Origin of the sequence: Gordonia sp. ABKF26, assembly GCF_041103195.1 — a bacterium.
In the GTDB taxonomy this organism is placed as follows: Bacteria; Actinomycetota; Actinomycetes; order Mycobacteriales; family Mycobacteriaceae; genus Gordonia; species Gordonia terrae.
The window spans coordinates 1,839,337-1,954,679 of sequence record NZ_JBGCVZ010000003.1 but is presented as its reverse complement, the minus strand read 5'-3'; the positions used below and the strand labels follow the sequence as shown (position 1 = coordinate 1,954,679).

The window sequence follows — 115,343 nt, the reverse complement described above, 5'->3', positions numbered from 1 at the left end:
TGCTCACGCGGACCGAACATCACCAACTCCTTGCGGAACAACATGCCGATGTTGTCCGGAATCGTCCGCGCGATGTTGATGTTGTGCGTCACGATCAGGATCGTCGCATCGATCTGGGCGTTGATGTCGATCAACAACTGCGAGATATACGCGGTACGCACCGGATCCAGACCCGAGTCCGGCTCGTCACACAGAATGATCTGCGGATCCAGCACCAGCGCACGCGCCAGACCGGCACGCTTGCGCATACCACCGGAGATCTCACCCGGGAGTTTGTCCTCGGCACCGGTCAGACCGACGAGGTCGATCTTCTCCATCACGATGTCGCGGACCTCGTTCTCCTTCTTCTTCGTGTGCTCACGAAGCGGGAACGCGATGTTGTCGAACAAACTCATCGACCCGAACAACGCACCGTCCTGGAACAGCACACCGAACAGCTTGCGGATCTCGTAGAGCTCCTTGGCCGAACACTGCGTGATGTCGGTGCCATCGATGATCACCGACCCCTGCTCGGGATGCAGCAGACCGATCAAGGTCTTCAGGAACACCGACTTACCGGTACCCGACGGACCCAGCAGCGCGGAGACCTCCCCCTCCGGCAGGGTCAGAGAGACATCACGCCAAATGTTCTGCGAACCAAACGACTTCGTCAGGTTCTCCACACTGACCTCAACACCCATCTCGTCCTCCAGCTCTCGTGGTCGTCGTCAGTTGCCCGGAACGGGCGGATCGGCGGGGGCGGGTTGCTCGGCGGGCGGATTGCCGGGAATCGGTTGTTCGCCGGCCGGTGCACCGTTGCCGGGACTGTCGGCATCGAGATTCGATCCCGTGCTGCTGATCGCTGTGATCAGCCAGTTCTGGCTCTTGTCGAGGGTCACCCGGTAGGTAGCCGTCGACTCGATCCCCGAGGGCGCCTGCACGTTCTTCGTCTGCACGTTGACGAAAGCGACGACCTGGTAGGTGTTGCCGTCGACCGATTCGACCTTGGCCGCGATCGGCTGCGCGGTCGACGACCACTGCAGCGGCCGGAGCAGTTGTTCCATCTGGGTCGACGCCCGTCGGAGCCGTTCGGAGAGCTCCGGTGATGTGCCCTTGGTGAGCAGGGTCCGCCACTCATCGGGGTTCTCGAAGCTCATGTCGGCGGCACCGGTGGCGTAGTCGAGCGCCACCTTCTCGGCCGCAGCATCGTCGGCGGCGGCCGCGTTCAACCGGTCGACCTCGCTGGAGGCGCTGGACCACTGCCACCCCAGCAATGCCATCGCTCCGACGACGAGCACAGCGACGGCGCCGATCAGGATTGATCGCAACGACACCGAGGCGGTGCTCAGTCGCCCGCGCTTCGTGGGTTCAGCGCGGTCCGCCGCCGAGTCGCCCGATGCTGCCGTTGCCGTTTCGGTATCCGCCGAGGCCGAGTTCTCGTCGGCGTCGGTCTCGGTGTCCGTGGTGATGGTCTTCGTCATCGCCGGTCTCCTGTCTGTGTCTGCTGGTCGATATGTGCCGGAGCGCTCGGTGCGCTCGCTGCGGAATCCCGCGTCGTCGTGCGGGTGTCGGTCACCGTCACCCCCCGGCCGGGATGCGGATCTCCAAAGCCCCGGAATCGGTTGCGTTGATCAGGTTGTCCAAAACCCGGCCGACATCGACGGTCCGCAGCGACGCCGCACCCGAGCGGGTGGCCGGCAGCAGGTTCTCACCGATGATCTTGAGGTCCGCGCCGCTGTCGTCGAGGAATTTCTGCAGAGCCGCGACCAGCGGCGTCGCCCCCTGAGTGATACCGGTGTACATCGGCCCACTCCAGTCGATGGCGTCCTTGACGCCCGACTCGAGTTCGGCGAATCCCACTCCGAAACCGGCTATGTGCGGAGTCGTCGCCCGCAGCAGCCCGGGTATCGGCTGCGACCGCATGAGCAGCGGTTGCATGGTCGCCAGCAGAGTGGTGAGTTCGTCTGCGCGCGCGGTGAACTCCGCAGCCAGCAGCCGTCCGGCTTTGTTGAGGTCCTCGATGACCTCGATGCCGTCGGGCAGCCCCATGTCGAGTTCGGCGAACACACGCTGGACCTTGTCGGGGTCGGTCTGTCCGAGCACCTCGGTCACCTGTTCGGACAGATCCTTGAACGTGGCGGCGTTGGAGACGTTCTCGCCGTCGATGTAGGCGTTGTCGGACAGGTACGGGCCCCCTGCGGTGGTGGGCATCACCGCGACATAGGCCTCGCCGAGCGCCGACAGGTTGTCGACGCGGAAGTTGCTCTCGACCGGAATGTTCTCCGTGTCGTCGTAGTTCCAGGTGATCTCGGCGCCGCGTGAGGATTGCGAGATCTCGGTCACATGACCGATCTCGATGCCGCGGAGCAGAACTCGGGAACCGACGAGGATGCCGTTCGTGTCCGCCACCGTGATGGTCGCGTGCCTGGCCGACGGCGAGTTCACGTGTAGTCCGACGCTCAGGATGTAGGCGATGGACAACCCGGCGATGGCGAGCATCGCCACCACCGAAACTCGTGTCTTGGTGATCACTTGATCGCTCCCAACATCCGCAGCAGCATCTTCGTGTCGCCGAGCAACTCCGTCTTGCCTGCCGCCTGAACCGACGGGGCCGCAACCGAGGCGATGTTCACCGATGGCCTTTTCGCGAACGGAATCAGCGTGTCCTCCAAGAACTCGGCCATGGCGGCGCCGGTCGCAGGAGCCTGGTCCCACATCCCACGCCCGGCCTCGGCGGCGTCAGCCGCCGAGTTCAGCAGGGGCACGAGGAACAGACCGCCGGTGAACACCGACCCGACGGAGGGCAGCAGCGTGCTGATGTGGGCCACCAACGATTTCGACACGGTCTTCCAGTAGTGCTCGCCCTGCTCGGAGAACACGTGCTCGATCTGTTGCCGGCTGTCGGAGAACGACCCCGACACCGCGTTCAGGCTGTTGAGCATGCGGTCGAGTTGCGCGGTGTTGCGGGACAGGTCGTCGAGATCCTTCGAGACCGTGGTCGCGATCGACCGCACATTCTTGATCGGCGGCATGGTGCGATTCAGTGTCGCCATCGTGTCCTGGACCTTCTGAATGCTGCCGCCGTTGATGAAATAGGCGAGAACGGCAATGGTGTCCTCGAGGGGCGGCGGAGACGTCGTACGGTCAAGCGGGATCACGCTGCCGTCCCGCAGCAACTCACCACCGCCTTCGGTCGGCGGCTCGAGCGCCAGGTAGGTGTCGCCGAGTGGCGTGTTCTGCCGGATGATCGCCGAGGAGTCGGCGGGGACCGGGCGATCGTCGGTCAGTCCGACCACCACGTCGACACCTTCGTCGGTGGTCTCGGTGTGGTTCACGCGGCCGACCTGGAGCCCGTTCATCATCACATCGGCGCCGTCCGGCAGGTTGAGCACGCTCGCGAACTGCAGTGTGACCTCATAGTCGAGCGGGACACTGCTCTTCACCGACGGCAGCCGGTTCGGACTCAACGCCGAGCACCCGGTGAGTCCGATCACCGCTACGAGCACCGCGGCCAGGCCCAGTGCGGTTCGTCTTCCGGTCATTTCTGGAGACCCGCCTTCTGCAACAGGATGGACAGTGCATTGACCGGCGCCGACTGTCCGCCGCCCACATCGATCTTCGGCGCGACATACGGAATCGAGAGCGCACCGGAGGACGATTCCTGCTGGCGCATGGCAGCGGCGACCGACGGCGTCATGGACACGAGTTGGCCGAGTTCGGGTGCACGCTGGGCGCCGTAGGCGATGATGTCTTCGACCGGACCGTGTAGCAGCGGCCACAGGATGTCCTCCCCGTAGTTCCGCTGGATGTCGTACATCAGCGCGATCGTCCAGCCGATTCCCCGGCAGAACCTCGCGACGTCGTAGAACAGGGTCGTCCCGAGCTGCGTGACCGAGGGCATCTGGTTCATGATCGACATGATCTGATCCCAGTTCTTCACCGCGTCGTCGGTCAGCGGCGCCATGTCGCGGATCGACGAACCGATGTCGGCGACGAACGCGTCCGGATTCTGCGCCGCGCGGGCGGCGTTCTCGAACATCCGCGACGCCTGCGGACCGGTCCCGGCGAACGCCCGGTCCGCACCGTCGAGGGCGGTCTCCAGGTCGTCGCCGCCGTTGTCGGACAATGACTTCAAGAAGTCCGCCGCAGAAGCGGCAACCTCCGAGATGCTCTTCGGGGTGAACGAGTTCTCCACGCCGATGCATCGCCCTTCCGCCAGGGCAGGGCCGCCTGCATAGTTGCCCACCAACTCCAGACTGCGGTCGGCCAGTAGCGACTTGGATCTGGTCACAGCCTTGACGTCGGCGGGATAGCTGCGCCCAGGGTCCAGCGAGAACGTGACCCGTACGTGGTCACCTCGACTCTCGATCCGGTCGATCGCTCCGACGCGAATACCCATCTGGGTGACCGGGTTTCCCTCATACAGGCCGATCGTGTCGGTGACATCGACGCAGAATCCGTCGCCGCCGGGCGCGCCGTCGTCGACGCCGGTGGCGCCTGCCGACGTCAATCCGATCGTGGTGATCACGCCGAGCAACACCACCACGGTCCCCAACGCGATGGCCAGGCGCCGTTTCGAGGAGCCAACGATCTCTCGCATCAGCAGTTCCTTCCGGGAATGGGGATGCACACGTCCTCGGTCCACAGGGTGCCGCCGCCGACCTGACGCATCCCTTCGGGAGTGATCCACTGCGCCAGCTTCTTCCGAGTGGCGACCAGCCCGTCGATGGCCGGGCCGAGCTGCTGCTGCAGCCGGATGATGGTGTCTTTCATCTGGTTCACGTGACTGGAGACCAGTTCGCTGTGGTTGAGGTAGAACCGCATGAACGGAGCCAACTTCATGAGGACGTTCGCGAACAGCTTGTAGGCGTAGTTGAAGCCCGCGGAGTTGACGTGGTAGGTGCTCACCACGATGTCGATCTTGCGGATCAGCTCGAAGACGAACTCACGGTTCCCGTTGAACGTCTGCAGGTACTCCGCGGCGAGCGAGGCGATGTCGTGAACCTGGCCGCGTTGCCTGTCGAACACAGCGGTGACCGACTCGAGACCGTTCACGATGGAGCGCAGCGAGGTGTCGTTCCCATCGAGTGCGCCGGCGACCTGGTCGAGGTTGGCATTGACCTCTCGGGTGTCGACCGTGTCGGTGGTACTCGGCACGGCCTGGATCACATCGCCGATCGAGTAGGGAACGGTCACCCGGCCGGCCGGGATCGGGCCGCTGAGCTCCTCACGCCCGAGCGGGATCATCGTGATCGCGTATCCGCCCACCGGCGTGAGCATCCGGACTTCCATCTTCGTCTGGTCACCGACGAACGTCTCGGCATCGATGCGCGCGGTGACCTTCACCCGATCGGGTTGGAGTGCGACGTCGGACACCTTGCCGATGCTGATGCCCGCGACGCGCACGTCCTGTCCGGACTCGATCGCCGAGGCGTCGGTGACCTCGAAGGTGATCGTCTTCTGGCCCGGCGGACGCAGGTAGATGATCGCGAGAGTGCCGAGGAGGGCCGCCACCACGACCAGGACGATCACGCCGAGCACGCCGTCGTGGGAGGTGAATCTGCGTATCCCCTTCTGGTTCATCGATTGCACAGGACCACCTCGCTACCGGTCATCAGGATTCGCACGTCGGAGGGAATGTGCGCGCGACCTTTCGCGCACTGCTTGCTGAACGAGGCATGCGTGTCGATGCCTCGCAGACCTGCAAGCGCATTGGGCATCAGCTGGAAGGACTTCAGCGCTTCCTGCATGGACGAGAACGTGGTCTTGAGGAATACGTCGACATCGAATTCCTCGTTCACACCGAGCGCCACCAGAAGCCTCTCGATCGGTTCGAAGAGTGCGGGTCCGGCGCTGGCGGTGACTGCGAACTCATCCAGAACCGTCATGGCGTTGCTGATCGGCAGATCGACCGCTTCCAGAAAACCCATGACCTGTGGCGACCGACCGCCCATCGTGTCGGCGATACGAGCCAGATTCGACGTCAGGGTGGAGATGAGCTGCTGCCGATTCTCGGCAAACCTCGCCAGCTTCTGGGTGCTGTCCAGCATCGGGCCGAGGCCGCTGCCGTCACCCTGGAGCAGGGCGATGGCGTTCTCGCTGAACTGATTGACCTCGTCGGCGTTCATCGTCGTCAGAACCGGTTGGAGTCCGTTGAACAGTGACGTGATGTCGAAGGACGGAACCGTCTGTGCGGTCGTCGCGTGACTCACCATGGTCCCGGGCGTCTTGCCGGGTTGCAGGTCGAGATACCGCACTCCGGTCAGATTCTGGTACTTGATCGCCAGGGTCGACGTCGACGTCAGCTTCTGGCTGTCGTCCATGGTGAACTCGACCCGCGCATAGGGGGACCCGTCGTCGTTGCGTTCGAGGTCGACCGACACGATCTTGCCGATCCGCTTCCCGCGGAATCGGACGTCGCCGTTGTCGTGGAGACCCGACGCATCGGTGAAGTCGGCGCGGTAGGTCACCACGCTGGCGTCGACCGGGTTCCGCATGGCGTTCACGACGAGCACGAACAACATGACGGTCACCGCAGCGACCACCGCGACCTTTGCCCCGGCGACAACTGTGCTGCGAGATGCCATCTCAGTTACCTCCCGCGCGTCGACCGTCGATGGACTTCATACGTTCCAGCGGACCCGAGACGGCCGGCACGCTGTCGAGGAGGAGGCGCAGCTGCAGCGTCTTGCTTGCATCGTCGCCCGTGAAACTGTTGCGCAACTGCTCGATTGCCTTTCGTGTCTTCGCCATCGAGGCACCCCCGCCGATCATCTGCGGTACCGGGTCGATCAGATATTTGAACGAGGTGACCAGGGGCGTCAGGTCGGCCGAGTGGGAAGCCAGCAGCGTTCCCGCCGCACCGAACAATCCGCCGGAGGCGACTTCCAGCGATCGGTTCATGAGATCGTGGTACGCCTCGTCCACTCCTCGCGAACCGTCGGGCATCTTGTTGAAGACGCTGCCGGTGATCGCGTCGAGAGCCTTCATCGCCTCACGGTTGAATCCCGGGAATGCCTCGGCAAGGTCGTTCATCTCGCGCAGCAGCGTGCTGGGCAGGTGGCGTTGGGTGCGCGCCACCTTGTCGGTGAAGATGATCGCGGTCTCGATCAACGGGGAGAGTCCGTCGGCGTAGCGCATCACCTCGTCGAGGCTCTCGATCATGTCCCGCGTCAGGGTGCCGTCCACGACGATCGAACTCCGCTCGATCATCGTCGACATGGTGAAGTCGGGGGCCGCGGAACGCCGGAGCGTCTGTCCGTCGGAGAGTTCCGACCCACCCGGCATCGCGATCAGGTTGACCGCGGTGACGCCGAAGTAGTTCTGCGGCCGGTAGTCGACCTCGAACGAATCGGTGAGACTGTCGGCGGCCTGCGGATCGAGCACCACGTCGACGTGCACGACTTCGGGGTCGGTGGAGTCGATGGCGGTTACCTCGCCGACCTCCGCGCCGCGCAACAGGATTCGGCTCCCGGTGTCCACCCCCGGGCCGAGAGCCGGCAGCACCAGATGGAGATCGGTGCCCTTGGGCGCGGTGGCCCGCGGATAGACCACGGCGAAGACCGTGACCACGACGGCGAGTACCGCCACCGCGATGACGCCGGCGCGGACCAGTGTCCGCGTCTGGCCGCGGGCATCCCCGCGGAGGAAGTCCTGACTGCTGTATGACGACACGTCAACCCCTGAACGGAAGGACCGGATTGAGGCCCCAGATGGCCACGGTCATGAGGAAATTGAGGACAACGATGGCCACCAGGCTCGCACGGATCGCCCGCCCGGATGCGGCACCGACACCGGCCGGCCCGCCGGACGCGAAATACCCGTAGTAGCAATGGATGATGGTGATCACCGCACAGAAGATGAGTGCCTTCGCCACCGACGCCAGCAAGTCCGGTATCGAGACGAACTGGGCGAAATAGTGATCGTAGGTCCCCTCGGGTTGGTCGTGGAACAGCTTCACGATCAGCCCGCCTGTCAGGAAGCTGACGACCAGGGCCATGAGGTAGCTCGGCAGGACCACGAGCATGCCGCCGATCAAGCGTGTCCCGACCACGAACGGGATCGCGCGAAGACCCATGGTCTCGGTGGCGTCGATCTCCTCGGAGATCCGCATGGCACCGATCTCGGCGGTCATCCGGCAGCCTGCTTGAGCCGCGAATCCGATCCCGGTGATGATCGGCGCGACGACACGGATGTTGCCGAACGAGTTGATGATCCCGGTCAGCGCGCCGAAACCGAGGAGGTCGAACGCCATGAAAGCCATGATCGCCACCACCGATCCCACGGCGATCCCGAGGAAGAACATCAGGCTCACCACACCGCCGTCGACGATGATCGAGCCGCTGCCCCAGGCCATGTCATTCATGGTCTTCATCGTCTGCTTGCGGTAATGCCGGATTGTCGTGGGCAGCAGAACGAATGTCTTGCCCACGAACACGACGATCTGACCGAACGTTGCGAACGCGTTGGTAAAGCTCTCGCCCACCGAACGTCCCAGCCGGCCCAGTGCGCCGGTACGAGGAGCTGCGTGTGTTGTCATGTCGTCACGCCAATCGGGCCGGGAAGAACATGGCCTGCAGCTGGCTGACCGCCATGTTCGTCATGAAGATGCAGAGGACGCTCAGGACCACCGACGCGTTGACCGCGTTGGCGACACCCTTGGGCCCGCCCTTGGCCTCCAGCCCTCGCAGGCTCGCGATCACCACGACAATGAACGCGAACAGGACCGCCTTGAGGACCGAGAACATCAAGTCCGTCGGTGTCGCGAAGGTGCCGAAGGACTGCCAGAAGCTGGCCGGTACCACGTCGTTGACGTTCGCCGAGATCGCAAGTCCGGCTGCGACTCCCGACGCGATGATCATGACGCAGAGCGCCGGCGCGATCGCCAGCATGGCCAGGAACCGGGGCACGATGAGCCGCTGAACCGGATTCACGCCGATGACCCGCATCGCCTCGATCTCCTCGCGGATCGATCGTGCGCCGAGATCCGAGGCGATGGCCGACGCCGCGGCGCCGCTCATCAGCAGGCCGGCCGCCATCGGGGCTCCCTGGTTGACCACGCCCAGGCCGCTCGCGGCACCGGCGAGTGAGTTCGCGCCGACCTGATCCATGACACCGCCGACCTGAACCGACACCTCGGCGCCGATGGGCACCGCCATGAGAAGCGCCGGGAGCGCGGTGACCTTGAACAGCTTCCACATCTGATCGATCACCTCGGCACCGGCCAGGCGCAACGAGAGCGCGTCGGTGATCGCGAAGCGGATCATCTCCATCGCCAGACGCGCCGAGCGGCCGATGGTCGCCAGACTGCGTGTGATCCGGTCGATCACGCCGCCACCCACCCTGCGGAGCGCGTCAACCGACCTCACTCCTGGACTGCGCTCTCCCAGAGCACTGACGGTCATTGGTGATCCTCTCGAATTGTCGCGGAGCCATCCGCGTCGGTCGTACTTCGGGTGACGTTCCACCCCTGGCTGTCTGGGACGTTTGACCACCCGGTGGCGCACGCTTGCGGTCACTTTCCACCAGACGTGCCTGTGGCCTAAACCCTTTAGTTGAACTACTGTGACCCCCGACACTTTGACCGCCCCCGAGCCTAGCAGTCATGAGACGTAATCTGTCAAGTGTCAGCAGCTCGGGATCGAAGGAATCAGCCACCGAACCGGGCCAACCGGACACCGAGAGACGCCGCCGGCGACCTTTCGGACACGTCCGGCCGCCGGACGCGCTCCCGGCGCGGTCCGGTCAACCGACAGCGGCGGCATCCCCCGGGCGGCTCAGCCCATCAGCCGCCGCAGCACCTTCTCCATCGCACGGCTGTATGGCGGGTAGGTCGCCGCCAGGTCCGGGCGAGCAGGTTTGCTCAAGACCGCCTTGCGATGACTGAACGTGTCGAATCCGTTCCGCCCGTGGTAATTCCCCATTCCGGAAGCTCCGACGCCGCCGAACGGCAGCTCGGGGACCAGAAGCTGGTACAGCAGATGATTCACCGTCACCGAACCCGATGACGTCCGCTCCACGACCGCATCCTCGACCGCCCGGGTACCGGTGAACAGATACAGGGCAAGCGGTTTCGGCCGGGAGTTGACGAAGTCGATCGCGGCGTCGAGGTCGGGCACCGAGATCAGCGGCAACACCGGGCCGAAGATCTCCTCCTGCATCAGCTCGGAGTCGGGATCGGGGTCGGTGACCAGCGCAGGCTTGATCGTCCGCTTGGCATCGTCGATCTCGCCGCCGTACTGTTCGCCGCCATGGGTCTGAAGAACGCGTCGCAGGCGGTCCACATGGCGCTGATTCACGATGCGGGTGGTGTCGTGCGCGGCCCGCAGCGGCAGCTCCTCGAGTAACCGTTCGACCAGCGCGGGCCGTACGGACTCCTCGACGAGGACATAGTCCGGAGCGGTACACGTCTGGCCCGCGTTCACCGACTTGGCCCACGCGATGCGTCTGGCCGCGACGTCGAGATCGGCGTCGGCAGCGACGATCACAGGACTCTTGCCCCCGAGTTCGAGTGTGACCGGGGTCAGATTCTGGGCGCTCGCGGCCATGACCGCGCGGCCGATCGACGTCGACCCGGTGAAGAAGGTGTGGTCGAACGGCTGGGCTGCCAGTGCGGCGCTGACCTCCGCGTCCCCCAGTACGACGCGCACAGCCTCGGCGTCGAGGTAGCGCGGGAGCTGTTCGGACAGCAGCCGCGCAGTGGCGGCCGCCAGCTCCGACGGTTTCACCACGGCGGCATTGCCGGCCGCGAGGCAACTGACCAGCGGATGCAGCGTCAAGAGGATCGGGAAGTTCCACGCGCCGAGGATGAGCGCGACCCCCTTCGGCTCGGACACGACCCATGCCTTTCCGGGCGCGGTCGCGGCGCTCATCCGCACCTTGTCCGGCTTCATCCACCGCGCCACGTTGGTGAGTGAGTGCCGGATCTCGTGCCGGACAGGAGCGACGTCGGCCATGAAGGTTGCCATGGACCCGCGTCCGAGATCGGCTCCGATCGCGGCTGCGATCGCCGGCTCGCACTCATCGATGAACCGCAGCAATCCCTCGAGCTGCGCGACTCGCCACGACAGTGGTCGCGTACGACCACTGTCGAACGCGGATCGGGCGCCGGCCAACGCCGACCCGGATTCGGTGCCGGCCGTGCTCGTCGACATCTCGGTAACACTCATGGTGGCTTCGCTTTCTGCTGCGTCGGGTACTCACCCCCGGGCTGAAGTATGCGGCGAGCGTACACAGTGTTCAGACGTGATGTCAATCACTTGCGGTGGCTTGTGGGGCGCTCGTCCCACCGACCATACATCTTGTATGGAGTCGACGTCTGCCCTATCGTGAGCTCATGATCGACTGGACCGTCACCGCACACACCGAGACGCTCGAAACCGCGGACGGCGACGGGGTCCGCCGCCTGATGCTGTCGCGCCCCGCCGCGCTCAACGCTTTCGACGAGGCGCTCCAGAGCGACCTCCTGGACGCGGTCGCCGCCGCCGCGACCGACGACACCGTGCGGTGCGTTCTTCTCGCCGGTCGAGGCCGGGCCTTCTGTGCCGGAGCGGATCTCGCGCTCGACGGGGTCGGCCCGGATGTGCGGCTGGCACCGCGGACCGAGCGCGAACTCACGCAGTTCTACAACCCGATCGTGCGCGGGCTGCGCGAGATGCGAAAGCCGGTCGTGGCCGCGGTGAACGGGGCTGCGGTGGGCGTCGGTTGCGCCGTCGCCCTCGCGGGCGACCACGTCGTCGGAGCGAGGTCGGCGTCGTTCGCACTCGCGTTCTCACGAGTGGGGCTCACACTCGACGGCGGCGCCTCGCTTCTCGTCGGGGCGCGCGTGGGATTCGGTCGTGCGTCGCGGATGGCCCTGCTGGCCGAACGGGTCGATGCCGACACCGCGTTCTCCTGGGGGCTGATCGACGCGGTGGTCGACGATGCGGATCTCACCGACCACGTGGAGGCCCTCGCCGGAAAGCTCGCCGCCGGACCCACCGAGGCCTATGCCGCGACCAAACGCAGCCTGAATGCCGCACTGCTCCATCGCCTCGAGGATGCCTTCGACGTCGAGGTCGCGGGTCAGACCGCCCTCGTCGACAGCCCCGGCTTCCGAACCGCGATCACCCGCTTCAGCGGCTCGAAGGGCTGAAAACCGCTGCCTCTCACCGACTTCCGTAGATCGCGGCGTACATGAATCTCGCCACCATGTCGGTGACCGCGTCGATGTCGTCCAGGTGCGTCTCACCGGCGAGCGATCCTGCGATCGTACGCTCGATGGTCCACAGCAGCGTGGCCGTGTATTCGCTGGCCGGTGGCCCGGCCGGTGCCAGACCTCGTGCCCGATCGGCGACGATGATCGATTCCAGAGTCGTCTCCATGGCGTTCATGGCGGCGAGGTACTCGGCTCGCAGTTCCGGCAGGCGTGGCCACTCGTGCACGGCGTTCTTGATCACGGCGCCGGCATGTCCGTCGAGATGAAGCCACTGTCCGACCTGCGCGAGCAAGACCGATGGGTCCTGCCGGTCGACGTCGGCGACCGCGGTCAGCGCGGCGACGATGTCGGCTGCCGCCTGTCGGAACAGAACGACGAAAGCGTCTTCTTTGCTCCGGAAGTAGAAGTAGAAGGACGCGCGGGACGTGTTCGACTGCTTCAGGATCTTCGCCACGGACAACTCGGCCAGCGTCTCGGTGAGCAGTAGTTCGCGCATGGCCTGGAGGATGTTCTGCGCCGTCTCCGTCTCCACCGCGGGATTGTCGATCGCGGGGAGCAACTCCCGCTTCGCGTCGGCGGCATCGCCCGACTTCTTGCGTCGGCCCTTCGGCACCGTCCGGCCGCCGTAGATGGCCGCTTCGTTGATGGCACTCAGCGACGTGGTGACACTCGCCGCCGCGGGAAGCCGATCGTCGAGCCCCCGTGTGCTGACGTAGAAGGCCCGTTCGGAACCACCGACCAGCATCGCGGCCAGCATCTTCGCGGGAGCCCCGTCCGGAGCGCGGCCCTCGGCACGCTCGAACGTGATCTGCTCGGCGACGGCCGCGACGAACTGCTCGAACATCCGCTGCCAGGCCGCGGCGACCGCGGGCTTGCTGTGCATGTGCTCGATGACCGCGCAGATGACCGCGCCATGTCGCGACCACATGTCGAGCGTGTGCTCGAGACTCGAGCCCATGCGCCGTGCCCGATCACGTCCCGGATCGGTGGACCACGGCGCATCAGCGGCGTAGGACTCGTCGAACACTCGTCCCAGAAGCGCCACCAGGACGTCGTACTTGTTGGCAAAGTAGTGGTAGAAGTTGGCCCGGGAAAGGCCGGCCGTCTCCAGGATCTGAGCAACGGTCAGATCCTGGAGAGATGTCGACGTGAGCAGTTCCTCGGTCGCCCGGAACACCGCGAGTTCGGCAGGGGAACTCCCGTCGTAGTCACGGGGGCGCCGCCGCACGAAAGAACTCGAAGCCATAGCGGCATCATACTTCATGTCCGGACACAACGTCTGCCCGGTTCGAGGTCACGCACCGCGCGAGCGCGCCGCACTCACCCCGCGAAGCAGCGCCGCGTCGAAGTCGTCCGGACACTCCAGCATCGGGTAGTGGCCGACGTCGAACTCGACGAGCGTGCTGTTCAGGCGCTCGCGCACCCACCGGGCACCGCGAACCGACAGCGCCGGGTCCGCGGTACCGATGATCTGGGTCACGGGGACGGTGAGACCGTCGAGCAAGTGCGTCTGTTCGGTGCACATCAATGTGCGCAGTGCGGCGCGGCCGGCCCAACTCGGCGTCTGCAGCGAGATACGGTGCAGCCAGTCCAGGATGTGCGGGTCGGGCGCGCCACCCTTGAACGGATCACCGACGGCACGCCGTCGCAGGGATACCCGGTCCGCGTGCTCCGCGGCGAGGAGATTGTCCAGAGGCCCCTCGGGGGGCACCCCGAACGGAAAATCCTCGAACCGTGCCGCCGCAACGCCGTTGGTGGCGACCAACACGAGAGCCCCTGCGAGATCGGGCCGTTCGCGTGCCAGGCGGAGGGCGACCATCCCGCCCAGCGACCAGCCCACGATGGCGGCCGAGCCCAGGCCACGCTGCTCGATGACCTCGAGCGCATCATGCTGCAGGGAGTCGATGTCGTAACCGTCCAGCGGCGCATCCGAGTGCCCGTGCCCTCGGAGATCCATGGCGACGACCCGATGACCGCTCTCGGCCAGCACCCGTATCTGCCGATCCCACACCTCTCCGCTGAGACTCCAGCCGTGGATCAGCAAGACGCCCGGACCGTCTCCGACGTCTCGCACCGAGAGCCGGACACCGTCCCGCGTGTGCACGAGGTGCCGGGTCATGACACCGCTTCCGCTTGGCGACGAGAGTCGGCGAGTGACCGGCCGTCGGCGGCGAGCCGGGTCAATGACGCCGGTGGAAGGAAACGCGTTCCGTAGCGCGCGGCAAGCTCGTTCGCGCGCGCCACGAACCCCGCGACCCCGCCCTCGTAGCCGTCGATGAACTGCAGGACTCCACCCGTCCAGCCCGGATACCCGATCCCCAGCAGCGATCCGATGTTCGCGTCGGCCACCGACTCCAGAACACCTTCGTCCAGACACCTCGCGGATTCCACGGCTTCGACGAACAGCAGGCGTTCCTTGAGATCGGTCAGGGTCGGTACCTGCTCTGCGGCGGGGAAAGCCGCACCGAGGCCACTCCACAACCCGCTTCGGCGTCCCTCGCTGTACTCGTAGAAGCCGGCGCCGGCCAACCGGCCTGCCCGGTCGAACTCGGTCAGCATCCGGTCGAGCACCGCCTCGGCGGGATGGGCCACCCAGTCGCGCCCCTCCGCCTCGGCCGCATCGCGCGATGCGTCCCGAACTCGCCGCAGGAGTGCGAGATTGAGTTCATCGGCGAGCTGCAACGCGGGTGCCGGATAACCCGCCTGGGTCGTGGCCTGCTCGATCATCGGTGCCGGCACCCCCTCGCCGAGCATGGCGAGCGCTTCGTTGACGAAGGTGCCGATCACCCGGCTGGTGAAGAAGCCACGACTGTCGTTGACCACGATGGGTGTCTTGGCGATCTGACGGGCGACATCCAGTGCCCTGGAGACCGATTCGGCCGACGTCGAGCCGCCCTTGATGATCTCCAGCAGCGGCATCTTGTCCACGGGGCTGAAGAAGTGCAGGCCGATGAAGTCTGCGGGATTCTGCACAGCGCCGGCCAAACCGGTGATCGGCAGGGTCGACGTGTTCGACCCGATGAGCGCACCCGGTGCGAGAACGGGTTCGACCTCTTTCAGAACTCGGGCCTTGAGATCCGGATCTTCGAAGACGGCCTCGATCACCAGGTCCGCGCCCGCGGCGTCGGCAACGTCGGCGGTCGCGGTGATCCGGTCGAGGATGACCCCTCGCTGCGCTTCGGAGAGGGCTCCCGAGCCCACCTTCTTGTCGAGAACCTTTCGCGAGTAATCCTTGCCGCGCTCGGCGGCTTCCGCACTGACATCTTTGAGGACGACGTCGATTCCGGCTGCGGCGCACTGATAAGCGATACCCGCACCCATCATCCCGGCACCCAGGACCACCGCCTTCGTCGCCTTCCACGGGGTCCGTGATGCGTCGCGGCCGCGGAGTCCGTTCACCGTCTGGGTGTCGAAGAACCGGGCCTGGATCATGTTCTTCGCGATCTGCCCGACTGCCAGGTCGACGAAGTACCGGGTCTCGATCCGCAAGGCGTTGTCGAAGTCGACCTGGGCGCCCTCGACAGCGGCCTTCAGGATGTTCTTCGGCGCCGGGTAATTCGCGCCTTTGAGGTCGGCGCGCAGTGTCGCGGTCAGGAGGGGCAAGGAGGCGTGCAGCGGCTGCGCCGGGTCACCCGGGGCCCCGCCTGGTATCGCGTACCCAGGCATGTCCCATGGCTGCCGCGCATCCGGGTTGGCCAGGATCCAGGCCTTCGCCGCCGACGCCAGATCCGCAGGCGAATCGACGAGTTCATCTACGATGCCCAGTTCGAGTGCGGCCGTCGCATCGACCTGGCGACCGGTCAGCAGCAGCGACGCCAGCGCCTTCTGGACGCCCAGCAGGCGCACGCTGCGGACGACGCCCCCGGCACCTGGCAGGAGACCCAGGGTCACTTCCGGAAGCCCCAGACGAACGCCGCCGGACTTCACCGCGATGCGATGGTGGGTCGCGAGCGTGAGCTCGAGTCCACCACCCAGCGCCGTACCGTTGATCGTCGCCACAACCGGCACCCCGAGACGCTCCAGGCGTCGGAGCAGATCCCGGTTTCGTTCGACGAACGCGGTGAAGTCGTCGATGTGGGACCGATCGGCGTGCACGAGGTCGTTGAGGTCGCCACCGGCGAAAAACGTCGACTTCCCGGAGGCGATGATGACGCCGGCGATGTCCTGGGCGTCACCGATCTCGTCGAGTGCGCCCGAGAGCGAGCTGACGAAACGCTCGTTCATCGTGTTCACCCGCTGTTCCGGGTCGTCGATGGTGAGGGTGACGATCGCGTCGTCGTCGATGGTGCGTCGGATCGTGCTCTGGGTCATAGCCGTTGAACTCTCTCTGGTCGTCTGTGGGATTGTCTGGCGTTGGGAGTGGCGATCAGAGCGCCTCCACCACGGTTGCGATCCCCATACCACCGCCGACGCACAGCGTCACGAGTCCGTATCGACCACCGGTCCGGTGCAATTCGTCGAGGACCGTGGAGACGAGCATCGCGCCGGTGGCACCGAGCGGGTGCCCCATCGCGATTGCTCCGCCGTTCACGTTCACCTTCGCCATGTCGAGGCCGAGGTCGTCGACGAAATGCAGCACCACCGAGGCGAACGCCTCGTTGATCTCCACGAGGTCGATGTCGTCGACGGTGAGACCGGCTTTCGCCAGCGCCTTGCGTGACGCGGGAGCCGGTGCGGTCAGCATGATGGTCGGATTGTCTCCGGACACCGCGGTGGAGACAATCCGACCGCGCGGCGTCAGACCCAGTTCCTTCCCGATCTGTTCGCTGCCGATCGCGACCAGCGAGGCGCCGTCGACGATCCCTGAGCTGTTGCCCGCGTGATGGACGTGGTCGATCTTCTCGACAGTCGGGAACTCCTGCAGTGCAACAGCATCGAAGCCGGCTGCACCGAGCTTGGCGAACGACGGCCGGAGTGGGGCGAGGGTGGCAGTGGTGGTCCCCTCGCGAATGGTCTCGTGCCGGTCCAGCACCACTGCCCCGTTGATGTCACGTACCGCTATGACCGAGGCGTCGAACCGCCCGTCCGCCTCGGCCTTGGCGGCCAGTTCGTGCGAACGCACTGCGTACGCGTCCACGTCCTCGCGGGTGTAACCGTCGAGTGTCGCGATCAGATCGGCGCCGATGCCCTGCGGCACAAAGCTCGTCGCCAGATTCGTTGCGGGGTCGTCCATCCACGCGGCACCATCGGAGCTCATCGGAACACGGGACATCGATTCGACGCCGCCCGCCAATACCAGGTCCTCGAATCCCGAACGCACCTTCTGCGCAGCAAGATTCACCGCTTCGAGCCCGGATGCGCAGAACCGGTTGACCTGCACGCCCGCCACCGTGCGGGGGAGCCCCGCCGCGAGTGCCGCCGTGCGCGCGATGTCTCCGCCCTGCTCGCCGACCGGGGTCACGACCCCGAGGACCAGGTCGTCGACGCGGGCGGGATCGAGAGAGGGATTCCGGTCGAGGACTGCCGACAGCAAGCCGGTGGTGAGGTCGATCGGCTTGATCGTGTGCAACGATCCCGAGCTCTTGCCCTTACCGCGCGGCGTTCGGATCGCATCAAAGATCAGTGCCTGGGTGTCCGACATTCACAGTCTCCTAGTCATTCTGCGGGCGCTCGGCGCCATCGTCGAGTGCAACATACATTACGTTCATACACTGTGTATAGCCCGTCGCGGCGCCATCCGCGACCGTCATCGGTGGAAGGTCGCGACCTCCGCGATCGACTGCCTGCTGGTGCGATACGCGTTGACCGGCGCGTCCCCGTCGGGGTAGCCGAACGAGATACCCACGACCACTTGCCGTTCGGACTTCAACCCGAGATACTCCCGGATCACCGGCGACTGCGTCGCCAGTGCCGCCTGCGGGACGGTCGCGATCCCGATCTCATGTGCCGCCAGGATGAAGTTGCTGATGAACAAGCCACAGTCGACCGCTCCGTAGGGACCCAGCGCAGCCTCGGTCGTCACGATCGCCACGTGCGGCGCTCCGAAGAAGTCGAAGTTGCGCAGCATCTGTCGGGCCGAACCGGCCCGATCGGACTTCTCGATACCGAGGCTTGCATAGAGCTGCAGACCACTCTCGCGACGACGCTCCTGGTAGACGCCGTCATACGCAGCCGGGAACTCGATGTCGGGATTCTGCGCCGGCCCGTCCGCGATCGCGGCCCGCAGGACGTCGCGCAGACCCTCGGCGGCACCCCCACTCAGCACGTCGACGTGCCACGGCTGCGTGTTGCACCACGAGGGAGTCAACCGGGCCACATCGAGCACTCGCTCGATCTCGGCCGGCGGCACCTCACGAGGGAGGAACTCGCGACAACTCCACCGGGATTCCAGCAGCTCCCGCAAGGTCCGGGGCGGCAGCGATTCCGGAAGCGACGCCGCCGATGGTTTCGTCGATTCCTGGGACAGCGGTGACATCGATACTCCTCGGTCATTGGGGACGGGCCGACGCGTGGAACGCGGCTGGCCGCGAGCGCCTCGCGTCGGCATACAGGCGGCCAGACAATTAGTGTAGACATAGTGTTCAGTTGGGTCTACCCTGCGTTGTAACGACGATCACATGCGGTCGGCGTACCGATCACTCACCTAGGAGGCGCGATGACCATCACCGAGCCACACACGCAGCCGACGAGTTTCCGCGGCGATCTCGACGTTCCGCCGGGACTCCCGCGCGGAATCGATCTGGGACGGATTGCGAACAAGGACAAAGCGATCGCGATGTACGGTCGCGACCTGGTCGAGAAGCTGACCGACCACGCCCTGCTCGCCGACGACTACGCCTACGCGGCGATGCTCGACTTCAAGGACAAATCCAACAATTCGACGTGGCGCACCTTCGACCAGGCCCTCGATCACGGAATCGACGCGATCGACGACCCCAGCCCCGGACTGATCGCGCTGTTCGACCAGCTCGACCACATCCCCGACTGGGTCGATTTCGACCAGCTCTACCGCGGTGCGGTCGCTTTCTGGCGGGCCGGCCCGATCGTCCCGCCCGTCCTCGCCTGGGGCGCGATCGCCGGGGGCTTCTCCATGTACAGCGCGACCCGCCCGGTCCTGTTCAGCGGTCGGCTTCGCGAGCAGGACAAGGTGGGGACCCGGCTCATCGAGAGCTTCCGGTATGTGGTCGCCGCGTACACCCCCGGCGGGATGGCGCGTTTCGAGGAAGGCTTCCGTCTCACCGCGAAGGTCCGCATGATCCACGCCGCGGTTCGCCACAGCCTCGGGCGATCCGACCACTGGGACTGGGCCGGCTGGGGCATCCCCATCAACAACTTCGACAGCATGGTCACCCAGGCCGGCCAGTTCGGGGTGAAGTTCACCGATGCGGTCCAGTCCTCGGGAATTCGTTTCAGCGACCGTGAACTCGAGGACATCTTCGCCCTGAGCCGTTACGTGGGATACGTGATCGGCGTTCCCGAGGACATCCTGCACACGGATTACGAGGACGCTCGTCGCAAGACCGATCTGCACACGCTGGTCGAACTACCGCCGGACGAACTCTGCCACGACGTCGTCCACTCGATCATCGAGTACAGCGTCGAGAATCCACCCGGCGACGTCGAGGTGCTACCGGGACCGGTGGCCAAGTTCATGACTAACGAACGTCGACTCAAGCTCGCCTATGGGTTGCTGCACTCGTGGATCCCACCGCACGTCATGGATGCTCTGGGCGTCGAGAAGACCGGGTGGCGGCACATCCTGCCGACGATCAGCCCGCTCGTCACCCTTGCCGATCGAGTCGGACGGGTGTTGCCACACGACGACGAGAAGGCCGCGTTCACCATGCTTCGCCAATTCAACGACGCGATCAAACTCCCCGACGGCGCGAACAAAGAGATGGCCGTGGCCAACCCCGACGAGGTCCACGCGGACATCGCAGCGAACAAGGGCGGCATGCCGGTGGTCGCGAAGAAGTGAGCGTCGAGTCGACAACCCCTCCCCTGGCGGGCACCCGGATCATCGAACTCGCCGGCATCGGGCCCGGCCCCTTCGCCGCGATGATGCTGGCGGACATGGGTGCCGAGGTCATCACCGTCGACCGACCCGGGGGCAACCCCTGGGCGGTCGGCGGTCACGGCATCCTGTTCCGCAGCCGGCGGCATGTCGCCGTGAATCTCAAGTCCGAGGCTGGTGCAGCAGTGGTTCGACGTCTGTGCGCCGATGCCGACGGTCTGATCGAGACGTTTCGCCCCGGTGTGGCCGAACGCCTGGGGGTCGGGCCGGCGGACTGCCGACACCACAACCCGAATCTCGTCTACGGCCGCATGACCGGCTGGGGCCAGACCGGTCCGATGGCGTCGCTGCCCGGCCATGACATCAACTACATCGCACTCACCGGCGCCCTTCATCAGATCGGACGAAAGGGTGGGCCACCGGTTCCGCCCCTGAACCTCGTCGGCGACTTCGGGGGCGGCGGCACCTTTCTCGCGTTCGGGATGCTGGCGGGCATCCTGTCCGCCCGCGCCGGCCACGGCGGCCGGGTCGTCGACGCGGCGATGATCGACGGCGCCTCGGCCCTGATGGCGATGTTCCATTCGTACCGGGCCGAGGGCGACTTCGTCGAGGAACGTGGCGGCAACCTGCTCGACACCGGCGCCTTCTTCTACGACGTCTACGAGACCCGCGACGGACAGTGGGTGAGCATCGGCGCCATCGAGAATCAGTTCTGGACGGAGCTCTGCGATGTCTTGGAACTGCCCGATGCGATGCGGCACGACCATCTCGATTCGAAGCGATGGGACGAGTACCGCATCATTCTCGAGAAGCGGGTCGCCGAATACGACCGGGCCGAACTCGACGCGCTGTTCGACGGCCGAAACACCTGCTACGCACCGGTTCTGAGGATGTCGGAGGCAGTGGAGCACCCGCACAATCGAGCCCGGAACACGTTCGTGACGGTCGACGACGTGGTGCAACCGGCTCCGGCCCCTCGCTTCGACGGCCATCCGCCCACGGTTCCTCGTACGCGTCGCGCGCCGGGCGCCGACACTGTCGAGGTGCTCGGTGAGACCGGCTTCTCCCCGACCGAGATCGAGTCCCTGCTCGCCGATGGCGTGATCGACTCGACCCCATGACCTCGGTGGTTGCCCGGTCGAGAGTTCTTCCCGGGCAACCACCGATTCACCACTACCTCAGCAAAGACCCCCGGTTCACAGACCGAGTGAGCGGCCCACGATCTCGCGCATGATCTCGTTGGTGCCGCCATAGATCCGCTGCACCCGCGCGTCCCGCCATCTCCGCGCGACGTCGTACTCCTCCATGTAGCCGTACCCGCCGTGCATCTGGAGGCAGGTGTCCAGTGCATTGAACTCCAGCTCGGTGGTCCAGAACTTCGCGCCGGCCGCCTCGGCTGCGGTGAGTTCCCCCGCGTTCTGCGCCTCGATGCACCGGTCCACGAACACCCGGGCGATTCCCACCTGCGTGGACAACTCGGCCAGGGTGAAGCGGTTCGCCTGGAAGCTCCCGATGGGTTGACCGAAGGCCTTGCGCTCCTTGCCGTAGGCGATGGCGGTCTCGACCGCGTACTCGGCCTGGGCGACCGCCACGACCGCCATCGACAACCGTTCCTGGGCGAGGTTGCCCATCATGTACCGAAGCCCCTTACCCGGTTCGCCGAGCACGTCGGATTCGGCGACGAGGACGTCTTCGAAGAACAACTCCGCGGTGTCCTGTGCCTTGCGCCCGATCTTCTGCAACTTGCGACCGCGCTGAAATCCGTCGTGGCCGGCGGACACGACGAACAGACCGAACCCGCCGCCGTCGTCCTCGGGGATCCGGGCCGCGACGATGATCAGGTCGGCCTGGATACCGCGAGTGATGAAGGTCTTGGAACCGTTGAGACACCAGCCACCGTCGACCCGGGTCGCAGTGGACTTGATCGCGCGCAGGTCCGAACCGGTACCCGGCTCGGACATGGCGATGGCGATCGCGGTCTCTCCGCTGACGATGCCGGGCAGCCAGCGGCCCTGCTGTTCCGGCGTCGCGATGTCCAGAAAGTACGGGAGCACGATGTCGTTCGTCAGCGAGAAGCCGTCGCCGACCGTTCCGGTGCGGACGACTTCCTCATTGATCACCGCGTTGAAGCGGAAGTCACGAAGTCCCCCGCCGCCGTACTGTTCCGGAGCCGCGAAGCCCACCAGCCCCTGAGCGGCGGCCGCGGTCCAGAAGTCTCGACCGACCTCGCCGGCCTCCTCCCACTCAGCGGTATGTGGAACTGCCTCTTTCATCAGAAAGGACCGGACGGTGTCTCGGAACTGGTCGTGCTCGGAGTCGAAAAGTGTTCTCTTCATGGTGTTGTGTTCTCGGCAACCCCTCAGCGGAAGAGGGACTTGCCGATGATCTCCTTCATGATCTCGTTGGCACCGCCGTAGATTCGCTGGACGCGGGCATCGACATAGGCCCTGGCGATCGGGTATTCGGCCATGAAGCCGTAGCCACCGAACATCTGCAGGCACTGGTCCACGACGCGGCCCTGGACCTCACTGGCGGCCAACTTGGCCATCGCGGCCCGGTCGGCCGTCAGTTCGCCACTGGTGTGCTGCCGCAGACAGTCGTCGACGAAGGCGCGGACCACCTCGGTCTGCACGTGCGCATCTGCCAGGGTGAATCGGGTGTTCTGGTTCGCCGACAACGGTTTTCCGAACGCGGTTCTGGTGGTGACGTAGTCCCGCGCCAACTCGACCGCGCGGGCCGCTGCCGCCGTGCTCGCCACCGCGATTGTCAGCCGCTCTTGCGGGAGGTTGGTGACGAGTGCACGGAAACCCCCACCTCGCTCGCCCAGCAGATTCTCCTTCGGGACGTGCGCGTCCTCGAAGAACAACTCGGCAGTGTCCTGCGCGTGCATGCCGATCTTCTCCAGATTGCGCCCCCGCGTGAAGCCCGGGGTGTCCCGTTCGACGACCAGCAGCGACAGGCCTCCGTGACGGTCACCGTCGCTCTCCGTCCGCGCGGCGACGATCACCAGATCGGCATTGATCCCATTGGATATGAACGTCTTCGAGCCGTTCAGCACAAAGTGTTCGCCCTCTTCTCTTGCCGTCGTGGTGATGCCCGCGAGATCGGAGCCCGTCCCCGGCTCGGTCATCGCGATGGCCGCGATGAGCTCACCCGACGCCAAGCCCGGCAGCCAGCGCCGCTTCTGCTCGTCGTCGGCATAACGCTCGAAATACGGGACACAGATGTCGTTGTGGAGGTTGACCCCGAACGACATCACCCCCGCGTCGGCGACCTCTTCGGCGATGACCGCATTGAACCGGAAATCAGCGGTGCCACCGCCGCCGAACTCCTCGTCGACCGACATCCCGAGGAATCCGTGCGAGCCGGCCTTCCGGAAGAGTTCGCGGGGGATCCGCCCCTCCCGTTCCCAAGTCTCATACCCCGGCACGACGTCGGTGTCGAGGAAACGGCGAAAGCTCTCCCGGAAGGCCTCGTGCTCGGGTTCGTACACACCTCGCGCTTGTGCGCGTGAACGATTCGCGGTGACTGTCATCTGTCTGTCCTGTCTGTCGATCGATGTGAAAGAGAAGGCCGTGGGCGCAGCCGCCGGCCGGAATGTGATTGACGCCACGTCTGAACACATTGTATGGTCTCGTGTATGCCAGAGTCCAGTTCCCCCCGTCTCGCCCCCGAGTGGAGCGGCGCTCCCGACGGCGCATTTCGGCCCGACGCCGACTTCACCGACGAGCAACTCGCGCTCGCACTCGAACACGCCAACCTCCCGATCCTGCTGGGCTCGTTGGCTCTACTGACCGGCGACGACCGCTGGATCGAGGAGCCGTACCTGCCCACCGCTCCTCCCGATCTCGGCGACCACGACACCGGAGGATTCGAACCCGAACTCGCCGAACGAATTCGGCGGGAGGCCGGGGCCACGCTCCGCGCGTGGCGCGACGGCGACCTCGACGTGGCGGACGCACCGGCCCCCGAGCGACTGTCACGGATCCTCTCGGTGATGCTGGCCGAGCCGCTTCCCGACGACTACGGGCAGCTCCTGGGCGAGGAGATGGGCCTGTACCGTCGCCATTCGGTACCGTGGTCCGCTCCGACGGATGGCTTCCGGGTCGCGATCATCGGTGCGGGGATCTCCGGACTGGCGATGGCGATCCGGCTGGAACAGGCCGGCATCGACTACGTCCTGATCGACAAGAACGACGACGTGGGCGGTACGTGGCACGAGAACGTCTATCCGGGTTGCGGTGTCGACACCCCGAGCTACCTGTACGCCCTGTCGTTCGACCCGAAACCGGACTGGTCGAGCTACTTCGCACCGCAGCATGAACTCGCCGAGTACTGGCGGACCCTGGCCGAGCGGCACGGCGTCCTCGCGAAGACCCGCTTCGCCACCGCGGTCGACCTCGCGCAATTCGACGCGCAGCGCTCGAGCTGGCAGCTCACCCTACGATCGGTACACAGCGGGCAGATCGAGAGACTGGACGCGAGCGTCGTCATCAGCGCCGTCGGACTACTGAACCAGCCGAGCATTCCCGACCTACCGGGACTGGCCGACTTCGACGGGCCGACACTCCATACGGCGCAGTGGGATCCCACCCTCGACCTCCGCGGCAAGCGCGTCGCCGTGATCGGCACCGGCGCCAGCGCGATGCAGTTCGTCCCGGCCGCCGCCGAGATCGCCGACGAGGTACGCGTCTTCCAGCGAACGCCGCAGTGGGCCATGCCCCATCCGCTGAAGGGTGCGGAGGTCGACGACTCAGCACATTGGCTCAACGAGCACATACCGTTCTATCTCGCCTGGTACCGCGCGCGGTTGTTCTGGCGGATGGGTGACAAGGTCTGGCGCCTCCTTCAGGTCGATCGCGACTACCCACACCTCGGTCGCGCCATCAACAAGGGCAATGACCGGCTCCGGGCCATGCTCACCGCGTACATCGAGAGCGAACTGGCCGACCACCCAGAGCTTCTCGCCAAGAGCCTGCCCGACTATCCGCCGTACGGAAAGCGCCTGCTGATCGACGCGGGCTGGTTCCGCACGCTGCGTCGCGAGAACGTCGATCTGATCACCGACGGTGTCGCGAAGATCACCCCGTCCGGTGTCAGTACCACGGCTGGAACAGATTTCGACGCCGACGTCCTCGTCCTGGCCACGGGATTCCGTTCGGTGGACGTCCTCGGTTCGATCGAGGTCCGCGGTCGCGACGGCAAGACGCTCCGCGAGGTGTGGGGTGAGGACGACGGCCGAGCACATCTGGGTATCACCGTGCCCGGATTCCCCAACTTCTTCTGCCTGTACGGCCCCAACACCAACACCGGCCATGGCGGAACGGTCATCGCCGGTACCGAGATGCAGATCCAGCATGTAACGGCGTTGCTGGCCACCATGATCGACGACGACCTCGACACGGTCGAGGTGCGTCCCGAGGCGTTCGAGGCCTACAACCGCGAGCTCGACGAAGCGTTGGAGGACACGGTCTGGCATTTCGGCGGTACCACCACGTACTACCGCAACGATCGAGGCCGGGTCGTCACCAACAGCCCGTGGCGATACGTCGACTACTGGCGCCGGGTCCATCAACCCGATCCCGACGACTTCATCACCACCCGAGCGCCCGAGACGGCAGCGGAGGATTCGACACCCGCCGGCGCCGAACAGCTCACTCACTGAGACCTCTCGACCTCCCGTCCCTCCGCACCGCAATCGAGGCAGAAACGATGACACAGGCTTCCCAGGCACCGTCCGCACCCGTTGCCGCACCCGGCATTTCGGCATCCACACTCGTCGGAGCGTTCCAGGCAACCGCCGCCGACCGACTCGACTCGAAGGCCCTGATCGCTTTCGGCGAAGACCGCTCCTACACATGGGGCGACTACCGCGACGCGGTCGAGGAGGTCGCGGCCGGACTGGCCGATCTCGGCGTCGAGCGCGGGGACACCGTCGCGATCATGCTGGCGAACAGTCCCGAGTTCCACATCGTCGACATGGCGGTGCTGCACCTCGGCGCCACCCCGTTCTCCATCTACCTCACCTCGGCGCCGGAGCAGATCAGCTTCCTGTTCGAGAACGCGGGCAACGCTGTCGTCGTCGCCGAACCGGCCTTCCTCGATGTCCTGAACCGCACCGCGGCTCCGGCCCTCAAGCACATCGTGGTGAACGGTCCCCTCGATGATTCGCGAACACACGGCAACGGGCCGGCGACGATCAGCACCCTCACCGAACTACGTGGGCGACGCCCGGCGGACTTCGACTTCGACAAGAGCTGGCGTTCGGTGGAGGCCTCGGACCTCGCGACGCTGATCTACACCTCGGGTACCACCGGCGACCCCAAGGGCGTCGAGTTGACCCACGCGAACCTCATGTTCGTGATGTACACCTGCAATCTTCGTTTCCCGTTCGACGTCGACGGCGCCGCGATCAGCTACCTGCCGACGGCGCATGCCGCCGACCGGGTCTTCTCGCACTATCTCGCAACTGTCACGGGGTGGCCCATCACGACGGTCCGCGACGCAACCACGGTCTTCGGCGCGGTGGCACACGCACACCCGACCTGGTTCCTGGGCGTTCCGCGAATCTGGGAGAAACTTCGCGCCGCTCTACTCGCCCGGTTCTCGGCACTTCCGGACGAGCAACGGGTCCCCACGCTCGCAGCGCTCGATGCGGCCACCACGAAGGTGCAGACCGAGCAGCGTCGAGAAGAAGTACCGGCCGATCTCACGGCGAAGGTCGCGACCGCCGAAGAGAACATCTTCGCCGGCCTTCGGGCCCAATTGGGCCTCGATCGGGTCGCCCTGCTCATGACGGGCGCCGCGCCCATCGCCCCCGCCGTGCATGAGTTCTTCCTCGCAATCGGCACGCCGCTGCAGGAAGGCTTCGGGATGTCGGAGACCGGGGCGCTCGGTTTCACCAACATTCCGACCGACATCCGCGTGGGCAAAGTGGGTCTCGCACAACCCGGCACCGAGGCCAAGCTCGCCGACGACGGCGAACTCTTGCTGCGCGGACCCCACGTCATGAAGGGCTACCGGAAGGCGCCGGAGAAGACCGCCGAAGCAATCGACGAATTCGGCTGGCTGCACACGGGCGACATCGCTCAGATCGATGACGAGGGGTGGGTGACCATCGTCGACCGCAAGAAGGAGCTCATCATCAATGCCGCCGGCAAGAACATGTCGCCGGTCAACATCGAAGGCAAGCTGAAGAGCTCGTCACCGCTGATCGGCCAGGCGTGTGTCGTCGGCGACCGTCGTCCCTACAACGTCGCGCTGATCGTGCTCGATCCCGATGCCGCACGCACCTTCGCCGCCGAGCACGGACTCGCCGAGAGCACCCCGTCGTCGCTGATCCAGGAGACTTCGCTACAGGCCGAGATCGCTGAGGCGGTAGAACGCGCCAATTCCCAGCTGTCCCGGGTCGAGCAGATCAAACGGTATCGACTCCTGGCCGACGAATGGCTCCCGGATTCCGAAGAGCTCACCCCGACGATGAAGCTCAAGCGGCGCGGGGTGGCCACCAAGTACGCAGAGGTCATCGAGGACATCTACTCGTCACCAGCCCGCTGATCACAGCGGATCAACTCCGGAGCAACCCATGGAAATCCGCGTGGAAGCGCACACGGTCCGCGTCCGTGAACGATCGGATCTGCGAGACCTCGAAGTCCGCAGCGCGGTGAACGAGATCGAGACCTCCGAACGTTTGCGACAGCGGGGCATCGGCTATGTCGACGGCGATGCTGCCTACATCAACACATTGTGGTTGCAATCGTTGAACGACGACCGACGATGGCGCGACGAAGTCCGCGAGTTGCTGGCGTTCGCAGAGTGCCATGGGTGGTTCGACGGTGTCTATCTGCGAGCCCGATTCACCGCGTCCGGTGCACCGCGGGTCCGGCCGGGATCCCCCGTCAGGGCGGCACGGTGACCGGTTCACCACCGCCGTTCGCGTCACGTCCTCGTTCGTCATGAGCACCGATCGCGTTGAATCCGACATCGACGAGAAAACGTTGCTCGTCACCCCTCCGAAGTCGCATGCCGCAGGAGTGGAGGCCGTCCTGGTCTCCCTGCGGCGCGGCATCGAGCAGATGGGGCTTGCGCGCACAGCCCGTACCCTGGTGAAACTCAACCAGCGCGACGGATTCGATTGTCCCGGCTGCGCATGGCCGGAGACTCCCGGGCACCGCAAGCATGCCGAGTTCTGCGAGAACGGGGCCAAAGCGGTCGCCGAGGAAGCAACTCGGCGGGTCGTCGATCCCGACTTCTTCGACGCTCACCCGGCCTCCGAGCTGCGTGAGCGCACGGACTACTGGCTCGGACAGCAGTGCCGTATCACCGAACCGATGGTGCTGCTGCCCGGCGCCACCCACTACACCCCGATCAGCTGGCGGCTCGCGTACTCGATCATCGCCCACGAACTCCGCGCCTTGGACACACCGGATCAGGCGGTGTACACGTCCGGCCGAACCAGCAACGAAGCCGCGTTCGTCTACCAGCTCATGATCCGAGCCTTCGGCACCAACAACATGCCCGACTGCTCGAACATGTGCCACGAATCCTCCGGAACAGCACTCACCGAGACCATCGGCATCGGCAAGGGTTCGGTGTCGGTCCCCGATATCGAGAACGCCGACCTCATCCTGAACGCCGGGCAGAACCCTGGCACCAACCACCCGCGCATGCTCTCCACTCTGGAGAAGGCAAAAGCCAACGGCGCCCGCGTGATCGCCATCAACCCGTTGCCCGAGGCCGGGCTGCTGCGGTTCAAGGACCCCAGAAAGTGCACGGCGTCATCGGCGATGGTGTCGCCATCGCCGATGAGTTCCTGCAGATCCGCATCGGTGGTGACCAAGCCCTCTTGAAGGGGTTGGCCAAGCTCGTCCTCGATGCCGACGACGCCGCCCCCGACACCGTCCTCGACCACGACTTCCTCGAAAAGCACTGCACCGGTTGGAATGCCTACGCCGAACACATACGCCGCGTTGACCTCGAGGTGGTCGTCGCGGCGACCGGCCTGTCCCTCGAGCACATCCATGCCACGGCACAGGCCCTCATCGCATCACGCGCGACGATCATCCTGGGCCATGGGCTTGACCCGACAGACGCACGGGGTGGCCACCATCCAAGATGCGGTCGCGCTGCTGCTGATGCGCGGTATGATCGGCAAACCCGGCGCCGGGGTCTGCCCTGCCCGTGGTCATTCCAACGTCCAGGGCGACCGCACCATGGGTATCTGGGAGAAGATGCCCGAGGGCTTTCTCGCCGCCCTCGACACCGAGTTCGGCAAAGCAACATTCGTCGTCAACGACCTGCGGTGGGTACCGGTACCCGCGGGCCGGCTGATACTGCAGACCATGCGCAGTCACGACCAGTACAACACCACCATCTACGGACTCGACGATCGCTACCGCGGCATCAAGAACGGTCGACGGGTGCTGCAGATCAACGCCGCCGACATCGGGGCTCTCGGCTACACCGACGGCGACATCGTCGGCCTCGTCTCCGAATGGCCCCGTGCCGATGGAACGACCCACCAGCGCCGGGCACCGAACTTCCGACTGGTCGCCTACCCGACCCCGGTCGGAAACTACCCCGAGACCAACCCCCTCATCCCCCTCGACCATGTCGCCGACAAATCCAATGCGCCGGTGTCCAAGGCGGTCACCATTCGCCTGGAGCCCGCCAGGTCGTAGACCGGGCGGGTTCCGACCGACTGCGGGTCAGAGTTCCATGAGCAGAGCACGCATCGGGCATTCGTCCACTGCTTCCGCTATCGCAACCCGGTACCGCGCAAGGTCCGTCGGATCGGCAACCAGGTGCGCTTTTCCGTCGTCGCCGACTTCGAAGACCTCGGGAGCCGCAGATTCGCACGCCCCCAGCCCGTAACAGGCCGTTCGATCGATGGTGATCTTCATGATCCGTCTTCCGGTCATTCCGTGCGGCCGGGGTGCGCGGGCGGCACGGCCCGCGCATCCCGTGCCACTAACTCGCCGCTCGAGCAGACGCCTTCGGCACCTTGCCCTTGTTCGCGGCAATGTCCTTGGTCAGCGTGTCCGGGTTCGCGACCTCTTCGGACTTGCCACCCTCCGGCGTTGCGATCGCGGAATTGAACTGCCGCAACGTCTTGAAAGCCTTGGCCTCGTCATCGTGCGGCAGTTTACGTGCCACGCGATCAAAGGCGCTGACCAGTGGCCGAATGGTCGGCAGCGCGAAGCGCCACGGGGTGCGTTCGACGTCGAGCATCTCGCTCACGTAGTCCGGCTGCCAGTTTCGGATCAGTGCCCACGCGAGATGGCGTCGCCGCTCGGTGGTCATGAAGGCGGCAACCGGTCCCGGAAGCAGTTCGACATCACCCGGCGGCTTCTCGGTGCTGTACTCGATGATCGTCTTGACCACATCGCGACAGAGGTCGTCGGCCGGCAATTCGATGAGCTTGTGGAAGTTGACCTTCATCCGGGCGTCGTCGGGGTTCGTGTGGAGCACCTCTTCCGGAACGCCGATCACCCAGCCCACGTACCGGCAGAGCGCGAAGATGTCCTCTTCCTCGCGGTCGCTGATGCTGATCCCCGACGCACGGACGCCGTCGACGAACTGCGTACCGAACTGTCCCGCTTGGGTGTTCATCGAATCGAGGTTGCTGATGGGCAGACCCCAGCTCGGCCAGTCCCAATGCGGGGAATGACTGAGCGTGTGTCGCACCGCGGCATGGATCATGCGGACCTTCGCAGTGAGACGGAAGCCGTCCTGATCGCGGCGCATGCCGCCGGGGGTGTGCGCCGCAACGACGTATCGGAAGCTCTCGGTGAGCCGCCCGCCCACGGCCGACTCGTCCTTGAGGCGACCACTGAACAACACCGGCCGTGTCGAGCTGTACATCGAGAAGCCCGCTCCGATGGACGAATACGTCAGCACCATGCCGGCAACCGAGCCCACTCGCCAGTATGCGACGGCACCCCGGTACAGCTGGTCGAAGTCCACCCAGTCCGGAATGTGGTCGAGCTGTTCGAACAGTCCGACGAGTCCGTCGGAGGGATCGTCGAGCGAATCGATCCCGTGATCGAGGGCCTGCTCGAACATCTTCCAGGACGCGTTCTTCGACTTGTCCTTGAAGTCCAGGAACGCTCGGTAGGCATGATCGTCGCCGAGGAGAGCGTGGTCGGTCATGCGCTCCACGTAGTCGCGTCCGTACCTCATGATTGCTTCGCGCCGATTGTTGATCCGGCCGAGATCGATACCACGAGGCAACCCCTCGGGAACGTCGAGCGAACCTTCCCTCGTCTGCGGAATCAGTTGAGCGGTCACGAGTCTTCTCCTGTCGTCGGTGAATCGGGCTGCCGACTCCTCCGGGCTGCCGCGTCGGTTGTGATGGTCGGCTGCCAGCGACGGTATTTGTGCTCCACAACACAGTCAACGTGTCCGAACATACTGTATGGTCGGTTGTACAGAATCGATGAGGAGTTCCATGACGCAGAATTCGCCCTACCAGTTGTTCGACGTCGCCGGTGCCAGGATCTTGATCACCGGTGGGACCAGCGGGATCGGAGTGATGATCGCCGAAGGTTTCGCCGCAGCCGGTGCCGACGTCGTCCTGTCGTCACGCAAACAGGCCGGAGTCGACGCCGCGGTGGAGCGGTTGTCGACCTACGGGCGCGTCACCGGAATCGTCGGCGATGTCTCGACCCCGGAGTCGGCACGAACCCTGGCTGCCGAGGTCCTCGCACGCGGCGAGCGACTCGACGTGGTGGTGAACAATGCCGGTGTGACGTGGGGTGCCCCCCTTGAAGAATTCCCGGATGCCGGGTGGGACAAGGTGATGCACACCAACCTCGAAGGCGTTTTCCACCTCACCGTCACCTTGCTACCCGGACTGCGTGCTGCCGCACGTGAGGCCGGACGCGCCTCGGTCATCAACATCGGTTCGACCGACGGCATCAACGTGCCGGAGATGGACAGTTTCAGCTATGGGGCGAGCAAGGCCGGACTCCACCATTTGACAAGGCATCTCGCGAAGAAGCTCGCATCTGAATCGATCACCGTGAACGCCATCGCGCCGGGTCCGTTCGAGAGCCGGATGATGCGGTTCGTGACAGAGAATCCCGACGCACTCGAGCGGGTCGTCGGCGGGATCCCACTGGGGCGTCTCGGAGAGCCTGACGACATTGCCGCGCTGAGCATCTTCCTCGCCAGTGCTGCCGGAAAGTACATGACCGGGAACGTGATCCCCCTCGACGGGGGCATAGTCGGTTGTGGCGGTTCGGCGAAGCTGGGCTGAGCGGTGCGGGTCGCTCGCGGGTCGGCGCACCGTCGTCGAGAGCCGCGGCCCTCCGACGCCACCGTTGCCGCCTTCTTCGCTGCAACGGAGGAGCTGTTGGTGCACAAGTCGTTCGAAGAAGTCACCATCGCCGACATCATCTCGGGCACGCGGCATTCCCGATCCGCCTTCTATCATCACTTCGCCGGGAAGTTCGACGTCCTGGTCGCCCTCGCCGATGTGGTGCTGGCCGAGTCCTACGGGGGGCCGCAACTCTGGGATACGACACCGGGGCGCGACAGGTCGTACGGAATGCAGGCGAGCATCACACCAACCCTCGAGATGTGGTCGTCACACGGCGGAGTGATCGGCGCGGTCGTCGAGCACATGCACTCGAACCCCGACATCGAGGCCGTGTGGCGTCCGACATTCGACCGATTCGTCGCAGGAGTCGCCGAACAGATCCGTCACGAGCGCGACTCCGGTCGTGCTCCGGACGGCGCGCGCCCGGAGATGATCGCGACCGTACTCGTATGCGGCATCGAACGCGTGATGTATGTCTGCACACGGGAACTCGATCCGCATCTCCCCGCCCTGGCGTCCGCGGTCGGCGCGGTGGACTGGCTCACTCGGTCCGTCCTGCGGCCGGTACCGAATTCGGTACCGGCACCGTCCGCCGGAACACTGTCATCAGCGACACAAGCCCGTCCGCACGGCGACGGGCCCGGCGGCGCACACACACAGATCGAGCACTCCGGGGTCGATCCGAGATCCGATACGACGTCGACGGCCATCCTGGACTCGCTCCGCGACCTACTACTCGATCTCCCACTGGACAAGGTGAGCGTCGCCCGAATCGTTCGGCGCGCCGGTGTGTCTCGGTCGACGTTCTACTTCTACTTCGACAACAAGAACGCGGTGTTCGCCGAGCTCTACCGTGAGGTCGCAGCGTCGACCGTCCACCGACTCCAGTCGCTCGACACCATCGACCGGGCCGACCGGGCCGCCGTCGGCACAGTGTTGCGGGAGTGGCTCCGGATCGACGCGCGGACCACCTCGGTGATGAGGAGCGCCCTACTCGAATGGCCCCGACGGCCCGAGCTCCGCGAAGTCTACCGGGCCGGCATCGCTCAGATGGCGGACTACCTCGGCCGCGTCATCACCGCCGATCGGCGCTCGGGGATCGCCATCCCCGGTCCGCCGCCGGGAGAACTCTCCGCCGTGGTCCTGTGGACAATCGAGAGATCGATCGCCGGCGCGCTGGCCGGAGACGACAATCTGACCGACTTGCACGAGGTCACCCACTTCCTCACGGAGTTGTTGACCACCGCCATATACGGAAGTCCCTGAAAGCCAGAAAGGCTCATCATGCGCGCAGTTGTCATTCCCCGTTTCGGTACGCCGGACGTGTTGGAGGTCCGCAACGTCGAGGTACGTCCAGCCGGCGAGGGCGAGGTGCGGATCGCGGTTGCGGCCACCGCGGTCAACCCGACCGACATCGCCACGCGCAGTGGGCTCGTGGCCGCCGCCTACCGGGATTTCGACCCGCCCTACATCGCGGGCATGGACGCGGCAGGTGTGATCGAGTCGGTGGGCCCCGGCTCGGCATCGGACCGCTTCGCGGTGGGCGACGAGGTCATGTCGATCGTGATGCCTCGCCGACCCGAAGGAGGCGCGCACGCCGAGCTCATCGTCGTGCCCACTGCTGCGGTCGTACCCAAACCGTCCACACTGTCGATCGAGCAGGCAGCGATGCTGCCCATGAACGGGTTGACCGCTCTGGAAGCCCTGAGCGTCCTGGACCTGAGACCTGGTGCCACGCTGGCGATCACCGGTGGATCGGGGTTTCTCGCCGCGTTCGTGATGACCCTCGCCCGGCGCAGGGGGATCCACGTCATCGCCGATGGTCGACCCGACGAGTGGGACACGATCCGGAAACACGGTGCCGCGGAGGTCGTGGCGCGTGGACCGGGTGTCGAGGAACGTATCCGTTCGGCCGCGGGTGGCGGCGTCGATGCCGTTCTCGACACCGCACTGATCGGTTCCTCGCTGTACCCCTGCATCGTCGACGGTGGAGTACTCGCCTGCGTGCGGACATTCGACGGCGTCCCACCGGAGCGCGGAATCCTCGTCCGCGAGGTATGGGTGCGCGAACGCCTGCTGGACACCGACGGTCTCACCGAGCTGGCCACCCTTGCCGATGAGGGGTTGTTCGACTTCCTGATCGCCACAGGTAGATTCGCGCCGGAGCAGGCCGCCGACGCGCACCGGATGATCGAGGCGGGCGGAGTACGGGGGCGTCCGCTCATCCTCTTCTGACGAGCGGACGCCTCCGCGCCGATGACCGCTCCCTGTGCTACATCGGGGACGAGGTGAATCCTCCGTCGAGGACGTAGGTGTGACCGGTGACCCAGTCGCCCGCGTCCTCGGCCAGGTGGGTCACCGCACGGGCCACATCATCGGGCCGGCCCAGTCGACCCTGGTGCTGGGTGAAGAACTCGTGCGCATCGACGCCACCCGACGCGGCCTGGAACGCCTCCATCAGGTTGTCCGACAGCGCTGTCTCGACAAATGCCGGTGCTACACAGTTGACCCGGATGTTCGCGGGTCGCAGTTCCACTGCCGCGGTCCGGGTGAGATTGATGACAGCCGCCTTTGTGGCGGCGTAACCGCCGATCATCGGCATCCCGTTGGTGCCTGCCGACGATGCGGTGTTGACGATGGCGCCACCGCCCCGGGCGGTCAAATGCGGTACAGCCGCCTTGATTCCGTGGAAGACGCCCTTCAGGTTGACCGCGATCATGCGATCGAAGTCGTCCGCGGACAATTCGGTCACCGGAGCCAGGATCGCGATCCCGGCGTTGTTCACCAGCACGTCCAGGCCGCCGAACTCGTCGACGGCCCTACCCACGGCCGATTCGACCTGGTCCTGGTCGGTGACGTCGACCGCGACCCCGATCGCCGACCCACCGATATCCGCCGCCACCCGATCGGCGGCTCCGCCATCGAGGTCGGCCACCACCACATGCGCGCCTTGTGCGGCGAAGCGGCGGGCAACGGCAGCCCCGATCCCGCCGCCGGCTCCGGTCACGACCACCGATTTGTTCTCGAACGTTGACATATCCACCTTCTCCTAGTCCGACCATCTCGACCGTACACACTGTCCGAACGACATGTACAGGTTCTGGGCTGAAGAAGGCCACCGCCCCGTGTCGACCGCTGGGTCTTCGAATTCGTCTGAGCGGCAGCGTCATTCGACCTCCGGCAAACACCCGGTGACACCGGTTCGCGTCAGACCGCCTCGGTGGATCGAGCGCTTGGGGTCAGAACCCTGAACGCCGTCCACGGCCGCGGGCAGAACCCCAGGAAGTCGAACTTCGTCTTATCGCCGTGTGGTCTGGCGGGCGGATCCGCAACACTGACAGGGGCGGGGCCCCGGTCGACATGCCAGCATCCCGGACAACCGACAGATCAGGGTTGCCCAGGGCGCAGTACGACGAACAACCCGGTGGCCTCGGCGACCACGGTTCCGTCAGCGCGGAGACTCCCGGTGACGTAGATCTTGCGGCCCTCCGCCCGGTCGACGCATGCGGTGAACTCGAGCTCCGTGTCGACCGGCGTGATGTGGCGGTAGTCGACGTGCAGGTTCGCGGTGCGACACCGCGGGCGTTCGGCTCCGGCGAGCCGGCCGAAGATCTCGTCGAAGACGAGCGGAATCACCCGCCGTGCGCCGCGCCGTTTCGACCGAGATGGAAGCGACCGAGGCGAAGCGTGCCCTCGACGCGATCGGTCGTCTGCTTCCGGTAGCTCAGAACCGGCACCAAGGCCTGCGATCTGCCGGGAGAGTCCATCTGCGTACCCGCCAGCTGATGCGCCTCGTCGACGGCGAAGTCATCGAGCCGACCCGCGACGGAGCGCAGTTCGGCGGCCATCGCCAACGAGACCGCCTCCGTCGGCCGGGCAGCTGCCACCGAATTCTGCAGCCGACGAACGCTGTCGATCAAGCGATCGAAGGCCTCCGCAGTGGCGGGATCCGATGTCGTCAGCGGCTCCCAGTCCCCGGCCTCCTCGCCATACCCGGGTTCAATCACCTGGCCGTCCAACGGCATCCGCGCTCATGCCAGCAGCATACCGATCGGGTCGTGGTCTTCGAGGGCGGCGCCGTAGCGGTGGGCCATCGCCTCGACCACCTCCGACGGCTGCATCACGGTCGGAACACACATCCACGCGAACCCGTGCAGGGTGTGCAGCCGGTATTCGTACCAGGCGTCTTCGTCGTCGAGGTGCGGACCGCCATGACCGGCGAGCGCGTCGATGTAGTGTCGCAGCAACTCTCGCTCTCGACTCCGTCGGTCTTCGATGGTCAGCGCCGACCCGAGGAAGTACGACACGTCATGAGCCCACGGCGCGAGGCATGCCGTCTGCCAGTCGAGGAAGGCCGGCGCACTTCCCGGTACGCGATACAACTGAGCGAAGTGCGCATCACCGTGATTGATCGTGTGGGTGGCGGCGTCGTCGTGTTCCCACAGCTTCGCGAAACCCGCGCGCACCCGGGCATCGTCCCGAAGCCCAGCCGACAGATCCGGAACCTCGGAACGCTCGATCAGCGGATGGAACACCTCGGGACTCAGCATCACCGTGAACGCATCACGAGCGGCCTTGGCACCCACCGGGAGCCAGGTGCGCTCGCCCCTGCCACTCCCCCACAGCGCCGCGTGCCACTTCGCCTGGACTTCCAGCGTCGTCGCGATGTCATCGACCGACCACAGATCGGTCGCCTGGCCGAACTCGGCGCCTCGTGCCGTCAGGTCCTCCATGATGATGACGCCTTGATCGCGCTCGGTGGCCGAGTAGTAACTCGCCGGCACCTCCGCAGCGAACCCCGGTGCCAGATCACGGTAGAAGTGGCCCTCGAGCTCGTAGGCCGGCCCCAAGCCGAACGCACGACTCCGTTCGTCGAAACCTCCCTTGATGCACAGCTGGGCAGGGATGTCCCGGGCATTCACTGAATAGGTCAACGTGGCGAATACTTTGGTCGCCGATCCCCAGATGATTCGAGTGGTGTCGACCGCTTCGACGACGACCTGTCCATCCTTGGTCGTCAATGCGGCGCCGACCCACTCCGGGGTCAACTCATCGACCGAGAACGGAAGTGTGGTCGTACGGGGTTCTGCCTGAGTCATGCAGGAACCATACATAGTGTATGGATGTGGTGTCAATCACAGATTGCCAGGTAATCTCCGCTGGTCACTGCGACGATACGGACACCCGATCCGGGAACTCCGGTGCACGCTTGTCGAGAAAGGCCTGCACGCCTTCCTGCACATCCGCCGAGAGGCCGCGCCGGTAGAGGACCTCCGATTCGGCGCGGTGGGCCTCTTCGGGGCCCGATGCGCCGAGCGCTCCCCAGAGCAGCGATCGGGTGAGGGCCACCGAGACCGGCGCCGTCCCCGCGACCATCTCGTCCGCGACACTCAGCGCCCGTTCCAGGACCTGTTCCGCCGGAACCACTTCGCGCACCAGGCCGCGATCGAGCGCCTCGGTCACCGGGACCATCCGCCCGCCCAGCGTCCACTCCGCGGCCGTCGAGATGCCCACCACCCGCGGGAGAAACCAGGTCGAACACGCTTCGGGGACCAATCCGCGCCGGGTGAAGACGAACCCGAACTTCGCGGTGTCCGAGGCGATCCGGACGTCTGCGGGAAGTGTCATGGTCACACCCACGCCCGCGGCGGGTCCGTTGATCGCGGCGATGACCGGTTTCTTCGACCGGTAGATACGGAGAGCCACCTGACCGCCCGCGTCCGGCGGTGCCGAGCCATCGGCCCCCGGGTCGTCCGGGAGGAAGGTGTCTCCCCCGCTCTCGAGGTCGGCCCCCGCGCAGAAGGCCCGACCGGTACCGGTCAACACGACCGCACGGACGTCGTCGTCGGCGTCGCAGGCATCGAACGCCTCGATGATGCCCACCCGGATGTCCTCGGTGAACGCATTGAGTCGCTCCGGACGGTTCAACCGCACGATCGCGACAGCGCCGACCCGCTCGAGTACGACCTCCTGTGACACAACAGCTCCCGCGCTCATCGACCCGTCCATTCCGGTGCACGCTTCTCGGCGAAAGCCCGCGGCCCTTCCTTCGCATCGTCACTGGTGAACACGGTGCGGATCGCCGAGGCGTTGATCTTCCACGACTCTTCGTCCCATCCGCGCTGCGCTTTCGCCGTCTCGTGCATGACCCGCTTGCTCTCGGACACTGCGAGCGGCGCGTTGGCGGCGATCTCGGCAGCGAGCTCCAGCGCGACGGCGAGGGCGGTTCCCGCCGGCGCCACCGTGTTCACCAGACCCAGCTCGTATGCGCGGGCGGCCGACACGGGTCGACCGGTCAGCGCGATCTCGGCGGCCACCTTCTGCGGGACCTGCCGATGAATACGCAGAAGCCCCCCGGCGCCGGCGATGAGTCCCCGCCTGACCTCGGGTAGACCCACTGACGCCTCGTCGTCGATCACCGCGAGATCGGCGGACAGCATGATCTCGGTCCCACCGCCCAGCGCGAAGCCGTTCACAGCCGCGATGACCGGCTTGGGAACGTAGTGCCGCACGATCCCGGCGAAGTCCCATTCCCGATGGGCCGGGTCATCGATCCGGCGTCCCGCCGCGATCTCCTTCAGATCGGCGCCGGCACAGAAGGCGCGACCGGCCCCGGTGATCACGATGACACGGACCGACGGGTCCTGCGCCGCCTCCTCGAGCGCCGCGCCCGCGGCCGTCGACAGAGCGGAGTTCACGGCGTTCAGAGCGTCGGGACGGTTGAGCGTGATGATCGCGATGTGATCGCGCACCTCGTAGCGGACGACGGACTCTGTCGCCGAGTCGCTGTCGGAAGTCATGGGTTCTCCTGTGGTCGTGATCCGGACGGGTCGAGATGGATGCATCCCGGGCCTACCGCCGGCTTCCGCACTAAATCTTATGTGATTAGATAAAATCTGACAATCGCGGTGTCCCCGCTCTCGGGTTCCGCAGCGGACGAGAGGAGAAGACGTGGGCGCACGCGCAGCCGACGGGGCCACCACCGGCCTTCTGGACCTGTTCCGAGTGGACGGTCGGGTCGCGATCGTGACGGGGGCGGGATCGGGACTCGGAGCGGGGTTCGCACGTGCGCTGGCCGAGTCGGGTGCGGACATCGTACTGTCCGGCCGACGCCCGGATCCGCTGCGACGAACCGCGGACGACGTACGCGCGCTCGGTCGACGCGCACTCGAGATCCCGTCGGACGTCACCGATCCCGAACAGTGTGACGCGGTCGTCGGCGCTGCGATCGACGAGTTCGGTCGTGTCGACATCCTGATCAACAATGCCGGGCTCACCCACACGGCCCCAGCCACCCGGGAGCTTCCGGAGGACTTTCGCGCGGTTCTCGACGTCAACCTCCTCGGGAGCTACTGGATGGCGCGGTCCTGTGCACGGGTGATGCGACCCGGTTCCAGCATCGTCAACGTGGGGAGCATGCTCGGACTCGTCAAATCTGCGCTGCCGCAAGCCGCTTATGCCTCGAGCAAGGCCGGCGTCCTCGGCCTGACACGCGACCTGTCCCACCAGTGGTCGGGGCGCAAGGGAATTCGGGTGAATGCGATCGCACCGGGCTTCGTCGAGACCGACATGATCGCGGAGATGTCCGACGAGGCCCGCACCGATTTCCTGCAGGGCTGTTCGCTCGGACGCATGGGCACGCAACGTGAGATCGACGCCGCCGTGCTGTTTCTCGCCAGCCCGGCGGCGTCCTACATCACCGGGTCGACCCTCGCCGTCGACGGCGGGACGTCCGGACACTGACGCCCCCCACATCACCACCCCGGCAACGCCGGGCACTCCCCCCTATCAGCCCCAGCACCACAGGAGAACCAATGCAGACAGATCTCTTCGACGCCGACCACGAGTTGTTCCGGGACTCGGTCCGGGCCTTCGTCAACAAACACGTCGTCCCCAAGATGGAGAAGTGGGACGCTGATCGCCTCATCGACCGCGAGACCTGGCGTGCGGCAGGCGCACAGGGCATCCTCGGCCTGTCGGTGCCGCTGGAGTACGGCGGCCCCGGTGAGACCGACTACTGCTTCCGCGTCGCCATCCAGACCGAGATCGCGAGGGTCGGCGCCTCCGCACTGCAGTCCGGCTTCTCCACCAACGACGACATCGTGCTGAACTACCTACTCCGTCACGCCGACGACGAACAGAAGAAGCGCTGGGTGCCGGGTTTCGTCACCGGCGACACCATCGGCGCGATCGCGATGACCGAACCGGCGGCCGGCAGCGATCTCCGCGCGATCACCACCACCGCGCGGCGCGAGGGCACCGACTGGGTGATCAACGGCTCGAAGACCTTCATCACCAGCGGCATCCTCGCCGATCTCGTGATCGTCTTCGCCAAGACCGACGCGGATGCCGGATCGCGCGGCTTCAGTCTCTTCGTCGTCGAGGACGGGACCCCGGGATTCACGCGTGGCCGCAAGCTCAACAAGGTCGGGCTCCATGCACAGGACACCGCCGAGTTGTCCTTCGACGAGGTGCGGGTGCCCGCCACCAGCCTCCTCGGCGAGGAAGGCGCCGGTTTCGCCTACCTGATGCAGAGCCTGCCCCTGGAGCGGCTCGGGATCGGCATCGCCGCGCAGGTGTCGGCGGAGGCGGTCTTCGACTGGACCCTCACCTATGTCAAGGAGCGCAAGGCATTCGGCAAACCCGTCGGCGAGTTCCAGGGACTCGGGTTCACTCTCGCCGAACTGCGTACCGCGATCGAGGTCTCCCGGGCGTACATCGACCGATGCGTCCGTGAGTACAACAAGGGGACGCTGACCGCGGTCGATGCCGCGAAGGCCAAACTGTGGGCCACCGATCTGCAGGACAAGGTCATCGATGCGGGTGTGCAGCTCCACGGCGGGTACGGCTACATGATGGAGTACCCGGTGGCCAAGGCCTTCATCGACGCGCGTATCCAGCGGATCTACGGCGGCACCAACGAGATCATGAAGGAGATCATCCACCGCGATCTGATCCGCGACTAGGCGCTTGTCGCCGGACCGGTCACCATCCGTGTCCGGCGACAAGCCCACGCGTTCAGCGTTGTTGTTGAGCCGCCGCGGGCACGACGGTCGGCATGAACGCCGGAAGCACGAAGTTGTGCAACATCTCCCGGTGTTGCGGATCGTCGGGTCGATCGAAATCCAGCCGGCCGACCAGGATGAACTGGACCAGTGCGATCCATTCGGCGATCTTCTCCTTGTCGAGATCCCGCCGGATCTCGCCTCGGTCCATCGCGCGTTCGATGATCGGGTCCCACATCTCCGCGGTCAACCGCGCCGCGAGACCCGAACTGCCGACCAGTGATTCGGCCAGCTGCATGTGCTCCGGACTCACCAGGATCCGGATCAGCGGATCACGGCGACCTCGCTCGACCAGAAAGATCAACCCCTCCACGAGCTGATCGGCGAACGTCTCGTGCTCGAGAAGGTACTTCCGGGCCTTGTCGAACAGCAGGCGGGATCGCCGCTCGATCAAGGCCGACATGAGGGCGTCGCGGTCCTTGAAGTACCGGTAGACCGTCGGACGCGAGACCCCCGCTTCCTTACCGATGTCGTCCATCGTCGTCTTCGCGACGCCGTACCGTTGGAACACGCGCTCCGCGGCGACCATGATCTGCTTGCGGGCCTCGTCCACATCCTCGCTGAGGACGTTGCCCGTCTTCCTGCGCGCCATGTCCACCTCCTGTGGGCAATGATACAAGATACAGATCTCGTTCTGTGTCCAGCCATCTGCAAAAGCAGGACGGACGCGAATCCTACGGACTGCGATCCGCGATGAACAGACAGCAGACGAGGCCACGCCCGGGAGGGCGATGGCCTCGTCTGCTGGAGCCTGGTCAGCGGATGCGATCGAACCTGGTGTCGACGTCCTTGTACTCGTCGCGGATGACGGTCTTGGCGATCTTGCCACTGGGCAGCCGAGGCAGCGGGTCCTGGCGGATGACGACGTAGCGCGGAACCTTGAAATCGGCCAGCACCTGCTTGCAGTGCTCGACGATGGTCGTCGCGTCCATGTCCTGCGACACGGTCACGATCGCGGCCGGAGTCTCACCGAACCTGTCGTCGTGCGCGGCGATCACCGCGACCTCCTCGACCCCGTCGATGGCACCGATCGCGATCTCCAGCTCCACCGGCGAGATGTTGATTCCGCCGGAGATGATCAGATCCTTGAGCCGGTCCACGAACTTGACCCGGCCCTCCTCGTCGGCGACGCCCAGATCGCCGCTGTGCAACCATCCGCCACGGATGGCCCGCGCGGTGGTCTCGGCATCGTTCCAATAGCCCGGGGTCACGCCCGGCCCGCGGACCACGAGCTCGCCCTCTTCTCCGGGCGCGGCAGGCTCGTCATCGGAATTGAAGACCTTGACCTCGGTGAAGATGGATCCGGTGCCACAGCGGTCCGGGAACTCCAAGGCCTCCTCGCGGATGGTCGCAGTGGCCACGCCCCCGGCTTCGGTCATGCCGTAGATCTGGCGCAGCAGGACACCCTTGTCCCCCCACCGCTTGAGGAGCTGCGCCGGCACGGCCGCCCCACCGACGATGGCGGTCTTCACAGACGACAGGTCGGCCTCGGCGAACTCCGGCGCCCGAGAAATGGCCTCGAAGATGAGTGGGACACCGAAAATGGCCTGGACCGAGTGCTTTTCGAGAAGCGTGACGGCATTCGAGGGATTGAGCTCGGGTTCCACCACCAAGGTCCCGCCCAGAACCGTGGTGATGAGCAGCCCGTACACCAGGCCGGGAGTGAAGGCGAGCGGCAGCACGAGCAGTGTGGTCGTCCCGGGCCGGAAGCCCTCCTCGGTGAGGGTGTTCTCCAAGACGATCGACATCAGCGTCCGGTTGGTCAGGACGACCCCCTTGGACAGACCCGTCGACCCGCTGGTGAACAGGATCGTCGTCGGCTCATCGGGTTCGAGATCCACGCGGTAGTCGTCGATTCCACCATCCCGCAGGTCCACGAGCTCCGTGTACGAGACGATTGCGAACGGCCGCCCCACCGCTGCGGTGTCCTCGGCGAGTTGCTCGAAGCCGGGAGCGACGATGACGACGTCGATTCCCGCTTCGTCGGCGATCTTGCGCAGTTCCGCGGGACGATAGCGACTGTTCAACGGCACCAGCACACCACCGGCCTTGAGCACCCCGAGAGCGGCCGCAGGCCACTCGAGTGAGTTGGGGCCGAGGAGCCCGACCCGGTTCCCGGGCGCGACACCCCTGGTCTCGACGAGAAGCCGGGCGATACGGCTGCTCCAGTCACGCAACGCGCGGTATGAGATCTGCGAACCGGAGAACACCACGGCGGTGGTGTCGCCCTTGGTCCGGGCCCACCAGTCGAGTGCTTTGCCGATGGTTGCGGTCATGTTCGTACTTTCTTCTCTGTGGCAACTGACTTCGATGCGGCACGGCGGATCCCGAACCCGCCCAACACATATAGGATAAATCGGACAGTGGCGGCCGGGGCCGGCTTTCGCCGATCCCAACCCCCTCGTCAGGCGTTCAGTTCGGCACGCCCTTGCGCGACGAGCTTCTTGGTCTCCCGGCGGAAGACCTGATTCGCGATCTCGTTGCGGCCGAGCAGCATGTCACCGGCATCGGCGCTGCCCATACCGCGCTGCGAGTCGCGCAGCAGGGGGAAATCCTCCTGGTGCAACACGGCCAGCAGGATCTCCCAGTTCTTGTTCCAGATCCGGTCCCACTTCTCCGGCGTCATGCCGCTGTCCTCGACCTTGGGCACCAGGAGACGCTGCTCCATCCGCGACTTCGTGGGGTCGGTGGGATGCGGCCGGAAGGTCAGCAGCTGGAAATGGTCCGGCTGACGCAGCAACGTGCTGTTGGGCAGCAGGAAGTGCGTCTCGGTCACGAACTTGTCGAGTGGGATGTCGCCGGGATCTTCTTCGAGGAAACGGTCGATCGATTTGCGCGGGGCGATGAACCGGCAGTGTCGGCCGAAGTCCTCGAAGGCCATCACGTTGGTGTGGATGATCTTCCCGGCGGTGTTCGGGTGTGCGTACTGGATGTGGTAGCCGTCCAGGAACGCGTCCTGCATGATCTTCCAGTTGGTGGGTTCGTCGAATCCGCCGGCCCGAAAGCACACGAGCTTGTCCATCTCGTACTCGGCGAGCATCGGATCGATGTCGGGACCCAGCCACGACGCCACGTCGATCTCCGCATGCGCGTTGTCCACGACCCAGATGAATCCGTGGCGCTCTTCGGTGGGGATCTCGATGAGGCCGTGCTCTTTACGGTCCACCTCGCCGAAGGTCGAGTCGCGGGTGATCGTCCGGAGCGAACCGTCCGGATCGTATGACCACCGGTGGTAGCCACACGAGAAGATGCGGCAGCGCCCCTTCTCGCTCTGCTCCAACATCGCCCCGCGGTGACGGCACAGGTTCACGAAAGACCGGACGCTGCCGTCCTTCTGCCGCACGACGATGATGTTGTTGCGCGGCATCTGCACCGTGACGAAGTCGTTCGGCCGCGAGATCTCACTTCCGTGCGCGACGATCGACGGCACGCGGCCGAAGATGTGGTCGCGCTCGTCCTTGGCGAGCACCGGGTCGGTGAACTCGTCGGGTTCGAACTGCACGATGTCGTCGAACTCGTCGGTCGTCTCGTTGCGCAGATGCTCGAGCGCGCGACGGATTCGATCCTGACGGGGAAGCGAAGTGGTCATGATTCCCTCCGTGATGGAGCGGTTGTTGCGAGTGGGACAGTGCTCGCCCGGGCCGGGGCGACACTCCTTAAACCTACAGCAATAAGTTTTAACCGGCAATCAGCGGAGGCGATCCGATGGTGAGCCGGTGCGGCGGGGAGGTGAGAGGCAACCCGCCGCACCGGCCGATTCGGTGGCCGGCACACCACCGGCCGGTCAGGACTCGGGCGTGAACCGGATCGGCATCCGCACGCACCCGCGGACCTGGCTGGCATGGAACACCGGCGGATCGGACTCGACGAGTTCATAGTCCGGGATGCGCCGATGCAGTTCTTCGAGAGCGATCGTCAGCTCGATCCGCGCCAGGTGCGAACCCAGACAGCGGTGCGCGCCTCCGCCGAAGGCCAGGTGACGGTTCGGCTTGCGGGTCAGGTCCAGCGCCTCCGGATCGTCGAACTCGTCCCCGTCACGATTGGCCGAGCACAGCATCAGGATGAGCTGTTCACCCTCGGCAATCGTCACCCCGCCCAGTTCGACGTCGCGGGTCGCGCGGCGTCCGGGAACGACGGCGGCCTCGATGCGCAGGATCTCCTCGACAGCGGTCGGGATCATGTCCGGGTCGTCGATGATGCCCTGACGCTGATCCGGATTGTTCACCAGGTGGACGATCGCCCAGGCGAGCGAGCCCTGCACCGTGTGCAGTCCCGCGATGAGCAGGAGGAAGAACATGCGATTGAGCTCTTCGTCGGTGAGCAGACGCAGCCCGTCCTGCATCTCCACCTCGGTGTGGATGAGCTGCGAGGTGACGTCGTCACCCGGGTTGGCGCGCCGCTCGTCGACCATCTTCTGGAAGTAGCCGAGCATCTGCATGCCGGCGATGCCGCGCGCCTCGAGGGATTCCTCCTCGGTGCCGCCGGGCTTGCCGAACAGGACGACGTCGGTCGCCTCGGTGAACAGCGGCGCGTCCTCGATGGGCCAATCCATGAGCGCCAGGAAGATCCGGGCCGGTAGCTCATGGGCGAACGCGGAGATGTACTCGGCCTCGCCTTTCGCGGCGAAACCGTCGAGCAGGTCGTTGACCACGCCCCGGATCTCATCCGTCAGCTTCTTCATCCGCGCCGGACCGAACAGGGGCTGCAACGCTTTGCGATAACCCGTGTGCTCCGGGGGATCGAGCTCGATCGGGATGAACTTCCCGAAGGCCTCGTTGGTCACGAGGTTGTTGGGGTAGCTGGAGAAAGTCTCCGCGTCACGCAAGACCTCATGGATCTCGTTGTAGCGCGTGACGATCCAGTGCCCGCCGTACAGAGGCGAGTACACGACAGGACCCTTCGCGGCGAGTTCTGCCGCACGTTCTTGGAATCGATCGATCGGGGCTGCGATGGACTGGTCGTACACGTCGAAGTCGACGGTGACATCCTCGCGGGACCGTTCCGTAGTTGTCATCACTAGTCCTTGGGTGTGGTGGGTTCGATGGTCTGCAGCGCCAGTGCGCGTTCTGGACACATGGCGACGGCATCTCTGGCCAGGGCTGCTTCGTCCTGCTCGAGAGGGCGGTCGGGCACCACGGGGTCGCCCTGATCGTCGGCATCGATCAGATCGGGGGCGACCCCGTAGCAGAGGCCATGCCCGGCGCACGCCACGCGATCCACGGTGAGGGTGCTGGACTGGGGGGACATGACTAGGCGTTCGGGTTCTTCTGGTCGAGATCCTCCGGGAACCACATGCCCACGCGCGAGAGCGTTCCGCCGTCGCCCGAGCCGATCACCTGACCGGACATGTAGGCCGAGTCATCCGACGCGAGGAACAGGGCGATCTTCGCGTTGTCGACCAGTGACGGGGGACGATTGCGCTTCAGCGGGATCGGCGACACGTACGGATCCCATGGGCCGGCAACCTCTTCGTACGATTGCCCGACGACCGGAGAGCCGGCAGGCATCAGGAAGTTTGGCGACATGCCATGAACCGGCGCGATGCCATTGACGCGAATCCCGTAGGGACCCAGATCGAGACTGAGGCCACGGACCAGACCGTTGACCCCGGCCTTGGTCGCCGAGTACAGCGCGATCTGATGGTAGGCGACGAACGAGGCCGCCGACGAGGTGGCGATGATGGTACCGCCACTGTTGCGCTTGAGCGCGGGAACCGCAGCCTGCGCGGTGAAGATCACGCCGCTCAGGTTCACGCCGAGGACGTTGTTCCAGTCCTCCTCGGTCAGGTCTTCGAAGTCGACCTGCTCGCCGCCGGCGACGCTGGGAACACCGCCGCGGGAGACGACTCCGGCGTTCGCCCAGGCGATGTCGAGCTTGCCGTAGTGCTCGACGGTCTGATCGACCGCGGCGGTGATCGCGGACTTGTCCGCGACGTCGGCCGTGATGGCGATGGCGTCGCCACCCTGCTGCTCGACCAGTTTCACGGTCTGCTCGGCACGATCGGCGTCGATGTCGACCACCGCGATCTTCGCACCCTCGCCGGCGAAGAGCTGCGACGACTGCCTACCGAGTCCGGAACCCGCGCCGGTGATCAGCGCTACCTTGCCTTCAAGCTTCATGAGTTTCGATTCCTTGCTCTCGTTGAACGGACCGGCATCTTCGAAAGGCATTCGCGGACAACGCGCTGCCGCCGGATCCGGGGATGAGGTGCCCGAGAAGAACATCTCGTTGATGTGACGCCCGCCACCCTCGGTCCCCACCGTAAGCCGAAAGACATGAGACGTCAAGCGATATTTGTCAGCAGCTCGGAGATTCGAGAGTTGCTTTGCGACAGAGCTTTACGGAAACCGAGCGTTCTCGCGAAGACATGACAGAAAGCAGGCATGCCGAAACGGCGTGGCAGGCGCCACGCCGTCTCGGCATGCGGGAGGGTTTGCTCTAGGCCTCCGGTTGCGGCGCCGGGAGATGGACCGTCTTGAGCTCGAAGAATTCGTCGAGCCCTTCAGGGCCCCCTTCACGTCCGACGCCGGACTGCTTATAGCCGCCGAACGGCAGCGTGAAGTCGATGACGGACGCGTTCACGTTCACCGTCCCGGTCCGGATACGTTGCGCCACTTCGAATCCATGCTCGACGTCGGAGGTGAACACCGCACCCGAGAGGCCATACTCGGAGTCGTTGGCGATGGCCACGGCGTCGTCCTCGTCTTCATAGGTGATGATCGAGATCACCGGACCGAAGACTTCTTCCTGCGCGATGGTCATGTCGTTGCGTACGTTGTCGACAAGGGTCGGTTGCACGAAGAAGCCCTGGTCGCCGACGCGGCCACCCCCATGGACGATCTCGGCGCCCTCCTTGCGCGCCGCCTCGATGTAACCCTCCACGCGGTCGCGCTGACGCGCCGAGGTCAATGGTCCGAGGAAATTCGTTTCTTCCCAGGGGTTTCCGATGGGGATCATGTCGAGTGCCGCTTTGTAGGCCTCGACGACCTCGTCGTGTCGCGCAGCCGAGACCAGGACGCGGGTCAGGGCGATGCAGGCCTGGCCGGACTGCAGACACCCGGCCATCGGCAGGTTCTGCATGACCGTGTTCAGGTCGGCGTCGTCGAGGATGATGGCCGCCGACTTGCCGCCGAGTTCCAGGGAGACCTTCGCGACCCGGTCGCCGGCGAGGTTCATGATCCGGCGACCGGTCGCGGTGCTCCCGGTGAAGGTGATGTGATCGACCCGCGGGTCGGTGACGAGCAATTCGGAGACCTCGCGGTCGGCGACGAGGACGCTGAGGACGCCCTCGGGGATCACGCCCTCGTCGACGAGTTCACCGACCACGTCGGCGAACACCGACGGGGACAGCGGAGCTTCCGGCGAGGTCTTGAGCACGACCGAACAACCCGCCGCCAGTGCCGGGATCACCTTGAACGCAATCGTGCCGATGGGACCGTTCCACGGGATGATCGCGGCGACCACTCCGCTCGGCTCCTTGAGGATGCGCGAGATCCCGCCGTCGGCGCGCGTCCGATCCTCGCGCAGGTTCACCCTGCGGGCCTCCTCGGCGACCGCGCGGAACAACCCCACCGTCATCTGCTGCGTCATCGCGCTCACCGGAACCGGCACGCCGACTTCGACGATGCCCAGAGTCGTCAGCTCGGCAACCCGCGCCTCCAGCCGGTCGGCGATGGTGTCGATGACCGCGGCCCGCTCGGCGATCGGCGTGCGCACCCACGTCCCCTCATCGAACGAGGTCCGCGCCGCCTCGACCGCGCGTGCCATGTCGTCGGCGGTCGCGGCCCGTGCGCGTGCGGCGGTGCGCTCGAAGTACGAGTCGACGACCTCGATCCACTCGTCACCCGACGAGTCGACCCACCGGCCGCCGATGAACACCTGGTCGCGATCGGCCACGGTGGCGAGTGGATCGGTGGCTTGTTCTGTGATTGTCATGAAAAGCAGTTCTCCTCGAGAAAATCGCGGCGGACCAGCGCGGACCACACCACTGCGCCGCCTGTGAAGCGGATCACAGCACAGCTTAATAACCGAACGCCATTAGGTCAACAGCTGACATCTTCTGTCCGATGTATCGCAGCGGTGGCCGCGCTCTCGGCACCCTGCCGTCCTGGACGAGACATCAGACCGACGACGCCTGCGGCTCCGGCGGCGGCGCCACCGAGTGCGAAGACCAGGCCGTACGCCGTCTCCGACGGGCGGGCTCCGCCCGTGACCGTGAGGGTCGCGAAGAGGGAGGCCACCGTCGCACTCGCGATCGAGCTGCCGACGATCCGCGCGATCGCGTTCACACCATTGGCAACCGCCGTGTCCGCCGCCGGTACCGCGTCGGTCAACAAGGACGGCAGTGCCGCGTAGGAGCCACTGACGAAGACATTGACCACGACGGCCGCGACGATCAGCTGCCACGGCCGGTCGCGGGCGAGGACGAGGAGCACGAACGCGATCACACCGATGACGCACATCGCCGCGAGGACCCGGTCTCCGCGAAACCGGTGGATGAGTCGCCCACTCACCGCGGCGGCGACGAACCCGGCGCCGGCGCCGGGGAGCAGGAACACCACACTCGCCGCCAGCACACTCGCCCCGAAACCGTAACCGGCGACATCCGGTTCTGCCTGGACGAACTGCGCGATACCGAGGAACTGAAAGTACATCGCCGCTCCCACGAGCGCCGCGGCGATGTGCGCGGGAGTCACCCGCCGTCCGACCATCGCCCTGGGCGGCACCAGGGGCGCACCCGCCCGGCGCTCGTGGAGACACCAGAGCCCGAGGCACGCCACGCCTCCGAGACCCACTCCGACGGCGAGCCCGGCCGATCGGCGCGGGCCTTCGGCGAGTGCCAGCAACACCGCACAGAGGCCGATCGCGAGCAGGAGCACACCGGCCACGTCGGCCCCCGGGCCCGGCACTGCCGCGCCCGGCGTCGCGGGGACCGCAACGGACACCCAGCCGAGCGAGAGGACGCTCAGCGTCAGCAACATCCAGAAGACCCGCTGGTAGGGTCCGTCGCCCGCGACCAGCACGCCGGCGGCCACCATCCCCAGCCCCGCGCCGCCCGCCATCATCCCCGACATCAGCCCGATGGCGTGCGCGAGCCTGCGGTGGTCGGAGGTCTCGCGGAGCACCGCGACGCCGATCGGGAAGATGGCGAACGCGGAGCCCTGCAGTACACGCCCGATCACGAGCAGCGGCAGATTCGCGGCCACTACGCACAGGACGGAACCGAGGACGACCACGACGAGGATGGCGATCAGGACGCGTCGTCCCCCGCGGCGGTCCGCGAGCTTGCTGAGCACCGGCGTACAGATCGCCGCCGAGAGCAGGTTGGCGGTCAGGACCCATCCGATCTCGGCGGGTCCGACCCCCAGTTGCGTCGACATCGTCGGGATCACCGGAACGACCGCGGCTTGCAGGACGGACATCGTCGTCACGGCGAAGCAGAGGGCCGCGACCGCCCAGCGGTTCGACGCCGCGGTGCCTTTGGGACGGTTCACCCCTGGAGCCCCTTCCGTTGTCGTTTGTCAATAAAACTTATACCGTTAGTTTGATGCGTGCATCATCGACGGAGGGAACGTCCATGTCCGACACCACAAGCGCCATCCGCCTGCGGGGGGACGGTGTCACCCTGGCGGCTGATCGCTGGGATCCACGCGAGCTGCCTGCGGCGGGGACCGCGCTCCTCATGCACGGTGGCGGCCAGACGCGGCATTCGTGGCAGCGCACCGGACAACGGCTCGCCGAACACGGCTGGACCGCGATGACGATCGACGCCCGGGGCCACGGGGACAGCGACTGGGCGGCGAACGGTGACTACTCGATCGCCGCGCACGCCCGGGACCTGGCAGCGGTGGTCGCGGCCATGGAGACCCGCCCGGTCCTCATCGGCGCCTCCCTCGGGGGGATGGCCTCGCTGATCGCGCAGGGAGCCGACCCGACGCTCGCCCGCGGCCTCGTCCTGGTCGACATCACACCCAGCGCCGAACCGGCGGGACTGGAGAAGATCTCGACCTTCATGCGGGACGGCCTGGCGGGCTTCGACTCGCTCGACGACGCCGCCGCGGCGGTGGCGGCCTACAACCCGCACCGCCGCCGACCCCCGCGACCGGACGGGCTGCGCAAGAATCTGCGACGACGCGACGGGCGGTGGTACTGGCACTGGGACCCGCGGATGATGGCGGACCGGTCCAACAGCCCCGAGCAGGCCGGCGTTCGCGAGGAGCAGGCGCGGACAGCAGCGCGGGCGATCACCGTACCCACGCTGCTGATCCGGGGTGCGCAGTCCGACGTGGTCAGCCCGGAGAACGCACGCGACCTCCTCCGGTTGATCCCGACCGCTCGTCAGATCGATGTCGGCGGCGCCGGACACATGGTCAGCGGCGACGACAACGACGTCCTCAGCGAGGGACTCATCGAGTTCCTCGACCAGGATCTCCGGATGTGAGGGCCGCGTCGGCGCCCACCTCCGGACCCACCCGCGACAACCAGGCCGCCGCCAGGCCGAGAAGGGCTATGGCGCAGAGCAACACACTGAGCCACACGGTCGTGTCGTCGAAGGCGAGCGGCACCGCGACGAGCGGCACGATCGCGGCGCCGAGCGCGTTTCCGGCTTCCCGGCCGAGCCCCAGTCCGCTGAACACATGCCGGGACCGGAACAACTCGGTCACATAGGCACCCATCGGCCCGAAGACCATGCCCACGCCCAGCCCGTTGCCCAGGGCGAGAACGAGCCAGAACATCGCCGAGGACCCGTATTCGGAGAGCAACCAGAATGCGGGCCAGGCGAACACCGCGCTGTAGACGAACCCGCCCATGATGATGACCCGCCGTCCCACGCGATCGGACAGTCCGCCGAACACCGGGATCAACAGCGCGTTCGCCACCTGGGCGGCGATCAGACCGATCAGGATGTCGCTACTGCCCAGCCCGAGCTGATTGGCACCGAAGGTGCCCATGAACACGAGGTAGAAGTAGCCGATACCGGTCATCCCGATGGCCATCACCATCACCACGAGCAACGCCATCGGCTGCTGGTTGATGACGTCACGGACCGGGGTCCGCGCCGGGCCGCCGGTGTCCTCGATCCGATGGAACTCCGGCGTCTCGGGCAGCGATCGGCGCAACCACAACCCGTACGCGAGGATGAAACCGCTGCACAGGAACGGAATACGCCAACCCCAGCTCATGAACACGTCCTCGGACATGACCGTCGAGCAGAGCAGGAGCGCACTCGTTCCCAGCACACCGCCGAGCGCCGCGCCCATACCGGGCAGCGACCCGAGCAGGCCGCGCTTGCGCTGCGGCGCGAATTCGACGGCGACAAGGGTCGCGCCGCCGTACTCGGCGCTGGCCCCGATACCTTGGACGACCCGCAGCATCACCAGCATCAACGGAGCGAGCCAGCCGATCTGGCCGTGACTGGGCAGCACACCGACCAGCATGGTCGCCGCGCCCATCAGGACGAGTGTGAGGACCAGGATGCGCTTGCGGCCGTATCGATCTCCGAGGCTGCCCAGGATGACACCACCGACGGGGCGCACGACGAAACCGATGGCGAACGTCCCCACCGCCTGCAAGGTGCCGAGGAGCGGACTCGATCCGGAGAAGAACACACTCGCGAACACCACGGAGGCCGCGGACGCGTAGAGGCTGAAATCGTAGTACTCCAAGAGTGTCCCGACGAACGCAGCCCGGCCGGCCTTCTTCGACATCTCGGGCGTGGTGGGTGGCGCCGCCGGGGAGTTGTCCCGGCTCGCCGATGATGTGGTCTGACTCATGAGATCCTTCGCCTTCGGTACCGGGCATTGCACCCGAAAAGGACAGTGACCCTGCGAACATTAACCTAAAGGCATTTGTTTTGTGCCAGACCGGGAAAATCGCGGCCGTCGCTCCCCGATCCGAAAGCAGCGACCCCACTTGTGTGGTTCAGTCGGTTCGGGAAGCAGTTGCATTGTGATGAACCGGATCAGGGGCAGCGACTGGACCGGCCTCAGGCCCGGACGGCCTCGAGAATCCGGTTCCTCGATTCTTCGCGCCGCGGCCAACCGCCCAGGATCAACGTCGTCAGACACGTCGGTTTCCACCTGGTCACGATGTCCTCGCAGATCTTGTCGACCGGCCCCACCAGTGCGACGTCCTCGACCATGGCGGTGGGCACCGCCTGGGCGGCGAGATCGGAGCGGCCGGCCAGATAGAGCGATTGGATCTCGGCACACACCTCTCCCCATCCCATGCGGACGAAGACGTCGTTGTGGAAGTTCGCCCCTTTGGCGCCCATCCCGCCGGCATAGAGCGCGACCACGGGCTTCAACCGCGCGGCCGCCCGTTCGACATCGTCGTCCTCCGCGAGCCAGCACACGTTGGCGATCTCGAAGTCGTCGGCCGTCCGGCGCGCGGTCTCGCGGGCGAACCCGTCCGCCAGCGCGGCACGGTAGAACCCGTCGGTCTTCGGTGAGAACCACAGCGGTGTCCAGCCGTCGGCGATCTCCGCGGCGAGGGCCACGTTCTTCGGTCCCTCGGCACCCATGTACACCGGGATGTCGGCGCGAAGCGGGTGCACGATCGACTTCAACGGTTTCCCCAACCCGGTGCCCCCGTCCAACGGCAGTTGAAAGTGCCTGCCGTCGAACGTGACCGGTTCATCCCGCGCCCACACCGCACGCATGATCGACACGTACTCACGAGTGCGCTCCAGCGGGCGTGGATAGGGGGTGCCGTACCAACCTTCGACGACCTGGGGGCCCGACGCCCCGATGCCGAGGATGAGGCGACCCCCGCTGAGATGATCGATCGTCTGCGCGGCCATCGCCAGCGCGGTGGGAGTGCGTGCGGCCATCTGGCACACCGAGGTGCCGAGCGCGATGGTCGACGTCCGCGAGCCCCACCACGCAAGTGGCGTCAAGGCGTCGGACCCATACGATTCCGCGGTCCAGAAGCTGTCCACGCCGAGCGCCTCGGCCTCGGCGAGCGTCTGCTCGATCCGCCGCGGCGGTCCCGCTCCCCAGTACCCGGCCATCACACCGACCTTCATGCCACCACTGCCTCTCTGCTACTTCTCGCCGATACCGTTGTCGCCCAGTGATTCCGGCAGGGATGACTGCTCAGTGATTCCGGTAGACCGCAGGCCGCTTCTCGAGAAATGACAGGACCGCCTCGCGATGGTCTCTGGTCATCGCCGCCAGGATCTGCGTCCGGTTCTCCAGGTCCATCGCCGCGCGGAGACTCGGGACCTCGAGATTCGACCACATCACTTCCTTGGTCATCCACACCCCGAATGGACTGTTCCGCGCGACGTTCTCCGCGATGCCGATGGCTTCGTCCACGATCTGTTCGGACGGAACCGATCTCGAGACAATGCCCACACGCTCGCATTCGGCGGCGTCCACCGGTCGCCCGGTGAGCATGATCTCGGCGGCCCGGGCGAACCCGATCATCCTGGGGAGCAACCAGCTCACCCCGATGTCGCAACTCGACTGCCCGCGGTTGATGAACGAGGCATGCATGGATGCCGTGTCGGACATGATCCGGACGTCGGCCATCAGCGCCAGGGCCATCCCTCCGCCGGCGGCGGCCCCGTTGACAGCGGCGATCACCGGTGGCCGAGCCCCACGGAACGCCTCCATCAGTGAGGCGATGTGTTGTTGCACCCGCATGCCGGCCTGCGCCCGTCCCTCGCCTTCTCGCGCGCCGGGTGGTTCGCCATAACCGCGCAGATCGATCCCGGCGCAAAAGGCCCGGCCGTTTCCGGTGAGCACGATCGCGCGCGTCTCGGAGTCGTGGCGCACCTCCGCAAGCACCTCGTGCAAGGACTCGACCAACCGAGCATTCATCGCGTTCAACGCGTCCGGCCGGTCGAGCCGAATCAGCAGAACGCCCGGGCGGGGCCTCTCGGTCACGATCGCATCCGGCATGCGGCATTCTCCTCGCGTTCGCGGCGCGCCCGATTCCGTGGTGCACGTCTCGAATTCAGGCTAATGTCTTTAGATTAATTCCTCAAGATCGAAGACCACGGAGCACTCGCGGAAAGGGCCAACGCCATGAACGGACTCGACGGAAAGGTCGCCGTGGTGACCGGCGGCGCCAGCGGGATCGGCGCAGCCACCTGCGGCCTGCTGGCAGCCCGGGGCGTGCGAGTGGTGGTGGCCGACATCGATGACGAGCGCGCCGTGGCCGTCGCGGCCGCTCTCGGCGACCGCGCGGTCCACATCCACGCCGACGTGACCGACGAAGACGATGTCGCTGCAGCGGTTCAGGAGGCCACCACCCGCTTCGGCCGTCTGGACGCGATGATCAACAACGCCGGCCGGGTCGGCAACTGGACCTACATCGCCGACACGTCCGCCGAGCACTGGGATTCGGCGTTCGCCGTGCTCGCACGCAGCGCGTTCTTCGGCACCAAACATGCCTCGCGTGTCATGCGCGACCAAGGATTCGGCACCATCGTCAACGTCTCGTCGGTGGCCGGGTTGCGTACGGGGTTCGGCCCCCACCCGTACGGCGCCGCGAAGGCCGCGGTTCTCGCGCTGACCCGCAGCGCGGCGCGCGAACTGGCCGAGTTCGGTATCCGCGTCAACGCGGTGACCCCGGGTGGCGTCGCCACCCGGATCGTCGGTAGCGGTGCGGGATTGGACGGTGACGACCTGGACGCCAGCATCGAGACCGTACGCCGGGGGCTCGCATCGTTCCAACCCGTCCCCCGGGCGGGTGAGGGAGACGACATCGCCCGTGCCATCGGCTATCTCGTCTCCGACGACGCCTCCTTCATCACCGGACAGAACATGATCGTCGACGGCGGCCTCACCCTGGGCAAGGCGTGGCCGCGAAACTACCGCGCGGAAGCCGACGCCGCGGCCGCGCAGCACCGGCGGTAGCCGACTGCGGTCAGACCCCCACGGGCCCACCGAGCCAGACTCCGACCTCCTCGCCGGAGACGTGCCGGCCGTCCTCTCCGACCAGGAAGGAGATTGTCGCAGCGATGGACTCGGCGGGTACACGTGGCCAGTGCGCGGCCAGGTTCGCCGCCGCGTTCTCGCCGCCCGAGGCGATGATGTCGGTCTCGACGAACCCCGGCATGACGGCATTCACGGTGATGCCGCGGCGGGCGACCTCCTGCGCCAGCGAACGGGTCATCCCCACGAGGCCGGCCTTGGCGGCCGAGTAGGCGCTCATCCCCGGCGACGGTCGCCGCCCGCCGGACGGACTGCTCAGGAAGACGACCCGACCCCACCCGGCGTCGTACATGGCAGGCAGAGCCGCGTGCGCACAGTAGAACGCACCGCTGAGATTGACGCCGATGACCCGGTCCCACTCGTGTGGAGACTGCTTGCGCGCCGACGCTGCGAGATTCATCCCCGCGTTGTTGATGAGCACGGTCGGCGGGCCGAGCACCCGTGCCGCCTCGGCGATCAGCTTCTCCGCCTGAGCGGCATCCGAGACGTCGGCACGGATGGCGACCGCGCGTCCGCCGGCCGCGACGATCTCACCCGCCACCTCTTGGGCCGCCGCCGCGCCGGAGGCGTAGTTGACCGCAACCGCATGCCCTTCCGCAGCCAGTCGTCGCGAGATCGCGGCGCCGATGCCCCGCCCGCCCCCGGTGACGACCGCGACCCGTTCCGCGCGATCCACGACCTCACCTGACCTTCGGATAGGTCTGCGGGACATCGGAGTACGTATCCCGGAGCTGCCGCTTGGAGATCTTTCCGCTGGGCATTCGCGGGAGACCCTCGTCGACGAAGACCACGTACCGTGGCACCTTGTAGTCCGCGAGGTTGCGGTTGCAGAATTCGACGATGTCGACCTCGGTGAGGCCCTCGACCTTTTTGACCACCGCCGCGGGTGTCTCGCCGAACTTGTCGTCGGGAACGCTGATCACCGCCACCTCCTCGACTCCGGGGATCCGGTTGATCACCTGTTCGATCTCCACCGGGGAGATGTTCAGACCGCCGGAGATGATCATGTCCTTCAGACGATCCACGAAAGTCAGATAGCCGTTCTCGTCGAGTGTGCCGAGGTCGCCGGTGTGCAGCCAACCGTCGATCAGTGCCGCGCGGGTCGCGTCCTCATTACGCCAATACCCCGGCATCATGCCCGGACCCCGCAACAGGATCTGCCCGACGGAGTTCGGGGCGCAGTCGTTCCCGTCGGCGTCGACGACACGGATCTTGGTGAAGATGCCGCCGAATCCGCATTTGTCGGGATGCTCGGCCGCCTCCGCACGGGGCATCGCCGAGGCCGATCCACCGATCTCCGTCTGCCCGTAGATCTGCCGCAATTGGACACCGCGGTCCAGCCAGACACCCACCAGCGCGGACGGCACACGCGCGCCGCCCACGTGCGCGGTGGTCAGGTGGGCCAGATCGGCATCGGCGAAGCCCGCCACCCGGGAGATCTGCTCGAAGAGGATCGGTGGGCCGGTGAGAGTCGTTGCCCGGCTCCCGATCAGGACCCGCAGCGCGGACTCCGGATCGAATCCGGGTTGCAGGAGCAACGTCCCGCCGTGCAAGACGGTGCGTGAGATCCCCCAGATGATGCCCGCGGCCGTGAACAGCGGGAGGACGAGCAAGGGGCGCAGGCCGTTCTGCTGGATCGGTTCCATCAGTGACCATTCGTGCATCTCCCCGGCGATCGTCGCGTGCGTGAACACGACCCCCTTCGGCTTACCCGTTGTCCCGCTGGTGAACACGATCGCCGTGGGGTCCGACAACTCGACCACCGGGCTGCGATACGCCGGGTGCGCGACGCCGCGCAGCGGTCGCACATCGGCCTCGAACTCCGCGATGACGAACGTGTCGCGGGTGCTGCGCACCTCCTCCACACGAGAGCGCAGGTCCGCGTCGCAGAACACGACCGCGGGGTCGCAGTCGTCGACGAGGACCGTCAGTTCCCCGGCGAGCATGCGTTGGTTGAACGGCGCCGAGATCGCACCCACCTTCATGGCGCCCAGGGCGGCGACACACCACTCCAGCGAGTTCACGCCGACATAGCTCACCCGGTCGCCTACTCCGACGCCGCGAGACCGCAGGTCGTGGGCGACCCCGTCTGCCCAGGTGTCGAGTTCGCGGTAGGTGACCACATCGCCGGCGAAGTCGATCGCGGCCTGGTCCGGCACCGTGCGGGCCCAGTATCCGAGTGCGTCGACGACGGTTCCGCTCATGTACAGCCTCCTGTTTGGGTGTGGACGTCGCCGACTCGGTCAGGCGCGCGGGGCGGCCCGGGCCGCACCGATCGAAGGTGTCCCGGATCACACCGACTAATCTAAAAGCATTCGGTTATGTTGGCAACCCCGCACCGCGATCAGCGGCGGATCACCTCGACGTTGATCCCGGTGAGATGCGATTGGTTGCTGAGGGGGTCGTACCCCTTCGCCCCGGACGGCGCGAGTTGGTTGACGTTCACCCCCGGATGGCGTCGGGCCACGTCGAGACCGCGCGCCCGGTCCTGGCCCCAGCCATGGGTCATCGCCACCACGCCTTCGCGCAGGGTGTCGTCCCCGACGACCACGGCCGGCAGAGCGCCATGGAGATTGTGCACGGTGACGTCGTCGCCGTCCACGAGATCACGTCGGCGCATGTCGACGGGGTTCATCCACAGCGGATTGTCCTGATGGACACCCTGTTTCAGAACCGGGAGATTGTGCAGCCAGCTGTTCACCATGAAGTGGTTACGCCGGGTGATCAGCTTGAGCTGGTCGTCCGGCTCCGCCACGAGACTCCCGAGGATCCGTTCGGCATCGTCGAAAGACCGACGGAACAGATCGGGACAGCAGTCGATCAGGCCGTCGTCGTGCTGCACCGCGATGTCGAAGACATCGCTGGGCACCGCTTCCGGAAGCACCTCGGTCTGACATGGTTTGTCCTTGAGCGTCTCGACCGACAGGTCCGCTTCCCGCAGCACGGCGTCGACCGCCGCGAGAGGGCCGGCCTCCGGGTCGTCAAGAAGGCTCGGTACACCCATCTCCTGCTGGATGCGCGAGAGAATCCACCAGTCGTCACGCCGTTGCCCCACCGGCGCGACGACAGCGGGGGTGTATTGGACGTAGGGCTCCATCGCCACCCCCATCGTGTTCAGGAAGTTGACGTCTTCGCGCTCGAGCCAGTCCGTCGCAGGCAGGATGTAGTCCCCGATCTCGCCCGTCACGGTGCGATACAGGTCCACGGTGACGATCAACTCCAGCGATTCCAGGGCACGCCGCAACCGGTCTCCACCGCCGACCGACAGAAGTGGGTTGCCCGACACCACGATCAGGGCACGGATCGGGTCGTCGGAGCGCTCGATGAAGTCCGGCAGCATGGCGGCGGGGAGATCCCCTCCGACGGTGCGGATCTCCCCGAGCGGACCGGAGAAGAACGGGTCCGCGCGCCGGCGCCGGGAGTTCTGGACGACGTCGGCGACGCCTCGCGAGTAGATGTTGCCGCCGCGGCGTCCGAGGTTCCCGGAGAACAGACTGACCATGGTGAGCATCCAGTAGGCGAGCGTGCCCAGCCTCCCCTGGTTGACGCCGGTGGCCATGTAGATGCTCGCACTCGGTGCGGCGCAGAACTCGTCGGCGACCCGGGCGATGGTCTCGGCGGGGATCCCCGTGACCCCGGCGACCCGCTCCACCGGGTAGCGCGAGACGAAGTCGAGCAGATCGTCGATCCCCCGCGCATGCTGTTCGACTGCGCCACGGTCGAATCCGATCCGGAACACGATCTCGTGCAGGAGCCCGGCGAGAAAGTAGAAGTCGGTGTCCGGGGTGATCAGCAGCACGTCGCCGGTCTCCGGCGTCGACGACTCGATGCGGCGCGGATTGACGAACAGCACTGTCCCGCCGCGCTTGGCGATCGCGCGCAGTTTGGCCATCGGATCCGAGATGTGGATCAACGTCATGTGGGAGACCTGCGGATTGCTCCCGAGACACAGGAAGTAGTGGGTGTGCAGCAGGTCCGGAATCGGGTGTGCCATCGACGCGCCGTAGACGGCCTCGCTCGCCGCGTACTTGGCCGATGTGTCCTGGGTCCCGGCGCTGAACCTCATCCGCGTGTCGAACCCCCGCGCGATCCGCGCCGCGTTCGCATAGTAGAGACCGTTGAACGCCGATGGGTTGCCCTGGTACACCGCCAATGCATTGCGGCCGTATCTGTCTCGGATGGCGCCGAGCCGGTCGGCGATGTCGCGAACCGCCTCGTCCCAGGACACACGCTCGAACTCGCCGTCCCGGCGGTCGCCGGTCCCGACTCGTCGCAGTGGGTGATCGACCCGATCCGGATCGGAATGGACATCCAGGTAGTGCGGTCCCTTGTGGCAGGAGAAGCCGCGGTGTACAGGATGATCCGGGTCCGGTTGCAATCCCACGATGCGATCGGCGTCGACCGTGGCCAGCAGCCCGCACCCGGGCTCGCAGATGCGGCAGAAGGTGTGGACCTGCCGGGCCGGCGCGCTCATCCCGGAACACCGGGCAGACCGGCTGTCCGGGCGATGTTCACCGCCGCCTCGGCATCGACGACTTTCACCCGTGGCCTCCCGGCCGCGCGTCCCTCCTGGCGTTCCCACCTGTCGATGGCCCGCCAGTCGGCCCCGTCCATCACCTCCGGACATCGCTCGCGCACGAGTGCGGTCAGATCGTCACCGCTGCCGACGGGTTCGGGCAGCAGTCCACCGCGGAGATCATCGAGCAAGGAACCCACGGTCTCGACCGCACACCACCGGTTGGTTCCGATCACCCCGGTCGCGCCGCGCTTGATCCAGCCCGCCACATACTGCCCCGGCGCCGGCGAACCGGTCGCCGGATCAACCACACGACCCCCGACGTTCACGACCGTCGACGACACCGGATCGAAGGGGAGGCCGTCGATGGGGAGCCCGCGGTAGCCGACCGCGCGCAGCACCAGGCCGCAGTCGATCTCGGTGCGCTCCCCGGACGCGGTGTGGCTCGTGGCCAGACCGCGCACGCGGTCGGATCCGATGACCTCCAGCGGCGTCGCCTGGAACCGCAGCACGATCCGCTTGTTCCCGGGCACCGGTACTCGTCGCGAATACTCCTCCAGGAGGCGCAGTTTCGCCGATGCCTCCGAACCCGCCGACACCGGCGGGTCGACGATCACGTCGACCCCGGGCAACGAACCGAGTGCCATCAATTCCGGGGTGGTGCAGGCTGCGTACTCGGGCCCGCGCCGACCGAGGACCACCACTTCCCTGATCTCACTGCCGGCCAGAGCGGTCAGCGCGTGATCGGCGATGTCGGTGCGCCGCAGTGCCTCCACATCGGACACCAGTATCCGTGCGACGTCCAGCGCGACGTTGCCGTTGCCGACGACGACGGCACGCTCACCCGACAGGTCGAAGGATCGATCGACGTGGTCGGGATGCCCGTTGTACCAGGCGACGAACTCGCGGGCGGAGTGGCTGCCCGGGAGGTCCTCGCCGGCGATCCCCAGCCGCCGGTCCCCCGAGGCGCCCGAGGCGTGGATGACCGCGTGGTGATGGGCCGCCACCTCGTCGAGTGTCACGTCGCGGCCGACCTCGACACCCAGATGCAAGGTGAACCCGTCGCGCCTCGCGGTGCGCCCGAAGACGCGATCCACGGTTTTCGTGTGCCAGTGATCGGGCGCGACCCCGAACCGGACCAGCCCGCCGGCCACCGGAAGCCGCTCGAACATCGTGACCTCGGCGTCGATGTCCCGGCGCGCCAGCAGTTCCTCGGCGGCGTAGAACGCCGACGGACCCGACCCCACGATCGCGACCCGCACCCGCGGCGGAATCCGTCACCCCGGCGGTCGCGATCGCCACCGGGACCGGTTGCACGTGCGCACCTGCGGGGGCGTCTCGTGGATTCCGCCGGAAGTAGTCGGCGTTGAGTTCGAGATAGCGATCCACATCGGGCCCCGTGGAGTCGCCGGGCACGATCGCGTCGACCGGACAGACGTCGGCACAGGCGCCGCAGTCGATGCACGTCCCCGGGTCGATGTAGAGCATCTCGGTCCGCGTGTACTCGCGTTCGGCGGGCGTCGGGTGGATGCAATCGACCGGGCAGACGGCGACACATGTCGCGTCGTTGCAGCAGTTCTGCGTGACCACATAGGGCATCAGCGCTTCTCCTCGCTCATCAGGGTGACCGTCACCGGTATGCCGTTGAAGACCGGCGACGAGGTGGGGACGTCGAGATACCCGGTCTCGGTCACCAATGCGTTGTAGTTCGCGCCGGGGGCCGCCACCGCGCGCGAGGTCCGCAGGCCCGGACCGTGGTGACCCCAGCCATGAGGCATGCTCACCACGCCCGGGCGCATCGCGTCGTCGACGCGGATCTCCGCCATCACGGTGCTGGTCGACGAGGTCACCGCGACGAGGTCTCCATCGACGACCCCGAGTTCGACGGCGTCGCGCGGGCTCGTCAGCAACGCGCACTGTCCGTCGTCGTTCTGCGGGAGCGCATTGTGCAACCACGAGTTCATCCCGCGCCGCTGCCGGCGGTTGATCAGCACCAATCCCCGGGAGGCCATCGACGCCGCCCGCAGGCGCGGCAGGTCGGCGGTGATCAAGTCGGGCATCAGGTCGATCCGACCGTTCGGGGTGCGCAGCACACCGGGGAGCCGCGGCTGCAGCGGACCGAAGTCGATCCCGTCCGGATTCGATTCCAGGAGAGCCAGACTCAGCCCTCCCCCATCGTCGTCGAAGCGATCACCATACGGCCCGCTGCGCAGGCGCAGGTCGAGGAGACGCTGAGGCCCGGTGCGTCCGGCGACCGCCGACTCGACGACGCCGGGGTCGCGTCCGGACAGTTTCGCCGCCCGGCGAACCGCCACCGCCGCGACGGCGTCGTCCATCTCCGCCACGGTCCGGTTCGGGGTCCCCTGGGCGATGGCGGCCAGCCGGAGCAGGATCTGCCATTCGGCCAGTTCGTCGTCACCGAGGGCGAGCAGCGGCGGGGTGTAGCGGGCGACGTTGCGGATCTGGAAGTGCGACAACGTCACATCGTGGTGTCCGCGGGTCATCAGCGGCGGAGGTGGCAGGATGACGTCGGCGTGCCGGGTGGTCTCGTTGAGGTAGCAGTCCACCGACACCATGAACTCCAGCGATGCGAGGGCGGCCTCGACCGCACCGCTGTTCGGCAGCGAACGCGCGGGGTTCCCCGCGATGGTGACCAGCGCCCGTGTCCGCCCCGGCCCCGGGGTGAGGATCTCCTCGGCGAAACACACCGCGGGCAACTCGCCCAACGCTTCTGGGAGGCCACGGACACGTGATCGCCACCGATCGAACATGAGCTTCGGTGGACGGGTCACCGGCCACGTGTTCGGTCCGCCCGCGGCAGGAAGCGAGAACATCGCGCCGCCCGCACGATCCAGGTTGCCGGTGACGATCGTCAGGAGCTCCACGAGCCAGTTCGCCAGTGTGCCGAACTCCTGCATGCAGGTGCCGATCCGGGAATGCGCCACGGCGGACGGGGCCGTCGCGAACCCCCGGGCCACCGCCCGGATGGTCTCGGCATCGATTCCGCAGGCGTCCGCCACCGATTCGGGTGAGAACTCCCGGGCCATGGTCAGTGCCTCGTCCACGCCGTCGACGACCTCGGGAATCCGCTCCGGTCTGGCCAACCCCTCCTCGGCGATCACCGCCAGGACCGCCAGCAGGAAGAGTGCATCGGTGCCCGGGAGAATCGGGACGTGTATGTCGGCCATCTCGGCCGTCCGGGTACGTACCGGGTCGACGACCACGAGGGTGCCACCCCGCTCCCGCAACGCGCGCAATCTCTCGTGCATGCCCGGCGCGGTGACCGTACTCCCGTTGGACACCATGGGATTCGAGCCCAGGATCAACAGGTGGTCGGTACGGTCGAGGTCGGGCAGACTCAGTCCGAGGCCGGTTCCGTAGAGCAGCATGTGGGCGAGATTCTTCGGCCAGGTGTCGACGCTGGCCGGCGAGTAGACATTGCGGGTCCCGACGGCGGCGATCAGTTCGCCGAGGTAGAAGGTGGCGTCGAGGTGATGGGCCGCGGGGTTGCCGTGGTAGATCGCACAGCTGCCCGGGTCGTCGGCGACGAATTCCGGCAGCCTGCGGCCGATCTCGGCGAACGCCTCCTCCCAGCCCACTGCTCGGAAGTCCCCGGACGGCGTCCGCAGGAGCGGGGTGCGGATGCGGTCCGGGTCGTTCTCGATACGGCCCAGCCCGAGCCCTTTCGCGCAGCTGTGTCCGGCACTGAGCGCATCGTCGGGGTTGGGCGCCACCCCCGTCACACTCCGACCGGCGAGTTCGACGACGAGCCCACAGGTCGACTCGCACAACGGGCAGATCCGTCGCCCGACGGTCACCGTCGAGTGTGCTCCGCCGGTCATGAACCCTCCTCCTCGGTGGCCGGGACGATCGCGACGGGAACGGCGGACAGCGTCGGCATGGCGTTGATCGTCTGCACCCCATCGAGCGTCCCGGTCAGGTTGTTGACATTGACCCCGGCAGCGTCACCGTCGACCCCGCCGAAGCAGTGGGTCATCGAGACGGCACCCCGCGCGAGGGTGTGATCGGCGCGCGCGGTGGCGCGCAGGGAACCGGAAGCCGACCGCAGGACGACCTGTGCGCCGTCGGCCACCCCCAGCCGTTCGAGGTCATCGGGATGCACACGAGCCGGATTCCCTCCGTCCGGGACGAGTCCGGGAACCCGGATTCCGGTGGAGTTGACGGCTTCCCGGATTCGCCGCACCACCAGCCGGAACGGGAAGTCGCCCGCGACCGGCGACGGCTGCAGCGCGTCCTCGAGCTCGGCGCGGACATCGTCGGGCATCAACTCGAGGCGCCGACCGGCCGCCTCCGGGGTCGGCGGCGCGACGACGGTGCCGCTGTCCCCGACGAGCCGACCGTGCTCGGCCGAGACCAGCTCGTCGAACGGCAGACGCCCCCGCTCGGTCATCATCGCCAACAGCTCTGTGGACGTGGGCGGGGACGAGGGATCCAGTATCCGTCCGGCGAACTTGAAGGGCTGCCCGGAGGCGGCCGCGAGGTCGAAGAAGAACCGCCAGTCGTCGACGACCCCGGCCGGCGGTGTGACGACCGGGGACGTGAATTGTGCGAAGCGACGCGGGAAAAAGGGCTCCATGACCGCGGTGTGATCGGCGCGTTCGTACATCGTGGTGGGGGCGATGACGTGGTGCGCGAGGCGGGCGGTGTCCGACATGAAGGGATCGATGCACACGAGCAGGTCGAGGGAACGCAACGCGCGCAACGTCTTCGCACGGTCCGGTAGGGCTGCCGCGGGGTTCCCGCCCGAGACGACCAGTGCGCGAACACGATCCGGGCCCGGTTCGAGGATCTCGTCGGCGAGGATGCCGGAAGGCAACTCGCCGCGGATCGCACGCACACCACCGACCCTGCTGCGAAAACCTCGTTCGTACGCCCTGACCGGTGCGGCAACCTCATCTCGAGCGGGCAGATGCCGGGTCAGCACGGCACGATCATCTGCGCGTTCTCCTTCGCGGAGGTACCGTCCGCACACCACGTTCAGGGTGGCGACGAGATGCTCGGCGACGTTCGAGTGCGGACCCATACACAGTCCGGTCCCGCTGGTGGCCATCCCCCGGCTTCCCCGTCCGAAAGCACGTGCGGCGGCGCGCACGTCCTGCGCCGGGACATCGCAGATCCGCTCCACGACAGCGGGAGTGACTCCACCGACCGCCGCTCGGAGGGCGGGCAGACCTGCGGCGTGACGGCCGCAGAAGGCCGGATCGTGGAGGCCCTCGGCCAGGATCACGTGGAGGAGTCCGGCGAGCATCACCGCGTCCGTGCCGGGTCGGGGCGCGAGGTGGATGTCGGCGAGGGCGGCGGTCTCCGTGCGTCGCGGATCCACGACGATGAGGGTGAGTCCGCGCTCACGTGCTCGCCGCAGGGTGGTCGCCGGGTTCTGCACGACCGCGCCGTCCCCGTCACCCCCGTTGCCGGACACGACGGGGTTGGTGCCGATCAGCAGCCACACATCGGCGTCGGCGAACCGCTGACGCCCACCGAGGTAGGTGCCCATCCGCTCGGCCACAACCCATTTGGCGGACTGGTCGATGGTCATGGTGGAGAAGAGCTTGTGCGAGCCGGTCCCGCGGAACCATGCGCGCGCCGACGGCGGGGTGAGGGCGGCGAAGTTCTGTTGCGTCCCATAGAACAGCGCGACCGCGTCGGGCCCGTGCTCGTCGACGATCCGCCGGAGGCGCGCGGCGATGTCGGCGACCGCGAGGGTTACCGCGATCGGCTCGTGCCTTCCCTCGGCGGTGCGCCGCATCGACGTGGTCAGTCGGCCGGACCCATGGGTGAGGTCTGCCCCGCGGCGGCCTTTCGGACAGGTGTACCCGCCGGAGATCGGATGCTGTGCATCGCCCAGCACGTCCCGGATGCGTCCGTCCTCGATGTCGAGCAGCACGCCGCACGACGACGCGCACAGCCGGCAGTACGACGTTCGGCGCACCGTGTCGGATCGCACGGTCAATGGACGTCCGCCGTTGTCGGGGCGGGTCGGGCTCCGTCCTGCGCGCGCCGCAGACGCCGACCCTCCCGTGCGTTCAACACTCCGAGGGTGACCACCGCGAGCACGGTCGGCATCGCCATGGCCAGGAAGATCGTGCGAGCGTCCAACCCGGCGGCGATGAGTGCCGCACCGACCGTCGGTCCGATGATCGATCCCACCCGGCCGACCCCCATGGCCCAGCCGATGCCCGTCGAGCGCGCGGCCACCGGATAGATCGACGCCGCGATCGCGATGATCCCGGCCGAACTGCCCGAGATCCCGAACCCGACGACGCAGATGGCGATCAGCAGCAGCGCGGCGTTCCCGAGCACCATCGCGACGACGCCGATGAACACCGCCCCCAGCGTGTAACCCGCCATGACCACGACATACGCGGCGCGTGTGCCGCCCGACCGCCAGGCCGCTGCCACCCGGTCGGTGATCCACCCGGCGGACAGCGCACCCGCCATACCGCCCAGGTTGAACAACGCGGCCGCGGTGATCGCCGTACTCGAACTCTGGCCCGCCTCGCTGAACAGCGATGGCATCCAGCCGAACAGGAAGTAGATGACGAGGAAGTTGACGACGAACACCACCCACAGGAGCACGGTGTCGAGACCTCTACCAGCGGTGAACAGTTCGCGAACCGGTGAGCTGGTGACGACCTGGGTGTCCTGGGTGAAGCGCACCGGACCGGTCAGGTCCGTCCGCGGGTCGATCGCGGAGACGATGCGGGCGACCTCACCGTGGTCGCCCCGCGCCGCCAGGAACTTGCCGGACTCCGGTAGCCAGGCCCAGGCACCGAGGACGGCGACCAGCGGGAGGATCCCGCCCGCGACGAAGATCGATTGCCATCCGAAGGCGGGGATCAGCTGAGCGGCAGCGAGACCGCCGACGAAGCCCCCCAGGGACATCCCGGCGACGACGATCGTCACCATCGTGGCGCGAACGCGGGCCGGGCTGTACTCGCTCGTCAAGGCGATGAGGTTCGGCGTGACGCCCCCGAGCCCGATCCCGGCGAGGATGCGCAGGACGATCAGGACGCCCATCGAGGTGGCGAGGGCCGAGGCCAGGGTGAACACGGAGAAGATCACCGTGCAGACGATGATCACCCGCCGCCGGCCCCACCGGTCGGCCACGGGACCGAACACCAGGCTGCCCAGGACCATCGCGCCGCTGCTCAGTGCGAGCAGCAGTCCGAACGACGCCTTGGACAACTCCCAGTCGTCGGAGAGCGCGGGGATCGCGAACCCGATCAGCTGGGCATCCATCCCGTCGAGCACTGCCAGGACGAGGCACATCGCGAAGGCCCGCTTCTGCAGACCGGACACCGGGGCGGTGTCGATGAGGTGGGAGATGTTGACATCACGCGGAGAACCCATCACGGGTGTCCTCTCGGGAGAAGGGGTTGCCTGGTCAGGCGGGAGTCGCGGAGCCCTCGACGGCGAGGGCATCGGCGGGAGGCTCCGGGAAACGTGCTCGCAGCGACGGTTTCGCGAGCTTTCCGGAGAAGGTCCGCGGCAGCGGTTCATCCAGTGCGACCGCATGTTTCGGCCGCTTGAACTTCGCCAGGGCCTCGCCGGCCACATCGGCGATGTCGGCCACGATCTCGGATGCCGGTCGCTCGGAGTGGAACACCACCATCGGGACCTCGCCCCACCTGTCGTCCTTGACACCGATCACGGCCAGGTCCACCAGGCCCTCGATGCCGTGCAGGGCGTTCTCGATCTCGGCGGGATACACGTTGAGGCCGCCCGAGATCAACATGTCCTTGCTGCGGTCGACGATCCGGAGAAAGCCTGCGTCGTCCTTGATCCCGAGGTCCCCGGTGCGCAACCAGCCGTCGGTCAGGGTCGCCGCGGTCGCCTCGGGTTTGTTCCAATACTCGCGCAGCACATGCTCACCGCGCACGAGGATCTCCCCCACCTCACCCACCGCGGCCTCGTCGTGGGGTCCGCCGATGCGCACGGAGGTTCCGACCAGCGGCAGGCCGGCGAAACCGGGCCGCGTGACCGCGTCTCGGTACTCCAGCGTGGACACCATCCCGGACGCCTCGGTCAATCCGTAGCACTGCGTCAGCGGGATTCCGTGCGTGCGATAGAAATCGAGGAGATCGAGGCTGACCGGCGCACCGCCCGTCCCGGCGAAGGTGAATGTCGCGAGCGACCGAGAACCGAAGTCCGGCAACGTCGTCATCCGCTCCCAGATGACCGGCACGGTGGTGGTCGCGGTGATCTGCTCCCGTTCGAGGACGTCCAGAGCGATCTCGGGATCGTATTCCCGGAGCAGGACCATCGTCGCCCCGGGAACGACCACCAGCTGCATGAAGATGGACAGCACCGAGCCGGTGTACACCAGCGGCGCCGAGCAGAGCACCCGGTCGCGGGCGGAGAAACCGAAGGTGATCGTCTGCGAGATACCCGGCGTCATCGCGTTGCGATGGGTGATGAGCGCGCCCTTCTGCACTCCGGTGGTCCCGGAGGTGTAGCAGATGAACGCCGCATCGTCGGGGTCGATGGCGACGACGGGTGCCGGGCCGGCATCCAGGAGCGTGTCGTATGCCGGGAAGGCGCCGCCCTCGATCGAATACGTCTCGAAGTCGAGTTGCCCGCGGGCGACATCGAGCAGGGGAGCGAACGCGTCCTCGACGACGATCACCCGGGGCGCCGCGTCGATGACCATCGGCGCGAGTTCTCGACCCGTGAGACGGAAGTTCAGCGGTGCACACACGGCCCCGAGCTTGAGGGTCGCGAGGATCAGGTGGGCGAGCTCGGGCCGGTTGAGCATCATGACCGACACCCGGTCGCCCTTGCCGACGCCGCGGGCGGCGAGACCCCGGGCGAGTGCGTCGGTGATCGCGTCGACCTCAGCCCAGGTCTGCCGGGTGTCCCCGAACACGATCGCTTCCTGCTCGGGCCGCGTTCGTCCCCAGAAGCGGGTCAGGTCCGAGAGATTCATTCATACTCCTTCGTCGACGTCGATCCCCCGACCGGCGCAGGGGGTGTGATCCCCCTCACTCAAAGTGAGATTAAACTAACACCTTTAGATGCTTCGCGCAATGCGGTGCGCCGATCGGCGCAGGCATCACGGCTCGGTGTCACGGACACGACAATGACACCCGCACAACGGATTTCGTACGGGTGTCAAAGGCGATACGAGTCAGCCGGAGTGCACCCGTACACCGGCCGCGGGGACGCGCGGATCCGCCGCGACGGCGATCTGGGCGTCGTCGTATCCGGCCACCGTCCGCAACACCTCAGGGGTGTCGGCGCCGACGTCCGGCGGAAGTGGCGGAGCGAACTCCTCCCCCGCGACACGCACCGGACTGACGACGAATTCCAGGTCGCCGACCCCGTCGTGATCCACCCGGTAGGTGTTCTTCCTGGCGCGGAAGTGCGGGTCCACCAACATGTCCCCGACACTGTTGACCGGTCCGCCGGCGATCTCGTGCTCGAGGAACAACTCCACCCACTCGGCTCGCGTCCGCTGCGCGAAGATCTCGGTGAGCGCACGCCAGATCAGGTCGGCACGCGCGGGAGCGCCGTCGTCGGTGGAGGAGAGGTCGACGTCGATCAGATCGTCACGGCCGACGGCGCGCAGGAAGTTGTGCCAGAACTTCTCGACATGGGACCCGAACAGGACGGCCTCGCCGTCCCTGGTGCGGTATGCCTCGAGCCGCGGCCAGTCGGGCAGTCGCCCATCGGGCAGCCAGGTCGGCCGCGCGATCGACCGGTCCTTGTTCAGCTCGGCATCGGCAAGGTCCGGCATCCACGCAGCCGCCACATCGATGCCGGCCACCTCCACGTGGCAGCCGACGCCGGCGGCGCGAGCCTTCAGCAACGCGGCGAGCAGGCCCATCGCACCGTAGGCACCGAGGGCGTACATCGCGATGGGCGGCGCCGTCGAACCGGCCATGCCGGACACCGGCGGTTCGGTCGGGGTGCGGACCTCCCGCAGCCCGGCGTACGCGTCGAAGACGGGACCCCCGGTGCCGAGTGTCCGGTAGGGGCCGTCGCCGCCCATCCCGGAGACCGTGCACAGCACGATCGCCGGATTCACCTCTCGCAGCGAGTCGTAGCCGACCCCCAGCCAGTCGAGATAGCCGCCGCGCATCCCCTCGACGACCGCGTCGCACTCACGCCCGAGGTCCAGGAAGGCCTGTCTCCCCTCAGGGCTGCGCAAGTCGAGCGCCACGGACTTCTTGCCGCGGTTCCAGCGCAGATGCATGAAGGCGGGCCCGTCCGGGGACCCGACCGCCCGGGCGCCGCCGACGCGCACCGGATCGCCGAGCGGACCGGCCTCGACCTTGATCACCTCGGCACCCAGGTCGGCGAGATGGCCACCCACCGACGAAGGCGCCAGCTGGGCCACCTCGAGTACCCGAATCCCATCGAGAAGGGAATACCCACTCATCGTCAGCCTCTCATGTTTGTGAAATATCCAGTGTCTGTTCAGGTTTGAGTTCGACCCACAGCCCGTGCACCTCGGCCAGCAGAGTCTCACCCGCAAACATCGCGCCGCGCATGGTGCGTTTGCGCCCGCACTGCTCCACCAGCTCGGCGGTGAGCGTCAGTTCCGTGTGCAGCGGTGCAGGTGATCGGTAGTCGACGTGGAGGTACGCCGTCCGGCCCCACGGCCGGCCCGCGCTGTTGGCCAAGCGTGCCAGCAGTTCGTCGAAGATCAGTGGGGTGACGCCGCCGTTCATCGCATATCGTCCGGAATGGAATCTGCCGATGGTGACCCGTGCGACAGCGGTGGTCTCGGTGACATGGTCGATGTGCAGTGCCGGCGCCAGTGCGTGCCCTTTTCCCGGGGTCGACCAACGCTTACCCGCGATCTGCTCGTCCTCGTCCACCTCGTGTGGCCACATGAGACGTGCGACCGCGCGGAGTGCCGCAGTGGCTTCGGCGGCCGCTGTCGGCGTGGGGCGACTACGGGTCACCGCCTCCTGAACCTCCCGAAGCGCCTGCACCATCGACTCGTACTCGTCGTCCCCGCTCGTCGTCGGCCGGAACGGATCCGACCAATCCGGTCGCCACGGATCGGCGTCCGACATTGCTTCGGAGATGGCGTCGGTCATGCCGTGTCTCCGCTCATTGCTCGGCCGCCGTCCGCCGAAGCCGGGCGTCGCGGTCGGCGAGACCGGCGACCAGTCCGGCGATCTGCTCCGGGTGCGAGTGCGTTCGCGCAGCAGCGATCTCGCGGTCGTAGCGCGTCCGCAGATCCAGTCCCGGGCCGTGCTGGAGCAGCGACTTGATCTCCCGAATGCCCTCCGGCGGGAGTTCGGCCAGGCCGGCCGCCGTGTCGACAGCAGCCGACGACACGCCACCCTCCTCGACGAACCGGCTCAGGAGTCCGATCCGGTACGCCTCCGCCCCGTCGACGGCCCGCGACGTCATCAACAGGTCTCGGGCGTGTCCGGCGCCGACGACGGAGTCGAGCAACCAGGTGAGGTTGGCGCCGCCGTACCGCGCGGCCGTCACGGCGAACCGGGTGCGCGGGTCTCCGACGCGGATGTCCGCACACACCGCGAGGATGGTTCCCGCGCCGTGTGCCGTTCCGTCCACGGCGGCGACCACCGGCTTCGGGAACGACCAGAACCGCCACACGAGTTCCTCTCGCTCGGCCGCGGCGTCTGCCGCTTCGCTCGGCGTCCACCTCGCCAACTCGGTGATGTCGTATCCCGCGGAGAAGGCAACCGGACCCGCGCCGGCGATGATGACCGACCGGATCGCGTCGTCGGCCGCGATCCGGGTGAGCGCTCGGTCGAGTTCGCGCTGGACCGAGAGCGAGATCGCATTGCGAACCCCCGGACGGTTGATGGTCAGGCGGCGCACACCCGGTGCCGGCTCATCCACCTCCAGTTCGGACACGGATTCAGTGCGCGGCAGCCGTGGCGGGACGGGATCCACGTTCGCGCTCCAGCGCCTCGACATCACCGGCCACCATCTTGTGAAACAGCTGTCCCGGCAATTCGTTTCGTCCGTAGATGAGTTCGTCGACCTGACCGAACGCCGCATTGTCGGTGATCGTCTTGGTGACGAACCAGTCCTCGTCGTGCAAGGTCTCCATCAGCAGTTCCCAGTTCTTGTCCAGGATCCGCTCTTCACGAGGGGTCTGCGGCTTCGTCGGCGACAGCAGCCTGATGGTGCAGTGACTGACGTTCGGGTCGTCCTTGTCCGGGACGATGGTCCAGATCTCGAAGTGCTTGGGCTCGGTGACGAGCATGGTGCCCGGATACACCGTGTAATTCGCGAGCGAGTAGTCACGGACGTCGAAACTGTCCGGGTCGGCGTCCCTGACCTCGGTGATGGCCTTGCGCGCCACCACGAGTCGCCACGACCGGTCCACCACGTCGAGAGCGGTGATGTTGCCCTCGAGGTAGTTGCACACCGTCTTCGTGTGCAACTGGCACAGGTGATAGGAGTCCTGGACGCCGTCGACCGCGATCTTCCAGTTCATGTCCAGCCGCCAGGTCTCCTTGCGCACCTGGAACGACTCCGCCATCCCGGTGTCGGTGACCTCGTCGTCGTGCTTGTCCCCGAGCACCGATCGGATGTGGAGATCGGCGCCGACCGTCGGCACCACCCAGACGAGTCCATGCCGGACCTCACACGGAAACTCCACGAGTCCGTAGTCGGCGCGGTCCATTCCGTCGAAACCCTCGGCATGCGGCATACCCCGCAGCGCACCGTCTTTGCCGTAGGACCAGTTGTGGTACGGACAGGCGAAGACGCGCTTGCACCCGGACTCACCGAACTCCACGCGCGACCCGCGATGTCGGCACACGTTCGAGAAGGCCTTCACCGACCCGTCACTCTGCCGGATGACCAGCAACGGCGTACCGATCAACTCCGTGGTGACGAACGAGCCCGTCTTCGGCAACTCGTCGACGTGGGCGACGATGTGCGGGAATCTCCGCACCACGTCGCGTTCCTTCGCCGCCAGTTCGGCGTCGTTGAACACCGAGAACGGAACTCTCAGCAGATCGTCCGCGTAATCGGTGCTGTCGTTGTCCACGTGGTCGATCAGTCGCCGGGTCAGCCTGATCTTCTCGTCGCGCTCCATGTATCGAGACTGACACACGAGACAATCACTGTCTAGTGTCTTATCTATCTTCTTTCGATTAGGGCGCCCTTGCTACCGTCGTGTCGTGGCCGCAAGCACCGACTCCGACAAGCGCACTGACGTCCAGGAAGCGATCCTCCGGGCAGCAGAGGAGTGCTTCGCGCGTTTCGGCATGGCCAAGACCACGATGGAGGACGTCGCACGCGCGGCCTCACTGTCGCGTGCGACCGTCTACCGCTACTTCCGTGATCGCGAAGCACTCATCACCGAACTGGTGGTGCGCCGCGCCCACACCAACATGGACAAGGCCCGGGCACACATCAACAAGTGGCCGACCGTCTCCGAGCGCATCGTCGAGGGGATCTGCCGGGACATCCGCAAGGGCCATTCCGATCCGATGGTCAACCGACTGGTCGCCCCCGAATCCATGGCGCTGTCGATGCAGTTGCTCAGCGTGTCGGGACGTGCGATCGAACTGACCCGAGAACTGTGGGAGCCGGTCCTTCTCGCCGAGCAGTCGGCGGGCAACCTCCGCCCCGAGGTCGACATCGAGCTGCTGTGCGAGTGGATCTCCGAGCTCGAGATCATGTACATCAGTCAGTTCGACTCCACCGATCACTACCTCGATCGGGTCCGGACGAAGTTGCGCGCCTTCTTGATTCCCGCGATCGTCGCCGACTGAGGAGACGGCCTCACGATCCCCGGCCGGCCGGACTCACGCGTTCCGTTCCGTGATCAATCTAACTATGTTAGTTTCGGCGGCAGCGGGACCATACTCCGCCCCGAGACGCCAGGCGCGCCGACGAGAACGTCGTGTGCTCGAACAGTGCTGCGCCACAAACCGATCCGGTCCTCGTGATCCGGTTGCTCTCGGTCCGACCAGAGAAAGACGACCATCATGCAGAGACTCAGTGGAAAAGTTGCGTTCATCAGCGGCGTGGCGCGCGGACAGGGACGTTCCCACGCCATCCGACTGGCCGAGGAGGGCGCCTCGATCATCGGACTGGACATCTGTGACCAGATCCCGACCGTGTTCTACCCGATGGCCACGCGCGAGGATCTCGCCGAGACCGAGCGACTGGTCAAGGAAGCGGGCGGACAGATCGTGACCGCGGTGGGCGACGTGCGCGATCGGGACGACATCCGCTCGGTGCTCGACGCGGGCATCGAACGCTTCGGCCGCCTGGACACCGTGATCGCCAACGCGGGGATCATGCCTGTGATCGGCCCGGGCGAACAGACCCAGGCCTGGCATGACGCCGTGGACGTCATGCTGACCGGCGTGTGGAACGTCCTCGATCTCACCGTCCCGCGGTTGATCGAGCAGAACGAGGGCGGATCCATCGTGATCACGAGTTCCGCCGCCGGGCTGACGAGCATCGGACTCAACACGTTCGCGGGCCAGGCGGGTTACTCGGCAGCCAAACACGGCGTCGTCGGTCTGATGCGCCTGTACTCCAAACAGCTCGCCAAGAACCTCATCCGCGTCAACACGATCCACCCGACGGGGGTCAACACCCCGATGGTCGCCAACGTCGAATACGGCGAGTTCGTCAACTCCCACCCCGAGGTGGCGAACGACGAGTCCTACAAGAACCCGATGCCGGTCGAACTGATCGAGTCGGTCGACATCAGCAACGCGATCGTGTTCCTTGCCTCCGACGAGGCCCGCTACATCACCGGGGTGACCCTGCCGGTGGACGCCGGCTACAACGTTCGCTGACACCCGCCACCTGACACCTGCGACGAAGCGGTGGTGCCCGACGGGCGCATCGCTCCGCCTGCTGCCAGGCATTCGGAGCGCGTGACACCGACCACCCTCGGGCACAGCCCGAGGGTGGTCATCGTCGTGGCACGGAGGGTGTCGCGCCGGCGAATGACGACCGAACCCGACTTCGCAGACGGCGGGCGGCGCCGATTGGCACAATGGATACCGTGCTCACGCTGACCGCCGGAGAGAACCGACCACTGCCCTCGTCGGCCGTGACCGTCTCGGTGCGCTCGGCGTCGCCGGTGAACACCTCGGCGATCCTGCTCACCGACGCGGGCCGGGTCCGCTCCGATGCCGATCTCATCTTCTACAACCAGCCCGCCGGCCCCGGCGTCGGCTTCCGCTCCGACGGATCCGCCGACATCATCTCCATCGACACCGCCGCCCTACCCCGCGACATCGTGACGGTGGTGGTCGCGGCGAGTCTCGACGGGACCGGACCCGCGAGCTTCGCCACCGCGGGTGCGCTCACCGCCACGGTGACCGGCGGCGGCGCCGAGCTCACCTTCAGCCCCGCGGGCCTCACCAGCGAAGCCGCCGTCGTGTGCCTGGAGATCTACCGGCGCAACGACATGTGGAAGGTCCGTGCCGTCGGACAGGGATACGACGCGGGTCTCGCGGGCCTGGCGACCGCCTTCGGCATCGAGGTCGACGAGGAGCCCGCACCGCCGTCACCACCCGGACGCCCTCCGCGGGTGACCGATCCGCAGCCCTGGCCGCCGGCGGCCACACCACCGCCGGCAGCAGCACCAGCGTCGTCGCCCAGAGATCAAGCGTCGCAATCGAATACACCGCCATCGAGGCCTCCGGTCACCGCCCAACCACAGGGAGTTCCCATGCACAGCGATCTGTTCGCGCCGTCCCACGCCGAGGTCACCGGGCAGGGCATCCAGAAGCAGGGCAGCAAGATGTGCCGCGTGGGGCTCGCCGGCGAGGTGATGGCCCGCAGCGGCTCGATGGTCGCGTACCAGGGCAATCTGAAATTCGAGGCGCTCGGCTCCGGAGGGCTCGGCCGGATGATGCGTCAGGCGATGACCGGCGAGGGCGTCCCGCTGATGAAGGTCACCGGGCAGGGCGACCTGTTCCTCGCCGATGCTGCGTCGGACGTGCACCTCATCGATCTCGACGGGTCCGACGGCCTCACCATCAACGGCGCCAACGTACTCGCCTTCGACTCGTCACTCTCCTACGACATCGCCCGCGTGCAGGGTGCCGGCGCGATGAGCAACGCCGGCATGTTCAACTGCGTCTTCACCGGCCGCGGGCGGATCGCCATCACCACCGACGGCACGCCGGTCGTCCTCAACGTCGACGCCGCGACCTACGCCGACCCCCAGGCCGCGGTCGCGTGGTCGTCGAGCCTGCGCACCTCGGTGAAGTCGAACGACTCGTTCAACCTCGGCACCCTCATGGGACGCAGCACCGGCGAGCGGTTCACCCTCGAGTTCTCCGGTCGGGGTTTCGTCGTCGTCCAGCCGTCGGAACTCCCGCCCGGCGGGTTCGTCGGCGGCACCGGCGGCGGGAGCGCGGCCGGCTCCGGCGCCGGCGGCATGCTGGGCGGCATCCTCGGCCGCTGAGCCGATCTGTCAGTCCCCGAGCCGCGACGAACCGGTCGGCTACCGGAACACGCTCCCCTTGTTCTCCGAAGCCTCGACGCGCTCGACGATCCAGGCCACGAGGACTTCGGCCTTGCGCTTCCGGCCGGTCTCCTTACGGGTGTCGAGTTCCTGATCGGCGATGATGTCGCGGAGCTGTTCGATCGACAGCTGTCCCAACCTGACCGACAGTTCGTGTTCGCCGACATCGCGATAGACGACGAACGGATCGAACGCACCGGGCTGCCTCGCCACCCGCTTTCTCGGTGTGGCAGTACGTTTGCGCGGTGGGGGCGCGGCAGCCACAGTCGGGGCGCCGTCGATCGGGCGGAGACCGTCGATCACGTCCGTCAGCGCCGCCGCAAATCGCGACGAGCGATCGGCCTCGTCGACGATCGCCCGCGTCAGGCCTGCGATCAGCTGCGCGGCCTGCGGGTTCTTCGTATCCAGCTGTGCGAGCGCGCCGCCGACGGCCTGGTACTCCATCCGGCGGCGGGTGTCGTCAGAACTCATCGGATCTTCTCCTGCGCCTCGGTCATCACGTCCATGGTCAGTCCCCGGAACTGGTCGAATTGGCCCTGATTCCCGTACTTCACCTTCAAGGTGCCGTAGGAGGCGTATTCCGCAGCCGCTGCAACCGAATTCGCTTCGTTGATATAGCTCGGCAGCACGTGCTGGATGGTCGGGTCCCGGCGTAACCGGCGTGCCGTGGACCGATGGACGGCCGAGTTCGCCTTGTACTTTGTGATCACCACGCCCAATTCGACGATCGTGCGTCCGATCTCGTCCCCGATCTTCCGTACCCGCGTCTGGATCTGTGGAATTCCGTACGTGGACAGCACATCCGGGATGGTCGGGATGATGTAGGCGTCCGCGGCGGCCAGGCCGTTCAGAGTCACCGGACCGATGTTCGGCGGGCAGTCGATGAGTACGTAGTCGTAGAAGTCGATCACCGGCGCGATGGCGTCCCGAAGGAATCCCGTTCCGTTGCCGGGGACCCGCCCCTCGACGCGCAGGGCACTCAGCTCCTCCTGCACCTCGATGAGATCGAGCGAAGAGGCGAGCAGATCAACGGTGGCCACCTTCTTCACCGGCGACACTCCCCGTTCGATGGCATCGCCCAACCGGAAATACTCGGTGTGGTTCACCGCGTCCGTGAACAGTGTCGCCAGGGTGCGACCGTTCGTGTTCAGCTCGAACCACCGTTCCTCGCTGATCATCATGGTCGTGAGGTTGATCTGCGAATCAAGGTCGATGAGCAGAACTCGCTGGCCGAACTCCGCCGACATGAACTCGGCCAGTCCGGCGGTCACGGTGGTCTTGCCGACGCCGCCTTTCAGGCTGATCGTCGCGATCACCTTTGCCATCGATTACCTCTGCTTTCTCTCTGGTCACGCATCGACGATCGCTCCCGCGCCCACCTTGCGTACGGTGAAGCCGACCTTGGGAGTGGGGTCGGCCAAATACGGCAGCGCATAGCTGAAGAGAGTCGCCACGTCCCGAGGGTCCGCGGTGCCGCGCTTGTGCGACTTCAGGTGCCGTTGCGACTTCGGGTCACTGGCGAAGAGCAGGATCATGGCGCCGCGGGTCTGTGTACGCAGCGCCGACGCCAGCGGACCACCCACTGCCTTGTTCGGGTTCCCCGCGATGTGTTCGATGGCGTCTCGTTCGCGCACCGCGGTCCCGGTGAAACCCGTTCGGTACTCCGCTTCTTCACGTTTGCGGTTCACGAGCGGGAGTCCAGTCGGGTAGTCCCCGATGGCGACCAGCCGCTTGGTCTTCGGGATCGGCAGCAGGACCGCCAGATCCGTCAGCACCTTCCGCTGCATTGCTGTTTCGAAGGCCCGGCGATGGGGCTCGAAGTCCCAGTTTGAATCCCACACGAACTGGGTGATCGCCTCGAGGACCGAGTCCGCCGGAACGATCCCGTACCGGGCTTCGAACGTCCTCGATTTCTGGTCTTTGTCGATGAACGCGAATTGTCCGCTCTCGGAGAGAGAATCCAGTAGCGGACGAACGGCTGCGAAATGCGCTGCGTTGTGCGTACCTTCTCCGCGCGGACCCTGCATCGTGAAGCTGAAACTCTGACCCCCGACACTGCGGTAGCTCAGCTCGGCGTTGTACATCTTGTTGGTGGCGGTGGGCTTGAGCCATGGCAGTCGCTGGAAGACCATCGGAGGCACGTCGCGCGGTGTGACCATCGGTTCGCCGGCCTCGTTGAGTCCCTTGAACCGCGCCAGCTCGCTCCGAAACTCTTCTTCGTCGCCGACGATCGCCTCGAATGCCGCATACATGTCGACGAGTACTCCACCCGGCCCGGGGACTTCCCGGCCGATGAACAGCCGCACCAGGTCTCGATAGCCGGGCCGGAATCCGAACCAGCGCCCCATCTGCATGAGAGTGTCGGACTGCGCAGTACGACGCGTGTAATAGGTGGTCGTGAGGCCCTCGACGGTGAACCCCCGACTGAGTTTGGTGCCACCGACGAGGATCTTCCAGACCGCCTGCTCGTCGAAGTTCAGCGATTCCTGCGCATAATCCTTGTCCGCACTGCCGTTGACGACGATGACGGGACTGATCCCCGCGCCGATCCGGTCCGCGGCCGCGCCGATGAACTCCTCGAGCTCGCCGAAGCCGCCCGGGCTCAGCACACCGGGTTCGGATCGCGACTCCGAGACGACGCGGAAGTCGCTGTCCCACAGCTCCTCCAAGCGTTCCAAGCCATGTGGCTGACTGTATCCGGCACTCTTCCACAGAGCTTCGAAATCCTGGGCCAGGGCCACATGCTCCTGTTGTTTGACCGACTCGTGCACGAGCATCGTGTGATGGCGGAAACTGCCTGGCACCCCATGGTGTTCCCGGAACAGTTTGAGTGCACCCGCCAGCACGAAAGAGTCGAGGGCACGGAGTCGTTCCGCTTCCCGATCCTCATCGCACTGGGCACGGAGGTCACGGACGAACGACTTCTCGTTCGAGTTGGCCGGCGTCTTCTCCACTCCCTCGTCGAGGTCATCGACATCGTGGAAGTCAGCTCCACCCATGTACTTCTCGGGGCGATCGAGACTCACGATGAAGTCGTTCGGGAATATGTTCACCGAATCGTCCGGATCGACGAAGACGTTCGCGAACGGCGTGGCCGTGTACCCGACGTACTGGCTGCGGCCCAGTGTCTCGAGGAGTCGTGAGATCTGCTCGTTGATCGCGGTGCGTTCGATACGTCCTGCGGCGAAGTTCTTCGGGTTCTGGGTGTTCACCGACGCCTGGTCGGCCTCGTCGTCGATGATCAGCGTGGGAATCTGGTCCAGTGGGGTCGGGATCTTGCCGACGTCGGCGACGAGCTTCTTCAATACGGCGGAGTTCTTCTTCACCACCGCCACCCGCACGTTGCTGGCGTGCAGGTTGGTCGGGTCGTAGAGCGGTTTCGAATGGTCGACGAACTCGTAGTGCAGTGTGCCGATGCCTTTGGCCAGTGCTTTGTAGTCGTCGACCCGACCGGTCAGCCGGCGGATCGCCGGCGCGTCGTTGGAATGATTCGGGTCGAGTACGTGCGTGAGGAACCTGCCCGCGTGCCAGTCTTCGTCGTTGGCGTACTCCGCCTCGTCGATGTTCTGCATGCCGATGAGTTCCATGTCCAGCCGGCGTTGCGTCTGACTGCGGAGCAGTTCGATGGTCCCGGTGAGAACGATGACCAGCCGGTACCCGGCATCGATCGCTTTCCCGATGACCCCCGTGAAGTTCGCGGTCTTGCCGCTCTGGACATAGCCCACGACCAGACCTTTGGACTGGTAGGGCTCTTCCCGCGTCGGATCGGCCAGGCGTTGCACGACAGCGGTCGTCGCCACATCGAGTCCGTCCACGACGTGATCGGCCCACCCCTTGGCCTCGAGGAGCCGGCGGTACGCCGACCAGTAGAAGTCCTGTGCAGCGCGGCGTTCCGGCACATACCAGGGTTCCCAGGGCTGCGGCGCAGCAATCACCGTCGGGCCACCAGCGATCAGGAAGGCGGTGGTGAGCGGTTCGAAAGCGGGCCCGGGAATGCCCAGGAGTGAGTAGATCAGCGTCCTGCGTTCCCGGCTCTGAGGCGCAGTGCCCCCGGTCCAGGCGGCCGCACCTTCGGCGTCCCAACGAGTCAACGCAGACCTCACCGCGGACTGGACCGCCGACACACGCTCATCGACGATCACGTCGATCACCGTGTCCATCGAGACCGGGTCATGGCCGGCATCCATCACCCGGCCCGCGACCGCACCAACGAACCGAGCGGGGGCCAGGTCTGTCTTGAATTCGCGGACAAGCGCGTCCACGACCACCTGGATCACTCTGCGTTCCCTTCCTCGGCGGCCAGCGCAGCAATCAGAACCCGCTGCCAGGCATCGATCTGTTCGACCTGCCTGGCACTATGCCGTACGGCATCGAACATGTCCTGGGCAAGGAGGTACACCAGGGTCCGGAGCACCGGCACGTCAACGGTGGACGAGCGCCGGCGACCGCCGAGCCGTCCGCGGAAGCGGGCGTTGAGCCAGAGCGCGCGGGCATCGAGGTCGACCTCGAAGAATCGATCCTGGGGCAGAACCCGCCAACCGATCTGAACCGGATCCGCGGTCTCGACGAATGCGAAAGTGTCCGCGAACTCGTCCGCGACCTCATCGGGCAGGCCGCTCCCGGGCTCGACGACGGTGATCGGACGCCGTTGCACACGTCTCGCGGCGACGGCGGTCGCGACGGCGGCGTCGAGGAAACCGTGCCCGAGCGCGGCGTGCAGAGCAGTCGCGAAAGTCGCGTCCACGGTCACGCCGGACTTCTCCGGGTTGATCGTCATGTGTTCGGCCAGAACGGCATCCAGCTCGACGACCACACGGGCCGGCGCCCAATCGGACCGGGGCCGCACCACTCCGAGCCACCCCCCGGCCTGCAGCAGACGGTCATTCCGATAGACGAACAAACCCTGCGAGTCCCGGCCGGGCAACCCGCGCAGCTTGTAACCGGGTGCCGAACTGCGTGCCGGCCAGATGTGTCCGGTCACCCGATCGCTACCCAGTACCGGCAGCGTCGCCGGATACCCGGGCGCACCGCTCGCCCGGTATCCGACCGGGTCGATCGCGCGCACCGACCGCGGGGCACCGGCCCGGCCCACCGTCTCGTCCGCGACGTCGATCGTGATCGCCAACCCCCGGCTGATCAGACGGTGGAACACGAGCCCGAGCCAGTCCAGCAGATCCTCGACGACGGACTCCAACCACGTAACCTGTTCATCCGGGTTCGCCGCGGTGGGGAATGTGCGGATACCGCGCCATTCGACGATCGTTCCGGAGGCAAACGGGAATCGAGGTGCCGCGCCGGCGAGGACCTCCGTCACCTCATGTTCGCGGATGACCTCGACGCGCGGTGTGTCGCGACGGTCCTCGACGGTGAGTCGTCGTCCGAGCGGCCGGTGTGTGAGCGCACGCGAATACACGGTCACCGTGTCGGCCTGACTCAGGGAGGCGGCCTTCAGCCCGACACCGAAATGGCCGAGTTCGTCGTCCCGATAGTCCCGCGCAACGCCGTATCGCATCGCCGCGTCGGCGGTGTCGGCATCCATGCCCTTTCCGTCGTCGACGACTCGGAGCCCGGTGACGAGCCGCCCCGACTGCAAAAACCTCACCAGTACGTGCCGTGCTCCCGCGTCGATGCTGTTGTCGATCAGATCGGCGACCGCTGTCGGGGTGGTGTGGTGCAGACCCAGGGCGCGTTCGGTCCCGCTGATCTCGCCGCTGCCGCCCGCGGGTTCGAGGGTCACCGGATACCCACGGTCCACGCCGCTTCCAACCGTTCGGCGACCGCCTCGTCCCGGGCCTGGTAGCGGCTCAGGATGCGGCGGGGCTTCGTGTCCGGGTCCAGACCTATCGCCTCCGCCAACACGGGTGCCGCCTCCGGCTCCGACAGATCGCCGGGGCGGCTCACGCCGATCAGGGCCAGGGCACTCCGTACCGGTTCGTCATCGGTGACCTGCGCGCACGGCACGACGTCGAAGCCACCATCGGCCGAGCAGGTCAGGAAGACGACATCATCAGGTTGGGCGGCCACCTCGACCAGGAACCGACGGATGGTCCCGCAGGTCGGGTTGGTCCCGGTCCACCGCACCGTCTGGATGCCGAGCGGACTGCGCAACTCCCGGATCTGACCGCGCCGACATCCGAAGGCCTGAGCCACACCGGCCGGGATGGTGAATCCCGACCCGCGAAGATGTTCGGTGGTCACCCGCACCCGGAAACGCCAGGTGCCGCCCGTCCGATACAGGCGCCGCGTCGGTCGGATAGCAATGGCCTCCTCGGGTGGCTCGGCGTGCGAGACGTTGCCCTCGGTCACCGGCGCGCCGTCGGGGGTCGCGAGGACCTCGTTGCTCGCCTCGCCCGACGCCGCAAGGGTCCAGTGTCCGGTCGGGGTGCATGCGAAGCGGTCGTCGTCGGCGAGCTGCCGCGAGACGAACTTCTCCGTGCGATCGGTATCCAGCAGTTCGGCGAGGTCACCGATGTCGACGACGCCACCGAGTACCTCCAGGATGGCCGCGGCGTGATCGACCAGCCGTCGGGTGGCGAGCAGAACTCGGTCCTTGAGGACCGGGATGTCGCAGTAGCGCAACCACTCTCGCACCTCGGCGGGCGACAGTGCCAGCGTCTCGGCGGCACTCGTCAGCGGTACGACGCCGTTGCGGGACTCGAACTGTTCGAGCATCACGACGGTCTTTCCCTTCGCCGTGCGCCGGTCCGGGGCCACCGCCCACGGGCCGCTGACCTCGAAACCGTCGTCGAGCCGGTCCAGCGCCAACCACAGCGGGACGCCCAGCGACGGCACCTCGGTCCGGAGTACGGGCTGCGCGTCGAGCAGGGACTCCAGCGGGATGACCGGTCGGATGCGCGCACGCATGCTCGCGAGCAATCCACCTGCGGTGGTCTCGAATTCACACGCCGCGGCCATCTCCTGCCGGAGTCGCGCCACGATGCCGGCGGCACGACTCTTGCTCACATGCAGTCGAACGCTGAGCTCGCCCATTGTGATCGGCGTCGCGGCCATGACGAAGTCCTGGAGGACCAGGGTTTCCCGCTCCCCCAGTTGTTCGATCAGATTCTCGATCTCGTCGACCGGATTCGACTCCGCGGTGGAGCCGAAGTCCTCGGCCGAGATCGCGGCGATGCGCGCCGCGACCTCCTGCACCTCCTCCGGTGCGTCGTCCTCGATGTGGACCGCGATGAGCTGGGAGTCCGGCGCGCCTCGCAGTCCGCGCCACCGCGCCAGCACGCGGAGGTCGTCGACGAGTTGGACCGCCACCGGATCCTCGGCGTCGCCCTCGGGTACGCGGTCCTCGGGGGCAGTCAGAACCGCCGCACCGAGAACTCCCGCGGCCACATCCTGCACGGTGTCCGGACTGGTCCCTTTCAGCGCGAACAGGGCCTCCGCCGTCGACGACAGAAGTGCCGACACGGACGCGGGATCGCCGAGGCGGTGTACGACGGTTCGTGCACGCGTACCCAGACCGAGCGCCGCCACCGGGATGTCGGCAGCGAGTCGCGGGGCCAGCCGGCCGAAGGTGGACGCTCGATGCCGCCGGACCGCCAGGCGGGCCAGCCCGGCGACGAGGTCGTCGAGGGCGACATCGCGGCTGGTGTCCTGCGGGGAGTCGGCGATCCACCAGTCGGGAACGTTCGGTACGAGCACTTCCAGTTCGGCGGCGTCAGCCGATTCGTACTCATCGAGCCACGGGAACAGGTCCACCCAGGTGTCGTCGCGCAATTCGGCGGCGCCGTAGTCCGACAACGCGTCACCTCTGGACTTCCGACCTCTCGTCATCACGCGTCGGGTGATGATCTCGTCCCGCAGCTTATCCAACTTCACCCGAAGCGGACATCCCGACCGTGGTTGCACGGCACGGATTGGTCCACGTGGTGGACAAGCCGCTGACCGACCGGGGGGAAGAATCGAAAAGCAGTGCAGTAGAACGCTTTTCGCTTAGGAAGCCGGCGGACGGGTATCGTCGACGCCATGCCTGAAGCATCAGCGACCGTCCTCGTCCAGCAGCCCGTCGACACCGTGTGGGAGTACTGCCTGATCCCCGACCACGTCGCAGCACTGACTCCCGGCGTCGTCCGCGTCGAGCGGGTCACCGACGGGCCGGTCTCGGTGGGCACCGTCTGGCGGGGCCAGATGAAGGGCCTGGGCCGGGCGGTCGACTGGACCGGCGAGTTCACCAGGGTCGACGCACACACGGCCACCGAGTTCACCTCGACCGAGTCGCCGCTCGAGTTCGCCATCTCCGCGACCTTCGCGGAGGTTCGCCGCGGGGTCGAACTCACCTACCGCATCCGCAACGCGGGGATGGGCGGTGCGGTCGGCAAGGTCGCCGATGCGCTGGCGATCCGGGCCTACCAGCGATCACTCGCCGCCAACGCGAAGAAGCTGCCGCGCCTCGTCGAGGACTGGGCCGCCACCCGCTGACGACAGCGGCCCCACCTCGCGAGGCGAGGCGGGGCCGCTGTGGCAATCGGTGGCGAGGATGCGCTACGAGCGCATCGTCGCTACGAAATCCGAGGGGTGAAAGTCACCAGCTGGACTTCTGCACACCCGGCAGCTCGCCGGCGTGTGCCATGTCGCGCAGGCAGATTCGGCACAGGCCGAACTTGCGGAACACCGAGTGCGGGCGGCCGCACTTGTTGCACCGGGTGTAGGCCCGCACGGCGAACTTGGGCTTCTTGTTGGCCTTGTTGACCAGAGCCTTCTTTGCCATGTCAGTTGTCCTTAACGTTGTTGTCCTTGAACGGGAAGCCCAGGGCACGCAGCAGCGCCCGGCCTTCGTCGTCCGTGGTGGCCGACGTCACGACGGTGATGTCCATACCGCGGGGCCGGTCGATGTTGTCGATGTTGATCTCGTGGAACATCGACTGCTCGTTCAGGCCGAACGTGTAGTTGCCGTTGCCGTCGAACTGACGGTCCGACAGGCCGCGGAAGTCGCGGATACGCGGGAGGGCGATGGACACGAGGCGGTCCAGGAACTCCCACATGCGGTCGCCACGGAGGGTGACGCGCGCACCGATCGGCATGCCCTCGCGCAGCTTGAACTGTGCGATGGACTTGCGAGCGCGACGGATCTCCGGCTTCTGGCCGGTGATCTTGGCCAGATCCTCGACGGCGCCGTTGATCAGCTTCGCGTCACGGGCGGCGTCGCCGACGCCCATGTTCACGACGACCTTCACGACGCCCGGGATCAGCATCACGTTGGGGTATTCGAACTCTTTGTTCAGCGTGTCCTTGATCTCCTCGCGGTAGCGAGTCTTCAGGCGCGGCTGGATCTTGGGTTCAGTAGAGGTCATGTCAGATGTCCTTCCCGCTCTTGCGCGAGATCCGGACCTTCTTGCCCGATTCCTCGTCGACGCGGTAGCCGACGCGGGTCGGGTTGCCGTCGGAATCCACGACCATCACGTTCGAGACGTGGATCGAGGCTTCCTGGGTCACGATGCCGCCGGAGGAGGCACCGCGCTCGTTGGCCGACGCGGCGGTGTGCTTCTTGATTCGGTTGACGCCCTCGACGAGAACTCGCTGCGTCTTCGGGAAGGCCTGGATGACCTTGCCCTTGGCGCCCTTGTCCTTGCCCGAGATGACGATCACGGTGTCACCCTTGTGGACCTTCATGTCAGATCACCTCCGGTGCCAGCGACACGATCTTCATGAACTTCTTCTCGCGCAGCTCGCGGCCGACCGGGCCGAAGATGCGGGTACCGCGGGGGTCGCTCTCACCCTTGAGGATGACGGCGGCGTTCTCGTCGAAGCGGATGTAGCTTCCGTCCGCACGACGGCGCTCCTTGGTGGTGCGCACGATGACGGCCTTGACGACCTCACCCTTCTTGACGTTGCCGCCCGGGATGGCGTCCTTGACAGTGGCGACGATGACGTCGCCAATGCCGGCGTAGCGCCGCGAGGAACCGCCGAGCACGCGGATGCACAAGATCTCCTTGGCACCGGTGTTGTCGGCGACTCGCAGGCGGGATTCCTGCTGAATCACTCGTTAGTCTCCTTGACCTGGCTTCTTATGTACGGCGGATTTCCGACCCGACGCACACGGTCCGTTGCCACCGAACACACGCCTGCCTGGGGTTTTGGCCAGGCTGTGACACCTGAGCGGTCCGCCCCAGTGGGTTCGTGAGCCGATTCGCGACACAACGGTGCCGCAGGCAACCCCACAAGTGTAGGGGAATGCCCAGGTCCGGGCCAAATCGGTGCCGCCGTCATCGGCCGCGGGTTTCGGATGGCACCGGGCCGGGAAACTTTTTTTCGCATCGACCCATCTGGGGTGTACCGCCACGCGAAGCACCCATGAGACGAGATCGACCAGATTACAAGCCCGCCCGGCGAGCCACGAGAGCGCGTCGGGAGGGAGCGAAACACGGGGGGCGTGTCAGCACCGGGGGAAATCTCGGCTGCCGATCGTGAGCCGAACGATCACCATGCCTCCCGGCTCCGCAGCTCAGTCCGACAACCGCGGGCCTGACGGCAAGTCCTCGACTCCGGGCCACCCGCCCCGAGTTCGTGGACCGGAGTTCGAATCCCCACGCTCGATCCGGGTTCGACGCTGCCGTGCGGGCGCACTCACAGGGGAGGCACGCGTGACCACAGACGACGCGGTCCGGAACACCGTTGCTACCGACATCGACACCGGCCTGACGATCCCGATGACCGCCGCACAGCGCGGCATCTTCTACGCACAGCAGCTCGAGCCGGACGTGCCGATGACCATCGACGCGTACGTCGAGTTCCGCGGCGACACCTCGGGTCCACAGGCCGAGAACGGTGACGACCCCCTCGTCGACGTCGATCCGGACATCATGCAGCGGGCGGTCACCCTGACCGAGCGCGAGACCGAGGCCCCCCTGCTCCGCCTGATCCCGACCGACGACGGCGAGCCGATGATGGTGCTCGACCGGTCGCAGGGAGTGATACTCGGGCGGCAGGACTTCTCCGATGCCGACGACCCGCGCGCGGCCGCGCTGGCCTGGATCGACCGCAGGCGAAGCGCGAGCTCGGACGTGTTCGAAGACCGCATCCTGGAGACCCATCTGCTGAAAATCGGTCCCGGACACTCGATCTGGTACTGCCACGGTCACCACATCGGCTTCGACGGCTACGCGGCGATGTACATGATGCTGCGCGTCGCCTCGCACTACACCGCGATCGTGAACGGGACCCCGCCCCCGATCGCGGACACCGCGTCGATGGTCGACATCGCCGAGTTCGACCGCGAATACCGCGCGTCGGCGAAGTTCGTCGAGGACCGCGAGCACTGGGCGGCACACCTGGCCGATATGCCCGAGATGACCACTCTCACCAGCCTTTCGGCCTCGGCGGCGCCGCTGTCGGACGTCCGCTCGGCGGTGCTCGACGACACGCTCGTCGCGCGCATCCGCGAACTCGGCCGCACGCACCGGGTCCGGCCCGCCTCGGTCATCACTGCCGCCGTCGCCGCCTACGTCGCGCGCTACACCGACCGCGACGAGGCGATGCTGAGCCTGCCGGTCGCCGCCCGCGATCGCGATGTCCTCCGCACCTCGGCGGGCCTGACGTCGAACGTCATCCCGCTGCGCATCGCGCTCGACGACGACACGGCCACCCTGGCCGATCTGTTGACGTCGGCGAACTCGGAGATCAAGGTCGCCGTCCGCCATCAGAAGTTCCGGCACGAGGACATCACCTCGCAGATCCTCGGTGCGGCCGGTGCCCGACGAGGATTCTTCGGCCCGCTGGTCAACGTCATGCTGTTCTTCCAGCACATCGACTTCGGTCCACTGAAGGGCGAATTGCACGTGCTGTCCACGGGTCCGATCGAGGACCTGTCGGTGAACGTCTACGACAGCCTCGACGGTGGGATGACCCTCGACCTCGAGGCGAACCCCAACATCTACCCGGCCGACGAGATCACCACCCATCACCGGCGCCTGGTCGACTTCGTCACCGCCTTCGTCGGAGCGCCGGTCGAGACCAGGGTGTCGGACCTGCATGTTCTCACCGACGCCGAACGCACCGAACTCCCCGAGCGCATGACCGGGGAGCGGGTCGACCACGGCGACATCACCCTCGTCGACCTGCTCGACGACGCGGCCCGGGCCCACCCCGACGAGACCGCGATCACCGACGCGCAGGACGGCCGCTCGCTCACCCATCGCGAGTTCGCCCGCGCGGCAACGCAGATCGCCTCCGCACTCGCGCGTCGCGGGATCGGCCCCGAGAGCGTCGTCGGCGTTCAGCTGCCCCGCAGCACAGACCAGGTCGTGTCGTTGCACGGCGTCGTCCGGGCCGGCGCGGCGTTCCTGCCGATCGACCCGGCCGAGCCGGCCGACCGGCTCGGTCACATCCTCGAGGTGGCCTCGCCCGACCTCGTCATCACCGAATCGGTGCTCGCCGAACTGCGCGCCGACGACGATCCCGACGCGGCCGCGCCGACGCCCCCGAGCCCCGACACGGCCGCCTACGTGCTGTTCACGTCCGGGTCCACCGGAAAGCCGAAGGGCGTGGTCATCACCCACCGCGCCATCGTCAACCGCCTCGCGTGGATGCAGTCCCGGTATGACCTCGCCACCGACGACCGCGTGCTGCAGAAGACCCCGGCCACCTTCGACGTGTCGGTGTGGGAGTTCTTCTGGCCGTTCACGACCGGCGCCGCGCTCGTCGTACCGACCGCCGACGGGCACCGTGATCCGTGGTACCTGCGCGATGTGATCGCCGAACATCGGGTCACCACCGTGCATTTCGTCCCGTCGATGCTGGCCGCCTTCACCGCGGCGCTCGATACCGACGACGCGTCGGCGCTGACGAGTCTGCGCCGGATCTTCACCAGCGGTGAGGCACTGACGCCCTCGACGGTCGGCGCCTCGGCGACGCTGACCGCCGCACCGATCCACAACCTCTACGGTCCCACCGAGGCCGCGGTCGACGTCACCCATCACGACGACTGCCGCGCCGATCTCCCGGTCATCCCCATCGGCTCCCCGGTGTGGAACACCAGCGTCCACGTGCTCGATCACCGCCTGCGGCCGCAACCGCCCGGCGCGATCGGCGAGCTCTATCTCGGCGGTGTCCAGCTGGCCCGCGGGTACCGCTCCCGCGCGGACCTGACCTCGTCGCGGTTCGTCGCCTCGCCCGCGGCGCCGGGTGAACGTCTTTATCGCACCGGCGATCTCGTCCGCCTGAACGCCACCGGCGAGCTGGAGTACCTCGGCCGCACCGACTCCCAGGTCAAGATCCGCGGCCAGCGCGTCGAGCTCGGTGAGATCGAATCGACGCTCAGCGGCCTCGACCACGTCACCGCGGCCGGTGTGGTGATCCGCGACGATCTCATCGCCGGTGAGGCCACGATCGTCGGCTACGTCACGGGAACCGGGCTCGCCGACCGTGACCTGCGCGCCGAACTCCGCACCGCGCTTCCCGATCACATGATCCCCACCGCGATCATGGTCCTCGACTCGTTGCCCACCACCGCCAACGGCAAGCTCGACCGGCGCGCCCTCCCCCGACCGGATCTGCGGACCCACCGCGAGTTCGTCGCCGCCCGCACCCCGCTCGAGCGTCTCGTCGTGACCACCGTCGCCGACGTGCTGGACCTGCAGGACGAGGACGCGGCCGACCGCTCGTCGGGCAGTTCCGCGGACGCCGAGACGGCCTCGGTCTCCTTGAGCGACAACTTCTTCGAGATCGGTGGGACGTCGCTGTCCGCGACTCGGATGGCCTCGCGGCTCTCCCGGGCCACCGGCCGCCGGATCGGGATCCGCACCGTGTTCGATGCCGACGACCTCGCCGGCATCGTCGCGACCATCGCCGACCTCGGCGTCGACACCGACACCCTGGCCGCCGTGGGTTCCGCGGGCGTCGACGACACCGCGGGCCGGACCGCGTCCGGGGCCGTGCCGCTGTCCCCCGCCCAGCACCGCCTGTGGCTGGCGACCCGTCTGGACGCGGCGTCCTCGGCGACCTACAACATGCCGTTCACCGTCCGGTTCGTCGGGGCACTCGACACCGACGCCCTCCGCGCGGCACTCGTCGACGTGGTCCGACGACACGAGCCGCTGCGCAGCGTCGTCGCCGAGATCGACGGCGTGGCCTGCATCTCCGCGACCGACCCGGGCGAGGTCGACGTCGACCTCCCGGTTCTCGCCGCCGCCGACGTCGCGCAGTGCCCTGACCGCGACTTCGCCTCTCGGCCCTTCGACCTGGCCACCGAGATCCCCGTTCGTGCACGCCTCGTCCGGACCGACGACGACGATCACCGGCTGACGATGGTCGTCCACCACATCGCGGCCGACGGCTGGTCGCTTGCCCCACTCGCCGGCGACCTGGCCACCGCCTACAAAGCCCGACGCGACGGGACCGAACCCACCTGGGCGGAGCTGCCGGTCAGCTACTCGCAGACCAGCGCCGTCCGGCATGCCTGGCTCGACGAGAGTCCCCACGCCGCAGCCGAACTCGACTTCTGGCGGGACACCCTCGCCGGCGCGCCGGGTGAGACCGAACTGCCCCTGGACCGGCCGCGGGGCCGGGACTCCGAGGTCACCGGCCGATCCGGTTCCTCGGTGACCTCGACGATCGACGCCGACACCTATACCGCGATCCGGACCATCGCCACCGACGCCGACGCCACGGTGTTCATGGTGCTCCATGCGTCGGTGGCGCTCCTGCTGCGTTCCCTCGCGCAGTCCTCGGACGTCCTCGTGGGCACACCGGTGTCCGGCCGCGGCGACGCCGATCTCGACGACCTCGTCGGCATGTTCGTCAACACGCTCGCGTTGCGCACCGACGTCGACAAGGACATGCCGTTCGCCGATCTGGTGGCCCGGGTCCGGGACACCGACCTGAACGCGTTCGACAACGCCGACATGCCGTTCGACCGGCTCGTGACGGAGCTGAACCCGGTCCGGTCGGGCAACGTCCACCCGTTCTTCCAGGTGTCGCTGGCCCTGGAGGACCGCTCCGCGATCCGCCTCGACTTCGCCGGACTCGCGGCGACCGCGTCCCGCGTGGACACCGGCCGCACCACCTTCGACCTGCAGTTCACCTTCACCGAGGTGCGCGGGGCGAGCGGCGAACCGACCGGGCTGACCCTCGAGATCGGGTACGCCACCGCACTCTTCGACCGGGGCACGGTGGCCGGGCTCGGCTCGCGACTGATCCGGATGCTGGAGGCGGCGACCGCCGACCCGAACGCACCCGTCGGCGATCTCCCCGTTCTCGACCTGCACGAGCGTCTCGACCTCGTGCCGGCCGTCGGCGACGGCCGCCGCCCGGTCGAGCACCTGACCCGGTTGCTGTCGGCGGCCGCGGAGTCCTCGCCGCACCGTATCGCGGTCACCGACGGCACGCGCTCGTTGACCTACCGCGAACTCGACACGGCGTCGAACCGGTTGGCGCGGTTGCTCATCGACGGCGGCGCCGGTCCCGAACATCATGTGGCCGTGGCTCTTCCGCGCGGTGTCGAATGGATGACGACGATGTGGGCGATCGCCCGCACCGGAGCCGCCTGGGTCCCGATCGACCCCGCCTACCCGGCGGGCCGCATCGAACACATGCTGACCGACTCGGGAGCGCGGCTGCTCGTCACCGATCGCGCATCCGATCCCCGCGCCGGGGGTGAGGTCACCACCGTCGTGCTCGACGACCCGGACACCCGCACCCGCATCGACGCCGGATCCTCGGCGGCCGTGACGAATTCGGACCGCCGAGGCGTCCTCGACGTCGACCAGCCCGCCTACCTGATCTACACATCCGGCACCACCGGCACGCCGAAGGGCGTGGTGGTCAGTCATCGCGGACTCGCCGACTTCGGTGCGCAGCAGGTCACGCAGTACGGGATCACCCCCGGCAGCCGGACCATGCACATGGCGTCGCCGAGCTTCGACGCGTCGGTGCTCGAGATCCTGATGGCGATCTCCGCCGGGTCGACGATGCACATCGTCCCGCCGGGCATCGTCGGCGGCGCCGAACTCGCCGAGCTCATGCGGGACGCGCAGATCACGCACGCGTTCCTCACCCCGTCGGTGCTGACGACCATGTCCCCGGACGACGTCCCCGACCTCGAGGCACTCGTCATCGGTGGCGAACACCCGAACTCCGAGGTGGTGCGCAGCTGGTCGTCCGGACCGAAGCTGTTCAACGCCTACGGTCCCACCGAGACCACCGTCGTGGCCGCGGTGTCGGCGGCGATCAGTCCCGATTACACGACGCTGACGATCGGTCGCCCCATCCGCGGCATCTCCGCGGTGGTGCTGGACGAGCGCCTGCGCCCGGTCGCCCCCGGCGCGGTCGGCGAGTTGTACATCGCCGGCGAGCATCTCGCCCGCGGGTATCACGGTGTCCGGCCGCTGACGTCGAAGCGTTTCATCGCCAACCCGTACGGCGATCCCGGCGAGCGGATGTACCGTACCGGCGACCTCGTGCGCTGGACCGCCGACCACGAACTCGAGTTCCGCGGGCGCGCCGACCATCAGACCAAGATCCGCGGCCATCGCATCGAGCTCGGCGAGATCGACGCCGCCCTCGTCGCCGACGACGCGGTCCGCGCCGCGGTCACCACCACGCACGGCGAGGGCGATCGCGCCCATCTCGTGTCGTACGTGACGGTCACCGACGGTGGCCGCAGTCAGGCCGCGGCTGTGCGCGACCGGTTGGCGCAACGCCTGCCCCGGCACATGATCCCGTCCACGATCATCGAACTCGACGAGATCCCCACGACTCCCATCGGCAAGGTCGATCTCCGCGCCCTGCCCGCGCCCGAACCGGCCTCGGTGGGCGCCGACGTCGCGTTCATCGCACCCCGCACCCCCATCGAGCAGGCCGTCGCCGATCTCATCGCCGAGCGTCTGGAGCTGGAGCCCGGCACCATCGGGCGCGATCACGACTTCTTCGATCTCGGCGGCAACTCACTGCTGGCGACCCAGATCGTCGGCGCGTTGGAGAATCTCACCGGGCAGCGCATCCCCGTCCGCGAGGTCTTCGATCATTCGACCGTCGCCGGCATCGCCCGTCTCGCCGGCACCGACGACGCCCACGCCTCGCTCGTCGAGGCGCGGACACTGCCCGATCTGCGGCACGATCCGGACAGCCCGGCCCAGCCCGGACCCGCTCAGCAGCAGCTCTGGTTCCTCAACCAGCTGGCCGGCCTCCCGGATGCCGACGGAAGCCACCCGGAGGCCGAGACCGGCTCGCCGACTGCCGATTACGCCATCGCCTTTGCGCTGGACCTGCGCGGCGACCTCGACGTGGCCGCCCTGGCCGGCGCACTCCGGTACGCCGTCGAGCGCCACGAGATGCTCCGCACGGTCTACCCCGAGCACGACGGACGGCCCGTCCTCGACGTTCGTCCCGCCGACGAGGTCCACACCGACCTGACCGTCGACAAGACGACCGCGGCCGACTGGGCGGAGCGGGCACAGGCACTGGCCCGTCGTCCGTTCGACCTCACCGTCGACGTGCCGCTGCGCGTCGCTCTGCACCGGATCGACGGCGACGTCACGCATCACAAGCTGACTCTCGTCATCCACCACATCGCCGCCGACGGCTGGTCGATGGTGCCGTTGCACCGCGACATCACCCACGCGTACGCCGAACTGCGCACCGCCGCCGAGAACGGCGCCGAGCCCACGCTCACCGCCACCCCGGCAGCCCTGGACTATCGCGACTACCTCCGCTGGCAGGCCGACCACCTCGAGTCCCGGACCGACCTGGCCGACCGGTGGCGCCAGGATCTCGACGGCCTCGACGTCGGACCGATCCTCCTCCCCGATGCGCCGGCCGGAACCAGCCGGACCGCCGGCGTCGTCGACATCGAGTTCGACGCCGACCTGCGCAGCCGGTTGAGTGCGCTGGGTGACGGCCGGGCAACCGAGTTCATGTGCGTGCATGCGGTGTTCGCCGCGCTGCTGCACCGGTTGACGGCCGACCCGCAGGTCCACGTCGCCGGTACGCCGTCGGACATCGTCATCGGCACCCCGGTCGCCGGACGCACCGACCCCCGCCTCGCCGAGATCGTCGGCATGTTCGTGAACTCGGTCGTCCTCCGGACCCCGGTCGACGGGAGCAAGGGGTTCGCGGCGCTCCTCGAGTCGGTGCGCAACCGGGATCTCGAGGCGCTGTCGGCCGCGGACATGCCCTTCGAGCAGATCGTCTCGATGCTCAATCCGCCTCGAACAGATCGTCATCCGGTGTTCCAGATCGCCCTCGCCTTCGACGCGGGGGTCTCCGACACCCTCGAACCCGACCACACCCGGGTGGACCTGCCGGGCCTGGAGATCGTCGCCGAGGAGATCGAGACCGACGGCGTGCGGTTCGACCTCGAACTGCGAATCCGCAACGGTCGCGCACGATTCACCTACGCGACCGACGTCCACAGCGCCGAGCGTGTCACCGAACTGGCCCGCATGTTCGTCGATCTCGCGCGTACGGTCGTCGCGGACCCGTCCACCCCGCTCGACGACCTCGCCCTCGGCCACCCCGGCATCACCGGCAACGCGAACGTCGCCGACGCCGACGCCGATCGGGGTGACGCCGTCGAGCCGAGGCACCTCGCCGACATCATCGCCGACACCGTCATCGATCACGCCGAGCAGGTCGCGATCGAAGACGGCGACCGCACGCTCACCTACGCCGAGCTCGACCGGGTGTCCGCCCGCTGGGCGCGGTCCCTGCGAGATCTCGGGGTCGGTCCGGAGGACGTGATCGCGATCGCCGTCGATCGCAGCCTGGAGTCGGTCATCGCCACCTGGGCCGTGGCCAAGTCCGGCGCTGCCGCCCTGCCGGTCGACATGCGGTATCCGGCCGAGCGGATCGCCCACATGATCGCCGACTCCGGCGCCATCCTCGGCATCAGCGGCACCGACCATCGTCGCGATGTGCCGCGCGACATCTGGTGGCTCACCCCGCAGGACCTGTGCGCAGGCGAGCGGACGGCGTTCGCGTCCCCGGCCCGCCACCTCGATTCGATCGCGTACATCGTCTACACCTCGGGATCCACCGGAAAGCCCAAGGGCGTCAGCGTGACCCACCGTGGTCTGGCCGCGTTCGCCGCGACCCAGCGGGAACGGTACGAGGTCGGCCCCGGTGACCGCACCCTGCTGTTCGCCTCCCCCTCGTTCGACGCGTCCATGCTGGAGTTCCTGCTCGCGGTCGAATCCGGTGCGACGATGGTGGTCGCCCCGACGACGATCTACGGCGGCGACGAACTCGTCGAATTCCTCGACGACCGCGAGGTGACCCACGCGTTCATCACCCCGTCGGCTCTCGCGGCCGCCGCGCCGCATCCCCTGCCGCACCTCCGGACGCTGGGTGTGGGTGGCGAGGCGAGCACGCCGGAGCTGGTGGCGCGCTGGGGAACCGGCCGTCGTTACATCAACTCCTACGGACCCACCGAGACGACGATCGTCGCCGCGATGTCGGCCCCGCTGCACCCGGATGAGCCGATCACCATCGGCACGCCGGTCCACGAGTGCACCGCGCTCGTGCTCGACCACCGGTTGCGCCCGCTGCCCGACCACGTCCCCGGCGAGCTCTATCTCGCCGGGCCGGGAGTGGCACGCGGCTATCTCGGCCGGCGGAGTCTGACCGCCGGACGATTCGTGGCCTCACCCACCGGTCGCGGGGCCGTCATGTACCGCACCGGCGACATCGTCCACCGCGGCGCCGACGGCGCGCTGATCTACCACGGACGCAGCGACAACCAGGTGAAGGTCCGCGGCTTCCGCATCGAGCTCGACGAGGTGAGCGCCGCGCTGGCGGCCGTCGACGGGGTCGACTTCGCCACCACCGTCGTGCGCGGTGAGAGCGCATCGGCCACCCTGGTCGGCTACGTCACCCCCTCCGGCGGTAGCCCGGACGCCGAGACGCCGGAACACCAGATCTTGGACACGGCAACGGTTCTCGAGTCCGTGCGCCGTCGACTCCCCCGCCACATGGTCCCGTCCGCGATCGTCGTGCTGGACGGAATCCCGTTGACCGGCAACGGCAAGCTCGACCGGCGGGCGCTGCCGGAGCCCTCGGCGAGCAGCATCTCGTCCACCGGTCGCGCCCCGCGCACCGACGCCGAGACCGCGCTGGTCGAGATCGTCGCCGACGTGCTCGGTCTCGCCCGCGACGAGGTGGGGGCCACCGACGACTTCTTCCTGCTCGGCGGCACCTCCCTGCAGGCGACCACGCTGGTCAGCCGGATCAACCGCGCGTCGATCGATGGTCGGCTGCGCGTCCGGGACGTGTTCGACAACCCGACCGCCGAGGCCCTCGCCGACCTCATCAGCCTGCCCGAGGACTGGGAATCCGCCGCTGCGGCCGGCGCCTCGGCGGACCGCCCGGAGCGCCGGGACGCATTCCCGCTCGCGCCGGTCCAGCGCCGGTTGTGGTCATTGGCCGCGGCCGACCCGGCGTCGACCGAGTACCTCATGCCCTTCGTCCTGCGACTGTCCGGCGAGGTCGATGTCGACGCGCTGCGCGGGGCCCTGGCCGACGTGGTCGGGCGGCACACGAGCCTGCGGACGGTCTTCGAGGCCGTCGACGGCGCCCCGTCCGGCCGCGTGCTCGACGACCCCGAGGCGGTCGTCGGCGCGCTGACGCCGATCGTGCCCGCGAACCCGGACGCGCTCATGAGCGAGATCGCACGTCTCGCGTCCACGCCGATCGATCCGACCACCGAGGCGCCCTTGCGCGCAGCGCTTCTCGTCGACCCCGGTACCGGTGACGACGCCGGCACCCGGCACGGCGCCGACCACGTACTGATGCTCGTCGTACACCACATCGCCGCCGACGGCGCGTCGTTGCCGATCCTCGTCGGCGACCTCGCGCAGGCCTACCGCGAACGGCGCTCCGGCCGGATCGGGACCTGGGCCGCCGCCGAACTCGACTACCGCGATCATGCCGTCGAGAGTGCAGCGGCGATCACGGCCGCCGAGGAGCTGGAGTTCTGGACCGGACATCTCACGGGTGCGCCCGCCGAGAGCACGGTCGAACCGGTGGCCGGTGGACAGCGTCGATCGGGCGGACAGGGCGAATCCGGCGCACGGTCGGTGACCCTGCCACTCCCCGCGCACACCCGGGCGGGCCTGACCGCCTTCGCTCGCGAGCAGTCGACGACACCGTTCTCGGTGCTGCACACCGCGCTCGCGATCCTGCTGCACCGTCTCGGTGTCGGCGACGACCTCGTCATCGGCAGTCCCGTGGACAACCGCACCGGGGTGGCCGGAGTCGACCGCGACTACAGCGGCGTGGTCGGCATGTTCGTCAACATGGTGCCGCTGCGGAGCCGGCTGCGGAGCGCGGACACCGTCGCCGCGCTCGTCCGCCGGACCCGCGATGCCGACGTCGACGCCCTCGATCACCGGGGCGTGCCGTTCGACGACGTGGTGACCGCGCTCAACCCCGAACGTGCGCACGGCCGACACCCGCTCTTCCAGGTGGCGCTGTCGGTGCACGACTTCGCCGGCGGCGCACCGACTCCGGTCGGTGGTGCGGACTCCCTCGCCGGGACCGCCGTCCCGATGGACGACGACCTGCTCGCCGAGGTCGCCGAATTCGACTCGCTCGCAGCCAAGTTCGACCTCCAGTTCACCGTCACCGGCCTGGGTGCGACCGATGCCGACACCGACGCCGCCGTCCAGATCACCTACGACGCCGCGCGGTACGGCCACGACGACGCCCACCTGCTGGGGACCCGCTTGATGCGGGTCCTGCGCGGGATGCTCGGCGATCCCGGACGCGCGATCGGCGACATCCGCATCACGGATCCGCTCGAGGTCGCCGAGCGCACCCCTGCGCTGGGTCCGCGCGGCAAGGCGCCGACCACGCTGGATGTCCTGATCGCCGACGCCGTGCGACGCAACCCGAACGGACTCGCCGCCATCGGCGGGTCCGCCGGGGACGGCGACGCCCCCGAGACACTCACCTATGCCGAGCTCGACGCTCGTTCGAACCGGCTGGCGCGGGTGCTGCTCGGCCGCGGGGTCGGGGCCCACGCCCGTCCGGACGACGAGCCGGGGACCGCAGGTCCCGACGTCCGGTCGTCCCGGGAACCGGTGGTCGCGATGGCGATCAGTCGCTCCCTCGATTCCCTGGTGGCGATCTGGGCGATCGTGAAGGCCGGTGCCGCGTACGTTCCGATCGACCCGGAGTATCCGGCGGACCGCATCGCGCACATGCTGGACGACAGTGGCGCGCAACTGGTCGTGACGACCTCGTCGGCATGGGAACGCATCCGGGAGAGCTCGGCCGGCAACGACGTACCGACCCTGGTGCTCGACGCCGCGTCGACCCGGACCCGCATGAAGCACTCGTCGCCGGCACCGATCACCGACGCCGAGCGGGAGGCGACGATTCGCCCGGATCAGTTGGCGTACATCATCTACACGTCGGGGTCGACCGGTAAGCCCAAGGGCGTCCTGGTCCCGCACAGCGGGTTGCGCGCCGTGCACGACGAACTCGCCGAACGGATGACCCCCGGGCCCACCTCCCGCGTGTTGCACTTCGCCTCACCGAGTTTCGACGCCTCGGTGCTGGAGATGCTGCTCGCACTGGCCGGTTCGTCGGCGCTGACCATCGTCGAACCGCACGTCTACGGCGGTACCGCACTCAGCGACGTGATCAACACGCGACAGGCGACGCATGCGTTCATCACCCCCGCCGCGGTCGCCAGCATGGATCCCGCCGACGTGCCGTCACTGCGCGCTCTCGCGGTCGGCGGCGAGGCCTACGGAACCGATCTCGTGCGGCGCTGGTCGCCCGGTCGCACGATGATCAACGTCTACGGCCCCACCGAGACCACGATCATCACGACCGGCAGCCGTTCGCTCACCCCGAACACGCCGCTGACGATCGGCACGCCGAACAACGGCGTCGGCGCGCTCGTCCTCGACGACCGGCTCCACCCGGTGCCGCCCGGCGTCACCGGCGATCTGTACCTGACCGGCGTGCAGCTCACGCGCGGCTATCACCGCCGACCCGGCCTCACCGCCGTCCGGTTCGTCCCGGCTCCCATGGTCACCGGGCCGCGGTTCGCCGGTCAGCGGATGTACCGCACGGGTGACCTGGTCCGCTGGACCGGCGACGGCGAACTCGTCTACGTCGGCCGCAGCGACACCCAGGTCCAGGTCCGCGGGTTCCGCATCGAACTGGGTGAGATCGACGACGCGCTGGCCGCCGAACCCGACGTCGACTTCGCCGTCACGCTGGTCGACGGCACCGGGACGCAGGCGATCCTGCGGAGCTACGTCACCGCGACGCGCGGATCCGATCCGGAGCCCGCCGATCTGCGACGTCGGGTGGGGCGCCGTCTGCCCCGGCACATGGTGCCCGCGTCCGTGTCCGTGCTCGACGCCATCCCGCTGACCCCGACCGGCAAACTCGACCGCGCAGCCCTGCCGACGCCGTCGGCGCCCGCGTCGGGCCGAGCTCCGGCTCCCGGGACCGAGGCGACCGTCGCCCGCGTCTTCGCCGAGGTCCTCGAGATCGACGTCGACGCCGTCGGTGCCGACGACGGGTTCTTCGACCTGGGCGGCAACTCGCTGATGGCCACCGCGGTGACGAGCAGGCTGACCGAGCTCACCGGGCAGCACGTCGCGGCGCAGACGCTCTTCGGGGCCCCGAGTCCCGCGGAACTCGCCGACCTGCTCGACGGCGGGGCGGATCCGAACCGGGCCGACGAGCCGTCGGCATCCGGCCTCGGCACACTCCTGCCGCTGCGCCGCGTCCCGGACCGATCCGGAAGCGACACTCCCGCACCGCTGTTCGTGGTGCACCCGGCAATCGGTCTGTCCTGGAGCTTCACCTCCCTGCTGCCTCACCTGCCCGCGGACCGCGCGGTGTACGGGCTGCAGCACCCGGCGCTCGCCGGCGATCCGTGCCCGCAGACGATCGCCGACCTCGCCGAGGTGTACGTCTCGCGCCTGCGGTCGGTCTCGCCCGCGGGGCCGTACCACCTGCTCGGCTGGTCACTGGGCGGGCTCATCGCCCACGAGATGGCCGTGCAGTTGCAGGATGCCGGTGAGACCGTCGAGCGTCTCGTCCTGCTCGACAGCTACGTCGTCGCCGAACGCCCCGATCTCGACACCGAGGCGTCGATCGCGGAACTGATGCGCGAGTTCGGACTCGACGTCCCCGACGAGATCGCCGAGAAGGGCACCGGCGACGCCGCCGAGCCCACGGTGGCGGATGCGTTCCGGGTCATCTCCGCGGCCGGCGGAGCACTCGGCGGGTTGTCCGAGGACACGCTCACGACGGTGCACGAGGTGTTCCGCCACGCGTCACCGCTGGCGCGGAACTGGCAACCCCGGGTCTTCGACGGCGACCTCACCTTCGTCACCGCGACCGTGGACGCCCACGACGGCCCACCGGCCGTCGCCGGCTGGCACGACAAGGTCACCGGTCACGTCGTCGAGGTCGAGGCCACCAGCACCCACGCACGCATGTTGCTGCCGGAGAACGTCTCCGAGTGGCTGACCGCAATCGAAACAAGCCCGGGCACACCGGGAATCGCAGCACAGGAGGAGGAATCATGACGAACCCGTTCGACGACACCGAGGGGACCTTCCGCGTCCTCGTCAACCACGAGAACCAGCATTCCCTGTGGCCGGACTTCGCTCCCGTCCCGGACGGCTGGCGCGTGGTGTTCGGCCCGTCGGGTCACGACGAGTGCCTCGAATACGTCGAGGAGAACTGGCGGGACATGCGCCCGGCCAGTCTGATCCGCGCCATGGAACGTTCGCAGGACAGTGAAAGGGAGGTCACACATGGGGCGGCACAGTATGGCTGACACGACATCGGCAGAGGCGACCACGACAACCCCGACGCCGGGTACCACCCCCGGCGCCGCCGCGCCGGCGCGGAACGCGCTCGAACTGCGCGGTCTGCGAAAGACGTTCCGCACCGGCCTGTTCGGCCGCGGCCGTCGCGTGCACGCCCTCAACGGTCTGGACCTGACCGTGCCCGCGGGCACCGTGCACGCGCTGCTCGGGCCCAACGGTGCGGGCAAGACCACCACCGTCCGCGCGGTCGCGACCCTGATGAGGCCCGACGAGGGCAGCGTCCTGGTCGACGGTGTCGACGCCATCGCCGACCCCGGCGCGGCCCGCAAGATCATCGGTGTCTCCGGCCAGTACGCGGCCGTCGACGGAAACCTGACCGGCTTCGAGAACCTGCGGATGGTCGGGCAGCTGTACGGGCTGTCGCGCGGCGAGGCCTCCACACGTGCCCGTGAGCTGATCGCCGACCTCGCCCTCCAAGACGCCGCCGACCGGCCGATGCGCACCTACTCCGGCGGCATGCGCCGACGGCTCGACCTCGCCGGCGCCCTCATCAACCGGCCGTCGCTGGTGATCCTCGACGAGCCGACCACCGGGCTGGATCCCCGTGGGCGGCGCCAGATGTGGGAGGTCATCACCGAACAGGTCGCGGGCGGCGCGACGGTGTTGCTGACAACGCAGTACCTCGAGGAGGCGGACGCGCTGGCCGACGAGATCACCGTCATCGACCACGGGACCATCCGTGCCCAGGGCAGTGCCGCCGATCTCAAGGCGGCCACCGGCGGTTCGATCCTCACCGTCGAGGTCGACATGCGCTCGGGATCGTCGGAACCGCAGGACGAGCTCGTCGCCACGACGCTGGCCGAAATCGGTCTCGGCATGCCCGAACGACTCGAGAGCGAGGCCACCGTTCACCCGGGGTCGACGGGCACCCGATGGTCGATTCCCGTCGACAACGGAACGCGCAGTGCCGTCGAGGCCGTCCGCGCCCTCGACGCCGTCGGCATCGACGTCGTGGACGCCACGGTCGCGACCCCGACGCTCGACGACGTGTTCCTGACCCTCACGGAGCGCGACACGCACGGGACCGACGGCGACAGCGACGCCGGTGTCGGTACACCGGCGGGGTCCCTTGCCGATGCCGAGACCGCCGTCATCCCGAAGGTGTCCGACGCCGATCCCGACCTCTCCCACGCCCCGACGACCCGATCGGATCGACTCCATGCTCACTGACACCGCAGTCCTGGTCGAACGAAATCTGCTCACCGTCAAGCGAATTCCGACCCTGCTCATCAGCGCCACCATCCAGCCGCTGATGTTCGTGTTCCTGTTCGCCTACGTCTTCGGCGCGACGTTCGGCGGGGGTTCCTACCGCGAGTTCCTGATGGCGGGCATCTTCACCCAGACCGTGGTGTTCAACGCGGCGTTCACCACCGTCGGCCTGGCGAACGACACCTCCGACGGCATCGTCGACCGGCTCCGGTCCCTGCCGATGTCCCGGTTGGGCGTCATCAGCGGACGCGTCACCTCGGACATGCTGCTGGGGATCGTCGGTCTTGCGGTGATGGTCGCCTGCGGTCTCGCGATCGGCTGGCGGGTCCAGGGCAGCGCCGGCGACGCCGCCCTCGCCTTCGGCATCATCGGCCTGTTCGCACTCGCCATGGCCTGGGTCGGGGCCGTGACCGGCCTCGCCGCGCCGAATGTCGAAGCCGCGCAGAGCATCGGCTTCCTGTGGATGTTCCCGGTCACCTTCTTGTCGAGCGCGTTCATCTCGGCCCAGAGCCTGCCCGGACCGTTGCGTGCGATCGCCGAATGGAACCCGGTCACCGCAGTGGCGACGGCATCCCGGCAGCTCTTCGGCAACGAGGCGCCGCCCACCTTCCCCGAGGCCACCGGATGGGTCGCCGACCACGCGGTCGCGTACTCGGTCGGTTCGGCCCTGGTCATACTGGCGGTGTGCATACCTGCCTCGCTCATCCTGTACCGCCGTGCCGCCAACCGGTGACCGGTAGGTCCGTGATCCATGAATTCGCGATCGGTCTACCCGGGATCAACGATCACCCGAGAAATCCCCACGTGTTCGTTACCGTGGAACAGTGACACCGGACGATGGCAGCGCGGCCGCCGACGCGCACCACGGACGCGGGGGCGAAGCACAGGTGCTGCGGGAGTTGCTGGCCGCCGCGGCGACGGGCGACCGGACCGCGTTCTCCGCTCTGTACGACCGCACGAGTTCACGGATCTACGGACTCGCGTTCCGGGTCGTGCGGGACCGTCAGTACGCCGAGGAGATCGTCCAGGAGGCATATCTGCAGTACTGGCAGAAGGCCGGCGAGTACCAACCCGGACGCGGTTCGGTCATCACCTGGATGATGACCATCGCCCATCGGCGGGCCGTGGACCGCGTGCGCTCGGAGGAACTGCAGCAACAGCGGATGTCGCAGTACGGGGCGGTGTCGGTGGAGACCCCGCGAAACATACCGCTCGAGGTCGTTGTGCAGACCGACGAGGCGCGTACGCTACGAACATGTCTCGGTACGCTCACGGAACTGCAACGGAGCTGCATCGAGATGTCCTATTTCGGGGGCCTGACCTACCCGGAGGTCGCCCGGCACACCGATACCCCCCTGCCCACCATCAAGTCTCGGATTCGAGATGGCCTGCGTCGGTTGAGAACCTGCCTGAGGACGCACGAGGACGCCTGATCCCACAATGACCACACCCGATACGCCATCCGGGGACCGCGAGGCCGCCTGGCTCGACGACCACGTCGAACTCTTCGCCGTCGGCGCCCTGACGCCCGACGAGACCACCCGCGTCGAGCGAGAACTCGCCGTCCTGCCGCCGCAGGAACGCGCGGTCTACGACGCGCAGATCACCGACATCCAGGCGGCGATGGCGGGCTTCGCCACGACCTACGCGCTCGACGCACCGCCCGAACTCCGGGACCGGGTACTGCACCATGTCTTCGAGGGCGCCGCGCTGACGGAGGACGCCTATGTCCCCGCGGGCTCCGATCCGGGCCCGCAGACCCCGATCGGAGCCGCGGCAGACCCCGAGCCCCCAGCCCCGGCCGGACCCGATCACAGCGGAGAGACCGACCTCGCGCCACCGCCGCCGGTCGAACTGCGACCCCGCGATTCCGCTCCCGGACAGCACCGGTCCGGCGGCACCGCACCGCACCCGGCGCGTGCCACCGCGATCCTGGCCGCGGCGGCGGTGACCGTGGCGGTGGCCCTCGGCGCAGGCGTGCTCATCGGTCGCACCACCGCGCCCGAGACATCCACCTCCTCGACGGCCCTCAGCGACTCCCAGCGTGAGGTGCTCGGGGTGCTCACGGCTGCCGACGCCTCGGTGAGCGTCGAACCCCTCGCCGACGATCGCGGCACCATCGCGGTGGTGACCTCCGAGTCGGCCGATCAGGCCGTGGCGCTCCTACGAGACCTGCGGACGCCGATCCCCGCCGACAGCACCTACCAACTGTGGCTGGTGGGCGGCGCCGACCGGCCCGTACCGGCCGGGCTGATCCCCGGGGACGACACCGCCCCGGTGGTGGTGAACGACGTGAGCGGGTCGAGCGTGCTCGCGGTGACCATCGAGCCGGCCGGCGGCTCGCCACAGCCGACGACGCCGATCCTCGCCCAGGTCGCCCTCTAGACCCGGCGAGATTCGATCCTTCGGGTGACAGGCGCGGCGCGCTCTTCTCGTATCGTTTTCCCCTGGGCGGACGATCCACCCAAGGAGAGCCGGTCAATGCGTCAACGAACGAGTGCGTGTCGAGAACGAGTGGGTGCGATGTGAAGGAAAGCGGTCGTCGGATCCAGCGGCACGTACGTCTCGGCGGTCGGAGACTGCTCGCAGCTCTGTTGACCGTGGGCGCGGTGATGGCGGGTCTCGCGGTCACCACCGGAGCGCCGGCTTCCGCTGCACCGCCGTCGTCCCCGGATGGCTCCCGCGTCATCGACTCCTACACCGACGACCCACAACAGGTGACGTTGCTCGTCCACTCCGCAGCCATGAACCGCACGGTCCCGGTCACGGTGCTCACCCCGCGGGATCGTGCCCGGCCGGCCCCGACGCTCTACCTCCTCAACGGTGCCGGTGGTGGCGAGGACTCCGCGACCTGGGACGCGCGGACCACCTACAAGCGCTACTTCGCCGACAAGCACGCCTACGTCGTCACCCCCATCGGTGGGGCCTACTCGTATTACACGGACTGGCAACGCGACGACCCCACCCTCGGCCGCAACAAATGGCAGACGTTCCTCACCGAGGAGCTCCCGCCCCTCATCGACGGCACGTTCGACACCACAGGGGTCAACGCGATCGCCGGGATCTCCATGGCCGGGACGTCCGTACTCAATCTGGCCATCGCCGCCCCGGGGCTGTACCGATCCGTCGCAGCGTTCAGCGGATGCGCCCGGACCAGCGACCCCGCCGGTCAGCAATACATCCGTCTCGTGGTCGAGGACCGCGGTCAGGCAGACATGACCAACATGTGGGGGCCCCTCGACGGGCCCGGCTGGCGGGCCAACGACCCCTATCTCAATGCGGCGAAGCTCCGCGGCAGCAAGGTCTACATGACCACCGGTACCGGCGCGCCGGGAGTCCACGAGCAGCTGACCGACCCGAGTATCGAGGGCGACGGGTTCACGCTCGCCAACCAGGCGATCCTGGGCGGTGGGATCGAGGTCGCGATCGACATCTGCACCCGGCAGATGGTCCAGCGCATGCGTTCCCTGAACGTCCCGGTCCACGTCAACTTCCGGCCTACCGGCACCCACTCGTGGGGCTACTGGCAGGACGACCTGTACCAGACCTGGCCACGTATCGAACGCGACCTGCGCTGACCACGCCGATCCCGTCCCGACCGAACGGTCCGCGCCGCACGCGACCCGCCCGGCCGAGAACTCACCACGAGTCGAGGCCGGTGTATCCGTCCTGGAGAGCCCGCGCGAAGAGATGCGTCTTGGTGGGGGCTCCCCGGCCGACCGCGGTGTATTTGGCACGGATTCGTGCAAGGTGGGTGCTGACCGTCGACGCCGAGATGAACAGGCGCGCCGCGGCATCCTCCTTGGAGTCGGCGGCCAGCCACGCCAGCAAGACCTCGATCTCCCGGTCGGACAGGCTCGGGCGCGGAATCGCGGCGGCCACCTCCCCGCTTCCCCGATAGTCGGCGAGTCGCGCAACAGGCTTGTGCGCCAGCATGTCCGAAGCATCAGCACGGCGTGGCGCCGACGACACCCCGGTCGTGAAGAATTCTGTGGTCGCCGTCATTGATCCATCCCCTTTTCGATCGGCGCATCGCTCACGTCCCCGACGCCGCACGCTCCACGCGTTCTCATCGTTGCCCCAACGGTAGGTCGGCCGACTACTGGTCGGTAGACCCAGAACTGGGGACCCCGGCTCGCTCGAACTGTTCCCGCACCCGGTTCCCCATCGTTCCCCTCCTCTGCACTCCGATCGGCACCGTCTCTGCGCGCCACCGTCTCTGCGCGCGACCGTCTCTGGGCGCCACCGTCTCTGCGCCACGGACCCCGATCGCAGGTGGTCCGCACACACTCATCGTCGGCGTCCGCGTGAATCCTCGGACGCCACCCGCGTCGTCCGCCGATACCGTTGTGGCACCGGCAACCAGCCGTCTTCGACGGCACGCTTGAACAGGTCCACCTTGGTGCGCGTGGGCCTCCCCGCATCCGCATACTTCTGCCGGATTCGTTTGAGGTACTCGTTGACCGTCTCGGCGGACACACCCAGGGCGGCGCCGACCCGCGCCGAGGTCTCCCCGGATGCGTACAGCGCCAGCACTTTCTGCAGCTGGGGCGACAGGTCGACCGCGGCGAGCTCGGGGTCGCCGTCGATGGCCGCGGCCCACTCCGTGGTGAGGACCGCCCTCCCCCGGGCCGCAGCCCGGATCGCTTCGATGATGACCGATTCATCGGCCGACTTGAGGACAACGCCGAGCGCTCCGGCCCGGGCGGCCGACCGAAGCAGCGCCGGATGCTCGCCGGACGTGTAGACGACGGTGGCGACCCCGGCCGCGGACAACGCGTTGACGTTCTCGCGAGGCGTCGTGCCGTCGTCGAGACGCAGGTCCAGCAGGACGACGTCGAGCGGCATCCCGCCGAGCACCGCGTCCACCGTGGAGGCTGCGCAGACCAGGGAGATGTCGGCGATCGGGTCGAGTACGCGCTCGATCCCCCAGATCGGCGAACGATGGTCGTCGACCATCCCGACTCGGACGAGAGATGCGCCGCCCGCCGAGTACTCTCCCGTCATCGCGTTCACCCCCTCGGAACCTGTCCGCGCGATCAGCGTCGACCGCGGTGGCTGCGGACGGTCGGCGACTCTCAGCAATTACACAGCGTTTTGTGACCGTGTACTCAGCGAACGTTATCCGACGACTCGGACATGACCCCCCGTCATCGACCTCACCAGCGGCGATCTGTCCCAATCTGCATGCAGTTGTGTCCACATTCCTGGGGACATCGACGGTTCGCGGGCCCATTGCCCCCCGGTACATGCAAGACTAGAACATGTTCTAGAAACGCGATCGGACGTCCGCCCGGGCCGTCGATCGCACGTCGCCTCGCAGAAGGAGAACAGGTGAGCGCACCTTCGACCCACGACGTCCTCGGCACGCCGGTGACGATGCCGGTCGAGATCCGGCACGCGCGGTGTTTCGTCGCCGGCTTCACCGCCGACTCGACAGCCGTCGCGCGGGCCATCGACGCCGAGTCGCCGCGGCCCGGCACCCTCCGCCCACTGCGCATCCGGCCGGGTCGCACGATGTGCATGCTCGTGTTCGTCGACTACGTCGACGGCGACCTCGGGCCGTACAACGAGTTCGGGGTGTGTTTCCTCGTCGAGGATCCGTCGGTCCCGCCGGCCTCCCCCGTCCGGGCACTGCGCTCCCTGCTGCGCGGCGACGCGCGTGCGCTCGTGCACCGACTTCCCGTCGACGGCGACTTCACCCTGGCCGCAGGCCGCGGCATCTGGGGGTTTCCCAAGACCCTGGCCGAGTTCGACGTGGACCACTCCTCGGCCACGAAGCACGGCCGGCTCGTCGCCGACGGAGCGCTCGTCGCCGACCTGAGCGTGAAGCCGGGGATCAAGGTCCCCGACTCCACCGCCGACACCGTGTTGCACGCCTACTCACAACTCGACGGGACCACCCGGATGACGCCCTGGCGACTCACCTCGACCAGCGGGACCCGCACCCGGATCGGTGGCGCGAGTCTGACACTCGGCGCGCACCCGATCGCCGACGAACTGCGGTCCCTGCGATTGGGCCGGCACGCTCTCATGTCCAGCTCGGTGGACCGGATCACGATGCGTTTCGAGGACCCGACCGTCGTCTGATCGGGGCGGGCCGCGTCGCTGCACACGGGTCGGCAGACGCCGGGGCCGCGGTCGCGGACAATGTGGTCATGAGCAATCTGGAAACGGACCCCGTCGAGGTCGAATGCCACGCCGACGCGGGCGTCGCCTCGGGTTCGGGCCACCTCCGCATGGACGTCCTCACCGCCCGCGACGTGCCCCTCGGCGGCCCGCGCGCGATGACCGTGCACCGAACTCTGCCGCAGCGGTCCCGATCGCTGATCGGGGCCTGGTGTTTCATCGACCATTACGGCCCCGACGATGTCGCGAGCAGTGGCGGGATGGACGTCCCGCCGCACCCGCACACCGGGCTGGCGACGGTCAGCTGGCTGTTCACCGGGGAGGTCGAGCACCGGGACACGATGGGCAATCACGCGATGGTCCGCCCCGGCGAGATCAACCTGATGACCGCCGGGCACGGCATCGCGCACACGGAGGTCTCGACACCCGACACCACCACCCTGCACGGGGTGCAGCTGTGGGTTGCCCTGCCGGCCGACAAGGCCGACACCCCACGCGACTTCGCGCATCACCGGCCCGATCCGCTCGATCTCGGCGGGGTCACCGCCAGGGTCTTCCTGGGCGAACTGTTCGGCACCCGCTCGCCGGTGCACACGTTCACCCCGCTGACCGGCGCCCAGCTCGACTTCGCACCGGGCGCATCGGTCGCCATCGATGTCGATCCCGCACACGAGCACGGCATCCTCGTCGACACCGGGACCGTCGAGGTGACCGAGGCGGACGCCGCACCGTTGTCCCGCACCGAGCTGGGTTACGTGGGGCTGGGAGCGCGACGGATCACGCTGACCAACGTCGCCGACGCCGATGCCCGCGTCGTCTTCCTCGGTGGCGCACCGCTGTCCGAGGACATCGTGATGTGGTGGAACTTCATCGGTCGCACGCACGAGGAGATCGTCTCCTACCGGGAGCAGTGGGAGGCGCACAGCGAACGGTTCGGGCAGGTCCGCGGGTACGTCGGATCGACCCAGCACCTACCCGCGCCGCCACTGCCGCACTCCCGGCTGCGCGCCCGCAGCAACACCCCCGGTCGCGCCACTCCCTGACAAGGGAGGGCTGCAGGCGATCACGCCGTGCCGAGCAACCTCGCGAAGTTCGCGATCCCCGCGGCCTCGGACGCCTGCTGCCGGCCGTCGGTGACGGCGGACGCGTTCGACGGCTCGCGGCCGCCGGCGGCATCCGCCGACCCCGGACCGCCCCGCGGTGCGAGGAGCGACGCGAGTTCGGCTGCGGCACGGTCGATCCGGTCGTTCAGCGAAGCGGTGTCCCCGCCGGCGCCGGCCCAGTCCGCCGACGCGGCGTAGACACCGGTCGGCAGGACGACGGCCCGCAGGTAGGCGAACAGCGGTCGCAGAGCGTGGTCGAGCACCATCGAATGCCGCGGACTGCCGCCGGTCGCGCCGATCAGCACCGGCTTGCCCGCCATCGCCTCGATGTCGACGAGATCGAAGAACATCTTGAACATGCCGCTGTAGGACGCGTTGAAGACCGGCGTCGCCACGATCAGGGCATCGGCCCCCTCGACCGCGTCGAGCGCCGCCCGCGCCCCGCCCGAGGCGAAGCCGACGGTCATCGCCTGCCCGAGGTCGACGGCGAGGTCACGGAGGTCGACGATCTCGACCTCGGTGCGTCCCTCACCGAGCCGTTCGGCCGCCGCCGCGACCATCCGGTCGATCAGCAGTCGCGTCGACGACGGTTCGGACAGGCCGGCATTCACCGCGACGATGCGCAGCGCTGTCATGACGACACCTCCACACTTTCCTCGGCTGCACTCTCCTGGGCCACTCTGTCCTGGGATTCGCGGCGCGCAGCGACCAGCGAGGAGTGCGTCGGCGCCTCGGGCACGTCCGCGGGCCGCCCTTCGGCGAATCCGGCACGCAGGTCCGGCAGCACCTCACCCAGCAGGTCGAGTTGCTCGAGAACGGTCTTGAGCGGCAGCCCGGCGTGATCGACGAGGAACAGCTGGCGCTGGTAGTCGCCGAAGGTCTCCCGGAAGGTGAGCGTCTTGTCGACGAACTCGGCCGGGCTACCCACCGTCAGCGGCGTCTGCGAGGTGAAGTCCTCGAGCGACGGCCCGTGTCCGTACACCGGCGCGTTGTCGAAGTACGGACGGAACTCGCGCACCGCGTCCTGCGACTTCGGCCGGATGAAGAACTGCCCGCCGAGCCCGACGATGGCCTGATGGGCCTTGCCGTGTCCGTAGTGCTCATACCGTTCGCGATAGAAGTCGATCAGGCGCTGGAAGTGCTCATTGGGCCAGAAGATGTTGTTCGCGAAGAAGCCGTCGCCGTAATAGGCGGCCTGCTCGGCGATCTCGGGGCTGCGGATCGAGCCGTGCCACACGAACGGCGCGACGTCGTCGAGCGGCCGCGGGGTCGAGGTGAACGACGTCAGCGGGGTGCGGAACTGTCCCTCCCAGTCGACCACGTGCTCGGTCCACAGCCGGTGCAGCAGATGGTAGTTCTCGATCGCCAGCGGAATGCCCTGCCTGATGTCCTGACCGAACCAGGGGTACACCGGACCGGTGTTGCCTCGCCCGAGCATCAGGTCGACGCGCCCGTCGGCGAGGTGCTGCAGCATGGCGAAGTCCTCGGCGATCTTCACCGGGTCGTTCGTGGTGATCAGTGTGGTCGCGGTGCTCAGTTGCAGACGTTGCGTCTGCGCCGCGATGTAGGCCAGGGTCGTGGTCGGCGACGACGAGAAGAAGGGCTCGTTGTGGTGCTCACCCAACGCGAACACATCGAGTCCGATGTCCTCGGCCTTCTTCGCGATCTCGACGATCGCCTTGATCCGCTCGTGCTCGGTCGGCGTCGTTCCCGTGGTGGGGTCGACGGTGATGTCGCTGACGCTGAAGAGTCCGAACTGCATGTCGCGCCTCCTTGTCGTGGTTACACAGACCATAACCGGACCGCGGTCCGATTAATTCCGGAGGGTGGTGAGTTAGTGTTGGCTCACTGCGGAGAACGCAACCCAACCGAGGAGAGTCGCATGAAGATCCGGAAGTCCGTCGCTGCCGTCACCCTCGCCGGGGCCGCACTGTTCGTCGCCACCGGCTGTTCGGAGTCCACCGACACCGTCGACGAGGCGACGAGCGCGGTGTCGACCGCCGTCGAGTCCGCCGCCAGCCAGGTCGAGACCGCTGCGAGTGACGCGGTCGACGAGGTCACCGGGCTCAGCAACGACGACGCGACGGAAACCCTCCGCCAGGCCATCGACCCGGCCACCTCATCCGAGGAACTCGACAAGGTCATCGACGTCACGAACCCGGCGACCAAACCGGCCGCGATGGCATTCGCCAAGGGCGCATCCGCCGCGGGCTACACCCCGGATGCCTTCTCGGTGAAGGAGGTCACCGAGGACGGCGACAAGGCCACCGCAACCGTTGCCGTGAAGAGCCCGCATTCGCCGGCACCGGTCGACATCCAGCTCGGCTTCGTCAAGGTCGACGGCGACTGGAAGCTCAGCGGTGACGCCATCCAGCAGCTCATCAGCATGGGCAGCGGTCAGCAAGAGGGCAACTAGACCCACGGCGTACGTCGCCTCCTCGCCTACACTCGGACGGGTGCGGTTCCGACCCGGGGCCGAGCGGCGAGGAGGTGTACGTGCGTACCGATCAACCCACCCATCCGTTCGCTCCGCCGGTGACCCAGCGCCACGCGCGGTGGCCGCTCGTCAATGATCTCGACGACACCGAGCTACCCGCCGCGATCACGCCGGCCGACACCCGGATCGACGCGAGTGCCCCGGTATCCGACTCGCCCACGCCGACCAGAATCGACACCGCGGCGAGACCGGTGCCGCGGTCGGCAACCCGGGTGGAGACCAGACTGCCCGCACGCGAGCACGCTGCACTCCCGCCGGTGGGCGACTTCTGGGACCTGCAGCACGCGGACCGGTCACCCCTGGTCGCGATGTCCACACCGGTCCGTGTGGTCACTCCTTCACCGGCGCCCTATCTCACCCGGCCCGTCGGTGGTCGCCCTGTCGCTCCGGCCGCATCGCTGGCGTTGACCACCGGTTTGATCTCGATTCCGCTGACCCTCGTTCTCGGCCTGGGCGCGATCCTCGGCCTGGTCGCCGTGGTCTCCGGTGTCATCGGCGTCAAACAGGTTCGCCGCGCCCCCGCCGAGCGCAAGGGCACCGGTCGCGCGATCACCGGCATCATGACCGGCGCCGGCAGTATGGTCGTCGGCGGCCCGATCCTGCTGCTCGTCCTCTTTCTCGCCGGACTGTAGCCGACGGGCGCACCGTTCGAGGTTCGTCGCCTCCGCGATCGCACCACCACAGATACGACGAGACCCGCCTTTCGGCGGGTCTCGTCGTGTGTATGCGTGTGCCGGGGCCTAGCTGACCGCGCGGAGCCGCGGCCGGGCCGAGGCCACCTCGCCGCGTTCGCGCCCGAGCCAGGCCTGGATTTCACCGATCACCTGCAGCCGGGCGTCCACCGGGTCGATGTCCACCAGCGACGGCATGCAATGCATCAGGGCGGCGTAGAACGCCGAGGTCGGCGACATCCCGTATTCGGCGAGCACGTTTCCGTAGTCGTCGACGCGATCAGCGAGTTCACCGTAGGTGAGAGCGTCATCGCCCAGCCGAACTGCTGTCAGGTGGGGCGTGATCGCCCCTCGGGTCTGGATGTCATCCAGAAGTAGCTGGTCCATGATTACTGCCTTCCCGCCCGTGGAGCGTCGATCGCTGTGTCCCCGCCTCCCCTGACGTTGGTACCGAGCGATCCTTCAACCCAGTGTGCCCTACATCATTCAAGTAGTAGAACACTGGCTCAACATGTGTGGGATATTCCACAACATTTTCCGTAACTATGCTGCACTTTGATGTTACGGCTGTGACTGTAGTTGCAACAGGGCATCAGTGGTTTGATTCTTTACCTGTTATCCACATGCAACTGTCCCGACATTCGAGCACGTCCGACTTTGGCGATCGCGAGTGTCGACCTCCGAACCGAGGTTCAGGCGTCGCTGCTCTTGTCCGCTTCCATGGCCTCGATGAGGCTCTTGGGCCGGAGATCGGTCCAGTTCTGCTCCACATACTCCAGGCACGCCGCGCGGCTGTCCTCACCGAAGACCTTGGTCCATCCGGCGGGGATGTCCGCGAAGGTCGGCCACAGCGAGTGCTGGTTCTCGTCGTTGACGAGCACGTAGAAGCGGCCGTCCTCGTCATCGAATGGGTTCGTCATGGGTGTCCTTTCTCCGGTGGCGCGGCGACTGTCGTCGCCCGCCTGCTTTGTTGTTGTCGAACGTAGTGGCTCTCGGCCGGGACGTCGGCGAGGTCAGGTCGATGATGTCACGCAAATCCCCTCATTCCGCTCCCTGTCCGGCCGAGCCGTCGACGCGCGACAACTGATCGTCGAGCGTCGGCCCGATCACCGAGAGCGCGTCGGCGTTCGCCATCCCGAGGTGATGGGTGGCGACATCCACGTTGTCGATCGCGCCGGTCACGTACGGACGCCAGGCACCGGCCAACAGCGACGGGTCGTCCTTGTCCTCGGTCGCGGTGAACACGTGCATGTCGCCGGCGAAGACGTCCGGGCGGTAGTCGAGAACCACCTGGGTCGAGGAATCGAAGCTGTCCATGATGCGCTCCACCTGGTCCTCGGCCAGCAGTCCCATGCCGGAGATCTGCTGCCGGATGATCGCGGTGACCTCCTCGGAGGTGGACGCCTGCACGTCGTCGCCGAGATCGAAGAGGTCGCGCCAACCGCCGAGGACGTCGACGACCGTCGACGCATCGGGTTCGATGGTC

Annotated in this window: 92 protein-coding genes and 2 pseudogenes (2 of these 94 only partly in view); 29 read left to right on the top strand and 65 right to left on the bottom strand. The window is 67.2% G+C overall.

Features of this window, described 5'->3' with window-relative positions; genetic code table 11:
* The 11 genes from AB4Z55_RS09075 to AB4Z55_RS09025 form a co-directional block, all read right to left on the bottom strand.
* Positions 1-680, bottom strand: the 5' portion of a protein-coding gene (locus AB4Z55_RS09075) for an ABC transporter ATP-binding protein (protein ID WP_068884409.1). Its footprint begins 409 nt before the window's first position; the window shows 680 of its 1,089 coding nt (coding positions 1-680); the start codon lies at positions 678-680; the stop codon falls past the left edge of the window.
* Between the two features lie 27 nt (positions 681-707).
* Complete coding sequence (locus tag AB4Z55_RS09070) at positions 708-1,460, bottom strand: hypothetical protein (RefSeq protein ID WP_004019421.1); 753 nt, start codon at positions 1,458-1,460, stop codon at positions 708-710.
* Between the two features lie 97 nt (positions 1,461-1,557).
* Positions 1,558-2,511, bottom strand: a complete 954-nt coding sequence (locus AB4Z55_RS09065; protein WP_369519587.1) for an MlaD family protein — start codon at positions 2,509-2,511, stop codon at positions 1,558-1,560.
* Positions 2,508-3,521: an MlaD family protein gene (locus AB4Z55_RS09060; protein WP_369519586.1), complete on the bottom strand. Its 1,014-nt coding sequence runs from the start codon at positions 3,519-3,521 to the stop codon at positions 2,508-2,510. The genes AB4Z55_RS09065 and AB4Z55_RS09060 overlap by 4 nt, the downstream gene beginning before the upstream one ends.
* A complete protein-coding gene (locus AB4Z55_RS09055) occupies positions 3,518-4,579 on the bottom strand; it encodes an MlaD family protein (RefSeq protein ID WP_004019424.1) in 1,062 nt (353 codons plus the stop codon). The genes AB4Z55_RS09060 and AB4Z55_RS09055 overlap by 4 nt, the downstream gene beginning before the upstream one ends.
* Positions 4,579-5,562, bottom strand: coding sequence for an MlaD family protein (locus AB4Z55_RS09050; RefSeq protein ID WP_004019425.1), 984 nt, complete (start codon positions 5,560-5,562; stop codon positions 4,579-4,581). Before AB4Z55_RS09050 ends, AB4Z55_RS09055 begins: the two co-directional genes overlap by 1 nt.
* Entirely contained in the window at positions 5,559-6,566 is a 1,008-nt protein-coding gene (locus AB4Z55_RS09045) for an MlaD family protein (RefSeq protein ID WP_004019426.1), read from the bottom strand. Before AB4Z55_RS09045 ends, AB4Z55_RS09050 begins: the two co-directional genes overlap by 4 nt.
* 1 nt (position 6,567) lies before the next feature.
* Positions 6,568-7,653, bottom strand: coding sequence for an MlaD family protein (locus AB4Z55_RS09040; protein WP_004019427.1), 1,086 nt, complete (start codon positions 7,651-7,653; stop codon positions 6,568-6,570).
* A gap of 1 nt (position 7,654) precedes the next feature.
* Complete coding sequence (locus AB4Z55_RS09035; protein ID WP_004019428.1) at positions 7,655-8,518, bottom strand: ABC transporter permease; 864 nt, start codon at positions 8,516-8,518, stop codon at positions 7,655-7,657.
* 4 nt (positions 8,519-8,522) lie between these two features.
* Positions 8,523-9,383 (bottom strand): ABC transporter permease, encoded by an 861-nt coding sequence (locus AB4Z55_RS09030; RefSeq protein ID WP_004019429.1) that lies wholly within the window; start codon positions 9,381-9,383, stop codon positions 8,523-8,525.
* A gap of 372 nt (positions 9,384-9,755) precedes the next feature.
* A complete protein-coding gene (locus AB4Z55_RS09025; protein WP_248643297.1) occupies positions 9,756-11,147 on the bottom strand; it encodes an aldehyde dehydrogenase family protein in 1,392 nt (463 codons plus the stop codon).
* A 167-nt stretch (positions 11,148-11,314) separates the two neighbouring features.
* On the opposite strand from AB4Z55_RS09025, the gene AB4Z55_RS09020 reads away from it, so the two are divergent.
* The gene (locus AB4Z55_RS09020) at positions 11,315-12,112 is read left to right on the top strand and encodes an enoyl-CoA hydratase-related protein (protein ID WP_369519585.1); all 798 of its coding nucleotides are present in this window, start codon (positions 11,315-11,317) and stop codon (positions 12,110-12,112) included.
* 13 nt (positions 12,113-12,125) lie between these two features.
* Here the strand turns inward: AB4Z55_RS09020 and AB4Z55_RS09015 are convergent, their stop codons facing one another.
* From AB4Z55_RS09015 to AB4Z55_RS08995, 5 genes are all read right to left on the bottom strand, one after another.
* Entirely contained in the window at positions 12,126-13,421 is a 1,296-nt protein-coding gene (locus tag AB4Z55_RS09015) for a TetR/AcrR family transcriptional regulator (RefSeq protein WP_004019432.1), read from the bottom strand.
* Between the two features lie 48 nt (positions 13,422-13,469).
* Positions 13,470-14,294 carry an alpha/beta fold hydrolase gene (locus AB4Z55_RS09010; RefSeq protein ID WP_369519584.1) on the bottom strand — a complete coding sequence of 275 codons (825 nt, stop codon included), beginning with the start codon at positions 14,292-14,294 and terminating at the stop codon, positions 13,470-13,472.
* The gene (locus AB4Z55_RS09005; RefSeq protein ID WP_354562686.1) at positions 14,291-16,486 is read right to left on the bottom strand and encodes a 3-hydroxyacyl-CoA dehydrogenase NAD-binding domain-containing protein; all 2,196 of its coding nucleotides are present in this window, start codon (positions 16,484-16,486) and stop codon (positions 14,291-14,293) included. The genes AB4Z55_RS09010 and AB4Z55_RS09005 overlap by 4 nt, the downstream gene beginning before the upstream one ends.
* Positions 16,487-16,541: 55 nt before the next feature.
* Complete coding sequence (locus tag AB4Z55_RS09000) at positions 16,542-17,756, bottom strand: acetyl-CoA C-acetyltransferase (protein WP_239399479.1); 1,215 nt, start codon at positions 17,754-17,756, stop codon at positions 16,542-16,544.
* 105 nt (positions 17,757-17,861) lie between these two features.
* The gene (locus tag AB4Z55_RS08995) at positions 17,862-18,590 is read right to left on the bottom strand and encodes a nitroreductase (RefSeq protein WP_248643300.1); all 729 of its coding nucleotides are present in this window, start codon (positions 18,588-18,590) and stop codon (positions 17,862-17,864) included.
* 180 nt (positions 18,591-18,770) lie between these two features.
* On the opposite strand from AB4Z55_RS08995, the gene AB4Z55_RS08990 reads away from it, so the two are divergent.
* Together AB4Z55_RS08990 and AB4Z55_RS08985 are read left to right on the top strand one after the other, a co-directional pair.
* On the top strand, positions 18,771-20,093 hold the full coding sequence (locus AB4Z55_RS08990) for an oxygenase MpaB family protein (RefSeq protein WP_004019435.1): 1,323 nt from the start codon (positions 18,771-18,773) through the stop codon (positions 20,091-20,093).
* Positions 20,090-21,250: a CaiB/BaiF CoA transferase family protein gene (locus AB4Z55_RS08985; protein WP_369519583.1), complete on the top strand. Its 1,161-nt coding sequence runs from the start codon at positions 20,090-20,092 to the stop codon at positions 21,248-21,250. Before AB4Z55_RS08990 ends, AB4Z55_RS08985 begins: the two co-directional genes overlap by 4 nt.
* Before the next feature lie 75 nt (positions 21,251-21,325).
* On the opposite strand, the gene AB4Z55_RS08980 is transcribed toward AB4Z55_RS08985, so the two are convergent.
* Together AB4Z55_RS08980 and AB4Z55_RS08975 are read right to left on the bottom strand one after the other, a co-directional pair.
* Positions 21,326-22,465, bottom strand: coding sequence for an acyl-CoA dehydrogenase family protein (locus tag AB4Z55_RS08980; protein ID WP_239399485.1), 1,140 nt, complete (start codon positions 22,463-22,465; stop codon positions 21,326-21,328).
* A gap of 23 nt (positions 22,466-22,488) precedes the next feature.
* Entirely contained in the window at positions 22,489-23,664 is a 1,176-nt protein-coding gene (locus AB4Z55_RS08975; protein WP_369519582.1) for an acyl-CoA dehydrogenase family protein, read from the bottom strand.
* Positions 23,665-23,769: 105 nt separating this feature from the next.
* Here AB4Z55_RS08975 and AB4Z55_RS08970 point away from each other — a divergent pair, with 105 nt between their 5' ends.
* From AB4Z55_RS08970 to AB4Z55_RS08955, 4 genes and pseudogenes are all read left to right on the top strand, one after another.
* Positions 23,770-25,794 carry a flavin-containing monooxygenase gene (locus tag AB4Z55_RS08970; protein ID WP_369519581.1) on the top strand — a complete coding sequence of 675 codons (2,025 nt, stop codon included), beginning with the start codon at positions 23,770-23,772 and terminating at the stop codon, positions 25,792-25,794.
* Between the two features lie 47 nt (positions 25,795-25,841).
* On the top strand, positions 25,842-27,686 hold the full coding sequence (locus tag AB4Z55_RS08965; RefSeq protein WP_369519580.1) for a long-chain fatty acid--CoA ligase: 1,845 nt from the start codon (positions 25,842-25,844) through the stop codon (positions 27,684-27,686).
* 28 nt (positions 27,687-27,714) lie between these two features.
* Positions 27,715-28,044, top strand: coding sequence for a hypothetical protein (locus AB4Z55_RS08960; protein WP_004019441.1), 330 nt, complete (start codon positions 27,715-27,717; stop codon positions 28,042-28,044).
* Between the two features lie 40 nt (positions 28,045-28,084).
* A pseudogene (locus tag AB4Z55_RS08955) lies at positions 28,085-29,809 on the top strand (molybdopterin-dependent oxidoreductase).
* Positions 29,810-29,836: 27 nt separating this feature from the next.
* Here the strand turns inward: AB4Z55_RS08955 and AB4Z55_RS08950 are convergent.
* Positions 29,837-30,031: a ferredoxin gene (locus tag AB4Z55_RS08950; RefSeq protein ID WP_004019446.1), complete on the bottom strand. Its 195-nt coding sequence runs from the start codon at positions 30,029-30,031 to the stop codon at positions 29,837-29,839.
* Positions 30,032-30,098: 67 nt separating this feature from the next.
* A complete protein-coding gene (locus AB4Z55_RS08945; protein WP_369519579.1) occupies positions 30,099-31,418 on the bottom strand; it encodes an oxygenase MpaB family protein in 1,320 nt (439 codons plus the stop codon).
* 160 nt (positions 31,419-31,578) lie between these two features.
* Here AB4Z55_RS08945 and AB4Z55_RS08940 point away from each other — a divergent pair, with 160 nt between their 5' ends.
* The 3 genes from AB4Z55_RS08940 to AB4Z55_RS08930 are packed head-to-tail and all read left to right on the top strand — an operon-like array spanning position 31,579 to position 34,686.
* Positions 31,579-32,388, top strand: coding sequence for an SDR family oxidoreductase (locus AB4Z55_RS08940; RefSeq protein WP_369519578.1), 810 nt, complete (start codon positions 31,579-31,581; stop codon positions 32,386-32,388).
* Positions 32,389-32,391: 3 nt separating this feature from the next.
* Positions 32,392-33,717: a TetR/AcrR family transcriptional regulator gene (locus AB4Z55_RS08935; protein WP_308219752.1), complete on the top strand. Its 1,326-nt coding sequence runs from the start codon at positions 32,392-32,394 to the stop codon at positions 33,715-33,717.
* An 18-nt stretch (positions 33,718-33,735) separates the two neighbouring features.
* A complete protein-coding gene (locus AB4Z55_RS08930) occupies positions 33,736-34,686 on the top strand; it encodes an NADP-dependent oxidoreductase (RefSeq protein ID WP_004019450.1) in 951 nt (316 codons plus the stop codon).
* Positions 34,687-34,723: 37 nt separating this feature from the next.
* Here AB4Z55_RS08930 and AB4Z55_RS08925 read toward each other — a convergent pair whose 3' ends face one another.
* The 6 genes from AB4Z55_RS08925 to AB4Z55_RS08900 all read right to left on the bottom strand — a co-directional run bounded on the left by AB4Z55_RS08925 (position 34,724) and on the right by AB4Z55_RS08900 (position 39,251).
* The gene (locus tag AB4Z55_RS08925; RefSeq protein WP_354562673.1) at positions 34,724-35,488 is read right to left on the bottom strand and encodes an SDR family oxidoreductase; all 765 of its coding nucleotides are present in this window, start codon (positions 35,486-35,488) and stop codon (positions 34,724-34,726) included.
* Between the two features lie 350 nt (positions 35,489-35,838).
* A complete protein-coding gene (locus AB4Z55_RS08920; protein WP_369519577.1) occupies positions 35,839-36,087 on the bottom strand; it encodes a PaaI family thioesterase in 249 nt (82 codons plus the stop codon).
* The gene (locus AB4Z55_RS08915) at positions 36,084-36,476 is read right to left on the bottom strand and encodes a hypothetical protein (protein ID WP_369519576.1); all 393 of its coding nucleotides are present in this window, start codon (positions 36,474-36,476) and stop codon (positions 36,084-36,086) included. Before AB4Z55_RS08915 ends, AB4Z55_RS08920 begins: the two co-directional genes overlap by 4 nt.
* 6 nt (positions 36,477-36,482) lie before the next feature.
* Entirely contained in the window at positions 36,483-37,550 is a 1,068-nt protein-coding gene (locus AB4Z55_RS08910; protein ID WP_369519575.1) for an oxidoreductase family protein, read from the bottom strand.
* Between the two features lie 64 nt (positions 37,551-37,614).
* Positions 37,615-38,448 carry an enoyl-CoA hydratase-related protein gene (locus AB4Z55_RS08905; protein WP_369519574.1) on the bottom strand — a complete coding sequence of 278 codons (834 nt, stop codon included), beginning with the start codon at positions 38,446-38,448 and terminating at the stop codon, positions 37,615-37,617.
* Positions 38,445-39,251, bottom strand: coding sequence for a crotonase/enoyl-CoA hydratase family protein (locus AB4Z55_RS08900; RefSeq protein WP_248643340.1), 807 nt, complete (start codon positions 39,249-39,251; stop codon positions 38,445-38,447). The genes AB4Z55_RS08905 and AB4Z55_RS08900 overlap by 4 nt, the downstream gene beginning before the upstream one ends.
* A gap of 151 nt (positions 39,252-39,402) precedes the next feature.
* Between AB4Z55_RS08900 and AB4Z55_RS08895 the strand changes: the two genes are divergently transcribed.
* Entirely contained in the window at positions 39,403-40,194 is a 792-nt protein-coding gene (locus tag AB4Z55_RS08895) for an SDR family NAD(P)-dependent oxidoreductase (RefSeq protein WP_064570005.1), read from the top strand.
* A gap of 71 nt (positions 40,195-40,265) precedes the next feature.
* A complete protein-coding gene (locus AB4Z55_RS08890; RefSeq protein WP_248643341.1) occupies positions 40,266-41,417 on the top strand; it encodes an acyl-CoA dehydrogenase family protein in 1,152 nt (383 codons plus the stop codon).
* 52 nt (positions 41,418-41,469) lie between these two features.
* Here the strand turns inward: AB4Z55_RS08890 and AB4Z55_RS08885 are convergent, their stop codons facing one another.
* From AB4Z55_RS08885 to AB4Z55_RS08850, 8 genes are all read right to left on the bottom strand, one after another.
* Positions 41,470-42,108 carry a TetR/AcrR family transcriptional regulator gene (locus tag AB4Z55_RS08885; protein WP_004019458.1) on the bottom strand — a complete coding sequence of 213 codons (639 nt, stop codon included), beginning with the start codon at positions 42,106-42,108 and terminating at the stop codon, positions 41,470-41,472.
* A 163-nt stretch (positions 42,109-42,271) separates the two neighbouring features.
* Positions 42,272-43,792, bottom strand: a complete 1,521-nt coding sequence (locus tag AB4Z55_RS08880) for a class I adenylate-forming enzyme family protein (protein WP_369519573.1) — start codon at positions 43,790-43,792, stop codon at positions 42,272-42,274.
* A 128-nt stretch (positions 43,793-43,920) separates the two neighbouring features.
* Positions 43,921-45,105, bottom strand: coding sequence for an aromatic ring-hydroxylating dioxygenase subunit alpha (locus AB4Z55_RS08875; protein WP_064570004.1), 1,185 nt, complete (start codon positions 45,103-45,105; stop codon positions 43,921-43,923).
* 195 nt (positions 45,106-45,300) lie between these two features.
* Complete coding sequence (locus AB4Z55_RS08870) at positions 45,301-46,530, bottom strand: cytochrome P450 (RefSeq protein WP_004019461.1); 1,230 nt, start codon at positions 46,528-46,530, stop codon at positions 45,301-45,303.
* A 2-nt stretch (positions 46,531-46,532) separates the two neighbouring features.
* Positions 46,533-46,763, bottom strand: coding sequence for a ferredoxin (locus AB4Z55_RS08865; RefSeq protein ID WP_369519572.1), 231 nt, complete (start codon positions 46,761-46,763; stop codon positions 46,533-46,535).
* A 2-nt stretch (positions 46,764-46,765) separates the two neighbouring features.
* Entirely contained in the window at positions 46,766-47,635 is an 870-nt protein-coding gene (locus AB4Z55_RS08860) for an SDR family NAD(P)-dependent oxidoreductase (protein ID WP_369519571.1), read from the bottom strand.
* 319 nt (positions 47,636-47,954) lie between these two features.
* Positions 47,955-49,451 carry an aldehyde dehydrogenase gene (locus AB4Z55_RS08855; protein WP_369519570.1) on the bottom strand — a complete coding sequence of 499 codons (1,497 nt, stop codon included), beginning with the start codon at positions 49,449-49,451 and terminating at the stop codon, positions 47,955-47,957.
* A 107-nt stretch (positions 49,452-49,558) separates the two neighbouring features.
* Positions 49,559-51,010 (bottom strand): MFS transporter, encoded by a 1,452-nt coding sequence (locus AB4Z55_RS08850; protein ID WP_248643347.1) that lies wholly within the window; start codon positions 51,008-51,010, stop codon positions 49,559-49,561.
* 83 nt (positions 51,011-51,093) lie between these two features.
* On the opposite strand from AB4Z55_RS08850, the gene AB4Z55_RS08845 reads away from it, so the two are divergent.
* Positions 51,094-51,957, top strand: a complete 864-nt coding sequence (locus tag AB4Z55_RS08845; protein WP_248643348.1) for an alpha/beta fold hydrolase — start codon at positions 51,094-51,096, stop codon at positions 51,955-51,957.
* Here the strand turns inward: AB4Z55_RS08845 and AB4Z55_RS08840 are convergent.
* The 3 genes from AB4Z55_RS08840 to AB4Z55_RS08830 all read right to left on the bottom strand — a co-directional run bounded on the left by AB4Z55_RS08840 (position 51,923) and on the right by AB4Z55_RS08830 (position 55,423).
* The gene (locus AB4Z55_RS08840) at positions 51,923-53,290 is read right to left on the bottom strand and encodes an MFS transporter (protein ID WP_064570001.1); all 1,368 of its coding nucleotides are present in this window, start codon (positions 53,288-53,290) and stop codon (positions 51,923-51,925) included. The genes AB4Z55_RS08845 and AB4Z55_RS08840 overlap by 35 nt on opposite strands.
* Before the next feature lie 212 nt (positions 53,291-53,502).
* Positions 53,503-54,543: an LLM class F420-dependent oxidoreductase gene (locus AB4Z55_RS08835; RefSeq protein WP_004019468.1), complete on the bottom strand. Its 1,041-nt coding sequence runs from the start codon at positions 54,541-54,543 to the stop codon at positions 53,503-53,505.
* 70 nt (positions 54,544-54,613) lie between these two features.
* Entirely contained in the window at positions 54,614-55,423 is an 810-nt protein-coding gene (locus AB4Z55_RS08830; protein WP_064569420.1) for an enoyl-CoA hydratase-related protein, read from the bottom strand.
* 126 nt (positions 55,424-55,549) lie between these two features.
* On the opposite strand from AB4Z55_RS08830, the gene AB4Z55_RS08825 reads away from it, so the two are divergent.
* Positions 55,550-56,383 (top strand): glucose 1-dehydrogenase, encoded by an 834-nt coding sequence (locus AB4Z55_RS08825; protein ID WP_369519569.1) that lies wholly within the window; start codon positions 55,550-55,552, stop codon positions 56,381-56,383.
* Positions 56,384-56,393: 10 nt separating this feature from the next.
* On the opposite strand, the gene AB4Z55_RS08820 is transcribed toward AB4Z55_RS08825, so the two are convergent.
* The 12 genes and pseudogenes from AB4Z55_RS08820 to AB4Z55_RS08765 all read right to left on the bottom strand — a co-directional run bounded on the left by AB4Z55_RS08820 (position 56,394) and on the right by AB4Z55_RS08765 (position 74,034).
* Positions 56,394-57,137, bottom strand: coding sequence for an SDR family NAD(P)-dependent oxidoreductase (locus tag AB4Z55_RS08820; RefSeq protein ID WP_239399523.1), 744 nt, complete (start codon positions 57,135-57,137; stop codon positions 56,394-56,396).
* 4 nt (positions 57,138-57,141) lie between these two features.
* Entirely contained in the window at positions 57,142-58,665 is a 1,524-nt protein-coding gene (locus AB4Z55_RS08815; protein WP_369519568.1) for a class I adenylate-forming enzyme family protein, read from the bottom strand.
* Positions 58,666-58,805: 140 nt separating this feature from the next.
* Positions 58,806-60,935, bottom strand: coding sequence for a molybdopterin-dependent oxidoreductase (locus AB4Z55_RS08810; RefSeq protein ID WP_369519567.1), 2,130 nt, complete (start codon positions 60,933-60,935; stop codon positions 58,806-58,808).
* A pseudogene (locus AB4Z55_RS08805) lies at positions 60,932-62,576 on the bottom strand (FAD-dependent oxidoreductase). Before AB4Z55_RS08805 ends, AB4Z55_RS08810 begins: the two are co-directional and overlap by 4 nt.
* A complete protein-coding gene (locus tag AB4Z55_RS08800) occupies positions 62,576-64,819 on the bottom strand; it encodes a molybdopterin-dependent oxidoreductase (protein WP_369519566.1) in 2,244 nt (747 codons plus the stop codon). Before AB4Z55_RS08800 ends, AB4Z55_RS08805 begins: the two are co-directional and overlap by 1 nt.
* The gene (locus tag AB4Z55_RS08795) at positions 64,816-66,942 is read right to left on the bottom strand and encodes a molybdopterin-dependent oxidoreductase (protein WP_369520991.1); all 2,127 of its coding nucleotides are present in this window, start codon (positions 66,940-66,942) and stop codon (positions 64,816-64,818) included. The genes AB4Z55_RS08800 and AB4Z55_RS08795 overlap by 4 nt, the downstream gene beginning before the upstream one ends.
* Positions 66,943-66,944: 2 nt before the next feature.
* Positions 66,945-68,348 carry an MFS transporter gene (locus AB4Z55_RS08790; RefSeq protein ID WP_004019477.1) on the bottom strand — a complete coding sequence of 468 codons (1,404 nt, stop codon included), beginning with the start codon at positions 68,346-68,348 and terminating at the stop codon, positions 66,945-66,947.
* 34 nt (positions 68,349-68,382) lie between these two features.
* Positions 68,383-69,924, bottom strand: a complete 1,542-nt coding sequence (locus AB4Z55_RS08785; RefSeq protein WP_369519565.1) for a class I adenylate-forming enzyme family protein — start codon at positions 69,922-69,924, stop codon at positions 68,383-68,385.
* Positions 69,925-70,125: 201 nt separating this feature from the next.
* Complete coding sequence (locus AB4Z55_RS08780) at positions 70,126-71,379, bottom strand: CaiB/BaiF CoA transferase family protein (RefSeq protein WP_369519564.1); 1,254 nt, start codon at positions 71,377-71,379, stop codon at positions 70,126-70,128.
* Between the two features lie 10 nt (positions 71,380-71,389).
* Positions 71,390-72,046 (bottom strand): PaaI family thioesterase, encoded by a 657-nt coding sequence (locus tag AB4Z55_RS08775; protein ID WP_369519563.1) that lies wholly within the window; start codon positions 72,044-72,046, stop codon positions 71,390-71,392.
* Positions 72,047-72,059: 13 nt separating this feature from the next.
* Complete coding sequence (locus AB4Z55_RS08770; RefSeq protein ID WP_369519562.1) at positions 72,060-72,839, bottom strand: enoyl-CoA hydratase/isomerase family protein; 780 nt, start codon at positions 72,837-72,839, stop codon at positions 72,060-72,062.
* 4 nt (positions 72,840-72,843) lie between these two features.
* On the bottom strand, positions 72,844-74,034 hold the full coding sequence (locus AB4Z55_RS08765) for a Rieske 2Fe-2S domain-containing protein (protein WP_369519561.1): 1,191 nt from the start codon (positions 74,032-74,034) through the stop codon (positions 72,844-72,846).
* Positions 74,035-74,119: 85 nt separating this feature from the next.
* On the opposite strand from AB4Z55_RS08765, the gene AB4Z55_RS08760 reads away from it, so the two are divergent.
* The 3 genes from AB4Z55_RS08760 to AB4Z55_RS08750 all read left to right on the top strand — a co-directional run bounded on the left by AB4Z55_RS08760 (position 74,120) and on the right by AB4Z55_RS08750 (position 77,382).
* Positions 74,120-74,716: a TetR/AcrR family transcriptional regulator gene (locus AB4Z55_RS08760; protein WP_004019483.1), complete on the top strand. Its 597-nt coding sequence runs from the start codon at positions 74,120-74,122 to the stop codon at positions 74,714-74,716.
* A 216-nt stretch (positions 74,717-74,932) separates the two neighbouring features.
* Positions 74,933-75,757, top strand: a complete 825-nt coding sequence (locus tag AB4Z55_RS08755; RefSeq protein ID WP_248643357.1) for a mycofactocin-coupled SDR family oxidoreductase — start codon at positions 74,933-74,935, stop codon at positions 75,755-75,757.
* A gap of 203 nt (positions 75,758-75,960) precedes the next feature.
* Complete coding sequence (locus AB4Z55_RS08750) at positions 75,961-77,382, top strand: AIM24 family protein (protein WP_369519560.1); 1,422 nt, start codon at positions 75,961-75,963, stop codon at positions 77,380-77,382.
* Between the two features lie 39 nt (positions 77,383-77,421).
* On the opposite strand, the gene AB4Z55_RS08745 is transcribed toward AB4Z55_RS08750, so the two are convergent.
* The 5 genes from AB4Z55_RS08745 to AB4Z55_RS08725 are packed head-to-tail and all read right to left on the bottom strand — an operon-like array spanning position 77,422 to position 85,272.
* Positions 77,422-77,913: a hypothetical protein gene (locus tag AB4Z55_RS08745; protein ID WP_369519559.1), complete on the bottom strand. Its 492-nt coding sequence runs from the start codon at positions 77,911-77,913 to the stop codon at positions 77,422-77,424.
* A complete protein-coding gene (locus AB4Z55_RS08740) occupies positions 77,910-78,767 on the bottom strand; it encodes a ParA family protein (protein ID WP_248643360.1) in 858 nt (285 codons plus the stop codon). Before AB4Z55_RS08740 ends, AB4Z55_RS08745 begins: the two co-directional genes overlap by 4 nt.
* A 24-nt stretch (positions 78,768-78,791) precedes the next feature.
* Positions 78,792-81,719 (bottom strand): Z1 domain-containing protein, encoded by a 2,928-nt coding sequence (locus AB4Z55_RS08735; RefSeq protein ID WP_369519558.1) that lies wholly within the window; start codon positions 81,717-81,719, stop codon positions 78,792-78,794.
* The gene (locus tag AB4Z55_RS08730; RefSeq protein ID WP_369519557.1) at positions 81,716-83,179 is read right to left on the bottom strand and encodes an ATP-binding protein; all 1,464 of its coding nucleotides are present in this window, start codon (positions 83,177-83,179) and stop codon (positions 81,716-81,718) included. Before AB4Z55_RS08730 ends, AB4Z55_RS08735 begins: the two co-directional genes overlap by 4 nt.
* Positions 83,176-85,272 (bottom strand): hypothetical protein, encoded by a 2,097-nt coding sequence (locus AB4Z55_RS08725; RefSeq protein ID WP_248643363.1) that lies wholly within the window; start codon positions 85,270-85,272, stop codon positions 83,176-83,178. Before AB4Z55_RS08725 ends, AB4Z55_RS08730 begins: the two co-directional genes overlap by 4 nt.
* A 147-nt stretch (positions 85,273-85,419) precedes the next feature.
* Between AB4Z55_RS08725 and AB4Z55_RS08720 the strand changes: the two genes are divergently transcribed.
* Complete coding sequence (locus tag AB4Z55_RS08720; RefSeq protein WP_248643365.1) at positions 85,420-85,872, top strand: SRPBCC family protein; 453 nt, start codon at positions 85,420-85,422, stop codon at positions 85,870-85,872.
* A gap of 103 nt (positions 85,873-85,975) precedes the next feature.
* Here AB4Z55_RS08720 and AB4Z55_RS08715 read toward each other — a convergent pair whose 3' ends face one another.
* From AB4Z55_RS08715 to rplN, 4 genes are read right to left on the bottom strand one after another with little or no spacing between them, the layout of a single operon-like run.
* Positions 85,976-86,161 carry a type Z 30S ribosomal protein S14 gene (locus tag AB4Z55_RS08715; RefSeq protein ID WP_004019490.1) on the bottom strand — a complete coding sequence of 62 codons (186 nt, stop codon included), beginning with the start codon at positions 86,159-86,161 and terminating at the stop codon, positions 85,976-85,978.
* Between the two features lies 1 nt (position 86,162).
* A complete protein-coding gene (gene rplE / locus AB4Z55_RS08710) occupies positions 86,163-86,744 on the bottom strand; it encodes a 50S ribosomal protein L5 (protein WP_055475154.1) in 582 nt (193 codons plus the stop codon).
* Position 86,745: 1 nt separating this feature from the next.
* Positions 86,746-87,063, bottom strand: a complete 318-nt coding sequence (gene rplX, locus AB4Z55_RS08705) for a 50S ribosomal protein L24 (RefSeq protein WP_004019492.1) — start codon at positions 87,061-87,063, stop codon at positions 86,746-86,748.
* Position 87,064: 1 nt separating this feature from the next.
* Positions 87,065-87,433, bottom strand: a complete 369-nt coding sequence (gene rplN / locus AB4Z55_RS08700) for a 50S ribosomal protein L14 (RefSeq protein WP_004019493.1) — start codon at positions 87,431-87,433, stop codon at positions 87,065-87,067.
* Between the two features lie 601 nt (positions 87,434-88,034).
* On the opposite strand from rplN, the gene AB4Z55_RS08695 reads away from it, so the two are divergent.
* From AB4Z55_RS08695 to AB4Z55_RS08665, 7 genes are all read left to right on the top strand, one after another.
* Entirely contained in the window at positions 88,035-101,942 is a 13,908-nt protein-coding gene (locus AB4Z55_RS08695) for an amino acid adenylation domain-containing protein (protein WP_369519556.1), read from the top strand.
* Positions 101,939-102,196 carry an MbtH family protein gene (locus tag AB4Z55_RS08690; RefSeq protein WP_004020520.1) on the top strand — a complete coding sequence of 86 codons (258 nt, stop codon included), beginning with the start codon at positions 101,939-101,941 and terminating at the stop codon, positions 102,194-102,196. The genes AB4Z55_RS08695 and AB4Z55_RS08690 overlap by 4 nt, the downstream gene beginning before the upstream one ends.
* Entirely contained in the window at positions 102,189-103,418 is a 1,230-nt protein-coding gene (locus tag AB4Z55_RS08685; protein WP_248643368.1) for an ABC transporter ATP-binding protein, read from the top strand. Before AB4Z55_RS08690 ends, AB4Z55_RS08685 begins: the two co-directional genes overlap by 8 nt.
* On the top strand, positions 103,408-104,190 hold the full coding sequence (locus AB4Z55_RS08680) for an ABC transporter permease (protein WP_004020522.1): 783 nt from the start codon (positions 103,408-103,410) through the stop codon (positions 104,188-104,190). The genes AB4Z55_RS08685 and AB4Z55_RS08680 overlap by 11 nt, the downstream gene beginning before the upstream one ends.
* A 91-nt stretch (positions 104,191-104,281) precedes the next feature.
* Complete coding sequence (gene sigK, locus AB4Z55_RS08675) at positions 104,282-104,890, top strand: ECF RNA polymerase sigma factor SigK (RefSeq protein ID WP_004020523.1); 609 nt, start codon at positions 104,282-104,284, stop codon at positions 104,888-104,890.
* A gap of 7 nt (positions 104,891-104,897) precedes the next feature.
* Positions 104,898-105,842, top strand: a complete 945-nt coding sequence (locus AB4Z55_RS08670) for an anti-sigma factor (protein WP_369519555.1) — start codon at positions 104,898-104,900, stop codon at positions 105,840-105,842.
* A 227-nt stretch (positions 105,843-106,069) separates the two neighbouring features.
* Complete coding sequence (locus AB4Z55_RS08665; protein ID WP_239399776.1) at positions 106,070-107,035, top strand: alpha/beta hydrolase family protein; 966 nt, start codon at positions 106,070-106,072, stop codon at positions 107,033-107,035.
* 61 nt (positions 107,036-107,096) lie between these two features.
* Here AB4Z55_RS08665 and AB4Z55_RS08660 read toward each other — a convergent pair whose 3' ends face one another.
* Both AB4Z55_RS08660 and AB4Z55_RS08655 read right to left on the bottom strand, forming a co-directional pair.
* Entirely contained in the window at positions 107,097-107,462 is a 366-nt protein-coding gene (locus AB4Z55_RS08660) for a response regulator transcription factor (protein WP_101821591.1), read from the bottom strand.
* A 285-nt stretch (positions 107,463-107,747) separates the two neighbouring features.
* Positions 107,748-108,464 (bottom strand): LuxR C-terminal-related transcriptional regulator, encoded by a 717-nt coding sequence (locus AB4Z55_RS08655; RefSeq protein WP_033204103.1) that lies wholly within the window; start codon positions 108,462-108,464, stop codon positions 107,748-107,750.
* Positions 108,465-108,791: 327 nt separating this feature from the next.
* On the opposite strand from AB4Z55_RS08655, the gene AB4Z55_RS08650 reads away from it, so the two are divergent.
* On the top strand, positions 108,792-109,547 hold the full coding sequence (locus tag AB4Z55_RS08650; protein ID WP_101821593.1) for an acetoacetate decarboxylase family protein: 756 nt from the start codon (positions 108,792-108,794) through the stop codon (positions 109,545-109,547).
* Positions 109,548-109,615: 68 nt separating this feature from the next.
* Entirely contained in the window at positions 109,616-110,629 is a 1,014-nt protein-coding gene (locus tag AB4Z55_RS08645; RefSeq protein ID WP_248643371.1) for a pirin family protein, read from the top strand.
* Between the two features lie 20 nt (positions 110,630-110,649).
* Here the strand turns inward: AB4Z55_RS08645 and AB4Z55_RS08640 are convergent, their stop codons facing one another.
* Entirely contained in the window at positions 110,650-111,324 is a 675-nt protein-coding gene (locus AB4Z55_RS08640; RefSeq protein ID WP_369519554.1) for a CE1759 family FMN reductase, read from the bottom strand.
* Positions 111,321-112,451 (bottom strand): LLM class flavin-dependent oxidoreductase, encoded by a 1,131-nt coding sequence (locus AB4Z55_RS08635; RefSeq protein ID WP_101821599.1) that lies wholly within the window; start codon positions 112,449-112,451, stop codon positions 111,321-111,323. Before AB4Z55_RS08635 ends, AB4Z55_RS08640 begins: the two co-directional genes overlap by 4 nt.
* 120 nt (positions 112,452-112,571) lie before the next feature.
* Between AB4Z55_RS08635 and AB4Z55_RS08630 the strand changes: the two genes are divergently transcribed.
* Both AB4Z55_RS08630 and AB4Z55_RS08625 read left to right on the top strand, forming a co-directional pair.
* Positions 112,572-113,105, top strand: coding sequence for a DUF4878 domain-containing protein (locus tag AB4Z55_RS08630; protein WP_369519553.1), 534 nt, complete (start codon positions 112,572-112,574; stop codon positions 113,103-113,105).
* Between the two features lie 80 nt (positions 113,106-113,185).
* Positions 113,186-113,818 (top strand): DUF4190 domain-containing protein, encoded by a 633-nt coding sequence (locus tag AB4Z55_RS08625; protein WP_239399575.1) that lies wholly within the window; start codon positions 113,186-113,188, stop codon positions 113,816-113,818.
* 108 nt (positions 113,819-113,926) lie between these two features.
* Here the strand turns inward: AB4Z55_RS08625 and AB4Z55_RS08620 are convergent, their stop codons facing one another.
* From AB4Z55_RS08620 to AB4Z55_RS08610, 3 genes are all read right to left on the bottom strand, one after another.
* Positions 113,927-114,244 carry a hypothetical protein gene (locus AB4Z55_RS08620; protein ID WP_004020534.1) on the bottom strand — a complete coding sequence of 106 codons (318 nt, stop codon included), beginning with the start codon at positions 114,242-114,244 and terminating at the stop codon, positions 113,927-113,929.
* Positions 114,245-114,549: 305 nt separating this feature from the next.
* Positions 114,550-114,777 (bottom strand): MbtH family protein, encoded by a 228-nt coding sequence (locus tag AB4Z55_RS08615; protein ID WP_004020535.1) that lies wholly within the window; start codon positions 114,775-114,777, stop codon positions 114,550-114,552.
* A gap of 121 nt (positions 114,778-114,898) precedes the next feature.
* Positions 114,899-115,343, bottom strand: partial view of an amino acid adenylation domain-containing protein gene (locus AB4Z55_RS08610; protein WP_369519552.1) — the 3' portion only. It continues 13,487 nt past the right edge of the window; 445 of the gene's 13,932 nt are visible here — the last part of the coding sequence; its start codon lies beyond the right edge, outside the window; its stop codon occupies positions 114,899-114,901.

Excerpts from the sequence above, each read along its gene's own strand:
- AB4Z55_RS09070 (WP_004019421.1), bottom strand. The coding sequence starts at position 1,460 with ATGACGAAGACCATCACCACGGACACCGAGACCGACGCCGACGAGAAC.
- AB4Z55_RS09060 (WP_369519586.1), bottom strand. The coding sequence starts at position 3,521 with ATGACCGGAAGACGAACCGCACTGGGCCTGGCCGCGGTGCTCGTAGCG.
- AB4Z55_RS09055 (WP_004019424.1), bottom strand. The coding sequence starts at position 4,579 with ATGCGAGAGATCGTTGGCTCCTCGAAACGGCGCCTGGCCATCGCGTTG.
- AB4Z55_RS09050 (WP_004019425.1), bottom strand. The coding sequence starts at position 5,562 with ATGAACCAGAAGGGGATACGCAGATTCACCTCCCACGACGGCGTGCTC.
- AB4Z55_RS09045 (WP_004019426.1), bottom strand. The coding sequence starts at position 6,566 with ATGGCATCTCGCAGCACAGTTGTCGCCGGGGCAAAGGTCGCGGTGGTC.
- AB4Z55_RS09035 (WP_004019428.1), bottom strand. The coding sequence starts at position 8,518 with ATGACAACACACGCAGCTCCTCGTACCGGCGCACTGGGCCGGCTGGGA.
- AB4Z55_RS09030 (WP_004019429.1), bottom strand. The coding sequence starts at position 9,383 with ATGACCGTCAGTGCTCTGGGAGAGCGCAGTCCAGGAGTGAGGTCGGTT.
- AB4Z55_RS09025 (WP_248643297.1), bottom strand. The coding sequence starts at position 11,147 with ATGAGTGTTACCGAGATGTCGACGAGCACGGCCGGCACCGAATCCGGG.
- AB4Z55_RS09020 (WP_369519585.1), top strand. The coding sequence starts at position 11,315 with ATGATCGACTGGACCGTCACCGCACACACCGAGACGCTCGAAACCGCG.
- AB4Z55_RS09015 (WP_004019432.1), bottom strand. The coding sequence starts at position 13,421 with ATGGCTTCGAGTTCTTTCGTGCGGCGGCGCCCCCGTGACTACGACGGG.
- AB4Z55_RS09010 (WP_369519584.1), bottom strand. The coding sequence starts at position 14,294 with ATGACCCGGCACCTCGTGCACACGCGGGACGGTGTCCGGCTCTCGGTG.
- AB4Z55_RS09005 (WP_354562686.1), bottom strand. The coding sequence starts at position 16,486 with ATGACCCAGAGCACGATCCGACGCACCATCGACGACGACGCGATCGTC.
- AB4Z55_RS09000 (WP_239399479.1), bottom strand. The coding sequence starts at position 17,756 with ATGTCGGACACCCAGGCACTGATCTTTGATGCGATCCGAACGCCGCGC.
- AB4Z55_RS08995 (WP_248643300.1), bottom strand. The coding sequence starts at position 18,590 with ATGTCACCGCTGTCCCAGGAATCGACGAAACCATCGGCGGCGTCGCTT.
- AB4Z55_RS08990 (WP_004019435.1), top strand. The coding sequence starts at position 18,771 with ATGACCATCACCGAGCCACACACGCAGCCGACGAGTTTCCGCGGCGAT.
- AB4Z55_RS08980 (WP_239399485.1), bottom strand. The coding sequence starts at position 22,465 with ATGAAGAGAACACTTTTCGACTCCGAGCACGACCAGTTCCGAGACACC.
- AB4Z55_RS08975 (WP_369519582.1), bottom strand. The coding sequence starts at position 23,664 with ATGACAGTCACCGCGAATCGTTCACGCGCACAAGCGCGAGGTGTGTAC.
- AB4Z55_RS08970 (WP_369519581.1), top strand. The coding sequence starts at position 23,770 with ATGCCAGAGTCCAGTTCCCCCCGTCTCGCCCCCGAGTGGAGCGGCGCT.
- AB4Z55_RS08965 (WP_369519580.1), top strand. The coding sequence starts at position 25,842 with ATGACACAGGCTTCCCAGGCACCGTCCGCACCCGTTGCCGCACCCGGC.
- AB4Z55_RS08960 (WP_004019441.1), top strand. The coding sequence starts at position 27,715 with ATGGAAATCCGCGTGGAAGCGCACACGGTCCGCGTCCGTGAACGATCG.
- AB4Z55_RS08950 (WP_004019446.1), bottom strand. The coding sequence starts at position 30,031 with ATGAAGATCACCATCGATCGAACGGCCTGTTACGGGCTGGGGGCGTGC.
- AB4Z55_RS08940 (WP_369519578.1), top strand. The coding sequence starts at position 31,579 with ATGACGCAGAATTCGCCCTACCAGTTGTTCGACGTCGCCGGTGCCAGG.
- AB4Z55_RS08930 (WP_004019450.1), top strand. The coding sequence starts at position 33,736 with ATGCGCGCAGTTGTCATTCCCCGTTTCGGTACGCCGGACGTGTTGGAG.
- AB4Z55_RS08925 (WP_354562673.1), bottom strand. The coding sequence starts at position 35,488 with ATGTCAACGTTCGAGAACAAATCGGTGGTCGTGACCGGAGCCGGCGGC.
- AB4Z55_RS08915 (WP_369519576.1), bottom strand. The coding sequence starts at position 36,476 with ATGCCGTTGGACGGCCAGGTGATTGAACCCGGGTATGGCGAGGAGGCC.
- AB4Z55_RS08910 (WP_369519575.1), bottom strand. The coding sequence starts at position 37,550 with ATGACTCAGGCAGAACCCCGTACGACCACACTTCCGTTCTCGGTCGAT.
- AB4Z55_RS08905 (WP_369519574.1), bottom strand. The coding sequence starts at position 38,448 with ATGAGCGCGGGAGCTGTTGTGTCACAGGAGGTCGTACTCGAGCGGGTC.
- AB4Z55_RS08900 (WP_248643340.1), bottom strand. The coding sequence starts at position 39,251 with ATGACTTCCGACAGCGACTCGGCGACAGAGTCCGTCGTCCGCTACGAG.
- AB4Z55_RS08890 (WP_248643341.1), top strand. The coding sequence starts at position 40,266 with ATGCAGACAGATCTCTTCGACGCCGACCACGAGTTGTTCCGGGACTCG.
- AB4Z55_RS08885 (WP_004019458.1), bottom strand. The coding sequence starts at position 42,108 with ATGGCGCGCAGGAAGACGGGCAACGTCCTCAGCGAGGATGTGGACGAG.
- AB4Z55_RS08880 (WP_369519573.1), bottom strand. The coding sequence starts at position 43,792 with ATGACCGCAACCATCGGCAAAGCACTCGACTGGTGGGCCCGGACCAAG.
- AB4Z55_RS08875 (WP_064570004.1), bottom strand. The coding sequence starts at position 45,105 with ATGACCACTTCGCTTCCCCGTCAGGATCGAATCCGTCGCGCGCTCGAG.
- AB4Z55_RS08870 (WP_004019461.1), bottom strand. The coding sequence starts at position 46,530 with ATGACAACTACGGAACGGTCCCGCGAGGATGTCACCGTCGACTTCGAC.
- AB4Z55_RS08865 (WP_369519572.1), bottom strand. The coding sequence starts at position 46,763 with ATGTCCCCCCAGTCCAGCACCCTCACCGTGGATCGCGTGGCGTGCGCC.
- AB4Z55_RS08860 (WP_369519571.1), bottom strand. The coding sequence starts at position 47,635 with ATGAAGCTTGAAGGCAAGGTAGCGCTGATCACCGGCGCGGGTTCCGGA.
- AB4Z55_RS08855 (WP_369519570.1), bottom strand. The coding sequence starts at position 49,451 with ATGACAATCACAGAACAAGCCACCGATCCACTCGCCACCGTGGCCGAT.
- AB4Z55_RS08845 (WP_248643348.1), top strand. The coding sequence starts at position 51,094 with ATGTCCGACACCACAAGCGCCATCCGCCTGCGGGGGGACGGTGTCACC.
- AB4Z55_RS08840 (WP_064570001.1), bottom strand. The coding sequence starts at position 53,290 with ATGAGTCAGACCACATCATCGGCGAGCCGGGACAACTCCCCGGCGGCG.
- AB4Z55_RS08835 (WP_004019468.1), bottom strand. The coding sequence starts at position 54,543 with ATGAAGGTCGGTGTGATGGCCGGGTACTGGGGAGCGGGACCGCCGCGG.
- AB4Z55_RS08830 (WP_064569420.1), bottom strand. The coding sequence starts at position 55,423 with ATGCCGGATGCGATCGTGACCGAGAGGCCCCGCCCGGGCGTTCTGCTG.
- AB4Z55_RS08825 (WP_369519569.1), top strand. The coding sequence starts at position 55,550 with ATGAACGGACTCGACGGAAAGGTCGCCGTGGTGACCGGCGGCGCCAGC.
- AB4Z55_RS08815 (WP_369519568.1), bottom strand. The coding sequence starts at position 58,665 with ATGAGCGGAACCGTCGTCGACGCACTCGGATACTGGGCCCGCACGGTG.
- AB4Z55_RS08810 (WP_369519567.1), bottom strand. The coding sequence starts at position 60,935 with ATGAGCGCGCCGGCCCGGCAGGTCCACACCTTCTGCCGCATCTGCGAG.
- AB4Z55_RS08800 (WP_369519566.1), bottom strand. The coding sequence starts at position 64,819 with ATGACCGGCGGAGCACACTCGACGGTGACCGTCGGGCGACGGATCTGC.
- AB4Z55_RS08790 (WP_004019477.1), bottom strand. The coding sequence starts at position 68,348 with ATGGGTTCTCCGCGTGATGTCAACATCTCCCACCTCATCGACACCGCC.
- AB4Z55_RS08785 (WP_369519565.1), bottom strand. The coding sequence starts at position 69,924 with ATGAATCTCTCGGACCTGACCCGCTTCTGGGGACGAACGCGGCCCGAG.
- AB4Z55_RS08780 (WP_369519564.1), bottom strand. The coding sequence starts at position 71,379 with ATGAGTGGGTATTCCCTTCTCGATGGGATTCGGGTACTCGAGGTGGCC.
- AB4Z55_RS08775 (WP_369519563.1), bottom strand. The coding sequence starts at position 72,046 with ATGACCGACGCCATCTCCGAAGCAATGTCGGACGCCGATCCGTGGCGA.
- AB4Z55_RS08765 (WP_369519561.1), bottom strand. The coding sequence starts at position 74,034 with ATGGAGCGCGACGAGAAGATCAGGCTGACCCGGCGACTGATCGACCAC.
- AB4Z55_RS08755 (WP_248643357.1), top strand. The coding sequence starts at position 74,933 with ATGCAGAGACTCAGTGGAAAAGTTGCGTTCATCAGCGGCGTGGCGCGC.
- AB4Z55_RS08750 (WP_369519560.1), top strand. The coding sequence starts at position 75,961 with ATGGATACCGTGCTCACGCTGACCGCCGGAGAGAACCGACCACTGCCC.
- AB4Z55_RS08745 (WP_369519559.1), bottom strand. The coding sequence starts at position 77,913 with ATGAGTTCTGACGACACCCGCCGCCGGATGGAGTACCAGGCCGTCGGC.
- AB4Z55_RS08740 (WP_248643360.1), bottom strand. The coding sequence starts at position 78,767 with ATGGCAAAGGTGATCGCGACGATCAGCCTGAAAGGCGGCGTCGGCAAG.
- AB4Z55_RS08720 (WP_248643365.1), top strand. The coding sequence starts at position 85,420 with ATGCCTGAAGCATCAGCGACCGTCCTCGTCCAGCAGCCCGTCGACACC.
- AB4Z55_RS08715 (WP_004019490.1), bottom strand. The coding sequence starts at position 86,161 with ATGGCAAAGAAGGCTCTGGTCAACAAGGCCAACAAGAAGCCCAAGTTC.
- rplE (WP_055475154.1), bottom strand. The coding sequence starts at position 86,744 with ATGACCTCTACTGAACCCAAGATCCAGCCGCGCCTGAAGACTCGCTAC.
- rplX (WP_004019492.1), bottom strand. The coding sequence starts at position 87,063 with ATGAAGGTCCACAAGGGTGACACCGTGATCGTCATCTCGGGCAAGGAC.
- AB4Z55_RS08690 (WP_004020520.1), top strand. The coding sequence starts at position 101,939 with ATGACGAACCCGTTCGACGACACCGAGGGGACCTTCCGCGTCCTCGTC.
- AB4Z55_RS08685 (WP_248643368.1), top strand. The coding sequence starts at position 102,189 with ATGGCTGACACGACATCGGCAGAGGCGACCACGACAACCCCGACGCCG.
- AB4Z55_RS08680 (WP_004020522.1), top strand. The coding sequence starts at position 103,408 with ATGCTCACTGACACCGCAGTCCTGGTCGAACGAAATCTGCTCACCGTC.
- AB4Z55_RS08670 (WP_369519555.1), top strand. The coding sequence starts at position 104,898 with ATGACCACACCCGATACGCCATCCGGGGACCGCGAGGCCGCCTGGCTC.
- AB4Z55_RS08665 (WP_239399776.1), top strand. The coding sequence starts at position 106,070 with ATGGCGGGTCTCGCGGTCACCACCGGAGCGCCGGCTTCCGCTGCACCG.
- AB4Z55_RS08660 (WP_101821591.1), bottom strand. The coding sequence starts at position 107,462 with ATGACGGCGACCACAGAATTCTTCACGACCGGGGTGTCGTCGGCGCCA.
- AB4Z55_RS08655 (WP_033204103.1), bottom strand. The coding sequence starts at position 108,464 with ATGACGGGAGAGTACTCGGCGGGCGGCGCATCTCTCGTCCGAGTCGGG.
- AB4Z55_RS08645 (WP_248643371.1), top strand. The coding sequence starts at position 109,616 with ATGAGCAATCTGGAAACGGACCCCGTCGAGGTCGAATGCCACGCCGAC.
- AB4Z55_RS08640 (WP_369519554.1), bottom strand. The coding sequence starts at position 111,324 with ATGACAGCGCTGCGCATCGTCGCGGTGAATGCCGGCCTGTCCGAACCG.
- AB4Z55_RS08635 (WP_101821599.1), bottom strand. The coding sequence starts at position 112,451 with ATGCAGTTCGGACTCTTCAGCGTCAGCGACATCACCGTCGACCCCACC.
- AB4Z55_RS08630 (WP_369519553.1), top strand. The coding sequence starts at position 112,572 with ATGAAGATCCGGAAGTCCGTCGCTGCCGTCACCCTCGCCGGGGCCGCA.
- AB4Z55_RS08620 (WP_004020534.1), bottom strand. The coding sequence starts at position 114,244 with ATGGACCAGCTACTTCTGGATGACATCCAGACCCGAGGGGCGATCACG.
- AB4Z55_RS08615 (WP_004020535.1), bottom strand. The coding sequence starts at position 114,777 with ATGACGAACCCATTCGATGACGAGGACGGCCGCTTCTACGTGCTCGTC.